Below are 108,763 nucleotides of genomic sequence, written 5' to 3' on the forward strand. Positions count from 1 at the left end.
ACTAAATTTTTTTGATTTTAAAAAAGTAGATTTATTAATTCTTGAAGCTGGTTTAGGTGGACGATTAGACGCTACTACAGCCCATCCTTTAAGACCAATAATTGCTATTGGCAATATAGGTTTAGACCATAAAGAATATCTTGGAGACTCAATTGAAAAAATTGCAAAAGAAAAAGTAGCTGTAATTGAAAAAAATGCATTTGTTATTTCTTGTCGTCAAGAAGCTGAAGTTGAGGAAATAATTAAAGCAAGAGTTAAACAAGTAAATGCAAAAATCATATGGAAAGAATCACTATCTAATGATTACGAAATTGGTTTAAAAGGTAATTTTCAAAAACAAAACGCAGCTGTTGCTATTGGAGTAATTGAAGAACTAATTAATTTTGGCTTTAAGGTTAAAGAAAGCTCCATTAAGGAAGGACTTAAGAATGCAAAATGGAGCGGGAGGTTAGAAATAATTAAATGTTTTAATAAAAAGATTCTTGTTGATTCTGCACATAATTACTCTGCGGCAAAAGCCCTTTCAGAGGAAAGGAAAACTTGGAATAATAATAAGGAAGGGATTTATTGGATTTTAGGAGTCCAAATACACAAAGATATTGCCTCAATGATAAAAGTTCTTATTAAAGAAAATGATCATATACTTTTAGTCCCAGTTCCTAATCAAGCAAGTTGGAAATTAAAAGATCTATCTAATATTAACGAGCTAAATCATTTAGATATAAATGAGTTTGAAAAAGTTGATCTTGCTTTTAATTATCTTTTGGAGCTTGAAAAATGGCCAAAATGTAATCCTGTGCTTACAGGTTCAATATTTTTAGTTGCTGAGTTTATTAAATTTGCAAATAATCAAAAGTTTTAAATATTAAACTCATCTTTTATTTCCCACCCTTGCAATTTACCAGGATTTAATAAACCTTTTGGATCAAATTTTAATTTTGCTTTTACTTGATCAGAATCAATAACTCCTAATCCACCTCCCTCAACAGTTAATACATGTGGATTAAAAATAATTGCTCCCAGTTTCTTACAATTATCTATTATTTGGTTTATTTGATCTGAACTGTGCCATTTAATTACTGGCAAAGCAGCTAATCTAGGGACTCCTTGTTGAGAGACAGCTTCAAGATGCCAAAGAATATTCTTACCCCATTTTTCTCTCAAAGAATTAATTAGTTCGAATTCCTTATCTAGAGGTAAAAGCATCTGTAAATATGTCCAGTTTTTGTCCTTTGCCCTCATATGAAGGGTTGTATGATTCCAAACTACTTCAGAGATTCCATTTGTTAATTTATCTTCTTCTCCAAGAAGAAAAGAATTAACTTCATATTTTTTGCAAATTAATTCAATAGTTTTTATCCCCCCAAGCGTTGATTGAATCAAAATCTTGTGACTTTTAGATTTACCTTTAAACCAGGAAGGCATTTGATCTACAATTTCTTTCTCAAGAATTGCGCCAAGCTTTAAGTCAATTGCTGCAGTGGTACATGTTTTTAATATTTCGATTGTCTTATTTAACCCTTCACAGTCAATTATTATCGAGTACCACTTACGTTTTATATCAGTAGCGATCAATAATGAAGTAATAATTCCATTAGTTCCATATGCATGATTTAAAGGTTCTGATTCTTCAGCATCAAATCTTAGTAATTTAGGCTCTTCATTTATTGTTACAGCTTCTAAACCTATAAGATTCCCTGGATCTCTTAAAAATCCCCATCTAATTGAACCAATACCTCCTGAGCCCCCTGCAATAAAACCTCCTATAGTTGCAGTTTTCCATGTACTGGGAAGCAACCTTAATTCTCTTCCATATTTTTCTAGTTCTTTATTTAAATCTCCCATTAAGCATCCAGATTGTACCTTTACAAAACCTGTCTCAGGATGAAATTCTTCAATTTTATTTAAACAATTCATCTGCATAACAATACCTTTAAACAAAGGGACAGCTTGTCCATAATTACCTGTTCCTGAACCTCTTAAAGTAAGTGGTATCGAAAATTCCCAACAAATTTCTGCTACTTTCTTTACTGAATTTTGATCAATAGGTCGTACCACCAAGTCAGCGATACAACCATCTAGTTTCTTTTCGAGTATTGGAGAATAATTATAAAAGTCTTTTGAAAGCCTTTTCACATCGGAAGTCCTTTCAATAATTTCTAAATTATCAATTTTTTTTAATTGTTCTATTAATTTTGAATTTCTTGAAGACATTAATAATTAATTTTTTACTTTAAACATAAAATAATTGATTAGCTATACAATTCGCCGTTTATAAGGACTTCTCTTTTTAAATTAGTTGAGAAAATATCCGCCCAATTTCCAGCATCTAAAAGCACAAAATTCACAGGACAACCTTTTTTAACCACCCCATCCCAAGTTAAATTCAATAATCTACTTGGTGACAAAAAAATGGAAGATAAAGTCAATCTTTCCCAAGGATTTAATTGAAGCATTGGCATTGCAAGAGACATCAAATAAAAAGGATCGTAATTACCAAATGGATACCAAGGGTCTTGAACATTATCACTCCCGATAGAAACATCTACTAATGATTTTTGTAGTTGCTTTATTGGTGCAACAGGCCTATTTAAAGATGTACTTTTTTCTTTACGATTGAGCAACCAGAAATTTGTAAGAGGAAGTGCAATCACTTTTATATCTTTCTCAGCGATTTTGCTTCCCAGATTAAGTATTTCATTATTATTTAGAGATAGAATACTACTTAAATGACTACATGTTATTGGGACTTTAATATTTAATCTATCAATAGTTTCCAAAAGAACTTTTATACCCGCTCCTGGCTCAATAGTTGATTCATCTATGTGTAAATCAATTTCCAATTTATATTTATCTGCAAGCAAGAGAGTTTTAGAGAGTAAGTATTTTATTTTTGCTCTATTTTTAAAGGGAGGAACAAGAACTCCGCCTAAAATACCCTTTTTCTTAGAAAAAATTTTTGCTAATTCCTCTCCATGGGGAGTATCCCAAAACTCCAATGGAGCTAATGCTACATATTGCAATTTCAACTTAGAGGAATATTTTTTTTGAATTTTAAAAAGCTCATCCCAAATATTATTATCCTGACTTTCGTAGGTATCAACATGGCTCCTGATAGCTCTATAACCATTTTTAAGAGCCAAGTTGAGTGATTTTTCAGCTCTCTCTAAAACTTTAATTTTAGACCTAGTTTTATGCTCCTCTAAATTTACTGATAAGGCCTCATGATAGTTTGATTTAAAATTAGGAAACTCTCCAAAAGTGAAAGATTTATCAAGATGTGAGTGAGTCTCAACAAATCTTGGGAAAAGGATTTTTTTTGGTTTTTTATTTTTGATATTTATCGGCTTTAGTTCAGAAATAATTCCTTTTTCCCAAGCAACAAAAACAGAAGCGAAACCCTCATCATCCACGTTGAGGTTATCAACATTTTCTATTTCACAAAGGCATCTAGGTATAAGTACCTCTGTTTTTCCGGAGTTGATCAAGATTTAATATGCTTTTATTTTATTTTAAAACATAGATAAAGCTTATACAGAAATAGGAAAATACTTCAAAATCTTCTAAAACATACAAATATGCATGAAATTTTACTCGTAAGTTGTTAAGTTTATATATGTGAGGCGGGCGTCGCCAAGTGGTTAAGGCAGTGGCTTGTGGCGCCGCTATTCGGGGGTTCGAATCCCCTCGCTCGCCCTCAAAAATATTGCTCCAAAATTATTTAAATTATAATTTTGAATTAACAAAAGTCATTCAAAACTTTTTGCAAAGTGCTAACCAAACCAATCCAAGAAGAAGAAAAGATTTACAAAAATTCCTCTTTAGGTAGTTATTGGATAACAACTTTTGGTTGTCAAATGAATAAGGCCGATTCCGAAAGGATGGCAGGCACACTTGAAAAAATGGGATATTCAAGAGCTATTGATGAATTAAAAGCGGATTTAGTTTTATATAACACTTGCACAATAAGAGACAGTGCTCAGCAAAAGGTTTACAGTTTTTTAGGAAAGCAAGTCAAAAGAAAGCATAGTACTCCAAAATTAAAATTAGTTGTAGCAGGTTGCCTCGCGCAACAAGAGGGTGAATCTCTTTTAAGAAGAGTGCCCGAACTTGATCTAATAATGGGGCCACAACATGTTAATAATCTTGAGAATCTTTTAGAGAGGGTTGATTTAGGCAATCAAGTCGTAGCCACTGAAGAAACTTTTATATCTGAAGATATTACTAATCCAAGAAGAGATAGCTCTATTTGTGGTTGGGTGAATATCATTTATGGTTGCAATGAAAGATGCTCTTATTGTGTTGTCCCATCTGTTAGAGGTAAAGAACAGTCAAGATATCCAGATGCAATTAAAAGTGAAATAGAATCTTTAGCTCATAATAATTTCAAAGAGGTAACTCTTTTAGGGCAAAATATTGATGCCTACGGTAGAGATCTTCCTGGAACTACCAAAGAGGGCAGGAAAGAAAATTCCCTTACTGATCTTCTTTATTTTATTCATGATGTAGAGGGAATTAAAAGAATAAGATTTTCTACAAGTCATCCAAAATATTTTTCAAAAAGACTTATAAACGCTTGTTATGAATTAGACAAAGTTTGTGAGCATTTTCATATTCCGTTCCAAAGTGGTAATAATGAAATCCTTAGATTAATGGCTAGAGGTTACACGATCGAAAAATATAAAAGAATAATTGAAAATATTAGACAATTAATGCCAAATGCATCAATTACTGCTGATGCAATAGTTGCTTTCCCAGGAGAAACAGAAACCCAATATCGTGAAACATTGAAGTTAATATCTGATATTGGCTTTGATCAAGTTATGACCGCCGCCTATTCTCCAAGACCAAATACCCCAGCAGCTTTTTGGGATAATCAAATTCCTGAAGAAGTTAAAAAGGAAAGATTAAAAGAAATTAATGAACTAGTTGAAACAACCTCTAGAAAAAGAAATCAAAGATATTTAAATAATATTGAAAGTGTTTTAATTGAGGGCTTGAATCCAAAAAATAATGCCCAAATGATGGGAAGGACAAGAACGAATAGACTTACATTTGTAGAAATATCAAAAAATATTGAATTTAATTATTCATATGGTGATGAAATAAATGTCAAAATAACCGAGGCGAGATCTTTTTCTTTAAGTGGTCAGATTTATAAGTAATTTTTCTAAATGTTAGAAAAAGAAAAAAAATGTATTGGAATAATTTTTGGAGGAGAGTCTAATGAACATGATGTTTCAGTATCTTCCGCCAAGACAGTTTTTAAAGCATTAATTTCAAAAACGAACATAAATAGATTTTGGGTTAAAGCTTTTTATATAAATAAGCATGGCGTTTGGCTTGATAATGATCAATCTCTTGTATTACTAAAAGAAAAAAGAAAAAATGAAACGATTGATAAGAACCAAGTTTTCCCTAAACGAGAAATTAACTTTTTAAACACAATAGAATTTCAAGGTATTGATATATGGTTCCCACTTTTGCATGGTGTAAATGGAGAAGATGGAGCAATTCATGGTTTATTAAAATTTACCCAAAAGCCCATAGTAGGAGGAGGAATTTTAGGTTCTGCTCTTGGCATGGATAAAATATTAATGAAAAAAATATTTTCACATCTAGAAATTCCCCAAGTAAATTATTTAGATATTCAAAATCAAGATCTTAGTGATGATAAAGTAAAAAATAATTTATCTGTTGAGATTATTGAAAAATTAAAGTTACCAGTTTTTGTTAAACCTGCTAATTCAGGCTCATCACTTGGTATTTCGAAGGCCAAAACTAGATCAGAAATAATTAAAGCATTACAAAAGGCTTGGGAAATAGACTCCAGAATTGTTATCGAGGAAGGTTTAGATGTTAGAGAACTTGAATGCGGAATAATTGGTAATTTAAAACTTACCGCATCTGAAATCGGTGAAGTTTCTTATTCAACCGATTGGTACGATTATGATTCAAAATATTCGATGGATAATCAAATAATTATTCCAGCTGATATTGATTCTCAAATCTCTGAACAAATTAAAGATATTGCTATTAGAAGTTGTAGAGCATTAAATATTTACGGTTTCGCAAGGGTTGATTTCTTTTTAGAAAAGATTTCAAATAAAATTTTTCTGAATGAAATAAATACAATTCCTGGTTTTACTAGTAAAAGTATGTTTCCAATGCTTTGGAATGCTTCAGGTTTAAATATTGATCAACTTGTAGCTAAACTAGTTGATATATCATCAGATTTATAGATTAAAGTCAAATGTTGCATGGACTACTTTGGTTACCATTACTTTTAATCTTCGTTCTATTAACAGCTCTCGGTTGGCTAGAAAGAAGAAGACAAAATCTTTTTAGGAATTGGGCAAGTGGTTCTGAAATTTGCAAATTAGATAGTTCTGGTGCAGCTTTTTTAAAGGATGGTGAATTAAAATGGAGTGCATTTGAAGCTGGAATATTTGAAGAAAAAGGTAGTTTTACAATAAAGAAACTAGAACTAGTAGAGTTAATGGCCCTTACCTCAGGAGAAGCACCTTTAACCAATGAATCACAAGGTAAGTGTAGGCTCAGGCTCGTTGGGGATGGGAAAGAGATGGATGTTCCATTTTCAGATGCAGAGAGAGCTAGAGAGTGGATGGATCAACTGATGGAAAAAGCTAGATGTGATTTGTGAAGGATAAACAAAAATTAAAGAATAAAAGGTTTTTTTTGTTAATTACCTTTTTATTTTTTACAAGTTATGCAACCTCTAAAATTTTCAAAAATGTTAATTACCAAGATGTTTCTATAGTTGGTAGCGAATTATTTTCTATCGAGGATATAGTTGTAAACTCATCTCTAAATTTCCCTACCTCGTTGATATTTGTCAAAAGCTCATACACAGAAAGAGAATTAAAAAAGAATTTATCTCTAAAGAATGTTTCAGTTTTTAGACAAATATTCCCTTTTGGTTTAAAAATTCTAATTAAAACAAGAACTCCAATAGCTTATGGCGAACGGCTTTTTAAAGGGGAAAAAATAACTGGTTTTATTGATGAAGATGGTTTCTTCATCAGTCTAAAATATTCAGATCAAGAAAATTTGAATAAAATAACTAGTAAAGTTTTTGGATGGAAAGAAAACTTTAGAGAGACACTATCAAAAATTTTGAATTACCAAAAATATAACGATGTTGAATTCATTACAATAACTTTCTCCCCTAATGGCTTTTTAACTTTAGAGGAAAAAAGTCTTAAAACAATATTGTTAGGATTTAATCCAAAAAGAATAGAAAATCAATTACAAATAGTAAATAATATGAAAAACCAAATAAGAGAAAATAATATCTTAGAAAAAATAGATAATATCGACCTAATTGACCCCAACAATCCAAAAATTAAAGTGTTCAAACCCTAATAATTGAAAACAAATTTCATAAAAGTTTTTTTGATTAGATCAGTAATTGAAAGGGTTTCGGTTATTCACTCAAATTTTTGACAAGTTAATATTTAAGGACTTTCTTCAAGAAAATCCTACATATCAGCTTAGTGAGTTCATAATGCATCCAATACTAGTATTTGATTTTATTTAGAGATGAGCTTCGGAAACAATCCAAACTTTGATCAATCAAAAGACATCCTTCCAAGTCAGAATGCCAAAATTGAAGTAATTGGTGTCGGGGGTGGTGGGAGTAATGCTGTAAACAGGATGATTGATAGTGATCTTGAAGGCGTTTCATTCAGAGTTTTAAATACTGATGCGCAAGCATTATTACAATCTTCTGCAGATCGTAGAGTTCAACTAGGTCAGAACTTAACAAGAGGTCTTGGAGCAGGAGGGAATCCAAGTATTGGTCAAAAAGCTGCTGAGGAATCTAAAGATGAATTGCAACAAACCTTAGAGGGCTCTGACTTGGTTTTTATTGCTGCAGGTATGGGAGGAGGAACTGGGACAGGAGCGGCTCCAGTAGTTGCTGAGGTTGCAAAGCAAAGTGGTGCTTTAACTGTTGGGATAGTAACCAAGCCATTTTCATTTGAAGGTAAAAGGAGAATGCGTCAGGCAGAAGAAGGGATTGCAAGATTAGCAGAAAACGTTGATACGCTTATTGTGATTCCAAATGATCGTTTAAAAGACGTAATTGCAGGAGCTCCACTTCAAGAAGCCTTTAGAAATGCTGATGATGTTTTAAGGATGGGAGTTAAAGGTATAAGTGACATAATTACATGCCCTGGATTAGTTAACGTTGATTTTGCTGATGTTAGGTCTGTAATGACTGAAGCTGGCACTGCCCTGCTTGGTATAGGTATTGGTTCTGGTAGATCTAGAGCATTAGAGGCTGCTCAAGCCGCAATGAATAGTCCTTTACTAGAAGCGGCAAGAATTGATGGAGCTAAAGGTTGTGTGATAAATATTACAGGTGGGAAAGATATGACATTAGAAGATATGACCTCAGCTTCAGAAATTATTTATGATGTTGTAGATCCAGAAGCAAACATAATAGTAGGTGCTGTTATAGATGAATCAATGGAAGGCGAAATACAGGTAACTGTTATTGCAACAGGTTTCGAAACCAATCAACCGTTAAAACAACAAAGGATTAAAAATAGATTATCTAATCAGCCACTTTATAATATTTCTGATAATAAAGACACAGGTACTAATATTCCAGAGTTTTTAAGATTAAGGCAGAATAAAAAAGATATCGAATAATCGCTAAAATTAAGTGACTCGGTTATCTCGCCTGCCTCAAGCATCCCTTGTGGCTGCTACCTTCCGATCCTGACCAGGTTTGGGCGTTAAAACCGCGAAAGGCCGAGTCTTAAATATATTAGCAATTTTTGATAAAAAAAGATACATAGCTTTTATGTTGCCATCAGAACTAGTTAAATATAAAAAAAAATCTCAAAAGATTATTGCATTAACTGCATGGGATTCTATTTCAGGTTCTCTAGCTGAACATTCAGGAGCAGATATTGTTCTAGTGGGAGACTCTTTAGCAATGGTCTGTTTGGGATACAAATCGACCTTGCCTGTTACGTTAGAGAATATGATTTATCATACAAATGCAGTTTCTAGAGGGTTCAGCAAAGAAATAGAAGAACAGTCATTATTAGTATGTGATATGCCTTTTCTTACTTATCAATGCGGAGAAAACAAGGCAGTGGAATATGCAGGAAAAATAATTAAGAATACTTATGCAAAGGCAGTAAAAGTTGAGGGCGCTGATCCAGAGGTACAGAATGTTATTTCAAGACTCATAAGGATGGGAATTCCTGTCATGGGTCATTTAGGGCTTACTCCACAAAGCTATTTGAATCTAGGATTTAAACAACAAGGGAACAATTCAGAAAGTCACGAAAAAATCAAACGAGATGCTTTATCACTAGAAAAATTAGGATGTTTTTCTATAGTTTTAGAACATATTCCAGAATTACTTGCTAAAGAAATTCAAACCGAATTAGAAATACCAACAATAGGTATAGGTGCAGGAAAATTTTGTGATGGACAAGTAAGAGTTACTGCTGATTTATTAGGACTAAATGATAAGCAACCTCCATTTTGTAGACCAATTATTGATGGAAAAAAAATTTTTGGTGAAAAACTAAAAGAATGGGTAGCAGCCGAAAAGCTCAATTAAATTTTTCCCACCATCTAAACATTGAAACAAGAATTTGATTGCTTAATTCCATCCCTTTTGGATCACTTAAAAAAAATCTGTTACCTCTTTTAATTAAAAGGCCACTTTCCAGGAAGGGTTCCCATGCTTTTAGTAACTTTTTTAAAGCTATTTTGGACTTTTTATTATCCCAATTTTGTTCGTTTAATAAGTTATAAATATTGATACCCTCTTTAAGTCTCATTCCTAACATGATTTTCTCATCCAATTCTTTATAAATATTTTCTTGGTTAATTAGTGAATGTTCTAATTTGATTTCGCATTGCTTAGTTACCCATTTTTTATAATCTTTACTAATTCTTGGCCTTGTAAAATTCTCTCCCCAAGGAGAACTAGTCGACCCTTGACCAAAACTCCACCATCCAAGACCTTTCCAATAAACTCTATTATGTCTTGATTGATGTCCAGGGATAGAGTAATTAGAAATTTCATATCTTGAATAACCTGAAGCTTTTAAAATAAAGTTTGTTAACTCACTATTTTTAAAAGCATCATCATCCTTTGGTAAAGATAGTTTACCTAAATCAACTAATTTCTTAAAAACCGTTCCATTCTCGATACTTAAATCATAAATTGATATGTGTGGAGGAAAAAACTTTAACGATTGTTTTAAGTCTTCTTGCCATTCTTTAAAACCACTTCTTGGTAAATTTTGAATTAAATCCAAACTCCAACTTTTTATAAAACCATGATTATATGCTCTCTTTAACCAAAAACAAGATTTTTCTACATCCTTGCTGCAATGTCTTCTTCCCGCCTGTTCTAAGACCTGATTATTAAAACTTTGAACTCCAAGACTAAATCTATTAATCCCAGCCTTTATAAAGCCATATAGATCATCTTCATTAAAACTAGCTGGATCAACTTCCATTGTGATTTCAGCACCATAATCAATTTTATAATTCTCCTTAAAAAGATTTATTAAATCTTTAATCTGTAAGGGATTTAAAATTGAAGGAGTTCCTCCACCGATATAAATTGTTGAAAGAGGAGATTTATGTTTGATTGATAATATTTCTTTATTTAAATAGGTCAAATATTCTTTAACGGTTTTACTCCCATATCCCTCTAAACTTTCGATTTTATTACCTAAAGGTATAACTGCAAAATCACAATAGAAACATCGTCTGTGGCAAAAAGGTATGTGTACGTAAGCACTTCTAGGCAATTTATTCATCATGCAAACAAAATATAAAGCTTAAAAAAAAAACATAGAGGAGTTTTAAAAATAAAATCTTTATTTACTCAATTAATAAATCCTAGTAGATTATATATATGACGGATATCTTAGTACTAATTTTATTTGTATTGTCTGGAGCGGCATCAGGATGGCTTGGGGTTGATCTTCTACCAATAGACATACTTAAACAAGTCTCTAATGTAGAAGGTTTTAGAATTGTACTAGCCATAATAGGATTTTTTATTGGATTAGCAGCAGGTTTTGTATTTTTACAGCTTAGAAAGACATTCCTTGATCAAATACGTACAATGCCTACGGATTTGTTAATAAGCAGAGCGGTAGGGTTGATTTTAGGATTACTTGTTGCAAATCTACTACTTGCTCCAATATTGTTGATTCCATTTCCAAGGGAAGTATTTTTTGCAAAACCTTTAGCAGCCATTCTTAGTAATTTTTTCTTTGGGGCACTTGGTTATAAATTAGCTGATACTCATGGCAGGACATTGTTAAGACTATTTAACCCTACTAATACTGACGCTTATTTAGTAAATGAAGGAATAATTCCAGCAGCAAGTCCAAAAATTCTTGATACTAGTGTAATTATTGATGGAAGGATAAATGGTTTATTAAGCTGTGGATTACTTGAAGGTCAATTAATTGTGGCCCAAAGTGTAATTGATGAACTACAAACCTTAGCTGACTCTAGTAGTAATGAAAAAAGAGGAAAAGGAAGAAGAGGTCTTAAATTATTAAAAGAGCTGAGAGAACTATATGGAAGGAGACTTGTAATAAACCCAACTAAATATGAGGGGAATGGGGTAGATGAAAAACTTCTAAGAATTACGGAGGATATGGCAGGTACTTTAATTACGGCAGATTATAATCTTTCCCAAATTGCAGAAGTAAAAGAATTAAAAGTTATGAATTTGAGCGATTTAGTTATAGCTTTAAGGCCAGAAGTACAGCCTGGAGAATCACTTAATATAAAAATAGTCAGAGAGGGTAAAGAAAAATTGCAAGGAATTGGATATTTAGATGATGGGACAATGGTCGTAATTGATGATGCAAAGAAATTTGTGGGAGAAAGATTAGATATAGTTATTACTGGTGCATTGCAATCGCCCACTGGAAGAATGGTATTTGGGAAATTGATAAATAATCCTGAGTCAAACAAATCTTTTAAATCTCCAGCGACACAGGGCTAAATATAGCTAGAATCATACTAGTATTTATTTTGTAGAACATATGACTGTATCTGCTCCTTATTACGGCGAGAATACCGCTATGAGGACTCCGCCACCAGATTTACCTTCTCTTCTGCTAAAGGAGAGAATTGTATACCTAGGATTACCGTTATTTTCAGACGATGACGCTAAAAGACAATTAGGAATGGATGTTACCGAGCTAATTATTGCTCAACTCCTATATTTAGAATTTGATGATCCAGACAAACCTATTTATTTTTATATAAATTCAACAGGCACTAGCTGGTATACCGGAGATGCGGTTGGTTTTGAAACAGAAGCTTTTGCTATTTGCGATACCATCAACTACATTAAACCTCCTATTCATACAATTTGTATTGGACAAGCAATGGGAACAGCGGCAGTTATATTGTCTTCAGGGACTAAAGGGCATAGAGCAGCTCTTCCTCATGCTTCTATTGTTCTTCATCAACCAATTAGCGGAGCTAGAGGGCAAGCAACTGATATCCAAATAAGGGCAGAAGAGGTGTTAAAAAATAAAAAATCAATGCTGGAGATCTTATCACGCAACACCGGTAAAAGTATTGAAGAGCTTTCGAAAGATTCTGACAGGATGAGTTATCTTAACCCTCAAGAAGCTTTAGATTATGGAGTGATAGATAGGATACTCACAAGTCAAAAAGATTTACCTAATAACATTTAATCCTTACTTTTAACTCACTACTTTTTTAAAATTATGCCAATAGGAACTCCAAGCGTGCCGTATAGACTACCAGGAAGTCAATACGAAAGATGGGTAGACATTTATACAAGATTGGGTGTTGAGAGGATTTTATTTCTCGGACAAGAAGTTAATGATGGAATTGCGAACAGCTTAGTTGCTCAAATGCTATACCTTGATTCTGATGATAATACAAAACCTATTTATCTTTACATAAACAGTCCTGGCGGATCAGTCACTGCTGGTTTAGCAATATATGACACTATCAAATACGTTAAGAGCGATGTAGTCACTATATGCGTAGGTCTTGCAGCCTCAATGGGAGCATTTTTATTGGGAGCTGGTACTAAAGGTAAAAGGGTTGCTCTTCCTCATAGTCGAATTATGATTCATCAACCACTGGGAGGGACTTCACAACGTCAGGCTAGCGATATTGAAATAGAAGCTAGAGAAATACTGAGAATTAAAGATATGTTGAATCACTCTATGTCTGATATGACAGGACAATCCTTTGAAAAAATAGAGAAAGATACTGATAGAGATTATTTTCTAAGTGCTGAAGAAGCTAAAAACTATGGGCTAATAGATAGAGTAATTTCACATCCAAGCGAGGCGAGCTAGCTCTTATTATCTAAAATTAATATTTAAATATTAATTTTTAAATGAGCAATTATATGGTTTATTTACACCTTTAATGTCTAAAATATTAACTATCAAAAGTTTAGAAGTTACAACTAATGACACAACTCTTTTATGACACAGATGCTGACCTAAGTCTATTAAAAAATAAAACTATCGCAATAATAGGTTACGGCTCACAAGGCCATGCACATGCTTTAAATCTTAAAGACAGTGGAATGGATGTAATAGTAGGGTTATACAAAGGTAGTAATTCTGAAAGCAAAGCTATTAATGATGGATTAAAAGTATTCACTGTTTCTGAGGCTTGTGAAAAAGCAGATTGGATTATGATTCTGCTTCCAGATGAGTTCCAAAAAGATGTTTATATCAAAGAGATAGAACCAAATTTAAAAGAAGGTAAGATATTAAGTTTTGCACATGGATTCAATATAAGATTCGAACTCATTAAGCCACCTAATTTTGTCGACGTTGTAATGATTGCACCAAAAGGGCCTGGACATACTGTTCGTTGGGAATATCAGAATGGCCAAGGAGTTCCTGCCCTATTCGCAGTTGAACAAGACTATTCAGGCAATGCGAGATCATTAGCTATGTCTTATGCCAAGGGTATTGGAGGTACAAGAGCTGGGATTCTTGAAACAAATTTCAAAGAAGAAACTGAAACAGATCTTTTTGGAGAACAGGCAGTTCTATGTGGTGGTTTATCAGAACTTGTTAAATCAGGATTTGAAACTCTCGTTGAGGCAGGATATCAACCTGAATTAGCATATTTTGAGTGTTTACATGAAGTAAAGTTAATAGTCGATCTTATGGTTAAGGGAGGATTATCTCAAATGAGAGATTCAATTTCAAATACTGCAGAATATGGTGATTATGTAAGTGGGAAAAGACTTATAAATAATGAAACAAAAAAAGAAATGCAGAAAATTTTAAAAGATATTCAAGATGGTACTTTCGCTAAGAATTTTGTAGATGAATGTGATAATAACAAACCCTTAATGACAAAATTAAGAGAAGAAAATTCTAAACACGAGATAGAAAAAGTTGGGAAAGGTCTTCGTGCTATGTTCAGTTGGCTGAAATAAATTTATATTTTATATTTATTGCCTCGATTGGGTTTGATCTTTTAATTGGTGATCCAAAGTTTATCATCCATCCTGTTCAAATAATTGGGATTTACATAAAACAAATAACTAATTTTTTTATCCATAATTTCAAGAAAAATAAGAGGATATTATTTTGGGGAGGATTATTTATTGCACTATCCACTATCGCGACAAGCTTTGTGATCGGTAAGATTATTGAATTAATGTTCATTCAATCAAAAAGCAATCTTATTTTTGGAATATTAATCTTCTTAGGCTTATCGAGTTGTTTAGCTTCAAAGAGTCTAATCTTGAGCGTAAAAGAAATTTCAAATCTTATAAACGACAACATAACTGATCAAAAAACTGAACAAATAGTTAAAGAAAAAGTTCAAAGAATTGTAAGTAGAGATGTAAGTACAGCTTCGTTAGAGCATCTTTTGAGATCAAGTATTGAAAGTCTTACAGAAAATTCAGTTGATGGGATTTTTGGTCCGCTTTTTTGGATATTTATTGGAACAGTTTTTATCAAATTTTCGATTTTTCTTCCAGGTCCTTTATCACTTGGCTTTTCATATAAAGCAATAAGTACTTTGGATTCAATGATCGGCTATAAATATGACCATTACAGATATCTAGGTTTTTTTAGTGCAAAAATTGAAGATTGTTCAACTTTCCTTCCAAGTAGAATAGTTTTATTAACATTACCTTTGGTTAGTTCTAAAATTAAAAAATATATTTCTGTCATTAAAAAAAGTTACTCTGATGGAATTAAATATGATTCTCCTAATTCTGGTATTTCAGAGGCTATTTTTGCATATATTTCCAATGTCAAATTAGGAGGTGAGAACAAGTACAATGATGAAATTATTGAAAAGCCAATTATCAATTCAAATGGTAATATTTGCTCCAAAGAAAAAATAAATATTATTTGTCAATTAATTTTAAGACTTCAAATACTTTGGATAATTACTTTTACCATAATTTTTTTTAAAATTTGAATCCTAATTCAATGAAATTTGTTTTAAGTAACTATCATTATTAAAAAGACAATTTTCATGAAAGAAGAAAAACCCCCATTAAAAAATTCGGATAATAGTCCTACTGAAAATCTAAAGGAAGAGACAAATAATACATCTTCTGATAATGAATATTCAAAATGGGTTGATAATCAAGGTGATGAAGTAAAAGATGTTTTTGGATTTAATAGTAGTGCCGAACTTGTTAATGGCAGAGCAGCTATGATCGGTTTTTTAATGCTCTTATTAACCGAATTAGTTTTTAAAGGAAGGCCTGTCACTTCCTCAATCTTTGGTATAAATTGATAATGGAAGAAAAAAAATCTAATCCATTAAAAATTTTCCTATACATTTCAGCTTGGGTAATAATTTGGGGAACATTTGGTTCATTTATAGATTTCCCCCTTTATAAAAATAATATCTATCAAGAGGGGAGCATATATCAATATCTTACTTTTACAATTACAGCAATCATTTCAATTTTGAGTGCCAAATTCTTTTATAAAAAAATTAAACTATAAGAACTTATATCTATATTTTTTAATAATTTTTGCTGGTTCTAAATTATCCTGAGTCTCATATAGTATCCATTGATGAGTTTCAGTATCATGATCACAACCTAAGCTATTTGATGGGTCAGGCAAATTAGAAAGATATGAGTGACATGACTGATCCGCCTCGAAAGCAGAGTCATAACCACTTAAAAAGTATACTGAAAATCCAATAAGTACAACTGATATAACCACTTGAAAAAATAAGCTAACTATCTTCATGAATTTCCGGTCAAAATTTAAATATATCACTTCTAAAATTCTTTCGATAAAAAATTAAGCTATCGACCAACATTAAAGATAAAATCATGAAAGCCTTTATTATTAAAATACAAAATAACCAAAAGTACTAAAATTATATTTAAAACTAATACAACTGAACCAAATATATTAATCTGCTTTTTACCTGGCAAGGTATAAGTAAATTTTTTTCCTTTAAGAAAAGAAGCTAACCCTTTTTTCTCTTTTTCCAAATCCTTAATAGGTTTATCATTTTTAACTTCACTTTCAGAAAAACCTTTTACCATTTCAACCTTTATAACAAATTAATAATATTCTAAATTTAAAATTTTTCTCAAGAATTAACAATTTTTATTCACATATGAAAGCATCATTCCATTTTTATTTTTCTTTAACTTTCTAAAGTAATAAGCTTCAATAAGTTCTGTCTGCAACCCAAGAATACTTGCCTGACATTTATATTTTTTTTGCTCAGACTCAACTAACTGTATTTTCTCAATTTCCAATAATAAGTTACTACATACTTTATATTGCAAATCTTTGAAGCATTCATTTGCTTTTCTTAAAATTTCCGATTTAGTTAATAATTGTTCGGCAACAATAGGATTTAAGAATAAAACTAACAAAGGTAGTGAGAAACATATAAATTTCTTATAACTAAAAAGAGTCAAAAAGTAAAAACCCTCCTAATAAAATCATGTTAAAAATAATATAAAAAAATTATCAATACTTTTTTCTTTAAAAAAAAAGGTGTTCAAAAAGAACACCTATATTAAAGACAAAATAAGCTATTAGAATATTAGCCTTGAACTCTATCCTTAAATAGTTTTCCTGCTGAGAATGTAGGAACTCTTTTCGCGGGAATCGCAATTTTTTCCCCAGTTTTAGGGTTTAAGCCCTGTCTAGCAGAACGATCCCTTGGTTCAAAAGAACCAAATCCCAGTATGGAGACTTTTTTGCCTTCCACTACTGAATCAACAATAGTTTCAATAGCTGCATCAACAACTAAAGATACATCTGTTTTTGTAAGCTCAGTACGAGCAGCTACAAGATTTACTAAATCAGCTTTGTTCATTGAATTGTTTGTATAGCAGAGATTTGAAAGACAAGAATTTTAAAATCAAGTCTAATTACCTCGAACTTGCATATCATATGGAGCAAATACAAATACGGCAACCAAAAATGCCGGCAGCGCAAAGCTTTATACAAAATTTAATGACATTTTTAGCTATTCAACAATATTGTTAGATCTTAAATTTTTATAAGCACTTAAATTTACTTTAGGTAAAATGAAGGGCCAAAACTCTTGCAGTAACTAGTTTTCTTTAAAAAAGTTTAATTTCTAATTATTAAAAAAATTTATATTTAAAAGTAATCAATTTAACAATTTCAAATATTTATTATTTTTTATTAAATTTCAGATATATTTTCTTCTCAGCACATGAAGAGGATATTCTTTCCATTTTAAAAGCAAAAAAATTCAGTAACATATTACGTTTGAACCGAGTTTTGAACTTTTTTGTGTATAAATACAAAACAAAGAAAAGAACATTTAATTAGTAATATTAAATTTTTTAAATTTAAGAATATTGATGAGTGAAACATCAAATTTGATTCTTTTTTTTTAATTTTGCACTTATGATTCTGAAATGAATTATTTAATTAAATTAGTTCATTTATAAAAAAAATTAAAGAAATAAAGAAACAGTGAATGATATAAAGGTTGGAAAACCATTACCTCTGGGTAGTTCAATAACTTCAGGAGGTGTCAATTTCTCTCTAATAGCTACAAATGCAGAATATATAGAAATTTTATTATTCGAGAAAGAAGATTCAGTTGCTCCAAAAACAATCTTCAAGTTAGATCATAGTCATAAGACTGGTTCTTATTGGCATGCTGAAATAAATAATCTCAAAGAGGGTTCAATCTATGCCTTTAGAGTAAAACAGAATGATAATGGACTAAATAAAAATTATTCTAAAACTGTTCTCATAGATCCTTGCTCAAGAGGCATTACTGGATGGAGTAATTACAAAAGAAAAAATGCACTCAACAATATAGATAACATGGATTGTTGTCTTAAAAGTGTTGTTTGTGATAGAAAATCTTTTAATTTTAAAGATTTCCCTAGACCTAAACACTCATGGAAAGAAACTATTATTTATGAGTTACATATCAAAGCATTTACTCAATCCTCTAATGAAGAAGAAAGTTGTTTTAAAAAATTTTTAAAAAAAATTCCATATCTTAAAAAACTTGGCATAACAAGTATTGAATTACTTCCGGTATTTTGTTTTGACCCAAATGATGCTCCTAATGGATTAGAAAATTTCTGGGGATATAGTCCTATTAACTGGTTTACTCCACATTTTCAATATCTTTCTAATAATACCGCCAAAGGAAATAGAGAGGAATTTAGAAAATTTGTGGAAGAATGCCATAAAGCAAACATTGAAGTAATTTTAGATGTGGTTTATAACCATACCTCTGAAGGAGATTATCAAGGACCTGCCATATCTTGGAAAGGGATAGATGACAATCTTTATTATTTCATCGACAAAGATAAAAATTATCAAGATGTCTCTGGATGTGGGAACACTATAGCAGCAAATAGAGGATTAGTTAGAAAATTAATATTAGAGTCATTAAAATGCTGGGTAAATGAATTAGGCGTTGATGGTTTTAGATTTGATTTAGGTATTGCCTTGTCAAGAGGTGAAGATCTCATCCCTCTTGATAATCCACCAATTTTTGATGATATTGAATGTGATCCTGAACTTGCCGATATCAAATTTATCAGTGAGCCTTGGGATTGTGGAGGATTATATAAATTAAACGATTTCCCCTCTAAGAAAACGTTTACATGGAATGGGCATTTCAGAGATGACTTAAGAAGATTTTGGAAAGGGGATAAAGATACGGCTTGGAATATGAGTGACAAAATCAAAGGTAGTCCATCACATTACAAAGAAAATAATTTCTTACCAAAGTCTATAAATTTCATAACTTCACACGATGGATTTACACTAAAAGATTTAGTTACCTTTAACAAAAAACATAATTTCGCAAATAAAGAGCAAAATAGAGATGGGGATAACCACAACAATTCATGGAATCATGGAGTGGAAGGACCTACATCAGACTTATCTATTAAAAAATTAAGAAAGCGGCAACAAAAAAATTTACTTTTGAGTTTATTCATTTCAAGAGGAGTCCCTATGTTGCTAATGGGTGATGAAATAGGAAGATCTCAAGGCGGAAATAATAATTCTTGGTGCCAAAACAATTCTTTAGGTTGGATGAATTGGGATGAAAATCAACAAGATTTAGAACTATTAAATTATCTAAAGTATTTAATAAAAATAAGAAAAAAATTTATTAATTTTTTTAATCCTATTTCTTCAACAAATAAAAAAGAAATTGACAATTTAGCCAATTATTATTGGCATGGTCCAAAGTTAGAAAGTCCAGATTGGAGTAGTTGGTCACATACAGTTGCATTAAGCATCAATAAAGGTGAAAATAATCCTTTAATTTGGGCTGGCTTAAATGCATATTCAAAAAGCATTGATTTTTATTTACCAAAATCTAAAAGTAAATGGCTCAAAATTATTGATACTAATCATTCTGAAAATACTAAGCCTATCCCCATTACCGATACTTTTATTAAAGTAGATAATAGAAGCTCTGTGTTAATTATTTCAGAAGAAGTATTTGGAACAAAAAATAATATAATCTAAAAGCGGGCGGCGGGAATCGAACCCGCATCTTCAGCTTGGAAGGCTGAGGTTTTACCACTAAACCACGCCCGCAAAAAGTAATAGAATTACCTTTGCAATAATACATTACCAAACAATCAACAAAGTAAAAAGATTGGAAAATTCACACTCAAAAAATATAACCGGATCAAGAACAAGATTAATGCTCTCTTATGGACTTGGAGATGCAGGCACAGGTCTAGCCGCCACACAATTTGGCTTTTTCCTTTTTAGATTCTTTATTTGTTCGGCAGGTTTACCCGTTTTAATTGCAGGTTCATTACTAATGTTGATAAAAATATGGGATGCAATAAACGATCCATTAATAGGATGGTTAAGTGATAGGACAAAATCGAGATGGGGGCCAAGGATACCTTGGATGCTAATTGCTGCAGTGCCTCTAGGGATTTCTTTGGCAGCAATTTGGTGGATCCCCACAGGCCCTGTCATAAACAGAACGATATACTATACTTTGATTTCAATAATAGTAATGACTGCTTATACAAGTATTAATCTTCCTTTCGCAGCTCTATCTACAGAAATCTCAGAAAAAACTTCAATAAGAACTAGGTTAAATGCCGCAAGATTTACAGGCTCAATAATAGCTGGTTTAACTGGTTTAATAATAGCTGGAGTGGTTTTAAATTCAGAAGGATTAGCTAATAACGAATATTTTGTGATGGGCAAAATTAGCGGTTTTATAGCAGTAATAACAACCTTATTATCTTGCTGGGGACTTGCCCCATATGCAAAAAAAGCTAGACGGCCATCTGCGAAAGCGGAACCAATTAAACTTCAATTTAAAAGAATATTTAATAACAAAAAATTTCTTAAAGTGATTTCCCTTTATATTTTACTTTGGTGTGCCTTGCAGTTAATGCAAACAGTCGCGTTAATTTATGTAGAGGATGTTCTTAATGTGCCTTCAGAAATTGCTAACTGGGTTCCAATACCATTCCAAATAAGTGCCCTAATAGGATTACAAATATGGGCAAGAGTCTCAAATAAGTTGAACAGAATTTCAGCTTTAAACTATGGTGCAATTATTTGGATTATTTCTTGTACATCAGCATTATTTTTACCTTCTTTATCAAAAGTTTCTTCTATAGAAGATAGCTTTTTACTTAATTTTGATAACCTTATCCTATTCATAATGTTGATTGTCATAATCTGTTTAATTGGAATAGGAGCTTCAACCGCGTACTTAATACCTTGGTCACTACTTCCTGATGCAATAGATGAAGATCCAGAAAAACCCGCAGGCCTTTATACTGCTTGGATGGTTCTTATTCAGAAAATTGGCATTGGACTAAGTGTTCAAGTATTAGGTTTATTATTATATATATCTGGTTATCAATCATGTTTTGTGGACAAATCTACTTTAAATATTATTGAACAATCATCTTTAGCTCAATTAACCATCAGGTTGTGTATTGGTTTTATACCTTCTTTATTAGTAATAGTTGGACTATTTATAATGCGAAAGTGGGATCAAAAATTATTAACCAATTAATATAAAAACATGTACTATCCTAAGTTTTTTAAAAGACTTGTAAGCAGCCTCATAATTGGAGGACAAGCAATTAACTATATCTTTAGAGGTAAAATTTCAAAAAACGATCTTTTTGAACAGCTTATGGAATCAGGTCCCGGAAGTTTAGTGATTGTTTTAATTACAGGCATTGCGGCAGGTACAGTTTTTAATATTCAGGTAGCTTCCCAACTAACAAGCATGGGGGTTTCAAGTGAAATAGGGGGCTTACTAGCTGTAGGGATGGCAAGAGAAATGGCTCCTCTTCTAACTGCTACTTTAATGACTGGCAAAGTCGCTACTGCATATGCAGCTCAACTCGGAACGATGAAAGTTACAGAACAAATAGAAGCTATAACAATGTTAAGAACTGAACCAATTCAATATTTAGTAGTTCCAAGATTACTCTCTATGATAATTATGTCACCAATACAATGTCTTTTATTTTTATCAGTTGCTTTATGGAGTGGGCAAATCTGGAGCACAATTTTTTATAACGTTCCTCCCATTGTTTTTTGGACCTCTGTTCGTTCTGGTAATGTAAGCTTAACTAGTTCAGACTTATCATCCATGATAATTAAATCCGTAGTTTTCGGATTACTAATATCAATTATTGCCTGTGGATATGGCCTTACTACTAAAGGAGGTCCAAAAGAAGTAGGAACAAGTACAACAGGTGCTGTGGTAATGACTCTTGTTACTGTATCTTTAATGGATGTAGTTCTAACACAAATATTATTTGGATAAATCGATGTTTAATACTAAATCAAAACTAACTGAGCCAGTAACCATCTCTCCATCTTTTCAATTACCAATAATCCTAATAATTTTAAGTTTTATGCTCCTATTCCTAAATATTGGTTATTGGCCCACCATAGTATTTGCTGCATTTAGCTTTTTTTTATTGCTTCAATCATTTACTTTAAGAATAAAAATAACCAATGAAGATTTTATAGTTTTGCAACTTGGAAAAGAAATTAGAACCTTTCCATTTAAAAATTGGATCTCTTGGAAATTCTTTTTTCCCATAATCCCCGGTATTTTTTACTTTAGAGAAAAGTCTAGTCCTCATTTATTACCTATACTATTTAATCCAGAGCAACTAAAAAACGAACTTATAAAGAAAGTTGAATCTCTGGAAATTAAAAACCCTTAAAAAAAATTTTTTGATTAATTACAAATTCAATTAAATGACTAATACAAAAGTTTCTAATAATAATCCTGATAAGGAATCAATAATCAATAAATCAATTACAAAAGCAAAAGATAATGAAATAATCAAAAATAAAACAATTCAAAATAAAAAGGTAAATTCTGTAAGTAAAGAACCTAATAAATCTGTAGATGATATTTCAAATGAACTATTTAGCGAACTTATTTCAAAAAAAATCTCTTTAGTTCAAGAGATAAAAGATTTAGAAACAAAAAAAAATGAATTAGAAAAAGATATTGAATCAAATTTCAAGGGTCAATCAGATAATATCGCAAAAAGAGTAAAGGGATTCCAAGAATATTTAACGGGCTCTTTACAGAACCTTTCACAAAATGTAGAAAAACTAGAATTAGTTTCGCAACCAATAGTTGTTAAGCCTTCTCCTCTTGATGAGAAAAAAGAGGCTTCAAACAAAAATGAATTGCTTACTGTTCCTGCCTTATCTGAAACATTTAAACCAGATGAACAACTCATTAGAAGTTGTTTCTCAAATTTCATAGAACAGCCTGATTTTTATTCAGAACCGTGGAAATTAAGACGAAGCCTTGATTCATCAGATATTGAAGTCATGGATGATTGGTTCTTTAATATGGGTGGAAGGGGATCCCTAGAGAGCAGGGGTTCGAGGCAAAAAAATGCTTTATTATCTGCTGGGTTCATAGCTATTCTTGGTGAATTGTATGGAGACCAGTTTCAAACTCTAATATTGGCTTCTCAGCCTGAAAGATTAGGAGAGTGGAGGAGAGTTTTACAAGATTCCTTAGGTCTTACAAGAGATGATTTTGGACCCAATAGCGGCATTGTTCTTTTTGAAAGACCAGAAGGCGTTATAGAAAGAGCTGACAGATTAGAGGCTAATGAAGAATTGCCATTTATTATTGTGGATGCAGCGGAAACATCTGTAGAAATACCAATTCTTCAATTTCCATTATGGCTTGCCTTCGCAGGCTCAAATGATGAAATTTATGATGATCTTGAACTAAATTAACTTCTATGCATATTTTAATTATTTCTATAAGTTATTTTTTGGGATCACTACCAACAGGATTCTTATTTGGTAAATTTCTAAAAAATATTGATTTAAGACTTACAGGATCTGGATCAACCGGGGCAACGAATGTTTTAAGAAATGTGGGGAAATGGCCTGCTTTTTTTGTTTTTATTATTGATGTAGGCAAAGGTCTTATTGCTGTTAAGATTGCTCAACATTATACAAATCAAAACTTATTTGAAGTTTTAGCAGGGATTGCTGCTATTTCAGGACATATATGGCCAATATGGTTAAAAGGAAAAGGTGGGAAGGCAGTAGCTACAGGTTTAGGAATGTTTATTGCTCTTTCTTGGAAAATAGGATTTGCATCACTGGGAATTTTTTTAATAATTCTTGCAAAATCTAAGATTGTCTCTTTATCGAGTATCTCAGCTGCAATTTTTTTACCATTTTTAATGTTTTTAGATATTGGATCTACTAATCATCCTTACTTCTTTATTAGTTTAGTTGTATCAATATTAGTTATCTGGAAGCATAGAACAAATATTAGACGATTACTTAAAGGAGAAGAATTAAAGATAAATGATATTAACAAATAGACTCGCAGATATCCAAAAAAGCCTTATTGGGATCTTTTGCTTTTGTAATAGCTCTTCCAATAACCAATTTAGAAGATCCATTACTTATTGCTTCAAAAGGAGTCATTATTCTATTTTGATCATCTTTTTTTTGAATATTTGTCCTAATACCAGGTGTTATTAATTCGAAATTATTTTTATACATTGATCTCAATATTTTTGCCTCCAAAGGAGAACAAACGCATCCATCTAATCCAGCATCGAAAGACAATTTTGCAAGTCTGATAACATTTTCCTCAATCGAGTTTTTTCTATCAAGATCAGTTTGGAATTCTTCACTAGATAAGCTAGTTAAAACAGTTATCCCTATAACACAAGGAGCATTTACAGTAGCTATTTTTGCTCCTTCTAAAGATGCTTTTTTTGATGCAGTAAGAGCTTTAGAACCTGCTGAAGCATGAACAGAAATAATATCAACTCCGAGTTTGGACACCTCATAACAAGCAGCGCTCATAGTATTAGGAATATCGTGAAATTTAAGATCTAAGAATATTTTTTTATTTAAATTTTTCAAAATTTTTATTACACTAGGTCCCTCCCTCGTAAAAAGTTCTAAGCCAACTTTTACCCATTTAATATTGGGACATCTTTCTAGCAATACTTTTGCTTGAAATATATCTAATCCATCAATAGCTAATATTATTTTTTCTTCTGTATTAAATTTTTTCATTTAATTTTAATTGTCAAACCTTTTAATTATTTTCTTGCCAATTTGCAATATTTTGCCTGATAAATCCTCTTTTGAATCAAAAACAAGATCTGGATTTACTAATTTATAACTATCGATTTTTACACCCCCACCTTTAATAGATCTTTTTGATTCGCTACTAGATTTAAATAAGTTTAATGAGCTTAACAAATAAAAAAATTTCACAGGAAACACAATTTCTTTTAAAGAAATTATTGGAATCTCTCCAACTTTTTCTTTAAGTCCTAAAAAAAGTTTTTCACAATTAGATTGTGCTCTTAATGCTTCTTCTTTTCCATGATAAAGGGACGTGACTTCCAAGGCCATCCGTCTTTGCAAATCTCGAGGATTATTGTCTTTAAGGAGAGTTAAATCTAATTCTGTAAGCAATTCAAAATAGGATGGAATAATATTATCTGGAACTTTTTCTAGTTTCGAATACATTGATAGTGAATCCTCGCTCAAGCCAACAGTATTAGATTCTGATTTACTCATTTTTTTAATTCCATCCAATCCAGTTAAAATTGGAAGCAATATTCCATATTGTGGTTCTTGTTTAAAGTGTCTTTGCAAATCTCTTCCTATTGCAATATTAAATTTCTGATCTGTACCACCAAGTTCAATATCTGAATTCACTGCCACTGAATCATAGCCTTGAAGTAATGGGTATAAAAATTCATGTAATGCAATTGGAGTTTGAGAGTTATATCTCTTATTAAATTCTTCCTTGGCGAGCATCTGGCTAACAGTAGCGCTTCCCATTAATTCAATAATTGAATTAAGATTTAGATTTTTTAACCACTCACTGTTGTATCTAATTTCTATCCTATCTTCTGAATCAAAATCTAAAATAGATTTATCAGATGATTTACCCATCCCAAGTTGATTTAAATATGTTTTTGAATTTTCCTTAACCTCTTCTTCGGATAGTTGAACTCTTGTTTTATTTTTTCCTGTTGGATCTCCTATTTGTGCAGTAAAATCTCCAATTATTAGTACCGCAACATGACCATTATCTTGAAAAGCTCTGAGTTTTTTAAACAAGATACTATGACCAAGATGAATATCAGTTCCTGTTGGGTCTATACCAAGTTTTACTCTTAATTTACTTTTACTTTTATTCGCATCATTGATTTTAGATGAAAGTGTTTGATCAAAATTTCTGAGTGGAAATGATTCTTCTATTCCCCGGAGGAGCCATTTTGGTAATTCAAATTTATCTACCATAAAAAATTCAATTTTAGAAAGTTAAGAACTCTTATCAAGTTCTTCCTTCATTCTTATCAAGGTTTTATTCATTTGATCGAACATTTGATCAGGAGTAATTCCAAATTGGCTTAACTGCGTCTTTAACTGTTCTACAGTCATTTTAGCTTGAAAATCTTCTGACAATTCGAACCTTTTCATAAAAACTTTATATCGATCCATAAGTGATTCCATTTTCTTTATAAACATAACTTTTCCTTCTCTATCAAATTTCCCATAATCAGAACCTAGTTTCATCAGTTCTTGATAATCTGTAAAAAGCTTTTTAGCTTCTTCTTGAACTATATCTGACTCGAAAAAGCTCATTTTTTATTTTAATTAACTTAATAGTTTACTCCTTACCAAGATAACAAGAATCTTTTGAATTAATTATAAGATTAATAAATTTTTAGTTTATAAATATTTATTTGAATAATAATAATTAAGAATTAAGATTCTAAAACATAATAAACACATTTGGAAAACTCTAATTTAGATAATATTTCAAAGAAAAATAAGCAATTTGAGTTATTTAGTTCCGCATTAGATACCTCAAGTAATCTGCCTTTCTCAAATAATCTTAAAGTTAGAAGTAAAACCTTAATGGATTGGCGAAATAGAATTTCTGATTATCAATCTAAAATTGTGGAAGATAACCAAAATGACATTTTTCAACATTCGATTATTCCAGAGAACGATACTATTTATCATGAAAGAATTCACCCCTTTTCATTACAAGGATTATCGTTAAATTTTTGGAGAACAAATCAATTCGTACATAATGGTCCAGCTATGTATTTTGTAATTGATACGATAGGTAGCTCTCAAATAATTCTCTATATAGGGGAAACTAATTCAGCTAATAAAAGATGGAAAGGTGAGCATGACTGCAAAAATTACCTTAGTAACTATAAAGAAGCGCTAACATATAACAATCTAACTAATCAGTTAGATATACGTTTTTTTTTAGATGTCCCCAAAGAAGCCAAATCAAGACGTAGATTAGAACAGAAACTAATATATTTATGGATGCCACCATTTAATAAAGAAACTAGAAATAGATGGTCAACTACTTTTACAAACAATTAAAATTAATTAAATCTTTATCAAAATGCAATTTTCAACTTTCCAACAAGATCTTAATACTTGGCAAGGTTCTTCATTAATATTTGGAATTGTTGAGGAGGATCTTAAGAATCAATTACAAAAAATTAATTTCATTATTGATTCAAAGCTATTACTAGAAAAAATAAATCAAAAAAAGTTCAACGGAGAAAAAGGTAAGATATTAAACTTTGATTTTTTTGATCAAAGGTTGCAAACTCTGAAGATTATCGGTCTTGGAGAAAGCAAAAATATAAACAGTAATGATATTAAAAATTCTCTAGCAGATGTTATAAGAAAAAGTTCTGATAAAGAAGAAAAAATTAGTATCTTGTTTCCTTGGGAATTAATAAATTCTCCAGAAGAAATTCAATCTTTTGGAGAATCAGCAAGATTATCAGCCTACAAAGATAATCGATTCAATAGCAAAAGAGATGATAAAAAAGTTCTTAACGAAATAGAATTTTTAAATTTAAATAAATTTAAAAATATAAACTTCAATGAAACCGAATATATTTGTGAAGGCGTTGAGCTAGCAAGGAGGCTTGTAGCTGCTCCCCCAAATAGTCTTACTCCGCTAGAGATGTCTATACAAGCCTCAAAGATAGCTAAAGACCATGGTTTAGAAATTAAAATCCTTGAAAAAAATGAATGTGAAGATTTAGGTATGGGTGCATATTTAGCAGTAGCCAAAGGTTCTGATTTAGAACCTAAATTTATACATTTAACTTTAAAATCGACAAGTCCTGTAAAAGAAAAGATTGCATTAGTTGGTAAAGGTTTAACCTTTGATTCAGGAGGATATAACCTAAAAGTTGGAGCTTCCCAAATTGAAATGATGAAATATGACATGGGAGGTAGCGCGGCAGTTCTTGGTGCCGCCAAAGCACTCGGAGCTATAAAACCAGATGGATTAGAAATACACTTTATCGTGGCAGCTTGTGAGAATATGATAAATGGATCAGCTGTACATCCTGGAGATGTTATAAAAGCTTCAAATGGCAAGACAATTGAAATTAATAATACTGATGCTGAGGGTAGACTTACATTGGCTGATGCATTAACTTACGCATCAAATCTAAAACCTGATTCAATTATTGATCTTGCTACATTGACTGGTGCAATTGTTGTTGCACTAGGAAATGATGTGGCCGGTTTTTGGACCAATAACAATATGATGGCAAGTGACTTAAAAACAGCATCATCCCAAGCTGGAGAGGAATTATGGCAAATGCCTTTACAAAAATCTTATAAAGATGGTCTTAAGTCTCACATTGCCGACATGAAAAATACTGGCCCAAGGGCTGGTGGATCCATAACAGCTGCATTATTTTTAGAGGAATTTTTTGATAAAAATATAAAGTGGGCTCATATTGACATCGCTGGAACTTGTTGGACTGACAAAAATAGAGGTATTCATCCATCAGGAGCTACAGGATATGGAGTTAAAACTTTAGTCCAATGGATTAAAAATAAAAGATGAGATGAAAAATAATTATTCAGACCAAACATTAATTGATCTAGCATTTTCTTTCCATAATTTGTCCAATTGCTGATCTCTTCCACAAGAGAATCTATAGAATTTATATTTTAATTCATTTCTATTAGCAAAATCCTGATGATATGCTTCCGCTTCCCAGAACTGACTTTTTGGTTTTAGTTCAACATTAATTTTTTCTAAATTAACCCCTAATTCCTTTGAAGCAGAAAGGAGAGATTTTCTAGCTTCATTCTTTTCGTCTGAATTTTCAAAAAAGATTACTGGCCTATAAGAATCTCCTCTGTCACAAAATTGGCCACCTCCATCAAGTGGATCAATATTTCTAAAATATAACCTGTATATTTCTGATAAAGTTACTACTTCTGAATCATAATTTACTAAAACCACTTCTTGATGACCATTATGATTTTCATATGTAGGTTTTTGCAAATCCCCTCCAGAGTATCCACTTATTACTGAAGTTATACCTCTTAATGATTCTAAATCATGTTCTAAACACCAAAAACATCCTCCGGCTAGTACTACATCTTCAGCGAAAGTATTTATAGGATTTACGAGTATTGAAAATACAATAATTAATGAGAAAAGATACTTCATTTTTTAATTATAAACATCAAATTAAAGAATTTATAATTTCTTCCGCTGCTCTTTTTACTACACCTTCTTGACCTAACTCTTTTTTTAAATCCGCATAACCTTTTGAAATTTTTTCTTTTTCTGATTTGCGATCTAATATTTTACAGGCCTTATCATATATTTTTTTTACCTCAAAATCTTTTTGAACGAATTCAGGAATAATTCTTTTTTTTACTAGTAAATTAACTGGAGAAATAAATTTAACTTTAAAATTGAGAATTTTTTTTGCAATAAAAGCTGTAACTCTACTTACTCTATATCCAACGATTTGAGGTAACCCATATAAAGCTAATTCCATATTTACCGTTCCTGATTTACATAGGGCTAATTTAGTTAAAGAATAAATATGAGTTTTTAATTCTTCGATATCTGTTTGAGATATAACTTTACCTTTAACTTTAAAATGATCTAAAGCTAATTTAAATTTAGAATCAAAAACTTCTCTACAAGATGGTATATAAACAATAAGACTTGGATATTTTTGTTGTAATTTTCTTGCTACTTGCATAAAAACAGGTAACACATATCTTAATTCTTGAGGTCTTGATGCTGGCATTATTAACAAGATGTTTTCATTTGCTCTAAGCTTAAGGATTTTTCTAGAATCTTTTTTGGTAGGAATTTTTTTTATCAAATCGATCATTGGATGTCCAATCCATAAAACATTTCCACCTCGTCTTTTATAAAAATTTGCTTCTTGTTTAAAAATTGCAAAAATCCTGTCCGAAAAACTTATCAAGTCTGTAGTCGAATTATTACCAACTCGCCAAGCCCACTCTTGAGGGGCGATATAATAGTAAATTGGGATTTTATTCTTCTCACTTTTTAATTTTCTTCCAATTTTAATATTAGGACCCATATAGTCTATTAAGACTAAGCAATTCGGTGATAAATTTTTAAGTGATTTATAAAATTTTTTTTGTATTTGAATTGTTGGGATAATGAGTGGCAAAGCCTCCCAAACACCTATGGCACTTATAGAAGTAGTATCTTGCAAAATTTTTACACCCTCTTTTCGCATTCTTTCTCCACCCAAACCACATATTTCTAAATCAATCGAACGTTTTTCAGCTTCATTAAATAATGCATTAGCTAATAAACCTCCATGTAAATCTCCTGAAACTTCTCCGGTGCTTATGAATATCTTTCTATTCATAAATTAATTGAAGGCATTGGTCCTCTTCTTTTATTAGATATTGAATCTTTTAAAAAATTACATAATTTGCTAGATGAAAAGTCTAATTTTTCTTTCATCGCTATTTCCAATGAAATAGATATTACACCATTAGATTTAAATAATAAATTCCAGGTATTTTGTAATAATTTCAAATCAAAATCTTTATTTTTCATCAACCCACTTCTTTTAATTCCTACCCTATTTAAGCCTCTCAATCTACCAGGATGACCCTCAGCCAAGCAAAAAGGAGGTACATCTCTATCTACTCTAGTCATTCCACCTATCATTGCCAGATATCCTACATGTACAAATTGATGGATACCTAAACACCCTCCAATAATTGCATTATCTTCAACTGTTACATGACCAGCAACCTGGACACTATTTGACAAAACAATTCCATTACCAATTTCACAATTATGACCAATATGTGTATAAGCCATTAATAAATTATTATTCCCAATAATCGTTTTTTCTCCTTCATCAGTTGCCTTATTAATAGTTACACATTCTCTAAAAGTATTATTATCCCCAATAATCACCTCTGTAGATGCACCCTTATATTTAAGGTCTTGAGGTTCAAGTCCAATGAAAACATTTGGAAAAACTTTATTATTTTTACCTATTTTTGTTTTCCCTTCAATAACAGCATTAGGGCCTATTTGAGTACCTGAATCTATTACGACTTTTGGCCCGATAATAGCTCCACTAGCAATAGAAACTCCATCATGTAACTCTGCACTTGAATCAACCAATGCATTTGGATGAACTATTGCACCTTTAAAATTAGTATTTTTAATCTCCATGTTTTTAATCAACTAATGAAAACATTAATTCGCCTGAGCAAACCAACTTCCCATCAACATGAGCTTCACCTTTTACCTTCCCAAATCTTTGTCTCTTTATACTTAATAACTCGCAAGTAATTACTAACTGGTCTCCAGGTACTACTGGCCTTCTAAATTTGACATTATTAATACCTGCAAATACAAAAAGTCCTTTGGGAAGGTCAGGCATTTGAGTTACGATTATTCCCCCTACTTGAGCCATTGCTTCAACAATAAGCACCCCAGGCATTAAAGGTCTCTCTGGGAAATGGCCCTGAAATTGAGGCTCATTTATAGTCACATTTTTCAATGCAACAGCTTTTTTGCCTGGGACATGTTCTATAACTCTATCTATAAGAGCGAAAGGAAATCTATGAGGCAAAAGACCTAATATTTCCTCAGAAGATAGTTGATTATTTTCAGTCGATAATTGTTGTTCCAAAACTTAAGAAAATAAAGTTAATTTTTTAGTGATGAGGCTAATAAAGCATTCAAAGAATGTGATCCTTTATAGACTAAAATTTGAGCCTTAGGTAACCCTACCAAAGCCAAGTCCCCAATAAGATCTAAAATTTTATGTCTTATAGGTTCATTACTAAATCTTAGTGGAGGATTAACCCATTTATCCCCATCACATACAAGAGCATTTTCTAAACTGCCCCCTTTTATTAATCCCAATTCACTTAATTCTTGAAATTGGTCCTTAAAACCAAATGTACGAGCAGGAGCAATATTTTCCACAAAACTTTTTGGGTTTAAATCTATTACATAAGTTTGATTTCCAATTGCTTTATAAGAAAAATTTATAGTTGAGATAATTGTAATTTTATTAGATGGAGTTAAAGCGATAACTGAACTATCTTTATTAAATATCATTGATTTATTAACCTCTCTTATAAAGTTTTTTGGTTTAGGAACTCTTTTAATACCAACCTCTTCAAATGCCTTAACCCATTGAATTGCTGATCCATCGAGTAATGGGATTTCCTTCCCATCAACTTCAATATGAATATAACTCAATCCACAACCTGCTAATGATGATAATAAGTGTTCAATAGTATATAAATTTCTCCCCGCTAATTTGACTGCAGTACATAACATAGTGCTGCCAATTAAATTTTGATTTAACTGAAAAATATCGTCTGGCTTATCTGAGAAAGAAACATAAAAACCCTCTTTTTCAAACGGTGAAATTTTTATTCTTGTTTTTTCACCACTATGAAGTCCTACACCCTCTTTGGTGATAACACCAGAGAGGGTGTAACAGGAATCATAATTAGAAGGCCAAGAAAACACTTAAAATTTCCATCCAACTCCGAGATTATATCTCCAATCACCACTTAAGTCTTTACTAGCAACATCCAATCTTAGAGGTCCAATTGGTGTCTTAATACCGACCCCTCCTCCGAGAGAATAACCAGAACCCGATTTTTCTAATAATTTACCTGGTTTACCTGGAACGTCATCTTGGGATCCTAAATCACTTCCAAAATCAGCGAATAAAGCTCCTGATATCATTCTCCAGACGGGGAAGCGGTATTCAGCAGTTGCTTCCGCAAAACTTTTACTTACAGAAAGATCACAGGAGCCCCAACCTCTTACAGAGGAAGAACCTCCCATACAAAATGCTTCATAAGGAGGTAAATCCCCAATAATTGTTCCAGCTTTAAATTCGAATCCAATAGTTTGAGGGCAATCACTATTAACAACCTCACTGGACTTACATCCTTTAGTAAGGTTTATCAATTTTGTTGGGATAAAAAATGCATATGTTGCTCTTACTCTATTAAAGGTCGGAGAGTTATTTCCCATTGAAATAAATTGTTCACTACCAAGACTAAATTTATTTCCTGAAGTTGGATTAATTGAATTATTAAAATTATTCCTTGTGGTCGAGCCAATAAAACTAACTAGTGTATTTTCAGAAGGGCATGAACCATCTTTAGGTGAATAACCAATACAAAAAATTTCATCACCTTCAGTCGTTGGAGTTTTATCTCCATAGGGTTTTAGATTTCCATCACTATCAATCATTTTTACTTGTTTAAAATTCATCCCGGCAAGAACTCTCCATTTTGTTTCTTTAAAAGGATCACCACCGTTAAGAGGTCTTGAGAATGAGAATCCACCTCCCGTTTTTTCTAAAACTATTGATGAGAAAGTATCATTACTCTCTGTTGTTGTATCGTCAACCGCATAAATTCTTCCGTGATTTTCACTTTTAAATTCTTGAGGATAATCTCGACTTAAAAAAACATTTGTCCTAAAAGAAGTCTTATACTTATCACCTTTTATCCAAGGGTCAGATAAAGAAAAGTTATAAGTTGTTGAGTATTCGCCAAAATTAAGGTTGATATTTGTTGACCATGCTCTTCCTAAAGCATTAGTTTCTGACAATCCCATTTGTGCAAAGATACCAGAACCATTACTGTAACCTAAACCACCTGTTAGGGAACCTGTTCTTTGCTCACTCAAATCTAAGAAAATTAAAACTTTTCCAGGATTTTTAATATCCGGACCAAGAGAAACTTTGACATCATCAAACAGGGATGTGGCATAAAGTCTTTTTATATCGGCTTCTAATATTGTTCTATTAAATATAGAGCCTGGGATTGTCTTCAATTCTCTCTTTATGACCCAATCTTTTGTTTTACCTTTCCTAGGCTTCCCATCTACAACAGATTCTCCATCTGATCCAATAAACCTAAATTCAATATCAGAAATTATTCCTTCCTCTACATTTAAAATGATAACTCCATCACCAGATATTCTTTCAGGACCATTTATTCTTGAGAGAGAATAACCCTTTTCTGTGTACCATTTTTTAATCAAATTTATTCTATTTTGAAGTTCATTTAAATTCAGAGTGGTCCCATAATACTTGGTAAAAACATTGTCCACAAATTCATTAGGAATAATTGTATTTTTCGGATTAAGTTTGACTTTTTTTAGGATTGGATTAGGTACAACGCTTACTATCAGCCTTACTCCAAGTGGACCATCTTGAGACTTAATCTTTACCCCTGAGAACCAACCACTTGCATAGATTGAATTTAAATCATTTTTTAATTTTTTATTATTAATAACGCTTCCAGGCTTGATAGTCATAGAATCATAAGCTGCTAACTCTAACTTTCTACCTTCAGGATGATTTTCCCATCCTTCAATAATTATTTCTGAAATGAGTACATTCTCTTCAGAATCTCTTTTGCCATTATCTACGATTAATACATTATTCTTTTTCGCAAAATTAAAAGCTGATATCCGATTATTTAAATATTGATTTGTATTTTTATTATTGATTTTAATTTTTTTAAATTCTCCTTCTTTATAAAGCAAATCCCTAGCAGCTAATTCTGAATTATTTGAAATAAAAATAAAAGAGAAATAAGCCATGCTTGTAAAGGCTTTTGTAAATTTTGAAAGATTATTTCGCATAATATTTTAAAGACTAGATAGATTAAAAGTCGTTTGAATTAAATAAAATTGTTTATTCTTTTATTAATTTCACTATAGGCTTCAATAAAGCCACCTAAATCATTTCTAAATCTATCTTTATCAAGGCTTACTATCATACCATTTTTTTGATTCAGATCCCATAATCGGCAATTATCAGGACTGATCTCATCACCTAAAACAATTTGCCCGTTAGAGTTATAGCCAAACTCTAATTTAAAATCCACAAGATCTAATTTGATATTGTAGAAGAATTTTTTGAGAAGTTTGTTAATCTTTAATGTCATATTACTTATAAAGTCTAGTTCCTCTTCATCAACTATCTTCAATAAATTAATTCTATCTTTTGTTAAAAGAGGATCATTAAGAGTATCATTTTTAAGATAAAAATCAATCAAGGGGCTTTCCAAAACTGTTCCTGGCTTGATTGTAGTCTGTTTACACAGAGATCCATATGCGGTATTTCTAAGAACAACTTCAAGGGGGATGATTTTTATTTTTTGAGCAATCATTGAATTATTATTTTTGAGTCCAATGTAATGCGTTGGTATGTTGTTTTTTATAAGAAACTCAAATATTTTTGAACTTATAAGACAATTCAATTCCCCTTTGCCCTCAAACTTAGCTTTCTTCAATGCATTAAAAGCAGTTGCATCATCTTTGAATTCAATTATTACTTTATCTGAATCCTCATAAGCAAATATTTTTTTTGCTTTACCTTCATAAATAAACTTTAATTTACTATTCATTAAAAACCCCTTTGAGAACTAAAAATAGAATATAATTTAATTATTAGCTAGTAATAGAAATGTTTAATAGACTAAAAGATCTATTTTTAATTGAAATACATTTCAAACCCTATTATATATAAAGACCCTCTTCATGAGTATTAATACAATCAACTCTAAAAGTTCTAATAAATTAGAAAATATTTTAATAATTGGTAATGGCGGTCGAGAAAACGCATTAGCATGGGCTATTCAAAAAAATGACTTAATCAAGAAAATTTATCTACTCCCAGGTAATGCTGGTTCAAAAAAAATAAATAAATCTGAGAGAATTAATTTAGATTTAAAGAATACTAAAGTATTAACCTCAAAACTAAAATTTCTAAATATTGACTTAATAGTAATAGGACCAGAGACACCTTTGGCAGAGGGCTTAGGAGAGGTTCTTCGGAGAAATAACTTTGATGTGTTTGGTCCTGGACCAGATGGAGCCAAATTAGAATCAAGTAAATCTTGGGCAAAGGAATTTATGAAAGACGCAAATATTCCCACTGCAAATTTTTGGAAAGTTAAGTCATTAAAGGAAGCAAAAAAAATTATCTTTACATCTCCAAATCCATTAGTAGTAAAAGCTGACGGGTTAGCTTCAGGGAAAGGAGTTTTCATCCCTGAATCAAAAGAAGCATCTATAAATGCTACGGAAGAAATATTTAAGGGGAAATTTGGTAATGCTGGCGAAATAATTGTTTTGGAAGAAAAAATTGAGGGTCCAGAAGTTTCGGTTTTTGCTCTTTGCGATGGAAAGAAATATGTTTTACTTCCTACAGCTCAAGATCATAAACGACTTAATGAGAATGATAAAGGGCCAAATACGGGAGGAATGGGGGCTTATTCTCCTACTCCAATGATGACAAAAAGTCTTCTTGAAACTATTACTAAGGAAATAATTGAGCCTACAATTAATTCATTGTTGCGGAAGAATATCGACTACAAAGGGGTTCTATATTTTGGCTTAATGATCACAAAATCAGGACCAAAAGTTATAGAATATAACTGTAGATTTGGCGATCCTGAATGCCAAACAATAATGCCTTTAATGGACAAAGACTTTGTGATTCTTTTACAAAAATGTGCCAAGGGTAATCTTCTCGGAAACGAAAAAATTAAAATGTCGAATAAATTCAGCGGTTGTGTAATTGCAACTTCAAAAGGTTACCCTCATAATTATAAAAAAGGTTTTCCGATAACATACGGCAATATCGACTATGAACATTGTCAAATCTTCGATTCTGGAACATCATTAAATTCTAAAGGTGAATTTATTACGGATGGAGGGAGAGTGCTTAGTATTGTTTGTCAAGGCGAAGATTTTAATAAAGTTTTTGAAAAGGCTTATAAGAATTTAAAAGAAATAAGTTTTGACGGTATTTATTATAGAAAAGATATTGGTCATCAAGTCAGAATAAAAAAAATTGCTGAGAGGACTAACTAAATGATAGAGAGCAATGAGCCTAATAAAATAAAACTTAATCCTTCAAAAAAATTTATTGATGAAAATAATCCTGACCACTGGTCAAGCAGAGTTTTAACTTGGTGGAGTGGTTTTAGTTTAAGAACAAAACTATTAGCTATAGCAACTCTTGTTGTAAGTCTTTTAATGACTGGCATAACATTTTTTGCTCTTAATAGTATTCAAAGAGATGCTGGTATGAATGACACAAGATACGCACGAGATCTAGGACTTCTACTATCAGGTAATGTTACTGAACTAGTTGCAAATAATCAAAGGAAAGAGATATCAAATGTTGCAGAAAAGTTTTGGAGATCAAGTAGAAATTTACGTTATATTTTTTTTACTGATGCTGATGATATTGTTCAACTTGGAATTCCAATTAGTGCTACCCCTACAAGTTCAGATAATCAATTTCAATTAACTAGAAGATTAAAGTTACCATCAGAATTAAAGAAAAGACCTCAATTTCCTTTAGTAAGACAGCATGCCACCCCTCAAGGACAAGTTACAGATGTATTTGTACCAATGTTATGGAAAGGTAAGTATCTTGGAACATTAGCTTTGGGAGTTACACCTAATAAAAAGGCTTTGTCGAGTGCAGCATTAACTAGAGAAGTGACAATAGCAGTTTTCATTTCTATTTGGGTTTTAGTGATACTTGGAGCAGTATTTAATGCATTAACCATTACCAGGCCTGTAAGAGAATTAGTAAAGGGTGTTAGAGAAATTTCAAAAGGCAATTTTAAATCTAGGATCTCTTTACCGATGACTGGTGATCTAGGAGAATTACTTACAGGTTTTAACCGAATGGCTTCTCAACTAGAGAATTACGATGAGGCAAATATTGAAGAGCTCAAGGCTGCTCAGATAAAGCAACAGTCACTAATAGCTACAATGGCAGATGGTGCAATACTTTTGGACTCCAAAGGAAAAATAGTACTAACTAATCCCACAGCAAAAAGACTATTTCGTTGGGAAGGTAGATTCTTAGAAGGTAAATATCTTTTAAATGAAATTCCTGAAATTTTATCTAATGACTTACATACAAATATAGAATCAATTTTAAAAAGAGAAAAGGAAAATGATGATTTGAGGTGCAGCTTAGGCGAACCTGCAAGGACGCTAAGAATTGTTTTACAGTCTGTTTTGGATACAAATAAAGTTGAATTAAAAGGAATTGCAGTTACAATTCAAGATTTAACAAGAGAGGTTGAACTTAATGCAGCACAAAATAGATTTATAAGTAACGTTTCTCATGAGCTAAGAACTCCACTTTTTAATATAAAAAGTTATGTAGAGACTTTATATGATCTAAAAGATCAACTTTCTAATGAGGAGCAACTTGAATTCTTGGGTATCGCTAATTCAGAGACTGATAGATTAACAAGACTAGTTAATGATGTACTTGATTTATCTAGATTGGAATCAGGTAAAATAATTCAATTAGAGCCTATGGAAATTAAACCAGCTATTGAACAAACACTTAGAAATTATAGACTTAATGCTACTGAAAAGAATGTTTCTTTAGCACATGATATCGAAGAAAATATCCCATCAATTCTTGGAAATTTCGACTTACTATTACAAGTTTTTGATAATTTACTAGGTAATGGTTTGAAATTCAGTCCGAAAAATAGCACTCTTAAAATTAGGGCTTATACTTGGCCTGATTCATGTCCAGCCTTTCCCCCCAACAACAATAAAGATGCTCCTCAATGTGAATTAGTTTCACCTTTACCCAAAGTAAGAATTGAGATCGCTGATAATGGTTCAGGTATATCGCAACCTGACCAAGAAAAAATATTTGATCGTTTTTATAGAGTTGAAAATGCTGTTCATACCGAACAAGGAACAGGATTAGGCTTATCAATTGTTAGAGGTATAATTGAGAAACATGGTGGGCAAATTCGAATGGCGAGCGAACTAGGAATCGGCACAACATTTTGGTTTGATTTGCCCCTAGAACAATCTGACAAAGATGAATTACTCGCTCAAACAATTAATAATGTCGAAAATTTTTCCGACTCTCAAGTAAGTGAATTATTCTAATTTTTTTCAATTCCTTTAAAAACGTTTGGAATACTCTGATCAGAAATAACTCTATGAGGTGCACCGCTAAATATTTGTTCAAAATTAGAAAATGAATCTTTTATTTCAGGCCCTTGGCCAGTAATTATATATTCTCTTATCCTTTTATCATGCCATGAGCCTCTCATTTTAAAAACATTTATGGCTCTAGCCATCTCCCCTTTAATTTCAACGTATTGCAATAATAATATCGTATCTGTGATAGTTGAAATATGAGAGTCGGTAATAGAATGACTTCCCATAAATTCTTCTGCAGTATTTGTGAAGAAACCCGCTATCTCTTCTTGTTTTGAATAACCAGTAACTCCAATTACAAATTGTCTAAAAGCATTCAAACTTACTCCTCTAGCCAATGCAGAGAGAGAGTCAATTGCCAATCTCTTAGGTTTAAATTCATTTATTTGCGATTTTATAATCTGTAAGTGATCTTCTAAACCAGTTGATTCAGGGTATGCACAAATAATTTTTAATAATCCTTCATTTTCCATCTTTTCAAAATCTATTCCCCAACTAGTAGCATTTCTATTTAGTTGAGCCCTAGATTCTTCATAGGCAAAAAGTATGGCTCTTTCTTTATTGTTGTAAGCATCTTCAATAAACTTTGATACCAGCATAGTTTTACCCGTACCAGTCGCGCCAGTTGCCAGAATTATTGAATCCTGAAAATAACCCCCTCCACACATTTCATCAAGATCTTTAACTCCTGAACTTATTCTTATATTTGAGGATCTTTGCGTTAATCTCATCGCTCCTAAGGCAAAAACAATTATGCCATCATCTCCCATTGTGAAAGGAAATTCTCCTTTCATATGTACGGTTCCTCTCAACTTTAAAACTTCTAAAGTTCTTCTTCTTTTCTCTGCCTCAAGAACATTTCTAAGTAGCACGACATTATCAGATACAAATTCCTCAACGCCATAACGAGCTATTGGGCCATAATCGTCCACCCTTTCTGTCGTCATTACGGTAGTAACTCCTATTTCTTTTAATCTCGCAATAAGTCTAAAAATCTCTCTTCTAACAACATAAATAGCATCATATTGCTGAAACACAGCGGTTATTGAGTCTATCGCAACTCTCTTAGCTTTATATTTTCTTATCGCATAACTAATCCTTTCAATCAAACCTGAAAGATCAAAATTTCCAGCAACATCTTGACCGTCAGGATCAGGAGATGCATCCAAAATAAAAAGTTTATTTTGATCAATTAATTTCTGTAAATCCCAACCAAAGCTAGCTGCATTTCTAATAATATCTAAAGGTGATTCTTCAAAGGTAATAAAAATTCCTGGCTCATCAAAATTACAAATCCCATGATGTAAATATTGTAAAGAAAAAACAGTTTTACCAGTCCCAGATGTACCACTAACAAGAGTACTTCTCGCAGCAGGCAAGCCTCCCCTACAAACATCATCAAAACCCTCAATTCCAGTAGGTATTTTCTGGACTTGCATTTTAATTGATTTACTAATTTTTTTATCTTTCATAGATTTTTGTCAGGAAAATTATTCTATAACTATTGATTTATTTTTAATTATAAAAGTTTTTATTAATTTTTTGTACCTCCACTATATTCACTCTCTGATAATTCATCAAAAAGTAAATCTAATCCAATTAAAACCTTTTCTCTATCTGACAAATCACCAATTATTCTTCTAACAGGAGGAGGTAAAATCTTTGCAAGAGTTGGGGTTGCCAAAATCTTATCTTCTTCAGCAAGTTGAGGTTGTTTAAGAACATCTATTACTTTTAGAGCATAAACTCCTTTAAATTCATTCTCTAGAATTTCTTTAAGAGTATTCAAAGCTCTCATTGAATTGGGAGTGTTACCTGCTACGTAAAGTTTTAAAATATATGTTTTTCTTGCCACCATTTGTTAAAACCTCAAGTTAAATGAAAGAATTTAATAATAAACCTTGACTAATTACACTATAAAATAAGAAGATAAACAAACATTCAAGACTGCTAAAAAGGCTTAATCAAATTAATAAATTTGAGCCTCTCGGCGTCCTCATTATATGACTTCTTCCAAAAAACCTTCTAACAGTTCTGCAAAAAATGAAAATTTGTATGCAATAGCTGAAACATCAGGCCAACAATTCTGGTTTGAAGTTGATAAATATTATGATATTGACAGGCTAAATGCTAAAGAAAAAGATAAAATAACTATTGATAAAATTCTCCTAATAAAAGATAAAGATAATATTTCACTTGGCCAGCCTTACGTAAAAAATGCAAAAATTGAACTAGAAGTTGTTTCACATAAAAGAGATAAGAAAATAATCGTATATAAAATGCGTCCTAAAAAGAAGACACGAAGAAAAATGGGCCACAGACAAGAGCTTACAAGAGTTATGGTAAAATCTATATCAATTACAAACAGTACTCCTAAAACATCTTCAAAGACTGAAGTTAAAAAAAAGAGTACTAGCCCAAAAGCTTCAAATCCTGAAAACTAATTTTTACCAATGGCACATAAAAAAGGTACCGGATCAACCAGAAATGGAAGAGATTCAAATTCTAAAAGACTCGGAGTTAAAGCTTATGGAGGAGAAAAAGTATCAGCAGGGTCTATCATAATCCGTCAAAGAGGTACTTCTTTTTTACCAGGAATTAACGTAGGTAAAGGAAAAGATGATACACTTTTCGCCCTAAAAGAGGGAACTGTAAGTTTTGACAGTATCAAAAGGAATTTAAGAAACAGAAAAAGAGTAAATGTAGTTCTTTAATTCTTTTTATAAGATCTTGTCGTAATAAGAATAGGATGAAAAACTTCTACAAATTTTAATTGTAGAGTCTTAAAAAATTGTTCAACAATTTGCTCATCATCAACGTGAAAGGGATATTCATTATTTTCTCCTTTGTAAAAGTACCAATTAAATAATCCAATTGAGTTAGGACCCATAATTTTATGAAAGGTATCGAGATGAAAAGCCGGATCAGATAAATGCTCTAATACATCAAGGCATACGATCGTATCAAATCTAGATATTTTTGTTTCCTGAATTGTTTTACAAAAAGTAAGTTTATTATCCACACCAAGTTTTTTAGACCTATATTCAACAAAATCTCTATTTGTTTTATTTATATCAACGAAAAAAACATGCTCAACCTTTGTAGACATTGCATTAGCTAAAGCATGAGTCCCAATCCCTCCTCCAAAATCTAAGACCAAATTTCTTGAAAATCTCTGCTGAAGTTTTAACGTGTCAGCAATATAATCCTTACTTGAAATATGCCAGGCGGCCAAATCTGCCAAATGCTTATCTCCAACAATTTCTTTATAAAAGTCTTCAGCCTCACTTAAACTACCCCCGGGATGAAGATTGGCTAAATCCATCTTTGCGTTTTCGAGGAACCCATCCAAATCACCCTGCTCGATAGACAAAAATTCCATTAAGTGTGATTTCAAATCAAAAGCATCATCTATAAATTCTTTTATTATGAAATCATCTTTTTTCAATTTCTTACTTTAATAATTCCTTATTTAAAAATAATAAAATAGTAAGAAATAGTTCTCATAGGAATCTTAATATTAAAATGGAAATTAAAGATGGATTTATAGCAATAAATAAAGAGAAAGGATTTACCTCTCATGATTGCGTTAAACAAATAAGGAAATTATTAGGTATCAAAAAAGTTGGTCACACAGGTACTTTAGATCCCGATGTAACAGGTACTTTACCAATTGCGATAGGCAGTGCTACAAGATTTATTCAATATTTACCTCAAGGCAAAACCTATATTGGCCAAATCCAATTAGGCATAAGAACAAAAACTGATGATATGCAAGGCGAAATTCTTAACAAAAAAGATTGGCCTGTTTTGAGCCATAAGCAATTAGATAAATATTTAAATAACTTCAGAGGTATTATCCAACAAGTACCTCCTATAGTATCTAGTGTTCACGTTAATGGAGAAAGAGCATACAAAAAAGCTTTTAAAAATGAGGAATTTGAATTAAAACCAAAAGAGGTAGAAATAGAAGAATTAGTTCTAAACAAATGGGATCAAATAAATGGAATATTAGAAATAAAAGTGTCTTGTTCCTCAGGAACTTATATAAGATCCATCGCTAGAGATTTGGGCGGGAGCTTAGATTCTGAGGGTTGTCTTTTGAAACTTAAAAGGATTTCGGCTTGTGGATTCCATGAGAAAAATTCTATAAAGATATCTGATCTAAGTGATAATAATGACAAAAACGCACCTTTTATTATTCCCACAATTTCTGCTCTTGATCATATTTCAACACTAGTTTTAGCTAATCAAGAAGAAATTAACTTTTGGCAAACAGGAAGAATAATTAAATTTGATGCTAATAATTTTGTTAAAAGCCGCTCTTTTGATTACAAAAAACCAATAAAAATTATTGACCCTAACAAAATCCTATTAGGAATTGGTTTTATTAATGAAGAAAAAACTATATTACATCCCAAATTAGTTCTTAATGCAAAATAACTTTTTATAAGTAATTTTTGCTAAACGGTTTAATTCCAACACCCTTATAAAAATGTTTTAATATTCTATCTGCTTTTTGACCTTTGGAAGCCATATATCTTGCACCCCACTGACTCATCCCTACACCATGGCCAGAGCCTCGACCAAAAACTATTAAAGTTTTTTCAATAGGATTATTAGAATTATCATTATCGGAAATATATTTTTTATCTTCAATGAATTTAAACCTCATAAAAGTACTTTTCAGATTCATTCTTTTTCTAATATCAACTCCTGATATTTGATCAGAGCCATATTTGCCAAAAATTTGCACATTTTTTACTCTCCCAGTATTAGTTATATTCAAAATCTCAATTTTTTTAATTCCTCCAATTTCAGGGAATAATTTTTGTAATTCTCCGCTTGAGAATTTTTTTTTCCATTGTAGTTTTGGATTATTTCTATCAAAATCTCTAACGCTTGATAAATAAGGATATTCATTCTTCCAAACATCTTGACTATTTTCTGTCATACCTCCTGAACTACTGTGAAACAAGGCATTAATTAATTTATTTTTATATGTCAAAACTAATGATCTTGTACTTCTTACTGCCCTTATAGTTTTATAGGTTCTTGATTCTAAGCCATTATAAACTTGATTTTTCTGAGTAGAATCAATATCATAAATTTGATTTCCTTTTTGTTTTAAAGCATAAGTCCTTGAAGCAATAGCCTGTGCTTTTAATGCCTCTAAAGGCCATTTAGCTGGCATCTCTGAGCCAACAACACTACTCAGATACTTTTCGATTCCAAGGATATTAATCACTAATATCTCAGACTCAAGAACTAATAGATTTAAAATTCCTGAATATCTTTTCTGGCCAACCCAAATACCTCTACCATCAGAAGATTTAACTACTAATTTTACTTTATTTTTTAAATCATAGATTTTTTGTTTGTTCTTATCAAAAAATAATGATGTTGTATTATTTTCTTTTTTTACAGTTAAACCTTTAATTTTTTTATTTGAGAATTTTTGCCCTTTAATAATTAATGGAATTGATTTATCAGATCTTATCCTTAAATTTCTGTTTTTTGATATTAGAACTCTAATTAATGGTTCTCTGGAGGCGGATACAGAGTGATTCTGAAAAAGACAAAAAACTATAATCCCAATTAAACATAATTTATTAGAGATTTTTATAGTTTTTAAAATCACTATGTCTGAAAAACAAATTTTGTATTTGCCTTAGTTTGACTAAAAGTCTAGATTAAATCTAGATATTAAAATAAAAATATTTATAAGTGAACATTACTTTCTTAGGAACAAGCTCTGGGGTGCCAACCTTAACAAGAAATGTCTCATCATTAGCACTTAAATTATCTCAAACAGCTGAAGTATGGCTTTTTGACTGCGGAGAAGGAACTCAACATCAGCTAATGAAGAGTAATATAAAATCTTCACAAATTAAGAAGATATTTATTACTCATATGCATGGTGATCATATATATGGTTTGCCAGGGCTTTTAGCTACATTAGGCTTATCAGGTAATAGTAATGGTATTGAAATTTATGGTCCTTCAGAGTTAAAAAGTTTTGTAACTTCCGCACTTGAAAGCAGCTTTTGCAAGTTGTCATTTCCTTTACGTTTTCGAGCAGTTGAAGATTTCGCCTCATTAAATAAAATTTTATTTGAAAACGATAAGTTAAAAGTACATTGTGCCTGCCTTAAACACAGGCTACCTGCTTATGGTTATCGTGTGAGCGAGAAAGATAAGCCAGGAGTATTCGATATCAAAAAAGCAGAAGATTCAAATATTCCTCCCGGGCCTATATATTCAGAATTACAAGCAGGTAAAACAGTTCAATTGAAAGATGGGAGATCTTTTAATGGGCAAGATTTTTGTGGTCCTCCTAGAAAAGGTGAAAGTTTTGTTTACTGTACTGATACAGTTTTTAGCAAATCGGCAGTTAACTTATCTAAAAATGCTGATTTACTAGTTCATGAATCTACATTTTCAAAAGAAGATGAAAAAATGGCTTACGAAAAATTACATTCGACAACAATAATGGCAGCAAAAACTGCACTATTGTCTAACGTCAAGAAATTAATTATCACACATTTAAGCCCAAGATATACTCAAAGGAGTTCAATCAAGCCAAGCGATTTGCTAAAAGAAGCTCAAAAAATCTTCCCTAATACTTATCTTGCTAAAGATTTTTTAACCGCAGAAATTAAATAAACTGCAACAGTTCGTGAGCAGTAGGGTTGTAAATGACCAACCCATGAAATAATAGTCTTATGGTTTTTTTTAATTTGATGTCGATCGAAATGGTTTCTATTTTTTCATCACTAAACAAGTCTTTCAAAAGACTTCTTATTTTTCTTCCATTGATTATTGGTTTACTTCTTAATCCAATCTCTGCAAATGCCCTTTATCCAAGTGATCCATCATCAGTAGATGGATTAAAAGAAGATCTTCATGGTGCAGATCTTCAAAATAATGAATATGTAAAATATGATTTATCTAATCAAGATTTAGGCGAAGCCAACCTACAAGGTGCCTATATGAGCGTAACAACTGCCAAGAACTCTAGTTTCAAAGGTGCCAATATGAAAGATCTTATTGCCTATGCAACTCGTTTTGATAATGCTGATTTTTCAGATGCAAATCTGACAAATGGCGAGCTTATGAAAAGTGTTTTCGACGGAGCAACTATAGATGGAGCAGACTTTACTAATGCGAATCTTGATTTAAAAACAAGAAAATCATTATGCGAAAGGGCCTCTGGAACAAATTCACAGACAGGTGTTGATACTTTCGAGAGTCTTGAATGCTCAGGTTTAAGAGGTTATATGCCTCCAAAACCAAAAGCTTAAAAAAATATTTTAAATACTTTCTGGCAACACATTACCAGGTTCTTTTGAGCCTGGTTTTTTGCTGTACCACCATTCTTGGATTTCTGAAGAAAACTTCTTTGAGAATAGTGTTATTACCGTTTCTACAGGTTTTGATCCTGGTTCTAAAATTTGAACTGAATACGATGGACATTTCCTTGAGGCCATATCTGCGACAAATCTAGCTCCTATTCTTCTCCAACTTGGCTCTTTACTGCGCCAGGCCAGCCTAGAACAAGGCCAAGGCAACTCTTCTCTGTCATATAGCCTGCAACATGGGCCAATCACTTTATAACTGAATTGACCACCGTAACTTGATTGGATTGCATCGGTTTTAAAAAATTCAAATTTATTCATTTATCCCAAAAAAAAGGCCACCTCATATGAGAATGGCAGAAAAATTTTAATAAAACAACTAACTAAAGTTATTTTTTATAATTAATAGAGCTCTTCTTCAGCATGAGTAGTAATTGTTACATCTGAAGATGGATATGCAACACAAGTAAGGACAAAACCAGCCTCTAATTGATCATCATCTAAAAAACTTTGGTCTGATTGATCAACAGTTCCTGATGTGATTTTACCTGCACATGTAGAACAAGCTCCTGCTCTACAAGAATATGGTAGATCGACACCCTGTTCTTCAGCAGCATCTAAAATGTACTGATCATCAGGTACTTCAATCGTAGAATTGAGACCTTCACTTTCACTGATAAGTGTAACTTTGTAAGAAGCCATTTAATTTAAAAATTGATGGTAAAAATTTACCGTTAATACTTTTTTAACATTGTTTGTAGACATTTGCGTGCAAAGGGTGTAAAAAATGAAACAATACAATGCTAAAAGCGGGTTACATTAGAAAAACTTATGTATTTTTAAGATTAGGGTATTTTTTGTGCTGTAATGCACACCCAATCTTTTTTAGAAGATACATCATTTATTCGTAAATTACTAGCTTTTAATAATTTGATAATTTCATCTTTTTGTGAATTCAAGATTCCACTTAAAATAACTTCTCCATCAATTTTAAGGCAATTACGAATGTCAGGGATTATGCCTTTTATAACTTCTGCAAGAATATTACACAAAATAAAATCAAAATTTTTCAAAGTATATTTTGAAACCAACCCATCAAATGATCCTAGATATGTTTTTAAATTATCAAGATTACCAAAATTCAGCCGAAAATTAGACTCAGTAGAATTTATTGCCAGATAATCATTATCAATAGAATAAATTTTGCTAGCCCCAAAAGATCTAGCGGCAATACTTAAAATACCACTACCAGAACCTATATCTAATATTTTCTTGCTAGATAATGAAATCTTTTCCAATTCTTCTAAGCAAAGAGATGTCGTGGGATGACTTCCTGTACCAAAAGCTGCTCCAGGATCTATTTTAATAACTTTCTTATTTTTATATTCCTCTGGTAATTCAAGCCAGCAAGGCAATATAAGTAAGTTATCCCCTACAATTTCTGGTCCCCAATATTTCTTCCAGCTTGATATCCAATCTTCCTGTTCAATAAGATTCCACTCAAAACAATTGGTTTGATAATTGTTTTTATCTAAAACCTCTTTAATATTTCTTACGAGTTTAATTCTTAAACTTTCTGGCCAATTTAAATGTGGAAGCCAAATTATTACTTTTTTATTATTTTTATTATTTAATAAAATTTCAAATGCGTAACTAGATATACCTAATTCATTCAATTTCCAAATAATAATTTCTTCTAAATTAGTTTCTATTTCAAAAGTAAGTTCATACCAATTTTTTATTTCCATTAACTACTCAAATTATTTATAAAGTTACTGGATCAGAACTAGTGATTCCCTCAACTTCAAGAATTGATTCAAGCAAATTTGTAGGAATAGGATCATCAATACTTAAAACCATAACAGCTTCTCCTCTGACAATTTTTCTACCAACTTGCATTGAGGCAATATTGACATTGTGGTCCCCTAGGAGGGAACCTAACTTTCCAATAATGCCCGGCATATCTCTATGCCTAGTTATAAGCATAAATCTACTAGGAGAAACATTAACTGGATATTGATCAATGCTAATTATTCTCAATTCACCATCAGCAAAAATGCTTCCTGCAACACTATGCTCACCATTATCTCCAAATGTAGTTAATTGAAGTGAACCGCTAGCAAATTCCGGTCTAGCCTCGTCTTTACTTTCAACTACTGAAATACCTCTAGACTCTGCTTCAAGAGAAGCGTTAACATAATTTATTCGATCACCTAGAGCCTTACTTAATAGACCTTTTAAACTGGCTATGATTAAAGGCTGTGAAGGGTGTTGCACAAATTCACCTTGAAGCCTTACCTCTAACTTTTGAATTTGTCCTCCAGAAAGTTGGCTTATTAAAAGGCCCATTGTTTCAGCTAATTGCAAATGAGGTTTAAGGCTATCCATAATATCAGGACTTAAACCCGGAATATTTACTGCTGTTCGTGCAGAAAGTCCCAAAAGAACATCTCTTATTTGTTCAGCAACATCTACAGCAACATTCTCTTGAGCTTCCCTAGTTGATGCTCCTAAATGAGGTGTAAGGATTAAATTTTTATCAACTTTAAGTAGTGGTGAATTGGAGTCTAATGGCTCTTTAGCAAACACATCAATCGCGGCTCCTCCTATCAATGAATTATTAAGTGCCTCAGCTAAAGCTTCTTCATCAATTATTCCCCCACGTGCACAGTTTATTAATTTTGCATTTTTTTTCATACTTTTAAGCACCTTCATATTTACGAGGTTTTCTGTTTCTGAAGTCCTCGGCAAATGTAAAGTTACATAATCAGATTCCTCAAACAATGTTTTTAATTCGGACAATCTGACCTGTAATTGTTGTGCTCTTTCTGAGGAAACAAATGGATCATATCCATAAACATCCATTTCAAGAGCATTGGCAACTTTTGCGACATGAGTTCCTATTTTTCCTAAACCTACAACACCTAGCTTTTTCTTAAACAACTCATTACCAACAAATTTTTTTCTTTCCCATTTACCCAAAAAAGTACTACTATTTGCAATTGGTATATTTCTTGATAATGCCAACATCATTGCAATTGTATGCTCGGCAGCAGCTATGGTATTCCCTCCCGGAGAATTAACAACGAGTACTCCCTTTTGAGTAGCTGCCTTAACATCCACATTATCTACACCAACCCCAGCTCTTCCAATTATTCTTAGTTTCTTAGAAGAGTTAATAATATCTCCTGTAACTTGAGTGCCTGAGCGTATCATAAGAGCATCATAATCATGGATAATAGATGCCAATTCAGAGTTCGAGATTCCTATCTTCTGATCAACTTGAGCGACTTGGGAGAGAATATCAATTCCCTTTTGATCAATTGGGTCTGTAATTAAAACTTTTGTCATTTAAAGAGTTGTTCTTTAATTTTTTTACTTTAACTTAATCTATAGTAGAGATATCTTGTTTTATTAATTTGAATCAACAAACCAACATTTGAGGAATGAAAATTGACTAAAAGTATAGTGATATTTAATGAGTTAGAAAAATGCCTTGATCTATTAAATGTTTTCAAGGACAAATCAATATTTCTAACAGAATGTTTATTAATTTTGCCATCTAAAGAAAAAACAACTCCTGATCAACAACAATTATTAAATTTATCCACAAATAGCTTCTTTAAATCTGAAGAAATTGAAAACATAAGAATCCTAAACCCAAAACTTGATAGAAAAATAAGACAGAAAAATATGCGTAACTGGCTAATGCCATTTGGTTTTATAGCAGGCATAGCATTTTCTAATATGACAAACTTATCCACTTTTAGCTTCCTTGGATTAAACAATATAGGAGAATCTTTCATGGGTGGTCTTTTGGGTATGGGCTCAGGATATTTAGGTAGCATTGTATCTTCAGCAAGTATTAACGTTAATAGAAATAAAGAGTTGAGATCTATTATTGATTTCAATAAAGAAGGAAAATGGCTTGTTCTTCTTGAAAATCAAATAGGAACTGAGTTACCCTGGGCTTTAATAAAACAATCAGACCCTAGAGACATTATTTTTATAGAAGGCTAAATGATTGACTTGAAGGAATTACTAATAAATTCAAATTACAAAAAAGAAATTGAGGAATTAATAAATATTTCTAATTTATCTTTAAAACATTGGCAAACATATTGGACCGGGTTTAATTCAACATTTGTGTGTGAAGAAATTTTGAAAGAATTTGAAAATTTAAATGATTTTAAATTTTTTGTTTTTGGAGGATATAATTCAGCCCAAAGATCCAAGATTGCATGTTTTAGAGAAGATAATACCCCAGAGAAAAATGAACTGATTAAAGATTTCCCTGCGAAAGGTTTTCAAATGAATGGTAATTTTTTGTTTGACAATGCAACTCAGGATGACTTTAGATCCCTATTAGTGGATAATGGATTGAGGGAAGAAAGAATTGGTGATATTTGGACCATAGGCGATAGAGGAGCTCAAGGAATAATCGACGATTCAAAAATTGAATTCTTAGATGAAAAGATTTTCTCCCTAAGAGATGTAAAAGTAAAAATAAAAATAGTATCTTTAGATGAATTACAAATACCTGCTGGGAGATCAAAAAAAATAATTAATACGGTAGAGGCTTCAACAAGGATAGATGCGATAGCTTCTGCAGGTTTCCGAATCTCTAGGAACAAAATTTTGGAAAGGATAGAAACTGGAATGCTTAAATTAAATGGTAAGACAGTAAAGAAAGGTACTATTAGTTTAAAAGTTGGCGACAAACTTCAACTTGATAACAAAGGGTTTATTGAAATTCTAGATTTAGAAATAACTAAAAGAGAAAGATGGAAAATTAAGTTACTTAGAAAATGAATCCTTGAGCTGCTATTTTCATATAGGGAGTTCAAATATTTAACTTTTTCAAAAGGGCGATTAGCTCAGCGGTAGAGCATTACCTCGACAAGGTAGTGGTCACTGGTTCGAATCCAGTATCGCCCATTAGATTATTTATGAATGCAAGAAGATCCACAAATAATACTTTCGTTTTTTAGATTAATTAGAAAATGAAACTTAACCAAATAATCAACCTGCATAAAGGCTTAACTCTGTTTGTTGTGGCAGGGTTAATGATTTTTTATAAAAATTATTCAATTGCTGCATGGGTTTATTTATCTTTGCATGGAACTTATGGAATACTTTGGTTGTTAAAAGAAAAAATATTTCCAGATCCATATTTTAAAGAAAAAATAAATTTCATAACTTCAATTACTGGGTTTATTTTCCTTGGTAGTTACTGGATAGCTCCATTTATTCTCATTTCCTCCCAAAAATCAGTTTCATATCCCATAATTGCAGCTTCTATTTCAATAAATATAATTGGTGTTTTTCTTCATTTTGCAAGTGATGCTCAAAAATATTTCACTCTTAAAATCAATAAAGAACTTATTAAAGATGGATTTTTCAAAAATATAAGAAATACAAATTACCTTGGTGAAATACTAATTTATTTATCATTTGCTATCCTTTCTGTGAGTTTTATACCTTTTGCTATTCTTGCTTTATTTTTCTTTGGAGTCTTTCTACCAAGAATGCTAAAAAAGGACAAATCACTTACAAAATATGCTTCATTTGCGGAATATAAGCGAATTAGTGGTTTACTTTTACCCAAATTTAATGAAGGAAATTAAAATTCCAATATGGAGGCAGGAGTTAAAAGCTGCGAGAAAAAAAGAAGGTAAATTACCCTCAAGTAGGTGGTTTCAACTTTGTACTATTAACGAGGATAACGAACCTAGATTACGTACGGTAGTTTTTAGAGGATGGCAAAGTGAAAGTTCAATCCTTATTTTTACTGATAGCCGCAGCGAAAAAGTTGCTCAATTAAAATTAAACTCCAACGCAGAGGTTTTATGGCTTTTTTTTAAAAGCAAATCACAATTCAGATTTAAAGGAAAAATGAAGGAGTTAAAGGAAAACATGAAATATTGGGATTCGTTATCAGATAGATGCAAATCAACTTGGTTTTGGCAACATCCAGGAAAACAGATTAATAAGAATATTTGCACTTCTCAAATAATTTCTAGTGATTTAAATAAACCAGAAAGTTTTGTTGTATTAGAATTTGAAATATATTCTGTAGATCTCCTTAAATTAGTAATGCCTATCCACAAGAGGTATGTATGGCATAAGGAAAATAATTGGAAAAGAATGGAAATAAATCCATAAAATATTTCTAAATTGTTTACTTAGGTTGAAAAAATTAAATAGATCGGTCAGTTTTATAAAAGAAATATTAACCATATGAATTTCTCTGAAATTCCTGAAAATCCTTTAATCTTTTTATCTTGGGTGACAGCTTTGGGACTTTTCTTAAGTTTAACTGAAGCGACTTTAAAAATTAAATTTGAAAAAATAAATTCATTACAAAAAAAACAGGAATTTATTGATAGTCTTTATCCAAAAATTTAATTTGAAGTATCTGAGAGTAGGTTAGCTTGTAGGAATTGGAAGATACCACCTTTATTAGTTGAATCCTCTTGACTGATTGATTTACCATTATTTGCTTTAGTTTTTACTGTTTCTTGAATATCTTCTTCAGCAGATTCAGATCTCAATACTCTTATTATTACTTCATCAATTGAGAAATCTCCAGGACCTGTTAGTGCTATTGAGGTAGCTGAGGCGAAATAAAGTAGTAAAAGTTCTAACAAGAAAATATTAAATCCCGATGTTACTAGAGCATGATAGATAGCAACCGATATAGTACCAACTATTGCTAATGCACCAAATCTTGTAGCTAAACCAAGTATTAATAACCAGCTTCCACCAATTTCTGAAAATGCAGCTACATATGATAAAAATATTGGGAAAGGTAAGTGTAAGGGTCTGACAAAAGCATCAGCAAAATTATCTATATTAGCTAGCTTTTCAAATCCATGATGAATTAAAACTGTACCAGTAATTACTCTTAAGATTAATAAAGCTGTATCTTTGCTGAATGATTTTGTAAGAATTGTTGAAAGCACTATAAAATGTATTTCTTAAGTAAAAATAACTAGCCACATTATTCATCGTGGATTAAACCATAAAACTGATCTTGAATTAAGTATTTATACCTAATGATTTGCGTATTTAGAATTTTTAGCTTTTTAAAAAGCTATTACATTTCAAAAATTTCCATTAATAATTTTGAAAAACATATTGATTAATTTTGGGTATATTTTCTTTGAATTTAAAGAACCCTTTTTTGGCAAACTTCCAAGCAAATAAGTCTTGATCTCTTACTAAATTAAAAATCACCTTATTATTTAACTTCTTAAAACTATTCATAAAATCGTTATTTTCACCAACACCAGGATAAATCATATCTAAATGATCAATATTAACCAATGTCTCTTTTAGTTTTAAAGGATCAATCTGAGTAACATTATCAAATTGCTTTATGAATTCAAGAACTATTTGTTGTTTGAAACTCAAAACTGCTTCAGATAATTTTATTTTTCTTTGATCATTACTTAGTAGGATAATAAAAACGCTCTTGTAATTTCGTAGTGTATTTTCAAGAGTTGAAACATGTAAATCGTTTTCAAATAATATAAGGGTTTCTGACTTTTGTTCCATATTGCTTTTATAAATCTCATCATCAAGTGGGATTTGATTTTTTTCTTCAAGAAAGATTTGCCTATTACTAATTTTCTCAACATTGAATCTATTATTTGAAAATTTTCTTAGATTTGCTGAGGAAAAACGATATTGCTTTCCTTTTGTTTGTAACCCTGCAACCCATCTCCAACTCAAAAGATTCGAGGCAGCATCTCCATCATAAAGATGTTTAAAGAAAAAACTTGCGCCTAATTGCCAGGGCAGACCTAAATTAAAAATCCAAGTACTAGCAAACCACATACGAGTATGATTGTGTAAGTAGTTATAAGTTTTTAACTCATTAACCCATGAATTGAAAAAACCTAATTCTGAGTTTCCATTTATTGCTTTTTCATAGGTTTCAATATCGTATTCATAATTGTTTTCTGAAATAAAATTACACCACACCTTTGGTCTATTTTCCATCCAACCTTGCCAATAAATTCTCCAATAAATCTCTTCAACAAATTTATTAATCTTTTGAGAACGATATTTCTTTTTAACCTCTTCAAGCAATTCGTATTCTAATAAAACTCTATGGGAAATATAAGGTGATAATTTTGAAACGGAGCTTTTATTAGTTGGGCCATAATCAAAACTACGAAGTTTTTCGTAGTTTGTGATTTTATTCTCTAAAAAATCATCCCACTTTTCCTGAGCATCTAAAAGTAATGACATTTTTGAATATACTAAAAAATTTTTTTCTAAATTGTAATTTCTTAATTAATGAAATTTTTTAATTAAATTACAAAACGAGTAATCATTTAAGTACTCGCGATCCTAACCATATGTATTTACGATAAAAAATATTCAGCAAACTTGATTTTTAATTAAGTTTCAATATCTCTTAGAATAATTAGAAAATGACTGCCACTACTTTCAGGAATAAAAATTCTAATTGGACCATATCAGATATCCCCAATTTAGATGGGAAAACAGCTTTTATTACTGGAGCAAACAGTGGTCTTGGATATTACACAGCTAAAGCTCTAGCAGAAAAAAATGCACATGTTTTACTTGCTTGCAGAAGTTTAGAAAAGGCTAATTCGGCTATAGATAAATTAAAGTCGCTAAATCCTAAAGGTAAGTTTACTCCTGTAGAACTAGATCTATCAGATTTAAATAATGTAAGTGAAATTGGATTAAAAATATCAAGTGAGTTTGAGAACTTAGATTTGCTAATTAACAATGCAGGTATAATGCATCCGCCAAAAACATTAAGCAAACAAGGTTTTGAGATACAATTTGCGGTCAATCATTTAGCACATATGCTATTAACACTAAAATTTCTTCCTTTAATTGAAAAGAAAGAAAACTCTAGAATAGTAACGGTAACTTCGGGGGCTCAGTTCTTTGGAAAAGTTGGGTGGAATAACCTTAAAGCAGAAAATTACTATAACAAGTGGGAATCATACGCTACCAGTAAATTAGCTAACGTAATGTTTGCTTTAGAGTTAAATGAAAAAATAAAGCAAAAAAATATTTTATCCTTGGCGGCCCATCCAGGTATTGCAAAAACAAATCTTTTTTCTGCACAGAAACCAAAACCAAGTCCAATTGAAACTTTCTCTTTAGAACTATTTAGTCCAATTTTTCAATCGGCAGAAATGGGCGCTTTACCTCAATTACTTGCTGCCACTTCTCCTATGGCAAAGGGAGGAGACCATTACGGACCTAAATTCAATTTTAGAGGTCATCCAAAATTATCTCCAACTTCACCATTTGCTCTAAATAAGAAAGAAAGAAAAAATTTATGGGAAAAGAGTTTGGAAATACTTAATAGTTTTTTATGAGTTTTTTAGTTTTATTAACTTCAAAAAATATTTCAAAATATGCAATTCACTTTCTGAAAGTTTCATAAATTCATTTAAAGCCTGATAATTATCTTCATCAAATTCATTGGCTATTTCCAAAAATTCTTTATGATTTTCATTTACAAATCTCTCTGCAATTTGTGATGGAGATAACCCCTTATCAATCAAATTACCCGGAGCATTTTTCTCCCAATTTTTATAGAACCAAGAGAACCATAATTCAGTAATATTTTCTTTCATTTAATTAATCTGGGTATTTAATTTTAGATCTAGGAAATAAAAATAAACCAGAAATTATTGCAAATATTGTTAATAAACCTACAACAGGTGTAAAAAGAGGTTGTAGATTTATAAAGAAAAAATTTCCTGTATGAATTTTCATAAGCCAAAAAAATCCAATCCAAAATATTGAAATAAAGAATATAAGCTTCCACTAAGAACGGTTATTAATAATGGAATTACTGCTATAAGAGTAATACTTCTGTGAAGTTTTCTTGTTTTAGTTTTAAACATTATTTGTTTTTTCTAAGGTATTTGTGAAGATCTTTTTCACTTTCACAAGCCATCCACATTTCTTTTATTTTAAATGTTCCAGAGCAACCAAGGTCTTTAGCTTTTTCTTTGGCTTCACTTTCAGTTGAATAAGAACCTCTAAGATGAGCTTTTAATTCAATATCTATTAAATTAAATCCATAAATAATTAATAAGATGTTTATTAATTTTAATTTAGAAATTAGATTAGTTTTTAAAGAATTTTTCATAATTAAATAGACCATTTAATTTCTAGTCTTCAATTTAATTATAAATTTAATGCCTATTAAAAATAATTCAAAAAAGGAAGGAAAAATAAATTTTGTTATTGGGTTAGGAAGATCTGGTTTTTGGGCGGCAAAGTATTTAAGAAGTATTGGAAAGAGAGTTATTGTCTGGGAAAGTAAAGAAAATAAAGAACTTTTAGAAAGAAAGAAAATACTAGAAAAACTCGATATATCTGTTTGCTTAAATAAACAATTTTTATTTGATGAGTTTTATAAATTTCTTAGACAAATTGAGTCTATTGTTGTAAGTCCAGCTATACCCTTTGATCATAAAACAATAATCAAACTTAAAGAACGAGGAATCGTCGTAATAGGGGAAATAAATATCGCATGGGAAAGTTTAAAGAATATAAATTGGATTGGGATTACTGGTACTAATGGGAAAACTACAGTTACTCACTTATTAAGTCATATACTAAGAGAAAATAATTTATTCGCCCCATTTGCAGGCAATATTGGGACTCCATTATGCGAAATTGCTTACTCAACAAAAAGCAAAAATATTGATTGGATAGTCGCTGAATTAAGCAGTTTTCAAATAGAAATAGCGACACATTGCATTAAACCTAAAATTGGAATTTGGACAACATTTACTCCCGACCATCTTGACCGTCACAAAACACTTGATAATTATTTCAAGATTAAAAATAGCTTACTAAAACAATCAGAATTTAGAATTTATAATTACGACGATCAATATTTAAAAGAAAATTTCAAATCACTTTTAAATGGAATATGGATAACTACTAATCCTAACGTATCTGATTCAGATCACTGTGATTATTGGATAAATAATGAAAACTTTATTGTAGAGAGAAGGGAAAAATTATTGAGTTTAAAGAATTTCAAATTGAAAGGTAATCATAACACTCAAAATCTATTACTAGCTGTAGCAGCTGCAAGGAAAATTGGATTATCCACTGAGAGAATAAAGAATGCTTTACTTAGCTATGAACAACTTCCCCATAGAATGGAAACAATATTCCAACGTGATGAACTTGAAATAATTAATGATAGCAAGGCTACCAATTTTGACTCTTCCGTAGCAGGTATAAATGCAATTAAAGGTTCTCCCATAATAATTTCTGGGGGTAGGTTAAAAAATGGGGATTCTATTGAATGGGTAAAGATTATTAATAAAAAAGCAAAAGCTGTATTTCTTTTTGGCGAAAGCTCGCAAACCTTAAAAAAATTGATCCTTGAAGGAGGATTTAAGAATGATATTTTAACTTTTAATGATCTTTCAGAAGTAATCAACTACGCCTATTCTTATATAAAAAATAATCAATCTGAAACTTTATTATTTTCTCCTTCATGTTCGAGTTTTGATCAATTTAGAGACTATGAACAAAGAGGAGATATTTTTAAAAAATTAATCTATGAAAAATTCAATATAAAGTTTATCGCGCATTAAAAATTTAGTTGGACTAATTCCAGGTCGGTCATTACAACCAATACACTACTAGCAAATTTCCTCTTATTTAGTTAAATTTTAAATACAAATTCGAAAGAAACATGAGTGAATCTAACAATTTACCTCAAGCAATAAGCCATAAAAAATTAACTTATTTGATGCTGAATGCACAAAAAGATCTTAATGCCTCTGATGATAAAAAAAATATTGAAAGCTTAGAAAAACAAGAATTTGATGAATTAATAAATAATTGGGAGATCGTAACTAAAGATGTCATTAACACAATTTCTAAGCGAAATAAAAACTTATTAAAAAATAAATCTTCTAATTCCTTAATTGCGTTGGGTGCTATGGAAGTTCATCTAAATATGGCATTACAAGCACTAAACGCATTCAAAAAAGACTCTTTAGACTAAATATTATAGTTTTGGCATAGAGAATAAAAGCATATCGACGTAGGTATCTGATTGAATATCTATACCGCTGAAATCAGAAATCTCAAATCCCAAACCGTCACCAGAAGAAAGCTTTTTACTTGATTTATTATTTTTATCTCTTACTATCAAATCACCCTCTATTATTTGAATCCAATTAAATTTTTCTATTTCTGAAGGTAAATATTTTTTGTTTAAAAGGTTATATTTACATCGCCATATAGATATATCTTGATTTATAAAAAGCGGACATTTGTTTTTTTTAAAAGAATCAATAATCAGATTATTACCAGAAGTATTCTTAATCGAAATTTGATTATATGAAGGATTGAGGTCTTGAATATCCGGATATATCCATATCTGAAATAATTTGCAGTCTGTATTTTTTTCATTTTTTTCACTATGAGTAATCCCTGTTCCTGCAGACATAACCTGCACTTCATCTTCATGAATTATTCCTAAATTATTTAATGAATCTCTATGTGTAATCTCACCTTTTATGACTATTGTGACTATCTCCATATTCGAATGAGAGTGAGTATTAAATCCTGAATTAGGAGAAATTATATCTTCATTAATTACTCTAATTTTTCCAAAATTATCCCAGATTGGATCCCTGTGTTCTGCAAAAGAAAATGAGTGTTTTGAATCAAGCCATTCTCTATTTGATTTAAATCTTTCATTAGATTTTCTGAACTTGAGAATATTTAAAGCCATCTAATTATTTATGAAAGATTTATAAAATTTTATTTATTTTTCGGAAGGAGTCCAATTATGGCAGTTGAGAGAAATGAAAATTAGAAAAATTATATTTAGAAATTTATTTTACTTTGTGCCTTGGTTGCTTTACTAATAATTTTTTTTGCCTCATCTCTTGTTAAACAGTTTTCTGCTTTAACATTTAAATTCTTTAGCTTTTGTAATTGTTTAGAGATTTTCATCTCATATTTAATATTTTCCTAAAGTTAACATATTTTCAAAAGAATAGCATTAGCTCTTATTACATCACGAGAACTTTAATGAAGATTCTGATTGAAGTACTGAATTATTAGAGCAATATAACGGGTGTATAGGATTTTGTTTTTTTGTTTTTTTTATAAAAAGCGGACCTAAGGGATTCACAAATTTATCTTTTTTTATTGAATAAAAATTCATTATTTTTTTAGAAATTTTGTAATTCCTATTAAGAAAGATCCCTTTATTGCCCCAGCCCAACCACAAGTGACAATTTTTATTTTCAGACCAGTATTTTAAACTTTTATTTATAAATTTATTGTTTAAATAGCCAACAGGTTTCTTATGAGTGAATAATTTATCAGGTGTTTTGGAAATTAAAGCGAATAGATTTATTATTTTAAGATTTCCATAGTTATAGTTTTTGCAGATTTTGATTATTTTCCTCGTTGTATTATCAATATAATTCAAATCTGAAAGGGATGGATTTAAACCTATGAAAATTATTTCTTTTTTTGATTTATTTATTTTAAAACTTAAACTCCATCTATATTCTTTATTTGTACTTATTAAACAACTTCTTTCCATAAAGATTTTTTCAACCTAGACCCACGCCTCTCGCCATTAAAGTCGCGAAAAGAGGGATAGTTGCAAAACCTACTAATTCAGTTGTAATAATAAATCTGAATCTTTTTACAAGTTTTTCTGAGATCTCAGGTAGTTTATTTTTACTCAATGGTATCGCCCACAAAATATAAGTTGTTGTTGGGTATAAAGATAATAATCCAACTAAAATATACAGAGATACTTTAATCCAAAAAATTGGATTTTCTGTATAAAAATCACCTCCTTGTCCAAAATATTTAACCCGTAAAATTCCAGTAACCAATATTGCAACCCCAGCTAAGCCATAAATAACATCTGCAACAACCATTGAAATAGTTTGGTTTCTATTAAGATCAACTTTTAAAGTCAGCCTTTCAAATAAAAGAGATCCAAAACAAAGAATGATTCCCAGGTAATGGATATAAGCAACTAATGCACTTTTAGCTATTTCACCCGTAAATAAAGTTCCTAGTAACATTTGCAAGTCTAAATTTATATATAATACTAGCTATTTAAATATATATCCGTCCAAAAATGCCTTCAGTAAAAAAGTAATTTTTAGATTTTAGGATTTTAGGAACCTTTTTTGTCCCTCCTGAAAAGAATCTTTTTTATTCCAGACCTCAACCACATCTGGGAAATGCTTTTCCATACAAACATCACAAACACCATGACTAAATCTTATATCACTTATTTTCGATAGATATTTTTCTAAATGCATCCAATCACCATCATTATTTTTGACTTCTCTGCAATATGAACAGACTGATAATATACCCTCCTGTTTATGCAAATTAGATAAAGCCTCTAATAAATTGAGAGATTTCTTTCTTAACTCCAAAAAAGCAACTATTTGCTTAGATAATAATTCCATTACATTGAATTGTTTTAGAGAAAGATTACCTGGTTTCCGATCGATAACACATAAAGTTCCAAGTTTATTACCATCTCTATTTTTAAGAGGAAACCCAGCATAAAACCTAATTTTAGGATCACCAGTTACCAAGGGATTATTGATAAATCTTTCATCCTGAAAAGCATCCTGAATAATTAATGGGCTATTTTCTTGAATAGCATGGGTACAAAAAGACCAATCCCTTTTTGTTTCATTAATTTCGAGGCCCACTTTTGACTTAAACCATTGCTTATCTTTATCAACTAAGGTCATTAAAGATATCGGAACATTACAGGTTGAAGCTGCTATTTTTGTAATATCGTCATAACAGGATTCTGGTTTAGTCCCCAATATTCTATATTCAGCTAATGCTTTTAACCTTCTTTCTTCTTCTTCCTTTTTAGGAATTAGATTTTGCATCATTCTTTTTGAGTTTTTAAACTTTAAAATTAATCTCTGTTTAAAAAACTTTTATCTATAAATACTTAATAAAAAGAAGATAAACTTATTAATTTGTTACTTTGTCACATAACTTTGAGACTGACTGTCCTGCAAGCCATCCACTCGTCCAACAATGTTGAAAATTGAATCCCCCAGTGATTCCATCAACATCTAGAACTTCACCAGAAAAAAATAAACCTGGACATATTAAACTTTCCATACTTTTAAAATTAACTTCATTGATAGAGACACCTCCAGAGGTGACAAATTCCTCTCCAAAGGGGCCTTTACTAGAAATAATATATTTATCTTTCAATAGGCTATTTATCATTTTCTCTCTTTCATTTGCAAGAAGATCTGACCACTTCTTATCTTTATTAATTTCCATTTTATTTAATAAGAACACCCACAACCTCCTTGTTAACAAAGGTAGAGGTCTTAAATTAATTAAGTTTAATTTTCCATTATTAAATTTTAGGTTATCAATTTTTTCTTTTAACTCTTTATATTCAAGGTTTGTCCATCTAATTATTAAATTAAATTTATACTTCTGGTCAAACAATTCTCTCGCAGCTATCGAAGAGAGCTTTAGGACAGCAGGGCCGCTAAATCCCCAATGAGTTATAAGTAAATCTCCTCTATTTTTGAAAGATTTGTTATTTAGTTGAATTTCAATATCTATATTTTTAATAGAGACACCACTACACTCATTCAATTTTTTTTCTTTTGTGGAGAAAGTAAAAAGGGACGGGACAGGTCTGATTATACTGTGGCCAAAATTTTTAGCTAATTTATATCCACTAGGATGGCCTCCAGTAGAGAGAATAATATTTTTTGCAATTATCGAAAATTTTTCTCTATTAAAAATAGTAAAAAGGTTATCTGAAGTTTTTAAAATTTCTTTTACAAAAAATTTAGTTGATATCTCTACCCCTTTATTTATGGCATTTTTTTTTAAGCAACTTATTACATCTAAAGATGAATCAGATACTGGAAATACTCTATTATCAGCTTCAATCTTCAAATTTAATCCTCTTTTTTCAAACCAATCAAATACATCTCCAGCGGCAAAACGATTAAATGATTCCAAAAGCTTAATACCACCTCGAGGATAATTTTCTGCTAACTCACTCGGTATCCATGATGCATTAGTTACGTTGCATCTACCTCCTCCACTTATTCTTACTTTCTCCATAAGTTTTGAGGAGCCTTCAAGAATTATTATTCTTTTAACACCATTTTCGGCGGCTGTTACTGCGGTCATGAAACCTGCTGCTCCACCACCAATTACTACTAAATCAAAAGGGTTCAAAAATGTAGGCTCTCAATATTTCCTTAATCTGATAATAGTAATTCAATTTCATAAAAAAAAAAGTTTTTTTTAAATAAAAAATGCAACTCTTAGACTAAATTATCTTGAAATATGGAGAATAATAAATTAATGACATTTTAAATTTTATGGTTTATATAAACACGCAAATATCTTTTATATATTATTTTAGTTAGATGGTTAATTTATTTTCCTACGTCAAATATTCTGAAGCTAGCTTTCCAATGACGGGTCAATATACGGCTCTTTTGTTATTAACTTCAGTTATTTGGGTACTTCTTTGGATCGGTTATAGACAAAACAAAATAAACGATGAAATAAAGAAAAAAGAGAAGGAAGAAAGAATTAACGCAAAGGCCGAAAGGAGAAGAAAGTTAGAAAGTTTATATCCGAATCGAAAAAATAATTTTTGAAAAAAGATTTTAAGAAGTATTAATTAGAAGTTACTTTAATTTTTTGTATCGAATTCGCTTCTAGCCTTAATAAGCTTTGAAATTTCCAGGTTAAGTTCTTCTTCGGATTTAAAGCCTAATATGTCGAATGGTGCCAGACCCAGCGAAACATCATTTTTATTAATTAATTCCATATTATTGATAATTTGTTTTTATGTTAGATAATTATTAAATTAAAGTAATTGCTTGGTGATTGATTCAACATAATACTTACTGCTTTCAGATATAAATATGAAAAATATAAATTTTTTGATGAACTTCTTATGAATTTTCTTATTTATAAATCACCTTACAATTTTTTAGTATTAAACCTTATGTTAATTTCTTAAATTATCTGCTTCTAATGACTGTATGAAGACTTTATATTATTTAAATATAAATATCAAATTTAAATATCATGGAAACTAACAAATTAAAGTCTTTAATACAGTATCTGCCGGGTTTTATTATTCTTCTATACGTTTTCTTTTTAGCAATAACACAATTTATAAAGTAAAAAATTTTTAGAATTATTAGTTTTGATTGGAATTTTTTCGGCCTTTGGAGCAGCAATATCATGGACTTATGCATGCTTCATATGGCGTTCGCAAACCGAAAAGTATAAATCCATAGATATTAATTTAGTAAAAAATATAATCGCATTTCTAATTTTTCTTCCTGCATTTATCAATCTCAGTGTTTTAAATAATTTAAAATCTATTATTACTCTATTATTTAGTGGAGTTATAGGAATAGGATTAGGAGATACTTTTTATATAAAGTCATTGCAGCTAATTGGTACTAGAAGAACTTTATCTATTGAAACACTATCTCCAATATTAGCTGCATTATCTGGTGAAATTTTTATTAATGAAAACCTAGCATTTAGGTCTTATCAAGGTATTTTAATTATATCAATTTCACTTTTCATTCTACTTAGGCAGAGAACTAATCTCATAGTTAATAATTTGACCAACATTACAGAACGAAATAATTTAAGCGTTTATGTATTTCCATTTTTATCAGTTTTATGTGCTGTTTCAGGGGGTCTATTATCTCGAAAAGTATTTTTAGAAAGCAATCTATCTCCTTTCCAGGCAACGGAGATCAGGTTACTTGGAGCAATAATATTTTTAATAATAATAAAAAAATTTAGAATTAATTTTTTCTTAAAGAAATTAGATTTTAATGATCAAAAAAGATTTTTACTCTCAATATTATTAGGAACAAATTTAGGCATATTGCTTCAACAAATTGTTTTCAAGACTCTTCCTTTAGGCATAGGTTGGACTTTACTTAGTACCTCCCCCGTAATTTCTCTTTTTTTCGCAACTAAAGAAGAAGGACAGATAACAAAAGGTATAATATTCTTTACTACATTATTATTTTTAGGTTTATGTCTAATAATTATATGAAAGTTAAATCCATGTAATAAATACTCATGTTAATAGATAAAACAATCAATAAAATAATCTTAGAAACGTTATTCAATATGAAAGTTCTAAAGAAAAAGACACTTGGAATCTTTGAAGTATATTTAATTTTCTTATCATGCCTATATGCCGGATTTATAGGTTATAAGTCCTTATTAAATATATTAATTACTTAAATTAATTTATTTTTTGAGCCGACTTTACCAAGTGACCTCCATCTTGATCATCATCATCACTTGAAGCGAAAAATAAACAATATATCCCAAGTGAAGCTATTGATATTGAAATAGAAAGGGCTGAAAGCTCGTCCATTAATAAAAGTATATATTAGATACTAATAGAAAAATAAATAAAAATTTGTAAATTAATTAACCTTGTTAAAATATTTTTAATATGACAATTTAATTATAATGTCTATATTAATGTATTTTTGTGGTGAGAATTCTTATTAAATCGCCATGCAGCGCCAGTTTAATAATTCAGTACGGAATAAAGAATTGGCCTATTTGGGAGCGCGAACCATGTAATTTTTCTTGGATTTACAGGGAAAAAGAAATTTGTTACATAATTGAAGGTGAAGCAAAAATTAAAACTGAAGCTGGAGAAAGTTACTTAATTAAATCAGGAGACTTGGTTGAATTTCCTGAAGGACTTTCTTGCGAATGGAAAATAATTAAAAGTTTGAAAAAACACTTTAGATTAGGGGAATAGATTTAAAAAAATATTCCCATAAATTAACTAATTTTGTTCTATAAGCTAATATAAATTAGTAAATTAATTGTTAAAACATAAATTTTTTATGACTTTCACGGACAATGAATATTTCGAAGTTATCCAAAAAAACGAAACTGTCAAAGAAGCCTTCGAAACCATAAAACAAACATGTATTAATTTAAAAAATCAAACTAATTGCCCAGAAGAAGACATTGAGAGTTTTCTGATCTTTATTTCTAAACAATGGGATAATTAATGATTGATAAATCTTTCTAAAAGATATTGATAATTAAAATAACATTTAATATTATTCGCAATTTTAAAACTTAAATATCTTTTTTAGCGCTTGTATTAATACTTGAAGTTCCTTTAGCCGCTGATACAAAGAAAACAAAACCTACTAATCCTGCAATACCAAAAATTGCAGCTAAATGGTCAAAAGTAAAAAGAGAACATAAAAAACTATAAAATAAAGATAAATAATAGTTTTTGAATCCAAATTTCACAATTATTGTTAAGTAACATTTGTCACATTAATATATCTCAAGACGTCAATATTAATTAATTAGTAGAAAATATTTAAGTAAAAAACTTATATTTAGAAATCAAATAAGGATATAATTTCCTAAGGAATTATTCTCTAAACCCTTTTCGTAACTGGTATTCATTTTTTATTTTATACAATTTCATGGAGAGAAAATAGATCAATATATCCACAATTAACTTTTTTTTTGTTTAAAGTATATTTATGACAGAAATCTATTCAGCAACTTCATCAATAAGTCCATTCTCAGCAATCTTATGGTGTTTTTACCCTATAGCTATATTAATTTTGGTTGAGTTGTTTCTAGGTGGAGGATTTGACGATGATAATGATGATCAAGATGGTGGAATGATGATCCCTGCATATTCAGGAGCTAAGAATTAAATTAAGCTAAGAATTAAATTAAATTTTTAAATTTATAATTTTAAAATCTTAAAATTCAAGTTCGTTATTATAATTTAAATTGACTTATTCATTAATAGTATTAGCCACTTTAATCCTTGTATTTCTTTATTGGTTAGTAACTAAAACACTTAAAGAAGGCAAGGAGGCTCTTAAGGAGATGAGTAAAAATACTAAATAACCATTTTTATTCCCCTTTATTCATAATGTAAATTTTATAAATTAGAAGAAACAAAACTACAATTATGTTTAAAATTTATTTTAAGTTAAATAGAAATTACCTATTAATTTAGATTAATTTTTTATTTTGACAAATTTCTGACGAAAACTCAAGATGCATCTTAATTCTCTACTTTATATTTTTTCTATTTCTTTATTTATTTATGTCATGGCTTTATTTTGGAGAGATCTTCCAAATCAAAAAAAGAAGTAAAAGATAATTATTATTAATTTTGTTGCCTATTCAAATAAATTTAGTTATTAATTTAATGATGTTTCTATTAATTTTATATATATGCAAATTGAATCTTCAAATAATTCAAAAGATGATGCCTTTCCACAGTCATTGAAAATTGAAAAAGAAAATATTATTTGTAAAGACGGCTTTTGTACATTACCAATTCAAAATCAAAATCAAAACATAATTAAAAACAACGTGAATTTATTCGATCCTATTTAAAATAAAGGAATACATTAATTAATTCTCTTAAGCGAATACTCTTTGAATAGTAATGTTTATTTAATAAATGATTAAATTTAGAGCTTATGTATAATAATTTTTTGAATGCCTATCAAGAATTTTGGCTTAAAGCTACAAACTTTAATAGCAAAACAACAAGATCTGATTGGTGGCGAGTTCAATTAGTAAACATTATTATCTCTATTTTTACTATTCCAATATTTCTAAGAACATTTGGTTTTAATATTTATGGATTAGTTTGTATAGTCCCTCAGATAGCTATTGATGTTCGAAGGTTAAGAGACTTTGGAAAGAACTGGGAGTGGATATTTATAAATTTGATACCAGTGTTTGGCTGGATAGTATGGTTTATATGGCTTGGTTTTGGTAAATCTGGAAATGGGAAGTCAAAATTTATTTAAATTTTGACTATCAACCTAGAGAGTCTAAATCCCTCCTGTAATGAACTAAATTTTCCTTATTGTTCAAACTAGTTTCTTTAAAGTTTTTATTCAAATTCTTTTTAAAATTAAAAACGGAGAAGGAGCTAATTAAGTTTTTCATAACGTCTATTGATTACTTACAACCTAATAAAAAGATGGTCTCCATTGAGCATAATTTTAATGGCTTAACCGAACAATGAAGTTCATTAACCCGTACTAAAAAAAGAAAGCGTTTAAAAAAGCTTTCTTTTATTAACTTATTTTCTTATTTTCTTATTTTTTTATTTTTTTATTATTTTATTTTTTTTAAAATCTACAAAAGTTACTTTATTTTTAAACTCTAATTGTTTTTTTAGAATTCTGAATACATGCCATTCACATTCAGATAACTTTTGAAATTGATCAAGTGTATCTTTATCTTCTTCATCAAATTTATCAAAAATATCGGATATACCCAAACTATTAATTGCAACAAAATTCTCTGCCACATCTTCAGGGTTTTGACCTTTGGCAAAGTCTTTAAAAGCCTCATAAGAATTTAGTTTTCTAGTCAACCAATTAAACCATAATTCAGATGTATTTTTATTCTCTTCTTTAACAATTTTCTTCATTAACAATATATTCACTACATTAATGATTATTGGTCATTATCTATTTGGCACCTGTACAATTACTCATATTTATATTTGGAAGGATTATTAATAAACTAGTTTAGAAAATTTGTTTATTTAATTGGATAAGAATTTTTTATTAATAGCAAAAACTAGATAAATAAAATATTAGGTATTTATCTTATATTATTTAAATCAAAAAAAAGCTAAGATAAAAGTTTATATAGCAAATGTCTTCAGTACCTTTTTACGATTTCCCATCATCACCTTTATTAATAATTGGAGCACTTGGTATTGTTGTAGCGTTAGCAGTATTTTTTCTAGCTTATCAAAAATACTTTAATTCACCTTTTAATAAAGAACTCCAAAAAAAGAAAAAATCTTTATTAAAAGAAAAGCAAGAATTAAATGAAAGATTGCAAAAAATAGAGCAAGATTTAAAAAATTTATAAAATTAAGTAAGAAATTTAGAAACCACTTTTAGGGATAAATAGTCTCGAAATTAGAAAAATAGTAAAAATAACAATAGTAATAAGGTTTGGGATTCAAGATTTTTAGTTTTTAATGTAAAAAAATGGCTTATAAAAAGTTATGGATAAACAACATCTTATAGATTTAATCTCAAACAGTTTGATTTGCGAAAGTCAAAATCTCAAATCGAGAGAGAGTTCTACTGAGATAATAAATTATTTAAATAAACTAAATTTGGATCAATTAAGAACAATGTCTAAAGAATTTATTCTCTAGATTTCAAGACAAATAAAAATAAACAGTTTAACTAGAATTCAAATCTAAAATCAAAAATAATTGATATACAATAACCCATATAAGAAGCCTTTAAATTTCATATATATTTTAATATGGTTGGATATCGCATCTTTTACTAAATAATTTTTAAACTATGACTATTTTTATTGGAAATTTATCCTGGAAAACTGAAGAAGAAGACCTTAAAGACCTTTTCAAGACTTATGGTGCAGTAAGAAATTGTACAATTCCTTTGGAGAGGGATTCAGGGAGAAAAAGAGGTTTTGGCTTTGTTGAAATGACTAGCGAAAGCTCCGAGAAAACTGCGATTGATGATTTACAAGATGTCGAGTGGATGGGTAGAGAAATTAGAGTTAACAAGGCGGAGCAAAAAGATCGCTCCAGAAGAAATAGTAGACATCATGGCAGTTAAAATAATATTCAAGCAATTCTTTAGTTTTTAAATTCTTAAATACTTATGTTGAAAATAAAGTTCTAAAAACTATATAAATAAAAATCCTTTTGTATTTTTGTGCAGACTAATAGATCATAATAAAAGTAGAAATAAAACAAAATTATTTTGGAAAAAGTTTTAGTTACTGGTGCATCTGGGTTTATTGCTATTCACTGCATACATGAGCTAATAAAAGCAGGTTATCTTGTCAAAGGATCTCTAAGAAATATGAATAGAGAAGATGAAGTAAGAAAATCTCTTGATAAAGATTCAGATAATCATAAGCTGGAATTTTGTAAACTTGACCTTCTAGATAATGAGGGATGGGATGAGGCAGCCTCTGATTGTGATTATCTTCTTCATGTTGCATCTCCTTTTACTATCGAAGAGCCAAAAAAGGAATCTATTCTTATTAAGCCCGCAGTAGAGGGAACTTTAAGAGCGTTGAATGCTTCAAAAAATTCCTCTAAAGTCAAGAAAGTTGTCCTAACTTCTTCGATGGCTGCAATTGCATATGGGCATGACAAGCAGTTATGCTCGCCTGAAGACTGGACAGATACAACAAAAAACGTTGGTGCATATGTAAAAAGTAAAACAATTGCAGAAAAAGCTGCATGGGATTTTATTCATAATGACACTGAACACTCTTTTTCAATGACAACTATTCATCCTGGAATGGTTTTTGGTCCACTGCTAAGTGATGATAATGATGGTGCTTCGGCAGAACTTATTTCAAAAATGATTAATGGTAAATTTCCAGCACTACCAGATGCATATTTTACTGTCGTAGATGTAAGAGATGTCGCCAAGTTACATGTCGAATCTCTTAGAAAAAACCAAAGTGATAATAAAAGAATTATTGCGACTTCTCCTCAAGGGATCAATATTATGGAAATTTCTAATATTTTAAGAAAAAATGGCTACAAGAAAGCACCTCAAAACTTTATCCCTACAAAAATGATAAATTCTCTAGCACCATTTAATAAAGAGATGAAAAGTATGGCTGCCATGGTTAATAGAGGATCTTATGGCGCTGATATTACGGAAACTATTTCTATATATAATTGGGAACCTATTTCATTAGAAAAAACTTTAATAGATATGGGTAATTCTATAAAATAAATTCCAATCAAATGAATCAATAACGAAGTATTGGCTATAGTTTTCATATATTGGCAAATTGAAAACTTTGCCACGATAAATAATAACTAAGCTATGCTAATCAAAGAGGATATAGAAAAGTTTATATGAATGTAATCAAGAGGTCAGATTTTATATTAAAGCCATTTCTTAAAAGAAATAATTTCAAAGCTTTTTATCAGTTAATAACTACTCTTATACCGATAATTTCTCTTTGGTTTATTGTCTCTAAAATTGTATACTCTCCTCTTTTACAAATTACAAAAGGGTTTTTACTTATTCCCATTCTTTTTTTTCTTACCCTATTATCTTCTAGAACATTCTCATTAATGCACGATTGCGGTCATAATTCCTTATTTGAAAAACGTTCTTTGAATAACTTCTTTGGCTTTTGTCTGGGTTTATTAAATGGGATACCTCATAAACCTTGGGCTAATGACCATGCATTCCACCATAGGAATAATGGGAATTGGGAAATTTACAAAGGTCCTGTAGATGTTTTAAGCCTAAAAGATTATGAGGCTCTTAATAAAAGAGAAAAACTTATTTATAAGGTAAGTAGACATTGGTTAATGCTTTTTCCTGGTGGTTTCTTTTATTTAGTTATTAAAGCTAGATTAGGTTTAATTCTAATTATTATTAATTTTATAAAATCGTTAATGCAAGAAACTTTTATTAAATTAAAAAAAAGAAATTATTTAGGACTTTTAAATATTCAATCGAGAATTAAGCCGCCTTTCTCTGACTATGGAGATAATTTTGATGAATTATTTGATCTAATAGCAAACAATATTATTGTGATAAGTGGATGGATAATTATGTGTAAATGGTTAGGAGCTGCTTTTTTCTTAACTTTTTATTCTCTAATATTAACTTTTTCAGCAGCAATTTTCATATGCATCTTTTTTATACAACATAACTATGAAAATGCATATGCAAGTAATACAAAAAATTGGGATATTGTCGAAGGTGCTATTTCTGGCAGTAGCAATTTAGATATCCCAAATTGGTTAAACTGGTTTTTAGCTGATATTTCGTTCCATAGCATTCATCATCTATCCGAAAGAATTCCTAATTACAATTTAAGAGCTTGTCATAAAGCAAATTTACATTTACTGCAAAAATCAAAAGTTCTCAAATTAAGTGATTTCCCAAATTGTTTTAGATATATTATTTGGGACAGCAAGAACGAAAATCTAATTCCAATTAATTAAATACTAGCTGAGTCTTCTTCGCATTTTCCTTTTTAGAGGAATGCTACTATAAGCGTGAGCTCCAATAGATGGGGGTAAATCATTTTTAACAGGATGAATAAAAGCATTTGCCATGCTTTCTAACATTTTAGAAAGCCAACTAATAATTGATCTCATTTGAAAATCTAAAAAGTACATTATTATCATCTAACGAAATTTTTAAAAAGTAAATCAGTCTTTATGCTGATTTACTTTTTAATATCATTAGAAGGAATATAAAATCAGTAAGTAGAAAATAACCTTTATGAATAATAAAAAATGGCAACCTACAAATTATCAAAAAGATCGATTAATTTCTTGCACTAAAAAATACATACATCAAAAATTAAATGATCTTCACAAAGAACTTGAATGTCCTAAGGAATTTATTTTTGATTTCATTAAAGATATCCAACAAGATTGGGACCCAGATAGCTATAAATCTAAATCAGAGAAGTTACTAAAAAATTAACCTAAAAGTAAAAATTTAAATTATTAAGATTAAGTTTTTAAGTATTTAATAGACCCAATAAAACAAGGTGGGGAATAAGATTTTACCTTTTTATAAAATTAAAACTTAAGACTAGTAACTAATACTTATTTATCCAATTTTTCTTAACAAAGCAAAAATTATTTTTTAAAGTCATGCTATATCTCATTCCAAATTAAGGGACAAAAATTATGGATGAGTTAATTTTTTCTTCGAATCTAATAACAGCAAAAGATACCATAGATTCATATTTTGAATGCATTAGTGAATGCAGCATTGTTGATGGACATCAAGAATGTGTTACTAGATGTGTAGAAATTCATCTTAAGGGAGGCAATAAAAATGAATAAAAGACATTCTCTTCAAAGAAAAACAACTCTAAAGTGGAACTCTAATGGAGATCTTTCTGAAATTGATATGCTGAGAATTTTGGATAGAATTTCTGCCTATGAACTGAATCAATGTGAATTGACATGCGATTTAGATGAATAGGTAAATAGCTACAGGAAAAACTATATTTAATATTTTTTTAAATAACTATTAGTAAAAAGATCCATTCTCTATATAAAAAACATATTTATTCTTGAATCCATGATTAACAATATTAATGACTTCAAAAAGCTCAATAATAATGATAAAAGAGAAAAAAATCTAAATTTAATTCTTGATTCGAATTCCTACAAACTTGCACAGGAAGATCTTAATTTGCTTAGAAGTGACGAAATGAGAGGTGTAAGAATGCTGCTGGAAATAACTAAGCCTGAATTAGTACTAGAAGAACAAAATATCATCTCAACTATTATCGTTTTTGGAGGTGCAAAAATTGTCGAAGAATCATCATCTCAGAGCAAAATCGAAGAAGTAAAAAACTTATTAGAAAAATGTCCTCAATCTATTAAATTAAAAAATAAATATAACAAGTTAAAAAATTTACTCTCTATGAGTCATTACTATGAATCCGCAAGAGAATTTTCAAAACTCGCTTCAATAAATAATCAAGATGATAAATGCAATTCTCATGTAATAGTGACAGGAGGTGGACCAGGAATTATGGAGGCGGCTAATAGAGGCGCTTTTGAAGCAGACTGTAAGTCTATTGGTTTAAACATACAGTTACCGAATGAACAATTCCCAAATTCTTTTATAACTCCTGGACTTTGTTTTAAATTTAATTATTTTGCATTACGCAAAATTCATTTTGTAATGCGCTCTGTTGCTGCTGTTTTTTTTCCTGGAGGATTTGGGACATTAGACGAATTATTTGAATTATTAACTCTTAGACAAACAGGAATGAAAAGTGAAATTCCAATAATTTTATTTGGTAGGAAATATTGGAATAATTTAATTAATTTTGACTTCCTTGCTGATTTCGGGCTTATTAGCGAAGAAGATTTAAAGATTTTTAAATATGCTGATACAGCATCAGAAGCATGGGAAATAATTGACTCTAATAAATTATCAAAAAACAAATTTTAAATTTTATTTTTTGTTTTATGAAACTTAAGATCTTTAATTTAGTTACAAAAGTAACTTAAACCTTTATAGGTTAATTTTTCAAATTTAATATTAATTACTTTGCAATAAACAAATGAGTTCCGTTTAAATACATGTAAACCATAATGCAGTCTCCTAAAAATGCTCAAGCCACTTCCTTTGACTAGAGTAATGATGTGGTGAACTAAAGCATATCGGACGTTTTGGTCCCTTAACATACACTGTATTAAAAGTATTTATACTTATCCCTGTCAAGCTTTACTTACCTGTTTTTGAAAATTTAGGTTATTTAATTTCCTTTTTAGATTTAGTTTTATCATATAATTTGCTGTAAATTTCTTGCCTTGTCACTTGTATAGGTTCTACTTTTCCTGCATCACCATGAGTTGGGCAGTAGTAAGTCATTAACATCCATTTTTTATCTTGATTCATAAAAATAATTCCTCAATTAAAATTTTACTAGGTGTTATTTAGGATATAAATCTAAAGAACTTCTCATATTTAATCTTTTTTTCGCTTTTCCTTAACAATATAAAAAGTTGTAAAGATATAGCCTTATTAGATATATATACGCATGACTAAAAAAATAAATACTGCTATTAGTAAGAGAAATTTGAAAATAAATTAATGTCTCTAGAATCTATACTCATGGTTGTTGCTCCAATATGTGTTTTTACTGTCGGAGTTATTATTTTGCCAATATTAGTAAAGCCACGTAAGCAATCATTGCCCCCTAAAAGATACGTTCGTGGCTTATAAAATTAATCCAAGTTTCTAAAATATTATTGTTGAAAGACAAAAAGTAATTAAATACCGAAATAAAAAAAAGACTATATTAAATAAAGATTATATCTAAAATATTTCAACAAAGATGGAATTCCCAGAAGCAATTCTTTTTGATTTAGATGGTGTTCTATTAGATACAGAACCATTACTAGCTAATGCCTGGAGTGAAACCGCAAAAGAATATAATCACTCTTTATCAATCGATAAATTATTAGAATTAAAAGGAAGAAGGAGAATAGATTGTGCAAAAAAAGTCCTTAACTGGATAAATAAAGAAAGCTCATTAGAAGAATTACTCATTATTCAAAAATTAAAAGTAGATAAAGTACTCACTAAAGCAAAACCTTTTAAAGGTGCAATAGAATTAATCAATTTTTGTATAAATACAAATTTACCTATTGCTTTAGTAACAAGTAGTAGTAGTGAAAGTTTTAAAATCAAAAGCTCTGTAAATCCCTGGCTAAATTTATTCAAGACAAAGGTTCTTGGAGATGATAAGTTCATTTCTAATGGCAAGCCTTCACCTGATCCCTATTTGAGAGCTTTAAAAATATTGGATGTAGATCCAAGGAAATCTTGGGTTATAGAAGACTCATATGCAGGATCTATCTCAGGACTAAAAGCGGAATGTAATTTAATGTTTTTTTCCAAAGATAATGAGATACTAAATAAATTAATAAATGAATTTAACCAAGAAAAGATTCAAAAAGTTAATGAGTTATCAGAAATTATTTATTATTTAAAGTTATATAAAGGATTTTAAATCAATCAAATAAATTTCCAATAAAATTCAAAACCCAAACACTAATATTTAATATGTGCGGAAGATTTGAACTTAAAACTAAATTTGATAAGTTACCAAAAGTTTTAAAACAAGACTATCCAAGTGGACTTGATAATAAATACGAGACACAGAGTTTAATTAGACCAACTGATCCAGTCCTTGTAATTAAAAATGAAGGAAAAATTCAGACAACTTTTATGTCATGGGGTTTTATATCTCCTTGGTCTAAAGATCCTTTTGATAAGACAAAACCCAGACCATTTAATGCAAGATCAGAAACTGTGGAAGAGAAAAAATTATTTAGTGGAAGTTGGAAACATAAAAGATGTTTAATACCAGCAAGTGGTTTTTTTGAAAAAAACTATCGTATTAGGAAAGAGAATTATGAAACTTTTTGGTTAGGAGGGATTTGGAGCAAATGGTCTTCACCTGATGGAGCAGAGTTAGAAAGTTGCTGTGTTTTAACAACTGAACCAAATAATTTAGTGAAACCTTTACATCATCGTATGCCAGTTATTGTTCCTAATGGATACGAAGAACAATGGACTGAACAGGTTAAGGATGCGCATGAATTAAAAGGGTTAATACCCATAATGTTGGGATGGTCATCTTCTGGATGGATAACGGAAGAAATTAATAAAAAGTCTACTGATCAGATGAACTTATTTTAAATTGGAAATATTAAATATATTTTTGTTATTGAAATTTACTAAGTTTATTTGTTGAAGCCTTGGTGATTCAATAAGTTTAGATTAGCCCTTTTTAAAAAATGGTAAAAGTAATTAACAGAAAAATTAGATTTTTTAGATGGCTAAATACTGATTTGATCTTACCTCTTTCTGCCTTCGCGATTACTTCTACTTTATTTCTATATTTAGTTTTATTGATTGCCATAAAATAATTTTTATTAATTATTTACTAATAATTTACAACTTATGAAGATTTAAAATTGTTAATAAATTTTCAAAAAATTGCCCAAATTAATACTATTTGAACATTTGAAACTACATATTACTTTCATAAAAAGAGTCTTTGATGGATAATAAATTATATAAACTAAAATTTATTAAAAACTAAATCCTAACCCAAAATAATTTGAGCGATATTAAATTTTCTGGCCTTAAAGGTCAAGCACTTGCAATAAAGATGAGTGATATTCCAAGCATGAAAGAGTTTCAAAGTGTTATTCCAAATAACTGCTTTAAATCTCAAACAATAACTTCATTAGGCTATCTTTTACAATCAATCATAATTCAGGCAATTGTTGTCGCAATAGGATTAACAATTCCTTTTAGTCAAAGAATGGTCCCGATTTGGATCCTTTATGCACTTTTATCAGGAACTACTGCTATGGGTTTTTGGGTAATTGCCCATGAATGTGGTCATGGAGCCTTCTCAAAAAATAAAACTTTGGAAACCATTACTGGATATTTACTTCATTCATTATTATTAGTTCCGTATTTCTCTTGGCAACGTTCACATGCAGTCCATCATCGTTTCACCAATCATATAACTAATGGAGAGACTCACGTGCCCATAGTTATTGATGGGAATGGAATTAGCGAAAAAGTTGGAGGTGAAAAGGAACTATCTTTCTCAAGTAAATTAGGCAAAACTAAGTATGGAATTCTCCAATTAGTTCTACATCTTATTTTTGGTTGGCCTGCTTACTTGTTATCTGGAAGTACAGGTGGTCTCAAATATGGTACTTCAAATCATTTTTGGCCAAGAAAACCTTTTTCTAAAACATTGTGGCCTGCTGTATGGGCGAAAAAAGTTTGGATTTCAGATATTGGTGTAGCTGCAGTCATAGTTGGACTTATTATTTTTATTATCAAACATGGATTCTTTCCAATAATTGGAATGTATGTAGGACCTTTATTAGTAGTTAATTGTTGGTTAGTTATATATACTTGGCTTCACCACACAGATTCAGACGTCCCACACCTCTCTAATTCAGAATTTTCTTTTATGAGAGGAGCCTTTCTTTCAATTGATAGGCCTTATGGGAAGATTATTAATATTCTTCATCATAATATTGGTTCAAGTCACGTAGTTCATCATGTATGCCCAACTATTCCTCACTATCATGCTACCAAGGCTACTCTTGCAATAAGAAAAGCATTCAATAAAGCCTATCTTTTTAATCCCGATCCAATACATAAAGCTCTATGGAATATTGCTTGTAATTGTATTGCGGTTAAATCAGATATAGATGAAGGAAGATATATTTGGCAATCCTCTTATAAAAAAAAGATTAAAACAACTTATTGAAACTAATCTAATATCACATTAATTTACGCAAATCTGAAAATAATATAAAAGAATTAGAAATTAAGTCTTTTTTATCTTAAAAACTTAATTGGAAATTGATCCTATTTTTGTAGTTATGAGCGGAGACAACCTTCACGGTAAGCAACCAATCAAGTTTTATTCTGAAGAAGTAACACTTACTAAAGTGCAATTATTAGAAAAGCAATTAAGTTTAGGAGATAAAGTATCAGACTTAGATGCGAAGCATAAAGAATGGAGCAGACAGTTATCAATATAATTTCTTTTTAAAAGATATTAAAACTGCTGAAAAAATAATTATAAATATTAATAAATTAATAAAGTGTGTAATTTGATTTCATGAATTTTTAATTTATAAAAATTTTACAGAAAAAAAATTATTCATAATCCCTTTATAAAGATCCTTTCCTGTAAATTACCGAAAAGTTATTAGCAGGCATCCGAATAAGCTCCTCTTCAATGAAATCATTCTTGTTGGCTTCTTCACTAACTTCTTCTAAATCTCTAACACCCCAAGATTCGTTTTGCATTTTTAAGGAAATATCAAATAATTCATTGCTTTGACTAATATGCTTACCACCTATTTTAAATGGCCCATATAACATCAAAAATTGTCCATTTTTTAATAAGTTGCCAGATTCGCTAAATAGTGATTTTGTACAGTTCCAGGATGCTATATGAATCATATTGATAGATATTATTCCTTGAATAGAATAAAGTAATTCAGATGGTATTTCCCAAGGAATTTTCTCCACATCAATATCTAAAGGTTGAGGCATTTGACAATTTAATTCTTCATGCTCAATCCAAGAACTAATACTCTTTCTATGAACTAGTTCCGGATCACTTGATTGCCAAGTTAATTCTGGGAAGCATTTTTGAAATTTAATTGCATGCTCTCCACTACCGCTACCAATTTCTAAAATATAACCTTTTTTTAGAAGAATTCTTGATAATACTTCTGCTATAGAATCTTTATTTCTTTCAGTTGCAGGAAAGAAAAGTCTATTATCCAAAATAGTTTTTATTTAGCTCTTCTCAATTTTGGAGCTTTATAAAACATTATTTTGAAGCTAAATAACAATATTGAAACAGTTAAAACAGGCAAAATATAAAGTATCAATTCAGAACTGAATAAGGACGGAACGCTAGAAAAAATCAAATGCATATAGTAAGTAGTAAATGACATAACTATTTTTTTATTTAATTTATTAATAGCAATTATTTACTTAAATAAAAAGAGTATTTACTCTAGTATTCAAGAATATAAATTTGTATAAAAATTAAACTGCTTTTAAATTAATTATTAAAGCTATCTAAAAAAAGAATATTAGATAGAAAGATATTCTTCTTTTGCATTTTTGGAGATTTCTATTTCTATTTTTAAAAATATCTTTTTTTTAAAATAAAAAGAGTCGGCCTGTATCCCTACTAGCCAACTCTTGTTAATAATATTAGTTAAAAATTATATTGAATGAGGATTTTATCTCAAAAAAAGATGTTCAAAATTATTTTATAAATAATAAAGTTCAAGAATTTGGTTTCTAAAAAAAAGAATATAAAAAAGGCCCCTTAAACATAATCAAGTATAAATTAATCTATCTTTCATTGAATTGCTGGAGGTGTTCTTTCAATATTTAAATAGATTGGTTTATATATTAAATAATAATTAAAAAAATTTTTTCCATGTATTAAATCCTAAGAGATCTATTAAATTTTGACTATATATAATTAACGAGAACTCAAATCACAGTTATAAGTGGATTCATGGTATATTAGGTCTATCTCAGGTAGAGATAAGATTAACTAATATTGACCAAGCTAAAGAATTTCTAGTAAGAATACCAATTGCAAGAGTCAAGCCTTCAATTATATAAGTGTCTTTAATCTATTTTTGATTAAATACGAATATTTATGTTTCTTATCAATCCTGAATTTATAACATTACAATTTAAATGAAAAAATTAAACAAAAAGTATGCAGATTTATTGCATCAAGCATCTAAGGCAACCGGTAGAAAAGAAGCGGTAGGTTTATTGCATAAGGCGGCAAAACTTCAAACTAAATTTGATGAGAAGTCTAAGCCTTAAAAGGAGCGTCGTAATTCCTAGTCAAAAATAGAGGCTTAGAAACGTTTTGGACATTAATGTAACAGAAATGCAGCTAAATAATCTACAACACGAGTATTTACCTCTATTTATTTACAAAAATAAATATATGTGTTATATTTATTAATATAAATTACTTTAAAAAAATGACTCCTGAAGCAGAACGTTTTAATGGTTGGGCAGCAATGTTAGGTTTCGTAGCAGCTGTAGGTGCTTACGTAACAACAGGTCAAATCATCCCTGGTTGGTTCTAATGAAGAACAACGAACCAAAATTAGTTGAAAAAGAAAAAATTGTAGCCGAAAAACTTAATGGTAGGTTTGCCATGATGGGATTCGTTGCATTAGTAGGAGCTTATCTAACCACAGGTCAAATTATTCCTGGATTTATCTAAGCCTTTTCAAATAAATTTTATAAGCCAGATTGCCAAACTCGATCTGGTTTTTTTTATTTTAATTAATTACTTTAACTATATTCTTTTTAAGTAATTGGAATTAAGAAAATTAGAACATTAATTATTTTTCTATTATTAAAAAAATTAGTTAGTATTGCTTAAATGATTATAAAAAAATGAATGCAATTAATAAATATTTACCTTTTGGCTTAAAAGCTGAAAAGATCATGCCATCTTTTATTATTTTTAAGCTTCTTACCTTTTCTGGTTTTATTGCTTATATGATGAATCGATAAAATGATTTATCCTCCGCCTCAAGTAGTTTTTGCCTTACTGATTTTATCCACTGCAGCAGTATTAATTTGGGATATTAAATATAATCCTTTCGGTGAAGATCAAGACGGGATATAAAAACAGGTTTAAAACCCCATTAAATTTAAGTCTTTAATCAGTATAAAAACTCTATCGGAATAATAAAAATCATATTAAAGTCAATTCAAATAATTGGAGGCAAATCAAATGACCAACCTCGGATTGGAGATTGTATTCTGGCTAATTTTATTAACCTATCTTGGAGCTAGACTTACCCAAACTAAGAAAGGTTACAAACAACAGTATTAACACTAAAAGAAGGAGGTTTTAATCATGGCATTAAATGACACTTTTAAAATTCTTCCAAAAAATAAAACTTCTTTGGAGGCTGATTTAACATCATTCTTACCTAAAAAAGACTATTGGGCTGCAGAGTGCAAAGAGCATCCCTCTAAAAAAGAATGCCTTTTCTATTGCGACTAAAATTAACTTTTATACGTAAACTTGTAAATTTTGCAGATTGATTTTTAATAGATTTATTCTAAATTAAATTTAATTTTTATTTGAGGAAGATTTATGAATACAAGAAAGAAAAATCCCAAAAGGGGGGTAGGGAAAACTGAAACCAACACCGAATGGTTGGATAAAGTTATTAATCAGTTAATCAATAAAGATTTCAGTCAATATCTTTAAGTTGTGATTTTAATTCAAAAACTTTAACTAGCATTCTTAGATTGATTTCTAGCTTAAAATTTATTTTAAATAAAATGAAATAAAATCTTTAGATATTATCCAAGTCCCCAATAATGCCTTTTGTTTCAAAATAAGAAATATATTAAAAGGGACTAAAAAACTGAAAGATATTTATGGATAAGATTACTTTCTACAAATTTAATTTTGTTTCTTATGTAAGTTCTATTTTTTTAATTTATGGGTTTAAATAAGGGTAAATAATAATACAAGGGAATTTTTTTTAATTTTAAAAGGTGATAGATTTATTAAGAAATTTTGGCTACAAAATGAGAGTAAAACTTGAACCTGAAACAGCTTTTATAGGTAAAAAATTTGCATATATTTTTCTAGGTATAATATTTGCTCTTAATTCAATAGTCTTCATTTGGTATTTCTTTTTTTCTAATCTAACTTGGAGCTAGTGAATTATCACTTATTAATAGATCCATATAGTAGTCAGTTAAATCAAGCGCAAACCAGCTTGAGTATTTATACTCACAGTAAGTAATTTTACTCACTATAATAAAAGCAAGCATTTAGGAAGTGCTTAGCTGGTTAAGCTCAGTCAATCTGAATTTAACTTTATCGTCATGAGAGTTTGCTAGTAGGGATGCGAGCAAGCTCTTTTTAATTTTTTGCAAATAATACTCAGTTTGTAAATAAACAAATCAACAGTTTTTGATTTTTAATAAAAAAGATTAAGTTAAAGCATTGATTAGAACTTAAGAAAAAGTTGTTGAATAAGACCTTGTCAATCAGGATTAAATTTTTTTTAGAAACTTTCCTGTCAAAATAATTTTGCTAAAAAAGGATATAGATTAAATTCAATATGTCTTTAGATTTCATTCTTATTCCTTTTTGTATAATTGCTATTTTATGGTTATTTAATCGAGAGAACAAAATCTACCGCAATAATAAAAAAGCACGATAAAAACAAATCTAAACTCAAAAAATTTAAGCTTGATATTTAATATTGCTGTAATTATTTTGGTATTTTTTATTTAATATGTTTCCTTATTTTATATAAATTCAATTACTAAGAAAAATTTAAGCATTCAATTTATTACTAATTAACTTATCCCAATAAACTTTTGAACGACTTATTTGTTCCAATTTTTGTTTGCAATGAATACAATTGCAAGTTCTTGCTAATGTTTTGGAAGTCATTACTTCATTTTTTTTTAAAAAAACAAATATCTAAATTAATTGCAATAGCAAATATTCTTATCCTGTAAATTTATCAATAAAAAATTGAAAAGGGAAATATTTTTTTATAAAAAGAAAGAGTAAAGATGGTCTCAATTTGATTAGTATTTTATAATCTTAAAAACTATTGAAAATTTAATCAAATAAATTTCCTTTGCAAATTTCAACTCAATCAACTATTAAAAAATTTATCCGCCAAGTTTGTTTACCATGGAATTCTATTCCATTAATAGATAGATGGTTAATAGCGCAAATATTACCTCCAATGTTATTTGCTATCTCTGCTTTTACAGTTATTTCATTATCAGTGGGAGTAATGTTTGATCTAATAAGAAAAATAGTTGAATTTGGATTACCTTTATTTTTAGCTATAAAAGTTCTTTTTTTTAGCCTTCCAAGTTTTCTAGTTTTGTCGTTCCCGATGGCAGTTTTATTGTCTACGTTGTTAGCTTATGGGAAATTATCAGCAAATTCAGAATTATTAGCATTGAAATCTTTAGGAATAAAAACTTCAAGAATTATCGCTCCTGCTATTGCAGTTTCTATATTAATGACAGGCTTAACTTTTTATTTCAACGATAACTTGGTACCTTCAAGTAATAAGTTAGCAGAATCTACTTTAAGAGCTGGTATTGGAAGTTCTTTTAGCAGTGAAGAAGGGAAAGATAATATTATGTTCTCTAGATATGGTTCAAGAATAGAATCGGCAACAAATAAGCCCACAAAGACTAATACATTCCTCACTCATATTTTCTATGCATCGTGGTTTGAAAATAACATTATGCAGGGAGTTACTGTTTTGGATTTTTCGAGACAAGATATACAGCAAATCTTAAAAGCAAAAAGTGCGGTATTTGATAAGGAAAACTCCTCCTGGATATTTTCAGATGGTAGTATTGTTTCTGTTGACCAAGGCGGTCAAACTACTAATATTCAATTTGAAAAATATAGGTATCCATTTGTAGAAGGGCCCTTAGATTTAGCCAGAGTCCCAAAAGATGCTACCGAAATGTCTCTTAAGCAAGCATTAGAGGCTGAGAGAATATACAAAGAGACAGGAAACTTAAAAGAAATAAGAAGAATTCAAGTTCGCATCCAAGAAAAATTTACTTTGCCTTTTGCATGCTTAGTATTCGGATTAATTGGAAGTAGTCTAGGATCAAAATCCAATTTAAGATCTTCCAAAAGTCAGGGATTTGGATTAAGCGTTATTCTAATATTAGTTTATTATGTGATGTCTTTTGTATTCAGTTCATTTGGAGTAAAGGGATTGTTAAGTCCAATAATTGCAACTTGGCTACCTGTTTTAATTTCTATGGGTGGTGGAATTTATTTCTTAAGAAAGGCTAGTTTATAAATTTTGATTGATTGACAGCTAGTTTAAAATAATAGTTATTTATCATCTAATATTTTGTGACTATTGAAACAACCGTTTTCACCTTTCAAATTTCAAATACATTTGAAGAGTAGGCGAAAATTTTTGATAGTCCAGAGATAGATGAATTTCATAAAAACTTAGGATTATCCCTTCTTTATAGAGGGAAAGGTTTAACAGATCCTAAAGAAGTTATTGTTATTCATCAAGCCAAAAAAGGAGTCGCTAAACATATATTTTCTGATCCCGAAACAATAAAGAATATTGAAGCTGGAGGTCATATATATAGCACTACAAAAATCACAAGTTGGTTATCAGATTGATTGAATTACGAGATATATAGAAGATTACTTTCTCAGGGATGGAGGAAAATAAAACCAGTTTGATCATAAAAATTATTTACATCAACTTTTCAAAAGATTTAAAGACAGAATTTAAAAAAGCAATACATTAAATAACTCGCAGATTTGTAACTTAAATTTTAGGATTGATCTATAAATAAATTAAAAAATATGGGCGAAGCAAAAAGAAGGCAAGCATTGGGTATCCCTCCAAGAAAAAAAATATCAGATATAAATAAATCAGATAGGTATATTTCTTGGCTTCCACTTACCAAAACGAGAATTAAAAAATATCCATATATGGGAGTAGCAACAATGGCATTAGGTGCGATTATATTCTTAGTAAGTGGTGGATTTAATACTATTAGTTAGTAATTAATAATTTCATTTCTAATTTTTTAGAGGCTTTTTATTTAAATCTTTAAAATTAATTTTTATCAATTCTCATATATCCAAACCAATCAGGAATATTTTTTTCTTCTATATGATTATCATTCCGGATTAATTCTATTTCCCAATTTTTTATATTTTTTATAACCTCACAATCTTCTACATCAATAAAATCTTTAACAGCATAAATATCATCTTTATGTTTTTTTTTGCAGTCAATTAGCCATTTCGATTTGGCCTTATTATTGGCCTCTGAAGGACTAGAGGCTACAACAAGGCCAAATTCATGTTTTTCTTGCATAGAGCTTGGATCATATCCTCCAATATTTACAAACCATAATTTTTTTTTGGAGATTTTCTCTTTTTTTAAAATCTTATTTTTTGGTTCCCTATTCTCTTTATTTCTAAGATTTATTTTATAGCCATCAATTGAATCAATTTTTTTATAACTATCAATATGAAAGCCATTGTTAGATCCAAACCAATCATTTCTTAATTGATCAAAAGTGTCCTCAATTTTTGAACCTATAACCCACCTGACGTCATGCAGTTCGATATTTGCTTTAGGAGATCTACCTCCAACCACAACTAAAAAAAGAAATTTTTCATTAGGTTCCATTTTTTTATCTTAAATAGAAAGTCAACTAAAATAAAGGGTTATCTGAAAGATATGATAAAAGGATTATTTACAATACATCAATACTAATACTTGTTATGGAACTAATTGGGAGATATAAAAATTCAGGATTTGAAGCAGTAGCTGATGGTGTTATTTCTTTCTTTGATCGCCGCAAAGAATTACATACTAATGGAATTGCTTTCGGACAAAGTACATCTTTGAATTCTGATCCATATAAAGTTTCCACTGATATTAGTCTTGTATCAATAGACAGATCAGATCCAGAAGCCTTTGCAATGTCTGAAGTCATAATTAGAGGAGTTAATGCAGGACTAAAAAAATATCTTGAGGATCACCCTTTAATAAAAGAATGCTGCCCAGAACAATCTTTATTTGTTAACCCAATATTTAATTTGCAACGTTACGCACCAGGAGAGGGATTTAAGAAATGGCATTGTGATTGGACTTTTAGTGATGAAGCTACAGAGCCTGTCAATAGAGTCTTAGCTTGGATTCTTTATTGTAATGATGTTAATTCTGGTGGGACTGAATTTCATTGGCAGAATCATCATGAAATAGCTGAGAGGGGAAAACTTATTATCTTCCCAGCAGGTATATCTCACATTCATCGTGGAAGAGTGAATAATAAAGAGGTTAAAACTATTGCGACTGGTTGGGTTAATGCTGGCAAACTTGAAGAGTATATTTCACGCTTAGCTAATTCCTAAAATATTAAATATATATTTGTTAGACCAAAATTATTTCTTATCTTTTACTGCTCGATAAGTTTCCCTAGCATTGAATTTATATAAAATATATTACTCAAAAATACTTGTTTAGTTAAACCAACCTTTTTTCTTGGCTTTAATTTCTGGGACTGTTTTTATATTTGTTTTTTCATCAGTTCTACCTTTTATAATCATTAAAGGGACAATTCCCCACAACCCAAAAAACAATATCCAAAATATGTAAACATTCATAGTTAAAAAACAAAATCTTTTTCTATTTTAAATATATTTTCTATTTGTCTGTGGCTTTCTTTTTATAATTATCTTTGGGATGTGTAATCTACTTCAATAAACTATTTATAACTTGAAATTTGAGACATGATATAGTCAATATAAAGAGCAGATCAAAAACAATTAATAAGATCTCAATCAAAAATATAAAAACTAAAAAAGGAGCTTATAAAGCTCCCTTTTATTTTAATTAATGTTTAATTTAGAAAATACCTGGAACAATTTGACCAGTAAAGTAGTAAGCCCCAATAAGAGCAAACATACCTAGCATTGCTGCTTTACCGTTAAACTTTTCAGCTTTTTCGGTCATAAATTTCTTAACAAATTCCATAATAAAGTAAAACAAAGTTATGAATATAAATTAATCAATTTAAACTTCCCTTGATGTAGTGTTTCCTACCAAAATTAAACTTTTTAAAAGAACTTAATTATTTTTTAATTTAATGGTTAATTTACTACCAAAACTTATCATGTCTTTAAAGAGGGGAAAATAATCATGAAAAACTATTAAAATAGATAACTACCAAATCATTTATAAAAATTTAACAATCATCACATTGTCTTAATTAATACGGAATGAATAGAATAAAAATAAGTATAAATAACTAAATGCCAGAAAGGACTCAATTAAATATAAATATCAATCCAGACTTATTAAAAAACCTCAAAAAAATAGCATTAGAAAATAATAGAAAGTTAGTTGAATTGATTAATGAAGTCCTGACGAATTATATTCAAGAAATAAAAAACGATCAAACAAAATATAGGAGTATTTTAGACGAATTAGATGATGTCAAAAATAGAATATCAGTTTTAGAAAATTCAAAAAATTAAATTAGATTTTTATCTTTTTAGTAAATATAAAATTCCAAAAATAAAAAGTTTATACTTTAAATAATAAAAATTATATTCAGAAAATATTCCTGATATGAAACTCATAATTCTTACTTCAATTTTTTTAATTTCAATACCTGTTTTTGCAGATGATATACAAAGAGAAATAGAGTATGAGGCTATTAATCTTGTTATTCAAAAATATGGAAAAGGTTTATCAAACAGATTAAAAGGAACTGGGTTAAAGCCAAGCTATCGAAGTTGGTATGAAAATGAATGTTTTGTGAGTGTTGCTGCTGGTACTTACCAAGAATACAATTGGTCAGCAATGAAATGGTTTAGTGTGAATACCTGTTCTGATTCTGCTGAAATATTAGAAGCTGATTAACAACTCATTATCTTACTATTTATAATTTTGACTTCACTAAAAAGTAAATCAACCAATGATTTTTATTTAAAAAGACTCTCAAATTCTTTTTTTATGAATTTATATTCCGAATTAATCTCATTTATTACTTCATCTACTTCATCTTTCAAATCTATAAATTTATTAATTTCTTTTTTACTTTTCGAATATAAGATTGATTCAAAAGTTCCAGGTTTTACCTTCTCAATCCAATATCCAGAGAAACAATAAAGGTTATTAGGAATAAGTTTTATCATGCGCGAATCCTTAGATATTTTATATTGATCAATCATCTTCATTATTAAACGCCCTCTAGTTTTACTAATCCCAAATTTTGCAATATCTTTCGAAATTGACTTAACTTTAAGGGATACATTTTTCCTTTTTTGTATCGAATTCCTTGAAAGAATTTTTTCAAGAGAATAACAATAATTAAATAGCTTTGTATTTTCTTTTTTCGTAGGATAGATAATGCCAATTAAAGTAAATAGTAAAAAAGAACATAAAATTAGTTTTTTAAACATTTTTAATTCAAGCTCTTTTAAAGTTTATATTAGAAATCTAATTAAGAAATGACATCCTTAATTAATTTCCTTTTCTAGTTTTTGCAAGCATATATAAAGAATAATTAGGATAGGTGTCTGTCAAAATCTCAAGTCTTTCTTCCGTCATTTCCATTCTGGCATTAAATATCTTAATTTAATTACTATCTCTAATAACTGATCATCTTCAAGGTTTAGTTTAGTTTTTCCGCTGATTTTTTTTGCACTAATATTTTTCAAATCTTTTTTTATATTCTCCGATATCATGTTATTAATCTAATTCTATTGTCTTCTTAAACATAAAAACAACATCTAAATTATTTTTTGTCTTCATAGGACGAATCAAGATTTTAACGCGAACTTTAATAAAAAAATTTTTAATTAATTTCCGATATAAACTAGAAGATATCAAACACTATTTTGATATAGGATTATTTTATTTTTCTTAAAAAATTGGCAAAAGAAAATGAAACAGGAAATTAATTTTAGAATTTTAGAAACTATAGAGGCGTGTAAGAGTATCCATGATTTGAAGCAAGAGAAAGAAAATCATATATCAATAAAAGAACTAATAATCCTAGAGGAAATTTATGGATGAAGACTCTAGAAAGGTAACAGAGGAAGTATGGTTAATATGCCCTAACTCGACAGAAGTAAGACGTTTTACAAAGAATAAAAATAATAAAGATAAGTTTTTCGAATATATGTTTGTTGATAGTGGCATTATTATTGGCGTACTAGGTGCTAAACCTCCACTTATGAAAACTAGAAAAGAAATTAAAATAGAAGCTGCTCGCAAAGAGTACCAACAATTAATCATTTCAGGTTGGCAAGTAACTATTCCAAAATGGTAAGTAAATAGAATTTTTTAATATTATACGAATCTCCTAATTATTTTTTTTCTGATCAATCATTCTTTTTGTACAAATTAAACATGATATTTAACTAATTTATAAAGAGCTGTATGTAGGACTACCGCCTACCAATAACTAATAACCTATTTATTTCTTGAACTTTTAATTAAAGTATCTATTTTTCGGAATTACTTAATGCTTTTTCAAATGTAGAAAATAATGTATATAAACTATTTAATGCGATCAACCAAATCACTAATGACATTCCATGTTGAGTTAATTGAATTGTTCTTTGAGTCATAATTAGATTTCCTTAAAACTATGGTTGACTTCAGCTGCATTCCTACAACTGTCTCATGACAACCATATTTTAATTTTAGGCAAGCTATTCAACCTTATAAGTAGATATACTTACCTCTTTCCGTACCTTGTCGTTCCTTAAACCGTACATCATGACGTTCATGAATGAGATAAATAATCATCATCACTTGGTCTAACAAGGTCATTTTTTAGTGCAAGGAGTAACTTATTCTCTAACTATTTTGTCTTAGAAAGTAATAAAAGCCAACCACAGATTAAGGCAAAAGCCATTATCGAAGAAAAAATATTATTCCATTGAGCAGTATCTGTTAAATATCTTTCTATCCAAAAAGGGATAAATAACACAACAAAATACCAATAAATTAGAGAAAGAATTCCAAACAACAAAGCTAAAAGAATATAAAAAGGTAATATACAAAAAAATCTTTTTCTTTCAATTTTTGAATATTGTCCTATTCCTATTTTTCCCCAATAACCTCCATTTAATTGAAGAAAAAACTTTAAGAATACTCCGTAAGTTGTTATAAAAAACTTAGCGAATCCCAGCAATGGTTTAAAAATTACCTTTATTAAATGCGAGAATAATTTCACAAGTATTTTTATTTGCATAAATTAATGATACTACCAAAAATTTTTCTTATGTGAAAATAAAAATTGAATCAAGACAATGGTTCTGGCAAAGTGTCTAAAAATTAAATTATTAAAAAAAACAACTCCCAAGAAGAGAGTTGAATTTCTAACGTCGGAAGTTAATTTATTTCTTTTTCTCTTTTTTAGAGACTTAACAATATAAAAGCTTGCTTAATATCCCTATAAGCAAGCTCTCATGACGATTTAATTTTTAAATATTTATGCTGGCAATCTACAATCAAGTTCTATTGTTCCCTCATCCATAAGGCGACCAATTTTTAAAACTAGTGCCATATCTAATCTTGAGAAATCTGATTGGTGATTTGTAATCCAATCTAATTCAGATAAAGTTATTACTCCAGTAGTATTAACTTTGAGGAAGAGTAATCCTAAATTCATTATGCTATTAATTAGTTGCTTTTTTTCCCTTAGCAATCATCAGTACTGGTACTAAAAGATATGCAAAGAATGAGATTAAGAAAATATCTAAATTCATTTTAAAAAATCCCAGGTATGATCCAGCCAAAAAGACCGTAATTAACTACTAATGCAAAAAAGCCCATCATTGCCATTCTTCCATTAGTTCTTTCTGCATTTTGCCAGTAATTAGGTTTTGAGTTTTCCATTTTTTTGTTTTAGTTATTTGAAGTTTGTATTTAAACGAAACCTGGAATGATTTGACCTGTAGTTAGATATGCACCAACTGCAGCTATAAGTCCGATCATTGCAAATCTACCGTTGAGAGTTTCTGCAACAACTTTTTCCTTCTCGATTGTTTTAGTTTTTGTGTTTGAGTTTGTCATTTGATTTTTGTTTGAGTAGATTAAATTTTCTTCTTGAAATTGTTTAGTTAGGGAAGCAACGAGTAAAGCAGTTAGAGATACAATTAAAATCAAAAAAACTGCTAGTGGACTCATTAAAAAATACCTGGAATGATTTGACCTGTTGTTACGTATGCACCTAATAATGCTACGAAGCCAATCATTGCCCAACGACCGTTAACTTTTTCTGCGTTTTGAGGATAGCCGTCATAAGAAACTGACTCATCTATGTAAGGACGAGTTTCTGATGGAAACATGTTTTGTCTTCCGCCAGACTCAGTTGTTGTGTATGAAGAATTTGACATTAGAAAAAACCAGGAATTATTTGACCAGTTGTTACGTATGCGCCAACAGCTGCTACGAAACCAAGCATTGCTGCTAAGCCGTTAAATCTTTCTGCGTCAGGTGTCATAATTAAAATTTGATTATGTAAACAAATATAACACAACTATTAATGAATGTAAAGATATTGGCCTCTATTAGTGCTTAAATAGTATTTTCTATACATTTTTGATACATTAATGTATAAAAGTCATTAAACTTATCTATTTATTGTTAACAAGTAAGATTTTGAAAGGTAAAAAAATAATGTCAATTTCATACTACAGAGAGCAAAGAATAATGCTTTTAGGAGGACAAAATATTGTTCTGGCCAGTGAAAATCAAGAGGAAATTGAACCTATCTGGGCGAAAAAATAAATGATAAATATTCAAAAAAATGAAACGCTTACTACTTACACCGCTAATAGTTACGAATTGACAGCCGAATCCCATTACGGTGAATCGTTGATTCCAGTAAAATTTACTACTTAGGAAACTAAGAGATAATTGATTAGTCTTTTTTATCAGGTTAGTGATTTGATTTCTCGTTCTATCGGATTAAACCCAACTTTCTTAATTTGATCATTTTCCCAAACCCAATAAACAGGTGGAGTTTTTCTTGCCTTTATTAAACTTATTTGGTCTAATTTTTGTGGGATAAATTCTTTAGCTGGATCAAAAAATTTATCTCTTGTGGGTTGATTTAAGACAATACTACCTTCTTTTCCTGAAATTGATCTGTGATAAGTTCCAATAGGAATTTCTAATGCCCCCATAGATCTATTTAAATAAATTACATGATGGGGTTCATCCCATGCAGGATTTATTAGAACAAATGTTCTTTCCCCAGCAATAACTAAGTTGTGATCACTTTGATGATTGTGAACGTAATATTGTTCATCTTTAAAATCATCTGGAGGAGATATAGCCTCTTCAGAGTGAATTACCACATCGCAACCATTAGATGCCTCCAAGCCTGCATCAAAGAATGTCACTTTTGGAGTCTCTCTAAAAATTGTTGTTGGGAAGAATCTTAATTTCATTGTTCAACTTCTCATTAATAAATTTATAAATATTTTTAGGATTTATAAGCTATAAAATAACGATTAATTTATAGTCAGTTGCAACAAACTAAACAATCTTCTTTTGTTGGATAATCCATACATTCTTTCTTTAAAGTTTCTTCTAAAACTTTTACTTTGTTGACATAGTCAAGATCTCTAAACTCTTTTTTTGGAACGGTGAATTGAGTTTGTAGTTTCATTTAGACCTCCTAGATCCATATCTATATTGTCCTACTATTGCCCTGTAATTTATAGGGCGGTTTGAGGAACAATTAGGTACGGAAAGAGGACCGAATTATGAGACTGTTATTTAATTGTCATTCCTAGGATTAAAACATGGTTGTCATGAGGCAGTTGCAGGGATACAACTGAAGCCAACCATAAATTATTTGAGATAAAATCGAGAGAGAGATATCACTCATCAATCAGTAAATATATGATTGACAGTCGATCTAAAATAAGGGGCAATTAGTTTTTTTGTTTATGTCAATTGAAACAACTGTTTTAGATTTCAAATTAAGCAACACTTTTGAGGAATATCAGGCTCACATGAATGCTCCTGAACAACAAGCCATGTTTAAAGAGATGGGAGTAAAAACCTTTTATATTGGTAAATCATTAGAAGACCCTAAAAGAGCAACCGTTATGTTTCAAGGACCAGTAAATACTTGTTACGACATCTTTGTTAACCCAGAAACAAAACCAATAGTTGAAGCCTCAGGTCATATTTATGAAGGGACAATAATTAATCGCTGGATTTCTTAATAATTTTGAAACGCTTACTACGTGCACCACTTTATTATTGACAGATAGCTATAAAGTATTAATGGAACTTGAGAAAGGAGAAATAATTGAAATTCCAGTAGAAAATCCTACTTATTTAACAAATGCAAAGCAACCAGAAATTGGGATTATTGTTTTAAGTTTTACTGTAGTTTTATTAGTATTGGCTATCTATAATAGAAAGCGGCATTAATACCGATATACAGAAAAAAATAATCATAGTAATTTTATCTTGATCTAACGGATCTAAGCTAAAAATCCAGAGATTGTTTCCTTTTAAAGGCGGGAGTGCAATCTCTTTTTTTTGTTAGCTTATTAAAAGTTAAAAGGTGAGATTACTCATAGAGATTCATAAAATTTATGCTTAAATATTCGAGATTCTTATTCAACTTATAAATATGGTTTACTCACAAGCAAAAGTTATTGCAGGTGGATTAGCTCATATCCCAATAGTCATATCAGTTTTTTATTTTATAATGATATCTTTTAATATTAGAGCATTGGAATATGCTGAAGCGAATAAATCAATAAAACCAAAGTCAAATGTACTGGGATCAAAAACTGAAGCGAAGCCATTGATGGCTGTGAAAGCAGAAACGGAAGATGTAAAAGAAACCGAAGTTAAAGAAGAGAAAGCACAAGCTATAAAGGGAATCTCAAATAAGCTAGAAGAGATTGAAAAAAAAGCAGAAGATGTAAAAGAAAAAGTGAAGAAGAAACAGAAAGACAAGAAAAAAAAGAAGAAAAAAAAGATATGAATAGGGATTAACTATGTGAAAGGATTGTCATCCAATTTGCATTCCATTCATATGGTAGTTTTTGCTCAAGCATTTATGCTTTGGGGTTCTCAGCACTATATTTTTATATTCGATAGGAGTATAAATAATTCAAGAGTCAAAAGCACTTCATCGACTTTGTGGACACTGAGGTGCATGACTTGAAGAGGGCGACAAGCCCTCTTATTTATTTACTTATGACGATGTATCAGAAATATCAAATCACATAAATAAATACAATAATAACTTTGTATCAACATGAACTAAATAAATACGATCTAATATTGCTATAAATATAAGCGTGGTTGATATTGGCATCGTTCCGCCGATATTACCGCCCGGATTGGTGGAAGCTTAATATATTCTATTATTTAACTGGTAGTACATTAGATTAAAACGAGGATTATTAGCAGTAACATAAGCACGTTTAATGCAACTCCTATCCGAAATAAAGTCCTATTATCTTCACCCTCATCACTCATTTAAGCTATCCATAAAGTGTTGTCTTCTGATCTTTTCAATCTCTTTAATCTTTTCCTGTAGCCATAAAATATTTTCTGATCTTTTTTTAAAATAAGAAATCTTAGGTTGATTGATTTCTAATGTTTCATAATCTCCACTCATAAATTCCCCCAAATTTATATTTCATTAAAACTCTAATTAGTGTATTTATTATTTTTACTAAGGAGAAAATAAGAAAGAATTAATTTATGGTTAAAAAGAATCAACTGATCGCGAGAGAGGGAAATAAAAATATTTTCGAGAGGATTATAAACTTAAATTTTATTTTTCTTATTCGTATCTTATTTAATTCTTAAAGAAGAGTTCAGTAAATCTTTTAAACTGAAATTAGATTCTATATTCGCCTCACACGAAAGATAGAAGCTTTCTCTTTTTGAAATAATTTGGTATGACATATTTTGCAGAACCAAATTACATAGCATATGACCGGTGGTTTGATTCAAATATCAATCCAGTTGATTTAATTGACAATTCAGATGAAAAAGAATTTAGTAATTTTGTTAATGAAAAATTCAATGATATTTCAAGTTTAAATATATTTATAGGTGCCTCACAACATAAACAAATAAATATTTTTCCTTTTTTCTAATTTGCTTGCAGATTTAAAGCTTTCTTATATTTGATAGTTAAGCAGCTTTTTGATTTGATTCCTCTTGTTCAAAATTTGCTTTATTTTCCTTAATCGCTGGATTAGCCCATTTTAATAATCTTATAGCTAATCTTAAATCCCCCTCTAACCAGGCTCTAATTGCTATTGCTCTTCTTGGATCATAAAATTTTTGTTTTCTATACCAATAAAAAACATTTTCATCTGATTTGTTTCCATTACAAGTAAGACAAGCTGGAACACAATTTTCTGTTATGCTTAAGCCTCCCTTACTTTGTGGTAATAAATGATCAATAGATTCTGATGGTTTGCCGCAATATATACACCTTTTTCCTGTAAATGTATGGATAGATTTTCGCCAATATCTTAATTTGATTTTAGGACATAAATCCTCTAAAAACACTGCATCATCAATATGCATTAAGATTATTTAATTACTTCTATTTGTGCCTTATTAAATTTAAAAATAATTTAAGAAAAGTTTATCATTAACAATAAAATTTAAAGCGCTTACTAGTTGAACCGTTTTCTTATTGGCAGATGGTAAATAATTATTAGACCGAAAACATAAAATATGGGCGAAAAAAGATGCCGCAACTTAATCACTTGTTCTAGGAAATTAAATTTAAAAAAATATGTTCATCAGTCTATGGAGATGCAAGAAAGGAATATGAGCAGTTATTGGAAAAGGATTTAAAAATCTGCATTAAAAAGTGCTTGCCAGTATCACTATTGGCAAACACTCATGACGATGTTTTTTGAAAATCTAAACGAACATTTCTGTTGATGTAGTGATACTTAAAATTACAGAAATAAAGAAAATGTAAGGAACTACCTTAAAAGGAACATATCCTCGGCGTTTAGAAATAAAGTCCATTTAGACGAATCCAGGAATAATTTGACCTGTTGTTAAATAAGCACCAATAGCAGCTATGAAGCCAATCATGGCAAATCTGCCGTTGAGCTTTTCTGCAACAACTTTTTCCTTCTCAACTGTTTTTGTTTCGAGAACTTTAACTTTTTTTGAGTTCATAAGAAAAATAGATTGCTACGTAAACAAATATAACATTAATATTACTTTCTGTAAAGAAATAATGCTATTTATCTTGGATTTTAGATATCTTAACACAATCCTGGCACAGTTATGAGTCAAAATATAAATATCCTTTATGTAGTTACCCTTTTAAAAAATTTCCCTTTCAGAAGCGGACTAATCCTTCGTGGAGTTTATGGACCTTAGTCCGCAATATATAAATAGCCTTTTATTTAATATCATAAGGTAAGGAAAGTTTAAAAATTTTTTAAGATAACGAAACCTCCCTATTTTTGGGCAAGAAAATACCCTTGCGAGGTTAGATAATGGGGATGAACTGGATTTTTAAAAGGACTCGTTTATATCTTCTTTAATTTTTTTAAAGATCTTAGTCGCAATACTTTCCAGAGCTAATAAATTCTGAATTTTGTGAAGTAATTCTTTCTAAGTTTTTGTTTAAATTTTTAGTTTGATTAGAAGCTAAATAAAATCCAATGGTTAAAAAAACAAGTGCTATTGAAGTAACTATTGTGCTTAACTGAAGAACCCCATCTGCCAAAATAGTTGGAGTTTTTGGAGATAAAATAGCTTTTCCCCCCTTCACTTTTGATTTTGCCATAATCTTAATCTTTACTTTTACTTAACTAATTGTTAACAATAGGTCGAAAATATTAATTTGTCAGCTAGTCACATTACCTATTTGGATGACTTAAGTATGATAAATACTCCTGGAACAATTACGAACAATTGGAGATAAGAGAAATAATCGTTTCAATTAAAATTTAAGTTTTGTTTTTACTCTATTTTTATTTTCAGAATTAAATTTAAAAAGTCCCGAGTCAGTAAATATAGTCAATTCATCGCCATATGATTCCTGGATAGATAAACCTTCATCAGAATCTAAATTTTTAACAAATACATTTCCGACTAGTTTTAAAGTTCTCGCATCTTTGTCGTAAGTAAGCTTATTTGAGGAGGCTTCAAAATTATTCTTATTACTTTTGATAACTACATTTCCAATAGCTTCAAAACTCCCTTTTACGTTTTGTATCTGAGAATCAGAGGTAACTGTATAATTCAGCTTCTCTTTTGCAAATGAAATTTCAGTTAAAAGTAATAGTAGCGGGGCAAATAGTAAGCGTTTCATTTATGGATCAAGCTTCGTTGTTAGTTGGCAAAAAGTAGCATTATTATTTTTGAGACATTTATTGTATTTTGTCTGTAAAACTTTTTGTGCTTCTTTCTTTATGCAAAGATCCAAGTAATTTTTTGCAAATTGAGTCATCCCAATTTCGTTATATTCTGCATATTTCAAACCTGGTCTTTTGCATTGAGAGACTATTTGTTTGTAAGTAGGTTCTTTATGAAAAAGATTTGCTTTAACAGCAGTAGGTAAAGCGACAACAGCTAAAAGTGGGAGTAGTAAGCGTTTCATTCAATCTTCTGCATCTTCAAATTCTCTTAGCAAACGAAAAGTTTTGGAAATAAAAGGAAAGATCCAAACAAACAAACCTACTACTGTTATCAAAGCGACAAGAAAACCCAAAATTGCTAAGAATCCACCAGTTGCATCTCCTTCGTAAAAGCGATCAAGTCCAATTGGAGCACCAACTCCTAAAAGGAAGAGTCTTGTTAAAGTTTGTTTTTCTTTTTTTCTCAACATAAATAATGTAAAAAGAGGGTTTTACCCCTCTAATATAGATTAACTGTCAATCAATTAAATTATCCCATCGCTGCGACTTCATCAGCAAGTTGCTTATTTCTTAGAATAACTTCTTCATCATTAAAAACAGGAAGTACATTCCATTCCACTCCAAATTTTGCTCTCCAGATACCAAAATGTTCAGCCATTTTGAGATGATTGTCAGCCTTGCAAGTCACAAAAACTTCTCCAGTTTGAGGAGCATGGACTCTACTTATCAATTCAAATCCATCAAATTTATCCTTAGGTGCTCCAGAAGCAATATATTTTTCAAAGAGTTTGTAACCTTCTGATTGAGAAAGAGTATCTGGGATAATTCCATGAACGTGATAGTAAGCCATAACTAAAATTGGATAGTGTAATTTCAATCTAAAAACGATAATTTAAAAAGAATTTAATTTATCTTTAAATTTAGATCGACTGTCAATCGTATTTAATTTAGCTGCAAGTAGTAAGCGTTTCATTTAAAAATCATAAGTGACTTTATCGCATTTTTTCTTTCGATATATTTTCTGCATTTCTTTTTGTTCTGATAAATAATCTTCTTTTGCTTGTTTATTAATTGGATCATATTTGGCTTTAAATTCTTCTTTGATAGCTTGAGCATTTTGTCTTCTTTCTTCTGCCATGAAATCAAAATCACCATCACTATAATTTCCACTTTTTAAGGTAGTTTCAAACAAATAACATTCATTAGATAAAGCAATATCAAATTCTTTTAGTAAGAAATATTCAGTACAAAAGCTTGCTAATTTATAAGGACTATTATAAAAGTCTCTCCAATTTATATCTATTCCATAAACTTCAGCAATTTTTTCATTAGTAAATTCTTTGCTTTGTTTTACAAATAATATTTTTTGCTGATAATCATCTTTTGATTGATTTATTGCAAATTGAAGGTCTTTGCATAGTCTTACTTTATCGTTTCCAAAACCAACTATAAGTGGGAAAACAATAAATAAAACTAAGCGTTTCATTTAATCTTTGACTTTTTGGTCTAATAATTCTTTTAATTCCTTTGGGAAGTTTAAAAAAGAATCTTTTAAATTTTCATTCTTTTCTCCTATATGTAGTATCCACTCTCTAAATTCTTCTGCTATTGCATAACTGTCTTCATATTTTTCTAGGGTATCCATAACAGAAATTCTGTTAGTAGCCCAACAAGTCGCAATATCAATCCTTTTTTTTTGTTTAGTATTTACTGCCAAAACTCATCTAATGCATCAAACACTCTGTTGAGATAATCGTTTGCTCCTATACATTCCCATTTTCCCTTTTCACCAATCGCACATTTGTAGTGCAGTTCTCTCTTGAGCTGCATTAGTTTATTTGTCATCGCAACCTTGTCTAGTCTTCCGTTCATAGTAAGTCTTCCGCTTCCGTCAATATTTGATTCTTTAAAAAAACAAGCGCGTCTAGTTTTTCTTCTTTTTCTTCATAATTTTCAAATTTCATTTCTGCAATTTCAACAATTGCTTTATTTATATTTTTAAGCCGTTTCTTAATAACTCTTTTTGGGGTTTTGGTTGATTCCATCGGAATTACTTTTTTCTTTATATTCGCTTTCTTTTCTTCAAAATGCGAGCCCCACACTTTAAATTCTGGTTAAATTTTCTACATAATGTCTTTAAGAATATAGTTTCTGCTCTTTTAATTTTAATTTAATCAATAGATTTAAGTGGTGAGCTTTTCATTTAAAAGGTAATATTTTCTTCTTCAAGTTTTTTCTTTAGTTCTAGTGGCATATGAGCAATATCTTTTTTAATTGCATCTAAAGCATCATTATACTTTTCAGGATCAGATAAAAGCGTTTTTATCAAGTTATATTGACTTTCTATTTCCTGAGAGGAAAATTTACTCATTTTTAAAAACTTATTACTTTTTTTATTTTAGATTGACTGTCAATTTAATCTGTCTTTAAATATCAACTCCTAAAATGAATTTAATTTTTAAATTAATTTGGTTTACTTTAAGAAAGAGTTTATTAAATCCCTTAAATTAAAAGGCTCTATATTTTTAATTGTGGTAATTATTGGATTTATTTACTCAAGTCCAAAATCAAGGGTAATTATTGCAAATTCTTTGACTTCTTCCGCTAAATTTTTAAACGAAACTGTAGAAACAACAAATAAGGATATTTGGTTTTCTGAACCTGATTTCATTTTTAGTATTAGGTTAAAATTACGAGAATTATTGAGAGGAACTCAAAGAGGTTGAGAAGGAGCTAATTACCCCTTATTTTAGATCGACTGTCAATCTATTAATAATTAATTAATTTTTTATTTTCATCTGTTTTATTTACTTTTAACCCAATAAACAATACCCATATAACTGCAAAAACTATTGGCAAGAAAACGATAGCAAGCCTCATCATTTTTTAATCCTATTATTTGCTAAAAATAATACCGTTTAAATAAATAATTAAAACTAGGTACTTTACCTATTTCTGGATGACTTCCTATTAGGGAGAGAAGCAAAAACCACCAATCACTTTCCTAAATAGGAACTTTGATGGATAGTAAATTTATACCCAAAAAGTTAAATTTAGTACTGACAAATATTTTAAAAATTAATAATATAAGCCTAAATAATTTTCTAGGAATTCAAATTGATGATTAAAAATTTATTCATAGCAATAGCCTTTGCTTTAATGCTCATTAACCCAAGTATTTCTATAGCTGCAGAATCTCCTGTAGATGTACAAGAAATCTTTGTAGGTTCTGAAACTATGGATGGTGATTCTCTTAAATATCCAAAAGGAAAAGCAGAAATAAGATTACAAAGAGTCGAGTTAGCTGAGGGAGGGGTAGTCCCACTCCACTCTCATCCAATTCCATTATTAGGTAATGTTGAGCAAGGTACGATTGTTGTCAAAAGACAAGGAATGGAAGATCTTACCTATACAGCAGGGGATACTTTTATAGTTGGTCCAAAGACACCAAAACATACAATGGGTAATGCAAAAACTGATAACGCAGTAGTTTGGTTCGCAGCAATAGGTGCAAAAGATGTTCCAATACTAATTCCCGCAGAAGGATAATTTCAACTTTAAATCAATTATTTTTGATTGATAGTCAAACTATAATGAGGAGCAATTAGCTCCTTTTTTTTATGACTGCTCAAAATTTTATGAATGTTGTTCGATTTAAATTAAAGTCAGATTGTGTAGATAAGTATTTTGAAGTAATAGATAAAACAAGTTTTGAGGGGATGACTCAAAGATATATCGCTAAAACTGGAGTTTATGATTACTGTTTTGTTGGGATCTGGAAAAGTGTAGAAGCTATTGCAGCTCAAAGACCAGCTATGATTGCTCACCTTGATGAGGTTAGAGGATTTATGGAAGAGTTGTCTCCTGAACTTGGAGTTACTGATCCTGTTTCAGGAAATATTGTTTCTAAAGTTGGTTATCATGATTAATAGTCGATTTTAAAAGTTCCATAGTCCAAGTATTCAATTCAAGATCCTTAACTCAATTTTAAATAACATATCCTAGAAATAATTTTAGATTTATTAATTAAATGAATACTTATTTTGTAACTGCAACTTTTAAAAATGTTGCTCTCATGGGTGCAGCTTATGACCTGTTTTTAAAGGTTATTGAAGACGGAACTTTGAATGATGAGTTTGAAGGATTTAAAGTTATGGGAAGATATCATGCCTCTTACTCAAATAATGTATATATTATTGTCCAAGCTTCAACAGGTATAAAAATGACAGAACACTTCGCTCCTTGGAAGGTCAAGTTTGATATAGATTTTGATATCAAGCCAGTTATGACTGACGATGAAAAAGTTGCTGAGCATAAGCTTGTTGGTTCATTAATGGCAGCAGAAAAGAAAATGGGATTTTCAGGGTAATTATTTTTTAGAGATTTAGATTATGAATATATAATCCTATCTTGAAAGAGACTTGGGAAATAGCATGCAGAAAAGAATGAAACGCTTACTACTTCCACTACTAGCTGCTCTCGCTATAAATTCTCAACCTGTTCTTACGAATGAAGATAGAGCTAACTTTTCAGAGGCTGAAATAATTAAAGTAAATAATAAAAATATAGAAGTAATTAAATTTAAAGTGCCTGATAAGAAGTTTCCAGATAGAAATGATGTTTTAGCTCAAATTCATTTTCCAAAATATTACAAGAATAAAAAATTATCCCTAATTATTCACCAACATGGAAGTAATAGAGATGGTTTAAGGTTCGAGAAATGGGGAGGTAGAACAGACGAATGGGGGAGAAGGTTAGTAGAAAAAGCTTTAGAAAGAGGTTATGCGGTAGCTTTGCTTGATTCTTTTTATAAAAGAAAGTTAAAACCTTCAGATAAAGGAAAGTTTCCAAACGGTATTTTGATTAGTGAAAAACTTAACTCGATACTATCTAAGGATGAAAGATTTGATAAATCAAAAATTTTTTACTCTGGTTTTAGTTATGGTGCAAGTCAAGTATTGAAGCTTCAAGACAAAAGGGCAAACAGCGATTTATTTAAAGCAGCAGTGGCAGCAGAACCTGGATGTAACAAAGTTTCTTTTCCATTCAAATCTAATATAAAAACTTTAATAATTAAAGGTGAGGACAGCCATTATAACCCCATCGCATGCGAATATTATTATAATCTTGTTAAAGAAACGGGAAATCAAATTGAATATGTATCTATACCGAAAGTAAATCATTTCTTCAGCTTAAACGGATCAATTGGAAAAGGAATAGCAGTTAATGGATGCTCAGAAAATATAGTAATACAATATCCAGATCGGACATTCAAACTTGCAGATGGAACATCAATCAATAAAGAAGAAGCTCAAAGAAGGTGTTTAACAAAGGAGTCGGGTGAAGGTACGACAAGAGAGAAATTGGATGAAGCAATAAATATATCGCTTAATTATTTTGATAAGTACAAATAAAAAGCTTGTTACTTGCCTATCTATTTTTGTTGTCACCTTTTTGACATGAATTTATTGATCCCATATCAATACAGAAAGGATCTAAATTAACCCCATACCACCCATCACTTTCCTAAATAAGAACTTTGATGGATAATAAATTTATAACCGAAAAAGTTTGGATAACACTTCCTCCAAGCTTCAAAAATCACCAAGGTCCCCTAATATAACTGAAGAAAAGTTTTGGTTAATGAACCTTGAGAGAGACAAGCTTGAGAGGTAGGACGGAAGCGTTTGCTTCGGTAAATCAAAATATAAATAAGCTCTAAATTAAATAATATTAATAGTACTTTAGAGCTAAAAATAGAATCTTTAATTAATAATATTACTATCAATCTAGGAACCTATAAATGCAAATAAGTTCTTAAGCTAATTGTTATATAGTAATCTAGGTTATATAGTAATCTATATAATATAAATAATTACTTTCTAAGAGTATAAATGTTTACACAGTAAGAGTATAAGTATTTAAATAGAAAGAGTATAAGTGTATACATAGAAATGGTTTATAGCTTTTTCATTTTATTTTTTTTAGTATATTAATAAAAAAAATCTATATGTCAATTTATTTTTTCAAAAATTTACTAACGTATCTTTATTTACTAATGCTAATCAAAATTTATAAATTACTTAAATTTAATTTAACCCTAATACAAAATCCTTAATCAGTGACAAGCAAATTGTCACTAGAACTAATTTATAGAATTTGCAAATTACAAAATGAAAAGAAAACTCTTTTCTGCGATATTAACAGGCACGATGCTAGTAGCTCCTGCCAGTACTCTTGCAGAAACAAAACGTATTGGTGAGACCAGAGCTCTAATTCCTGAAGCAGGTCTTGCTTTGAACCCAGTCTTAGATGGTGGTAACGGAAACGTTGACTTCCCATTTGGAAACTTTAAAGCACTCGCTACTGTTGGTGAAGTAGGAGACAACGGACTTGCACTGACTGGATATCCAGATGGACAGGCAGCATATCTGCTTGATAACGATACTATTCGAGTTGTTTATCAGTCCGAATCTTATGCGACCATGGGTAAAGCACCAGTCCCTGAGACTTATAACTGGGAAATGAAAAATGGTGTAACTTTCTCTGGTTCTCACATTCACACGATTGATTATGATCGTGCAAAATTTGCTAAATTCATGAAAAATGGTTCTTCTGCAGAAGGAATGGTCAAGGATTCTGGTAAATTATTCAACACAATCTACAACGTATTTGGTGATGAAGTAACGAAGGAGAATTTAGTCTGGGGTAACCAAGCACTTCCCAGTCAACGCGTTGTTCCTTTCCTAGATAAATACAAACTTTCTGAAGCCGACTTCTTCCTACAGTCCTTTTGTGGTGCATGGTATGAACAAGCAAATAAATATGGTAATGGTATAGGGCTTGAGGATGATGTATGGCTTACTGCTGAAGAGTGGGAAATCGGTCGTATGTTCACTGGCTCTAAGAAGACTGGTAGAACAGAATCTGATAAAACGATGGGTCTTGCATCAATAGCTGTTGATGTTAAGAACGAAGTTGCCTACACTGCACCTGCTTTAGGTCAGACTGGTTATGAAAAACTAATGCCAATCAACCCTCAACACAAAGACTATGTTGTTATCGTTGGTGCTGGTTATAATCACAATCAAGAACCTGCTCCTCTTAAGGTTTATGTCGGCATGAAGGATCGTCTTCCTGATGGTTCTGAGATTGATTACTCTACTGCTAATGAGCGCGATGCCTTCCTTGGACGAAATGGCATGCTCTACGGTCGCATCTACGGATTTGCAATGCCTACCAAATCTTATGCTTCACTAGGTCTTGAAGCGAACCCTGCCGCAAAGATGATGGATGAGTATCTTCAGAATGCTGATGCACCTAACTCCTTTGAGGGTCGTTTCTATCCTACTTCCTATCAGTGGGGTGGCTGGGATAATCCAGTCTCAGTAAACAATACTGAGATGATGTTGTGGGAGCAAGCAGGTGAACAACCTGAGGGTTACACCTTCTTCAACGGAGATTCAAAAGCAGAACATCCTGCAGTAGATCCTGATATCAACCGTACTCGTTATGTTCAGAACATGACTAACAAAGGTGGGATTCTTGGTTTCGATTTTGGTTTCATTGGAGCCACTCTAGACGCTGCTGATGGCGATCTACCTGAATTCCTTCCTGCTACTGGTATTCGTGTTGTTCCTGCCATTGATGGTGCTCTTACTCTCAAGACTGGTGGTGAAGGTGTTGTGAAGGATGGCTCTGCCGCAATTCACGTTGAGAAAAATAAGGCAGCAATGGTTTCTCCAGATGGCCTTTATTGGACTAAACACGCTGATGGTTCTTACCTTATCGTTGATGAGGATTCTGGAAACGACTTTGGAGAACGTAAGTATGTCCTACCCATCAAAGAGTCAGATATGACTCTTAGTGAACCGAACACTGGCTACCTATTAGGTCTTGCTGGTGGTAAGCACTCCTCACGTTATGAAGCAGGTGCATCTGCTCTTGGTGGTGCATTTTCCAAAGCAACTACTTCTGAGTTCTCTGGTTCTTGGAACGTAACTGCTCTGACAACTAAGAAGTCAAATGGTTTATTCGGAAGCAAATTCTACTCTATGGATGAACTTGCAGGAACTGGTGAACAAGAGATCATTCAGGGTATTGACACTGATGATCAACTCTTTATCGGTGTTGTTCAAGCCCGTGGTGAGTCAGGTGGTGCAGTTGCTGAAGAAGGTGGTGATGCTGGTGGACAAGTCTTCCAATTCACTTTTAACTTGCCTGAAAAATCAGAGGGAGAGAATATTGCTCAGTTCTGATTTTAAAACTAAATTAAGCAAATAAAAATTGCGACTTTATAAGACCTATAAACTCATTAATTTAGTGAGTTTATAGGTTTTTTATATTTCAAACCTAAGTTTTTATATCTTTGCAATCTCATAAATGGTTAATAAGCTGTTCGTATATGAGGATATGATTATTAGGAAAATAATCCAAGTAACAGTCGATTTACTGTAATGGATAATTTAAATAAGCATATTTGTACATTTTCCTATAATCATCATGCAATCTTTCAGTTGCTAACTTTCTATTTTCCATTCCATCTCTAATCAAATCCATTTCATGGAAGTTTTGATTTAGGATTGTGAAAGGAGTAATGAGTTTCATAAAACCTCCTGTATCTACACCTTTATTGTCCTCCTATTGTTATTAAATTAATAGAGCGGTTTGAGGAACAATTAGGTACGGGAAGAGGACTAAATTTTCGACTAGATTGTTAAATTGATTGGAGTAGTTTCTGACGCTTCTACTGCTTTCTTTCATTTTGCTATTTTTCTCTATTGCCATGTTCCTTAATGTTGTTAGTTTGTGACATAAGGTAATCCAGAAACAATTAGTTTGTTTGATGAATAAGCCTGGAATTAATTTCATGAGAAGCTTATTAGTAATGTTTCTAATAATAAGTTTTTCTTCAAAAGCATATTCAGCTCTACCAACCACAATCATCAAAAGTTGCTACGACGGGGATACCTGCACAACCATTGATGGAGAGAAAATAAGACTTGCTTGTATTGATACGCCAGAATTAAAAGGTAAAAAAGCTGATCCTGTTGCGGCTAGAGAAGCAAGAGATTTTTTGAATAATTTAGTTACCAATGAAGAGGTTTCTATTAGGAGAATTACTAAAGATAAATATGAGAGAACAGTAGCTGAATTATTTAAAAATGATACTAACGTTCAAGAACTAATTGTTGATGATAGTTATGGGAAAATCTATGAAAGGTATGCATATCAATGTAATTGGACTCAATAAAGATTCTGCACCCTAGAAATCTTATCCCCATAGCCAAAAAGCTCTTCGAATATATGGTTTTAGCTGCCAACCCCAGAATCCATATCCAAAGACAAGGAATTGAGGGAAAAAACGAATTAACAGTAAAATAATTCCTCCTCTACCTCTCGCTTTCGTTGAAATCCTTGCTGCATCACTTGAATCAAAGTTTTATACAGTAGATACAGATTTGATGACAGATGAAACAAAAATAAGATTTTATATTGAGAGTGAAACCCAAGTCCAAGACTCAATAGGAGGAAGAGATACGATTAATCTTTGGGTTAGATGTAACAATAGTTATCCACAAATCTTTTTTACAACTCCTACCTATAACGCTGACAATACTAGAGTTGGTGTTAGATGGGATAAAGATAAAGCATCTTTCTACAACTGGAATAAGTCAACAGATAGCCAAGCTTTTTTTCATCCAAGACCTAAAGAATTTGCTCAAAAACTGAAAGAAAAAAGTTTTTTAACAGTTCAGTGGAGCCCATACAGCAGTTCAAGTCGTACGGCAAAGTTTGATTTAAATTCTCAAGAATTTAGAGAAGATATTTCAAAAGCCATAGCAGATGGGTGTAATTTTTAAATGAAACGCTTACTACTTGCACCGCTAATAGTTAGTAATTGACAGTCGATCTAAAATAAGGGGCAATTAGCTTCTTTTTATGGAAAAATTTTCCCAGAATCTTCTTAGGCTTTCTCTTTCAATATTATTTTTAAGTTTTCCTATTGGTTTTTTATTCGCAGGGATTGAATATATAAACACCAAAAAGTTTTTAACAACAAAATATGATGAATTAAATGAAAAGACAGAAGACTATATAGAGGATATGGAAGAAACTTATCCTGAAACTATAAAATATTTTCCTTCAACTAAATTGGCAGATAAATCTCCTCTTGCAACATTACTTTTAACAAAATCAACTATGAAATTATTTCAAGTTTCCGAATATCTAAAATATAAAAATTCAATTTTGGATACTACTGACGAGATATCAAAGACTGTTGATGCTTTTATAGAAGAATTAAGAATTGAATATCCCGAATTAAATAGAATACTTCCTAGATGAAACGCTTACTCTTAGCTGAGCTTTTGTTAGTTTTAATTACTCTAATTTTTGTTTCTCTAAAACCAATTTCTAGAATTTATATTGCTGATTATTTGGAAAAGATATCCTTATTTTTATTTAGAACAGTAAGCGATGAAGATTTAAATAAGTGGTATGAGAAAAGAGATAAGTATGAATTACTTGAGGAATCAGGAGGAACTGCTTACTAATTGACAGTCGATCTAAAATATTGGCAAATGGCGATTAAATATTAAGAAAATGCCAACTAGAGAAAAACTTGAAGGAAAACAAATTAATAAACGGCTGCTTAAGCATTGCCTATGCATAGTTGTCGGTACTTTAGGTTAAAGCTAAGAATTTTTTTGTAATAATCTAATGCCAGATATTACAGAGATTATCGATGCAATACCAAGAAATATCGAATAAAAAGGCTGCAAATTAATAATGCCAAAATTACCTGTATGCCATTTGATCAACCAAAAAGCATCAACTCCTAATGGTTGAAGAAAACTATAGATAGTCCCAGATATAAGAGTAATTAATAAAGGTATTGAAGAAATTGCAGCTACTTTTCTGTGTATTTTTCTTTTATTTGATTTCAAATTTTTCATTTATTTTCTTTTTATTTTGACTATTGATAGCCATAATATTCCAAAGCTTGAAGATAAAATAAAAATCCATGCCAAGCTACTAGCTAAATTATTTCCTCTACTTGATCCCTTTTTATTAAGGAACTTATGTAATTCTTTTTCGTTTTTGCATGGCATCCATTTATCTTGGTTTTTATGTATTCCTTCGCAACCAAGTTCTAAAGATCTGTTTCTAGCATCCTCCTCAGAAAGAAATGTACCCCTCATATGTGCATTCGAATAACCACTTAAATTTAGAGATAAGAGAAATAAAAAAATCAAAAATTTAAAATTTCTAAGAACAATATGCATTATTTCAAATTTAGTATGTGTATTAAGGAGAGATTTCATCAAATTTTTTTATTTTGCCATTTTTGCTAAATGAAACTACATTGTATTCCTCATAATCATGAGAATGCGAGTCGTGAGAATTTATTTCCATTCCAGGCGAACCAAGAGGCATTCCAGGGACTGCTATACCAGAGATAATTGGTTTTTCTTTAAAAAGTTTGGTGATAGATTCAATCGGCACATGTCCTTCAATTGCGTAGGTTCCTATTTTTGCAGAGTGGCAGGACCTTAAATTATTGGGAATTTTATATTGGTTTTTAATTCCCGAAACATCTTCAATAATGTTATCAACAACTTCTAATCCATTTTGGCGTAAATGATTTACCCATTTCTTACAACAACCGCACGATGCTGATCTATAAGAAACGACTTTAGGTATATCTATATTATCTTGAGTTTTAGCACTACTCTTTTCGTCATTAAATATATTTACTATGAGAAATCCAGAGAATACAAGAGTTTTTAGTAAATTCTTCTTAAAGAATGATTTCTTAAATGCCATCTCAGTAAGGG

At 30.3% G+C, this 108,763-nt stretch carries 149 protein-coding genes, 3 tRNA genes, 1 other RNA gene and 1 pseudogene (2 of these 154 only partly in view); 81 read left to right on the plus strand and 73 right to left on the minus strand.

The genetic code is table 11. The features are described 5' to 3' along the window. Positions 1-862, plus strand: the 3' portion of a protein-coding gene (locus TX50_RS06985) for a bifunctional folylpolyglutamate synthase/dihydrofolate synthase (protein WP_011132936.1). It extends 371 nt beyond the left edge of the window; 862 of the gene's 1,233 nt are visible here — the last part of the coding sequence; its start codon lies beyond the left edge, outside the window; its stop codon occupies positions 860-862. Here TX50_RS06985 and TX50_RS06990 read toward each other — a convergent pair. Further along, the gene (locus TX50_RS06990) at positions 859-2,214 is read right to left on the minus strand and encodes an FAD-binding oxidoreductase (protein WP_011132937.1); all 1,356 of its coding nucleotides are present in this window, start codon (positions 2,212-2,214) and stop codon (positions 859-861) included. The two genes, TX50_RS06985 and TX50_RS06990, sit on opposite strands and share 4 nt — an antisense overlap. A 38-nt stretch (positions 2,215-2,252) precedes the next feature. Next, on the minus strand, positions 2,253-3,488 hold the full coding sequence (locus tag TX50_RS06995) for an amidohydrolase family protein (protein WP_011132938.1): 1,236 nt from the start codon (positions 3,486-3,488) through the stop codon (positions 2,253-2,255). A 135-nt stretch (positions 3,489-3,623) separates the two neighbouring features. Between TX50_RS06995 and TX50_RS07000 the strand changes: the two genes are divergently transcribed. The 6 genes from TX50_RS07000 to ftsZ all read left to right on the plus strand — a co-directional run bounded on the left by TX50_RS07000 (position 3,624) and on the right by ftsZ (position 8,679). Further along, positions 3,624-3,696, plus strand: a tRNA-His gene (locus TX50_RS07000). 74 nt (positions 3,697-3,770) lie between these two features. Further along, positions 3,771-5,165 (plus strand): tRNA (N6-isopentenyl adenosine(37)-C2)-methylthiotransferase MiaB, encoded by a 1,395-nt coding sequence (gene miaB, locus TX50_RS07005; RefSeq protein WP_011132939.1) that lies wholly within the window; start codon positions 3,771-3,773, stop codon positions 5,163-5,165. 9 nt (positions 5,166-5,174) lie between these two features. After that, on the plus strand, positions 5,175-6,242 hold the full coding sequence (locus TX50_RS07010) for a D-alanine--D-alanine ligase family protein (RefSeq protein ID WP_011132940.1): 1,068 nt from the start codon (positions 5,175-5,177) through the stop codon (positions 6,240-6,242). Between the two features lie 11 nt (positions 6,243-6,253). Then, positions 6,254-6,664, plus strand: coding sequence for a hypothetical protein (locus TX50_RS07015; RefSeq protein WP_011132941.1), 411 nt, complete (start codon positions 6,254-6,256; stop codon positions 6,662-6,664). After that, the gene (locus TX50_RS07020) at positions 6,661-7,386 is read left to right on the plus strand and encodes a cell division protein FtsQ/DivIB (protein ID WP_011132942.1); all 726 of its coding nucleotides are present in this window, start codon (positions 6,661-6,663) and stop codon (positions 7,384-7,386) included. Before TX50_RS07015 ends, TX50_RS07020 begins: the two co-directional genes overlap by 4 nt. Before the next feature lie 177 nt (positions 7,387-7,563). Continuing rightward, positions 7,564-8,679 carry a cell division protein FtsZ gene (ftsZ, locus tag TX50_RS07025; RefSeq protein ID WP_011132943.1) on the plus strand — a complete coding sequence of 372 codons (1,116 nt, stop codon included), beginning with the start codon at positions 7,564-7,566 and terminating at the stop codon, positions 8,677-8,679. A 12-nt stretch (positions 8,680-8,691) separates the two neighbouring features. Here ftsZ and ffs read toward each other — a convergent pair. Then, positions 8,692-8,788, minus strand: an RNA gene (gene ffs / locus TX50_RS09320) — signal recognition particle sRNA small type. Positions 8,789-8,833: 45 nt separating this feature from the next. Here ffs and panB point away from each other — a divergent pair. Then, a complete protein-coding gene (panB, locus tag TX50_RS07030; RefSeq protein ID WP_011132944.1) occupies positions 8,834-9,607 on the plus strand; it encodes a 3-methyl-2-oxobutanoate hydroxymethyltransferase in 774 nt (257 codons plus the stop codon). On the opposite strand, the gene hemW is transcribed toward panB, so the two are convergent. Next, entirely contained in the window at positions 9,600-10,823 is a 1,224-nt protein-coding gene (hemW, locus tag TX50_RS07035) for a radical SAM family heme chaperone HemW (RefSeq protein WP_036930510.1), read from the minus strand. The two genes, panB and hemW, sit on opposite strands and share 8 nt — an antisense overlap. Before the next feature lie 98 nt (positions 10,824-10,921). Between hemW and TX50_RS07040 the strand changes: the two genes are divergently transcribed. The 6 genes from TX50_RS07040 to TX50_RS07065 all read left to right on the plus strand — a co-directional run bounded on the left by TX50_RS07040 (position 10,922) and on the right by TX50_RS07065 (position 15,804). Further along, positions 10,922-12,031 carry a PIN/TRAM domain-containing protein gene (locus tag TX50_RS07040; RefSeq protein WP_011132946.1) on the plus strand — a complete coding sequence of 370 codons (1,110 nt, stop codon included), beginning with the start codon at positions 10,922-10,924 and terminating at the stop codon, positions 12,029-12,031. A 40-nt stretch (positions 12,032-12,071) separates the two neighbouring features. Next, positions 12,072-12,734, plus strand: a complete 663-nt coding sequence (locus TX50_RS07045) for an ATP-dependent Clp protease proteolytic subunit (protein WP_011132947.1) — start codon at positions 12,072-12,074, stop codon at positions 12,732-12,734. A 33-nt stretch (positions 12,735-12,767) separates the two neighbouring features. Further along, positions 12,768-13,373: an ATP-dependent Clp protease proteolytic subunit gene (locus TX50_RS07050; protein ID WP_011132948.1), complete on the plus strand. Its 606-nt coding sequence runs from the start codon at positions 12,768-12,770 to the stop codon at positions 13,371-13,373. 116 nt (positions 13,374-13,489) lie between these two features. Continuing rightward, the gene (ilvC, locus tag TX50_RS07055) at positions 13,490-14,479 is read left to right on the plus strand and encodes a ketol-acid reductoisomerase (protein WP_011132949.1); all 990 of its coding nucleotides are present in this window, start codon (positions 13,490-13,492) and stop codon (positions 14,477-14,479) included. After that, the gene (gene cbiB, locus TX50_RS07060; protein WP_011132950.1) at positions 14,467-15,480 is read left to right on the plus strand and encodes an adenosylcobinamide-phosphate synthase CbiB; all 1,014 of its coding nucleotides are present in this window, start codon (positions 14,467-14,469) and stop codon (positions 15,478-15,480) included. Before ilvC ends, cbiB begins: the two co-directional genes overlap by 13 nt. 57 nt (positions 15,481-15,537) lie before the next feature. After that, on the plus strand, positions 15,538-15,804 hold the full coding sequence (locus tag TX50_RS07065; protein ID WP_011132951.1) for a chlorophyll a/b-binding protein: 267 nt from the start codon (positions 15,538-15,540) through the stop codon (positions 15,802-15,804). A gap of 209 nt (positions 15,805-16,013) precedes the next feature. On the opposite strand, the gene TX50_RS07075 is transcribed toward TX50_RS07065, so the two are convergent. The 4 genes from TX50_RS07075 to TX50_RS07090 all read right to left on the minus strand — a co-directional run bounded on the left by TX50_RS07075 (position 16,014) and on the right by TX50_RS07090 (position 17,364). Then, positions 16,014-16,271 (minus strand): hypothetical protein, encoded by a 258-nt coding sequence (locus TX50_RS07075; protein ID WP_036930508.1) that lies wholly within the window; start codon positions 16,269-16,271, stop codon positions 16,014-16,016. A 59-nt stretch (positions 16,272-16,330) separates the two neighbouring features. Further along, positions 16,331-16,576 carry a hypothetical protein gene (locus TX50_RS07080; protein WP_011132953.1) on the minus strand — a complete coding sequence of 82 codons (246 nt, stop codon included), beginning with the start codon at positions 16,574-16,576 and terminating at the stop codon, positions 16,331-16,333. A gap of 54 nt (positions 16,577-16,630) precedes the next feature. Continuing rightward, positions 16,631-16,960 carry a hypothetical protein gene (locus TX50_RS07085; RefSeq protein WP_011132954.1) on the minus strand — a complete coding sequence of 110 codons (330 nt, stop codon included), beginning with the start codon at positions 16,958-16,960 and terminating at the stop codon, positions 16,631-16,633. A gap of 128 nt (positions 16,961-17,088) precedes the next feature. Further along, a complete protein-coding gene (locus TX50_RS07090) occupies positions 17,089-17,364 on the minus strand; it encodes an HU family DNA-binding protein (RefSeq protein WP_011132955.1) in 276 nt (91 codons plus the stop codon). Between the two features lie 632 nt (positions 17,365-17,996). Between TX50_RS07090 and TX50_RS07095 the strand changes: the two genes are divergently transcribed. Continuing rightward, positions 17,997-20,030: a glycogen debranching protein gene (locus TX50_RS07095; protein WP_011132956.1), complete on the plus strand. Its 2,034-nt coding sequence runs from the start codon at positions 17,997-17,999 to the stop codon at positions 20,028-20,030. Between the two features lies 1 nt (position 20,031). Here the strand turns inward: TX50_RS07095 and TX50_RS07100 are convergent. After that, a tRNA-Gly gene (locus TX50_RS07100) sits at positions 20,032-20,102 on the minus strand. Between the two features lie 109 nt (positions 20,103-20,211). On the opposite strand from TX50_RS07100, the gene TX50_RS07105 reads away from it, so the two are divergent. From TX50_RS07105 to plsY, 5 genes are read left to right on the plus strand one after another with little or no spacing between them, the layout of a single operon-like run. Continuing rightward, positions 20,212-21,561, plus strand: coding sequence for an MFS transporter (locus TX50_RS07105; RefSeq protein WP_011132957.1), 1,350 nt, complete (start codon positions 20,212-20,214; stop codon positions 21,559-21,561). Between the two features lie 9 nt (positions 21,562-21,570). Continuing rightward, positions 21,571-22,326: an MlaE family ABC transporter permease gene (locus tag TX50_RS07110; protein WP_011132958.1), complete on the plus strand. Its 756-nt coding sequence runs from the start codon at positions 21,571-21,573 to the stop codon at positions 22,324-22,326. A gap of 4 nt (positions 22,327-22,330) precedes the next feature. Beyond that, a complete protein-coding gene (locus tag TX50_RS07115; protein ID WP_011132959.1) occupies positions 22,331-22,735 on the plus strand; it encodes a DUF3119 family protein in 405 nt (134 codons plus the stop codon). Between the two features lie 34 nt (positions 22,736-22,769). Beyond that, positions 22,770-23,780 (plus strand): DUF3086 domain-containing protein, encoded by a 1,011-nt coding sequence (locus TX50_RS07120; protein ID WP_011132960.1) that lies wholly within the window; start codon positions 22,770-22,772, stop codon positions 23,778-23,780. A gap of 5 nt (positions 23,781-23,785) precedes the next feature. Beyond that, complete coding sequence (plsY, locus tag TX50_RS07125; protein ID WP_011132961.1) at positions 23,786-24,382, plus strand: glycerol-3-phosphate 1-O-acyltransferase PlsY; 597 nt, start codon at positions 23,786-23,788, stop codon at positions 24,380-24,382. On the opposite strand, the gene pyrF is transcribed toward plsY, so the two are convergent. From pyrF to TX50_RS07140, 3 genes are read right to left on the minus strand one after another with little or no spacing between them, the layout of a single operon-like run. Continuing rightward, positions 24,372-25,091, minus strand: a complete 720-nt coding sequence (pyrF, locus tag TX50_RS07130) for an orotidine-5'-phosphate decarboxylase (RefSeq protein WP_011132962.1) — start codon at positions 25,089-25,091, stop codon at positions 24,372-24,374. The two genes, plsY and pyrF, sit on opposite strands and share 11 nt — an antisense overlap. A gap of 6 nt (positions 25,092-25,097) precedes the next feature. Next, the gene (gene tyrS, locus TX50_RS07135) at positions 25,098-26,336 is read right to left on the minus strand and encodes a tyrosine--tRNA ligase (RefSeq protein WP_011132963.1); all 1,239 of its coding nucleotides are present in this window, start codon (positions 26,334-26,336) and stop codon (positions 25,098-25,100) included. 21 nt (positions 26,337-26,357) lie between these two features. Further along, a complete protein-coding gene (locus TX50_RS07140) occupies positions 26,358-26,681 on the minus strand; it encodes a DUF1825 family protein (protein ID WP_011132964.1) in 324 nt (107 codons plus the stop codon). 150 nt (positions 26,682-26,831) lie between these two features. Between TX50_RS07140 and TX50_RS07145 the strand changes: the two genes are divergently transcribed. Together TX50_RS07145 and TX50_RS07150 are read left to right on the plus strand one after the other, a co-directional pair. Then, on the plus strand, positions 26,832-27,443 hold the full coding sequence (locus tag TX50_RS07145; protein WP_011132965.1) for a hypothetical protein: 612 nt from the start codon (positions 26,832-26,834) through the stop codon (positions 27,441-27,443). A 22-nt stretch (positions 27,444-27,465) separates the two neighbouring features. Next, positions 27,466-28,941, plus strand: a complete 1,476-nt coding sequence (locus TX50_RS07150) for a leucyl aminopeptidase (RefSeq protein WP_011132966.1) — start codon at positions 27,466-27,468, stop codon at positions 28,939-28,941. A 12-nt stretch (positions 28,942-28,953) separates the two neighbouring features. Here TX50_RS07150 and msrA read toward each other — a convergent pair whose 3' ends face one another. From msrA to purC, 7 genes are read right to left on the minus strand one after another with little or no spacing between them, the layout of a single operon-like run. Next, positions 28,954-29,556, minus strand: a complete 603-nt coding sequence (gene msrA / locus TX50_RS07155) for a peptide-methionine (S)-S-oxide reductase MsrA (RefSeq protein WP_011132967.1) — start codon at positions 29,554-29,556, stop codon at positions 28,954-28,956. A gap of 16 nt (positions 29,557-29,572) precedes the next feature. After that, positions 29,573-30,751 carry a lipid-A-disaccharide synthase gene (lpxB, locus tag TX50_RS07160; protein WP_011132968.1) on the minus strand — a complete coding sequence of 393 codons (1,179 nt, stop codon included), beginning with the start codon at positions 30,749-30,751 and terminating at the stop codon, positions 29,573-29,575. Then, positions 30,748-31,578, minus strand: a complete 831-nt coding sequence (lpxA, locus tag TX50_RS07165; RefSeq protein ID WP_036930507.1) for an acyl-ACP--UDP-N-acetylglucosamine O-acyltransferase — start codon at positions 31,576-31,578, stop codon at positions 30,748-30,750. Before lpxA ends, lpxB begins: the two co-directional genes overlap by 4 nt. A gap of 4 nt (positions 31,579-31,582) precedes the next feature. Beyond that, a complete protein-coding gene (gene fabZ / locus TX50_RS07170; protein WP_011132970.1) occupies positions 31,583-32,041 on the minus strand; it encodes a 3-hydroxyacyl-ACP dehydratase FabZ in 459 nt (152 codons plus the stop codon). 17 nt (positions 32,042-32,058) lie between these two features. After that, a complete protein-coding gene (gene lpxC / locus TX50_RS07175; RefSeq protein WP_011132971.1) occupies positions 32,059-32,895 on the minus strand; it encodes a UDP-3-O-acyl-N-acetylglucosamine deacetylase in 837 nt (278 codons plus the stop codon). Next, a complete protein-coding gene (locus tag TX50_RS07180) occupies positions 32,896-35,037 on the minus strand; it encodes a BamA/TamA family outer membrane protein (protein WP_011132972.1) in 2,142 nt (713 codons plus the stop codon). It lies immediately after the preceding gene. A gap of 38 nt (positions 35,038-35,075) precedes the next feature. Further along, complete coding sequence (purC, locus tag TX50_RS07185) at positions 35,076-35,804, minus strand: phosphoribosylaminoimidazolesuccinocarboxamide synthase (RefSeq protein WP_011132973.1); 729 nt, start codon at positions 35,802-35,804, stop codon at positions 35,076-35,078. Between the two features lie 133 nt (positions 35,805-35,937). Between purC and purD the strand changes: the two genes are divergently transcribed. Together purD and TX50_RS07195 are read left to right on the plus strand one after the other, a co-directional pair. Then, entirely contained in the window at positions 35,938-37,275 is a 1,338-nt protein-coding gene (gene purD / locus TX50_RS07190; RefSeq protein ID WP_011132974.1) for a phosphoribosylamine--glycine ligase, read from the plus strand. Then, a complete protein-coding gene (locus TX50_RS07195; protein WP_011132975.1) occupies positions 37,276-39,345 on the plus strand; it encodes an ATP-binding protein in 2,070 nt (689 codons plus the stop codon). On the opposite strand, the gene kaiC is transcribed toward TX50_RS07195, so the two are convergent. Together kaiC and kaiB are read right to left on the minus strand one after the other, a co-directional pair. Further along, a complete protein-coding gene (kaiC, locus tag TX50_RS07200) occupies positions 39,342-40,871 on the minus strand; it encodes a circadian clock protein KaiC (RefSeq protein ID WP_011132976.1) in 1,530 nt (509 codons plus the stop codon). The genes TX50_RS07195 and kaiC overlap by 4 nt on opposite strands. A gap of 62 nt (positions 40,872-40,933) precedes the next feature. After that, complete coding sequence (kaiB, locus tag TX50_RS07205; RefSeq protein WP_011132977.1) at positions 40,934-41,257, minus strand: circadian clock protein KaiB; 324 nt, start codon at positions 41,255-41,257, stop codon at positions 40,934-40,936. Positions 41,258-41,402: 145 nt separating this feature from the next. On the opposite strand from kaiB, the gene rplU reads away from it, so the two are divergent. Then, the gene (gene rplU / locus TX50_RS07210) at positions 41,403-41,843 is read left to right on the plus strand and encodes a 50S ribosomal protein L21 (RefSeq protein WP_011132978.1); all 441 of its coding nucleotides are present in this window, start codon (positions 41,403-41,405) and stop codon (positions 41,841-41,843) included. Between the two features lie 9 nt (positions 41,844-41,852). Then, complete coding sequence (gene rpmA / locus TX50_RS07215; protein WP_011132979.1) at positions 41,853-42,113, plus strand: 50S ribosomal protein L27; 261 nt, start codon at positions 41,853-41,855, stop codon at positions 42,111-42,113. On the opposite strand, the gene TX50_RS07220 is transcribed toward rpmA, so the two are convergent. Beyond that, entirely contained in the window at positions 42,110-42,781 is a 672-nt protein-coding gene (locus tag TX50_RS07220) for a class I SAM-dependent methyltransferase (RefSeq protein ID WP_011132980.1), read from the minus strand. The two genes, rpmA and TX50_RS07220, sit on opposite strands and share 4 nt — an antisense overlap. Positions 42,782-42,924: 143 nt before the next feature. On the opposite strand from TX50_RS07220, the gene truB reads away from it, so the two are divergent. Beyond that, positions 42,925-43,842, plus strand: coding sequence for a tRNA pseudouridine(55) synthase TruB (truB, locus tag TX50_RS07225; protein WP_011132981.1), 918 nt, complete (start codon positions 42,925-42,927; stop codon positions 43,840-43,842). Positions 43,843-43,846: 4 nt separating this feature from the next. Here the strand turns inward: truB and TX50_RS07230 are convergent, their stop codons facing one another. Next, positions 43,847-45,040 carry a SpoIID/LytB domain-containing protein gene (locus TX50_RS07230; RefSeq protein WP_011132982.1) on the minus strand — a complete coding sequence of 398 codons (1,194 nt, stop codon included), beginning with the start codon at positions 45,038-45,040 and terminating at the stop codon, positions 43,847-43,849. 86 nt (positions 45,041-45,126) lie between these two features. Between TX50_RS07230 and rnz the strand changes: the two genes are divergently transcribed. Together rnz and TX50_RS07240 are read left to right on the plus strand one after the other, a co-directional pair. Further along, positions 45,127-46,065 carry a ribonuclease Z gene (gene rnz, locus TX50_RS07235; protein WP_011132983.1) on the plus strand — a complete coding sequence of 313 codons (939 nt, stop codon included), beginning with the start codon at positions 45,127-45,129 and terminating at the stop codon, positions 46,063-46,065. Positions 46,066-46,154: 89 nt separating this feature from the next. Further along, positions 46,155-46,703 carry a pentapeptide repeat-containing protein gene (locus TX50_RS07240; RefSeq protein WP_225866753.1) on the plus strand — a complete coding sequence of 183 codons (549 nt, stop codon included), beginning with the start codon at positions 46,155-46,157 and terminating at the stop codon, positions 46,701-46,703. Positions 46,704-46,712: 9 nt separating this feature from the next. Here the strand turns inward: TX50_RS07240 and TX50_RS07245 are convergent, their stop codons facing one another. The 4 genes from TX50_RS07245 to serA form a co-directional block, all read right to left on the minus strand. Beyond that, the gene (locus TX50_RS07245; protein ID WP_011132985.1) at positions 46,713-47,078 is read right to left on the minus strand and encodes a hypothetical protein; all 366 of its coding nucleotides are present in this window, start codon (positions 47,076-47,078) and stop codon (positions 46,713-46,715) included. A gap of 81 nt (positions 47,079-47,159) precedes the next feature. Next, a complete protein-coding gene (locus tag TX50_RS07250) occupies positions 47,160-47,459 on the minus strand; it encodes a ferredoxin (protein ID WP_011132986.1) in 300 nt (99 codons plus the stop codon). Positions 47,460-47,602: 143 nt separating this feature from the next. Further along, positions 47,603-48,505 carry a 50S ribosomal protein L11 methyltransferase gene (prmA, locus tag TX50_RS07255; protein ID WP_011132987.1) on the minus strand — a complete coding sequence of 301 codons (903 nt, stop codon included), beginning with the start codon at positions 48,503-48,505 and terminating at the stop codon, positions 47,603-47,605. 16 nt (positions 48,506-48,521) lie between these two features. After that, positions 48,522-50,108, minus strand: a complete 1,587-nt coding sequence (gene serA / locus TX50_RS07260; protein ID WP_011132988.1) for a phosphoglycerate dehydrogenase — start codon at positions 50,106-50,108, stop codon at positions 48,522-48,524. Positions 50,109-50,210: 102 nt separating this feature from the next. Here serA and TX50_RS07265 point away from each other — a divergent pair, with 102 nt between their 5' ends. The 6 genes from TX50_RS07265 (at position 50,211) to TX50_RS09785 (ending at position 53,165) form a co-directional block, all read left to right on the plus strand. Further along, entirely contained in the window at positions 50,211-50,777 is a 567-nt protein-coding gene (locus TX50_RS07265) for a hypothetical protein (RefSeq protein WP_011132989.1), read from the plus strand. After that, positions 50,778-51,569 (plus strand): photosystem II S4 domain protein, encoded by a 792-nt coding sequence (locus TX50_RS07270; RefSeq protein WP_011132990.1) that lies wholly within the window; start codon positions 50,778-50,780, stop codon positions 51,567-51,569. Between the two features lie 54 nt (positions 51,570-51,623). Beyond that, positions 51,624-51,695, plus strand: a tRNA-Val gene (locus tag TX50_RS07275). A 65-nt stretch (positions 51,696-51,760) separates the two neighbouring features. Beyond that, positions 51,761-52,384: a DUF1295 domain-containing protein gene (locus TX50_RS07280; protein ID WP_011132991.1), complete on the plus strand. Its 624-nt coding sequence runs from the start codon at positions 51,761-51,763 to the stop codon at positions 52,382-52,384. Beyond that, positions 52,371-52,922 (plus strand): pyridoxamine 5'-phosphate oxidase family protein, encoded by a 552-nt coding sequence (locus TX50_RS07285; RefSeq protein WP_011132992.1) that lies wholly within the window; start codon positions 52,371-52,373, stop codon positions 52,920-52,922. Before TX50_RS07280 ends, TX50_RS07285 begins: the two co-directional genes overlap by 14 nt. Before the next feature lie 75 nt (positions 52,923-52,997). Then, positions 52,998-53,165 carry a hypothetical protein gene (locus TX50_RS09785; RefSeq protein WP_173028037.1) on the plus strand — a complete coding sequence of 56 codons (168 nt, stop codon included), beginning with the start codon at positions 52,998-53,000 and terminating at the stop codon, positions 53,163-53,165. On the opposite strand, the gene TX50_RS07290 is transcribed toward TX50_RS09785, so the two are convergent. Beyond that, complete coding sequence (locus TX50_RS07290) at positions 53,162-53,722, minus strand: DoxX family protein (protein WP_011132993.1); 561 nt, start codon at positions 53,720-53,722, stop codon at positions 53,162-53,164. The two genes, TX50_RS09785 and TX50_RS07290, sit on opposite strands and share 4 nt — an antisense overlap. A 154-nt stretch (positions 53,723-53,876) precedes the next feature. Next, positions 53,877-55,016: an FAD-binding domain-containing protein gene (locus TX50_RS07295; RefSeq protein ID WP_011132994.1), complete on the minus strand. Its 1,140-nt coding sequence runs from the start codon at positions 55,014-55,016 to the stop codon at positions 53,877-53,879. Positions 55,017-55,201: 185 nt separating this feature from the next. On the opposite strand from TX50_RS07295, the gene TX50_RS07300 reads away from it, so the two are divergent. Continuing rightward, positions 55,202-56,131: an oxidoreductase gene (locus tag TX50_RS07300; RefSeq protein WP_011132995.1), complete on the plus strand. Its 930-nt coding sequence runs from the start codon at positions 55,202-55,204 to the stop codon at positions 56,129-56,131. Here TX50_RS07300 and TX50_RS07305 read toward each other — a convergent pair. From TX50_RS07305 to TX50_RS09365, 3 genes are all read right to left on the minus strand, one after another. Further along, positions 56,126-56,392, minus strand: coding sequence for a hypothetical protein (locus TX50_RS07305; protein ID WP_011132996.1), 267 nt, complete (start codon positions 56,390-56,392; stop codon positions 56,126-56,128). The two genes, TX50_RS07300 and TX50_RS07305, sit on opposite strands and share 6 nt — an antisense overlap. 4 nt (positions 56,393-56,396) lie before the next feature. Beyond that, complete coding sequence (locus tag TX50_RS09985; RefSeq protein WP_327077670.1) at positions 56,397-56,534, minus strand: hypothetical protein; 138 nt, start codon at positions 56,532-56,534, stop codon at positions 56,397-56,399. Positions 56,535-56,664: 130 nt separating this feature from the next. Beyond that, a complete protein-coding gene (locus TX50_RS09365; RefSeq protein WP_036930502.1) occupies positions 56,665-56,913 on the minus strand; it encodes a DUF3721 domain-containing protein in 249 nt (82 codons plus the stop codon). A gap of 49 nt (positions 56,914-56,962) precedes the next feature. Between TX50_RS09365 and murD the strand changes: the two genes are divergently transcribed. After that, complete coding sequence (murD, locus tag TX50_RS07320) at positions 56,963-58,384, plus strand: UDP-N-acetylmuramoyl-L-alanine--D-glutamate ligase (protein ID WP_011132998.1); 1,422 nt, start codon at positions 56,963-56,965, stop codon at positions 58,382-58,384. Between the two features lie 101 nt (positions 58,385-58,485). Then, positions 58,486-58,800, plus strand: coding sequence for a hypothetical protein (locus tag TX50_RS07325; protein ID WP_011132999.1), 315 nt, complete (start codon positions 58,486-58,488; stop codon positions 58,798-58,800). Positions 58,801-58,803: 3 nt separating this feature from the next. Here the strand turns inward: TX50_RS07325 and TX50_RS07330 are convergent, their stop codons facing one another. The 5 genes from TX50_RS07330 to TX50_RS07350 all read right to left on the minus strand — a co-directional run bounded on the left by TX50_RS07330 (position 58,804) and on the right by TX50_RS07350 (position 63,026). After that, complete coding sequence (locus TX50_RS07330) at positions 58,804-59,535, minus strand: pirin family protein (protein WP_011133000.1); 732 nt, start codon at positions 59,533-59,535, stop codon at positions 58,804-58,806. A 288-nt stretch (positions 59,536-59,823) separates the two neighbouring features. Next, positions 59,824-60,360 (minus strand): DUF1643 domain-containing protein, encoded by a 537-nt coding sequence (locus tag TX50_RS07335; protein ID WP_011133001.1) that lies wholly within the window; start codon positions 60,358-60,360, stop codon positions 59,824-59,826. 10 nt (positions 60,361-60,370) lie between these two features. Next, entirely contained in the window at positions 60,371-60,856 is a 486-nt protein-coding gene (locus TX50_RS07340) for a DUF2214 family protein (RefSeq protein WP_011133002.1), read from the minus strand. Positions 60,857-60,943: 87 nt separating this feature from the next. Beyond that, positions 60,944-61,693 (minus strand): GAF domain-containing protein, encoded by a 750-nt coding sequence (locus TX50_RS07345; RefSeq protein ID WP_036930584.1) that lies wholly within the window; start codon positions 61,691-61,693, stop codon positions 60,944-60,946. 88 nt (positions 61,694-61,781) lie between these two features. Then, positions 61,782-63,026 (minus strand): NAD(P)/FAD-dependent oxidoreductase, encoded by a 1,245-nt coding sequence (locus tag TX50_RS07350; protein WP_011133004.1) that lies wholly within the window; start codon positions 63,024-63,026, stop codon positions 61,782-61,784. A 194-nt stretch (positions 63,027-63,220) separates the two neighbouring features. Here TX50_RS07350 and TX50_RS07355 point away from each other — a divergent pair, with 194 nt between their 5' ends. Next, positions 63,221-63,457 carry a hypothetical protein gene (locus TX50_RS07355; protein ID WP_036930500.1) on the plus strand — a complete coding sequence of 79 codons (237 nt, stop codon included), beginning with the start codon at positions 63,221-63,223 and terminating at the stop codon, positions 63,455-63,457. Between the two features lie 557 nt (positions 63,458-64,014). Continuing rightward, entirely contained in the window at positions 64,015-64,890 is an 876-nt protein-coding gene (locus TX50_RS07360; RefSeq protein WP_011133005.1) for a DMT family transporter, read from the plus strand. A gap of 195 nt (positions 64,891-65,085) precedes the next feature. On the opposite strand, the gene TX50_RS09960 is transcribed toward TX50_RS07360, so the two are convergent. Beyond that, the gene (locus TX50_RS09960; RefSeq protein ID WP_268741253.1) at positions 65,086-65,220 is read right to left on the minus strand and encodes a hypothetical protein; all 135 of its coding nucleotides are present in this window, start codon (positions 65,218-65,220) and stop codon (positions 65,086-65,088) included. A 123-nt stretch (positions 65,221-65,343) separates the two neighbouring features. On the opposite strand from TX50_RS09960, the gene TX50_RS07365 reads away from it, so the two are divergent. Further along, positions 65,344-65,619: a cupin domain-containing protein gene (locus TX50_RS07365; RefSeq protein ID WP_036930497.1), complete on the plus strand. Its 276-nt coding sequence runs from the start codon at positions 65,344-65,346 to the stop codon at positions 65,617-65,619. A gap of 88 nt (positions 65,620-65,707) precedes the next feature. Next, the gene (locus TX50_RS09790; protein ID WP_173028039.1) at positions 65,708-65,878 is read left to right on the plus strand and encodes a hypothetical protein; all 171 of its coding nucleotides are present in this window, start codon (positions 65,708-65,710) and stop codon (positions 65,876-65,878) included. Positions 65,879-65,948: 70 nt separating this feature from the next. Here TX50_RS09790 and TX50_RS07370 read toward each other — a convergent pair whose 3' ends face one another. Beyond that, on the minus strand, positions 65,949-66,128 hold the full coding sequence (locus TX50_RS07370) for a hypothetical protein (RefSeq protein ID WP_225866754.1): 180 nt from the start codon (positions 66,126-66,128) through the stop codon (positions 65,949-65,951). Between the two features lie 242 nt (positions 66,129-66,370). On the opposite strand from TX50_RS07370, the gene TX50_RS07375 reads away from it, so the two are divergent. From TX50_RS07375 to TX50_RS07380, 3 genes are all read left to right on the plus strand, one after another. Further along, a complete protein-coding gene (locus TX50_RS07375) occupies positions 66,371-66,550 on the plus strand; it encodes a hypothetical protein (RefSeq protein ID WP_036930494.1) in 180 nt (59 codons plus the stop codon). Between the two features lie 532 nt (positions 66,551-67,082). Continuing rightward, on the plus strand, positions 67,083-67,247 hold the full coding sequence (locus TX50_RS09795) for a hypothetical protein (RefSeq protein WP_173028041.1): 165 nt from the start codon (positions 67,083-67,085) through the stop codon (positions 67,245-67,247). A gap of 86 nt (positions 67,248-67,333) precedes the next feature. Further along, positions 67,334-67,669 carry a DUF805 domain-containing protein gene (locus TX50_RS07380; RefSeq protein ID WP_011133007.1) on the plus strand — a complete coding sequence of 112 codons (336 nt, stop codon included), beginning with the start codon at positions 67,334-67,336 and terminating at the stop codon, positions 67,667-67,669. A 302-nt stretch (positions 67,670-67,971) separates the two neighbouring features. Here the strand turns inward: TX50_RS07380 and TX50_RS07385 are convergent, their stop codons facing one another. After that, positions 67,972-68,301: a hypothetical protein gene (locus tag TX50_RS07385; protein ID WP_011133008.1), complete on the minus strand. Its 330-nt coding sequence runs from the start codon at positions 68,299-68,301 to the stop codon at positions 67,972-67,974. A gap of 230 nt (positions 68,302-68,531) precedes the next feature. On the opposite strand from TX50_RS07385, the gene TX50_RS07390 reads away from it, so the two are divergent. The 4 genes from TX50_RS07390 (at position 68,532) to TX50_RS07405 (ending at position 71,856) form a co-directional block, all read left to right on the plus strand. Further along, on the plus strand, positions 68,532-68,753 hold the full coding sequence (locus TX50_RS07390; RefSeq protein WP_011133009.1) for a hypothetical protein: 222 nt from the start codon (positions 68,532-68,534) through the stop codon (positions 68,751-68,753). Between the two features lie 449 nt (positions 68,754-69,202). After that, the gene (locus tag TX50_RS07395) at positions 69,203-69,481 is read left to right on the plus strand and encodes an RNA recognition motif domain-containing protein (protein ID WP_011133010.1); all 279 of its coding nucleotides are present in this window, start codon (positions 69,203-69,205) and stop codon (positions 69,479-69,481) included. A gap of 147 nt (positions 69,482-69,628) precedes the next feature. Next, complete coding sequence (locus TX50_RS07400; RefSeq protein WP_011133011.1) at positions 69,629-70,624, plus strand: SDR family oxidoreductase; 996 nt, start codon at positions 69,629-69,631, stop codon at positions 70,622-70,624. 125 nt (positions 70,625-70,749) lie between these two features. Beyond that, positions 70,750-71,856 carry a fatty acid desaturase gene (locus TX50_RS07405; RefSeq protein ID WP_011133012.1) on the plus strand — a complete coding sequence of 369 codons (1,107 nt, stop codon included), beginning with the start codon at positions 70,750-70,752 and terminating at the stop codon, positions 71,854-71,856. A gap of 3 nt (positions 71,857-71,859) precedes the next feature. Here the strand turns inward: TX50_RS07405 and TX50_RS09800 are convergent, their stop codons facing one another. Beyond that, entirely contained in the window at positions 71,860-72,012 is a 153-nt protein-coding gene (locus TX50_RS09800; RefSeq protein ID WP_173028043.1) for a hypothetical protein, read from the minus strand. Positions 72,013-72,139: 127 nt separating this feature from the next. Here TX50_RS09800 and TX50_RS07410 point away from each other — a divergent pair, with 127 nt between their 5' ends. From TX50_RS07410 to TX50_RS07415, 4 genes are all read left to right on the plus strand, one after another. Then, positions 72,140-72,346, plus strand: a complete 207-nt coding sequence (locus TX50_RS07410) for a hypothetical protein (RefSeq protein WP_036930491.1) — start codon at positions 72,140-72,142, stop codon at positions 72,344-72,346. Positions 72,347-72,555: 209 nt separating this feature from the next. Then, on the plus strand, positions 72,556-72,714 hold the full coding sequence (locus tag TX50_RS09805; RefSeq protein WP_173028045.1) for a hypothetical protein: 159 nt from the start codon (positions 72,556-72,558) through the stop codon (positions 72,712-72,714). Beyond that, a complete protein-coding gene (locus tag TX50_RS09810) occupies positions 72,707-72,856 on the plus strand; it encodes a hypothetical protein (protein ID WP_173028047.1) in 150 nt (49 codons plus the stop codon). The genes TX50_RS09805 and TX50_RS09810 overlap by 8 nt, the downstream gene beginning before the upstream one ends. Positions 72,857-72,955: 99 nt before the next feature. Beyond that, on the plus strand, positions 72,956-73,840 hold the full coding sequence (locus TX50_RS07415) for an LOG family protein (protein ID WP_011133013.1): 885 nt from the start codon (positions 72,956-72,958) through the stop codon (positions 73,838-73,840). A gap of 303 nt (positions 73,841-74,143) precedes the next feature. Here TX50_RS07415 and TX50_RS09815 read toward each other — a convergent pair whose 3' ends face one another. Then, a complete protein-coding gene (locus TX50_RS09815; RefSeq protein WP_173028049.1) occupies positions 74,144-74,290 on the minus strand; it encodes a hypothetical protein in 147 nt (48 codons plus the stop codon). Between the two features lie 195 nt (positions 74,291-74,485). Here TX50_RS09815 and TX50_RS09965 point away from each other — a divergent pair, with 195 nt between their 5' ends. The 5 genes from TX50_RS09965 to TX50_RS09525 all read left to right on the plus strand — a co-directional run bounded on the left by TX50_RS09965 (position 74,486) and on the right by TX50_RS09525 (position 77,979). Beyond that, entirely contained in the window at positions 74,486-74,617 is a 132-nt protein-coding gene (locus TX50_RS09965) for a hypothetical protein (RefSeq protein WP_268741254.1), read from the plus strand. A 112-nt stretch (positions 74,618-74,729) separates the two neighbouring features. Next, a complete protein-coding gene (locus TX50_RS07420) occupies positions 74,730-75,407 on the plus strand; it encodes an HAD family hydrolase (RefSeq protein ID WP_011133014.1) in 678 nt (225 codons plus the stop codon). A 53-nt stretch (positions 75,408-75,460) separates the two neighbouring features. Continuing rightward, the gene (locus tag TX50_RS07425; RefSeq protein WP_011133015.1) at positions 75,461-76,099 is read left to right on the plus strand and encodes an SOS response-associated peptidase; all 639 of its coding nucleotides are present in this window, start codon (positions 75,461-75,463) and stop codon (positions 76,097-76,099) included. A 424-nt stretch (positions 76,100-76,523) separates the two neighbouring features. Continuing rightward, positions 76,524-77,702, plus strand: coding sequence for a fatty acid desaturase (locus TX50_RS07430; protein WP_011133016.1), 1,179 nt, complete (start codon positions 76,524-76,526; stop codon positions 77,700-77,702). Between the two features lie 88 nt (positions 77,703-77,790). Then, the gene (locus tag TX50_RS09525) at positions 77,791-77,979 is read left to right on the plus strand and encodes a hypothetical protein (protein ID WP_036930488.1); all 189 of its coding nucleotides are present in this window, start codon (positions 77,791-77,793) and stop codon (positions 77,977-77,979) included. 133 nt (positions 77,980-78,112) lie between these two features. Here TX50_RS09525 and TX50_RS07440 read toward each other — a convergent pair whose 3' ends face one another. Beyond that, on the minus strand, positions 78,113-78,736 hold the full coding sequence (locus TX50_RS07440) for a DUF938 domain-containing protein (RefSeq protein ID WP_011133017.1): 624 nt from the start codon (positions 78,734-78,736) through the stop codon (positions 78,113-78,115). 1,238 nt (positions 78,737-79,974) lie between these two features. On the opposite strand from TX50_RS07440, the gene TX50_RS07445 reads away from it, so the two are divergent. From TX50_RS07445 to TX50_RS07460, 6 genes are all read left to right on the plus strand, one after another. Continuing rightward, positions 79,975-80,082, plus strand: coding sequence for a high light inducible protein (locus tag TX50_RS07445; RefSeq protein WP_011132751.1), 108 nt, complete (start codon positions 79,975-79,977; stop codon positions 80,080-80,082). Next, positions 80,082-80,222 carry a high light inducible protein gene (locus TX50_RS07450; protein ID WP_011133018.1) on the plus strand — a complete coding sequence of 47 codons (141 nt, stop codon included), beginning with the start codon at positions 80,082-80,084 and terminating at the stop codon, positions 80,220-80,222. The genes TX50_RS07445 and TX50_RS07450 overlap by 1 nt, the downstream gene beginning before the upstream one ends. 645 nt (positions 80,223-80,867) lie before the next feature. Beyond that, positions 80,868-81,017 carry a hypothetical protein gene (locus TX50_RS09820; RefSeq protein WP_173028051.1) on the plus strand — a complete coding sequence of 50 codons (150 nt, stop codon included), beginning with the start codon at positions 80,868-80,870 and terminating at the stop codon, positions 81,015-81,017. A gap of 1,609 nt (positions 81,018-82,626) precedes the next feature. Then, positions 82,627-83,829: an LptF/LptG family permease gene (locus TX50_RS07455; RefSeq protein WP_011133019.1), complete on the plus strand. Its 1,203-nt coding sequence runs from the start codon at positions 82,627-82,629 to the stop codon at positions 83,827-83,829. A gap of 119 nt (positions 83,830-83,948) precedes the next feature. Further along, the gene (locus TX50_RS09325) at positions 83,949-84,170 is read left to right on the plus strand and encodes a DUF3764 family protein (protein WP_225866788.1); all 222 of its coding nucleotides are present in this window, start codon (positions 83,949-83,951) and stop codon (positions 84,168-84,170) included. A gap of 189 nt (positions 84,171-84,359) precedes the next feature. Next, positions 84,360-84,560 carry a DUF2839 family protein gene (locus tag TX50_RS07460; RefSeq protein ID WP_011133020.1) on the plus strand — a complete coding sequence of 67 codons (201 nt, stop codon included), beginning with the start codon at positions 84,360-84,362 and terminating at the stop codon, positions 84,558-84,560. A gap of 55 nt (positions 84,561-84,615) precedes the next feature. Here the strand turns inward: TX50_RS07460 and TX50_RS07465 are convergent, their stop codons facing one another. Beyond that, the gene (locus TX50_RS07465) at positions 84,616-85,197 is read right to left on the minus strand and encodes a DUF1543 domain-containing protein (RefSeq protein WP_036930485.1); all 582 of its coding nucleotides are present in this window, start codon (positions 85,195-85,197) and stop codon (positions 84,616-84,618) included. 95 nt (positions 85,198-85,292) lie between these two features. On the opposite strand from TX50_RS07465, the gene TX50_RS07470 reads away from it, so the two are divergent. After that, positions 85,293-85,925 (plus strand): 2OG-Fe(II) oxygenase, encoded by a 633-nt coding sequence (locus TX50_RS07470; RefSeq protein WP_011133022.1) that lies wholly within the window; start codon positions 85,293-85,295, stop codon positions 85,923-85,925. 108 nt (positions 85,926-86,033) lie between these two features. Here TX50_RS07470 and TX50_RS09825 read toward each other — a convergent pair whose 3' ends face one another. Both TX50_RS09825 and TX50_RS07475 read right to left on the minus strand, forming a co-directional pair. Further along, positions 86,034-86,177 carry a hypothetical protein gene (locus TX50_RS09825; protein WP_173028053.1) on the minus strand — a complete coding sequence of 48 codons (144 nt, stop codon included), beginning with the start codon at positions 86,175-86,177 and terminating at the stop codon, positions 86,034-86,036. A 241-nt stretch (positions 86,178-86,418) separates the two neighbouring features. Continuing rightward, positions 86,419-86,526, minus strand: coding sequence for a high light inducible protein (locus TX50_RS07475; RefSeq protein ID WP_042116249.1), 108 nt, complete (start codon positions 86,524-86,526; stop codon positions 86,419-86,421). A gap of 299 nt (positions 86,527-86,825) precedes the next feature. On the opposite strand from TX50_RS07475, the gene TX50_RS07480 reads away from it, so the two are divergent. Both TX50_RS07480 and TX50_RS07485 read left to right on the plus strand, forming a co-directional pair. After that, positions 86,826-87,050 (plus strand): hypothetical protein, encoded by a 225-nt coding sequence (locus TX50_RS07480; protein ID WP_011133024.1) that lies wholly within the window; start codon positions 86,826-86,828, stop codon positions 87,048-87,050. Positions 87,051-87,144: 94 nt separating this feature from the next. Further along, positions 87,145-87,438, plus strand: a complete 294-nt coding sequence (locus TX50_RS07485) for a hypothetical protein (protein WP_011133025.1) — start codon at positions 87,145-87,147, stop codon at positions 87,436-87,438. A gap of 62 nt (positions 87,439-87,500) precedes the next feature. Here TX50_RS07485 and TX50_RS07490 read toward each other — a convergent pair whose 3' ends face one another. Beyond that, positions 87,501-87,980, minus strand: coding sequence for a hypothetical protein (locus TX50_RS07490; protein ID WP_011133026.1), 480 nt, complete (start codon positions 87,978-87,980; stop codon positions 87,501-87,503). A 608-nt stretch (positions 87,981-88,588) separates the two neighbouring features. Here TX50_RS07490 and TX50_RS07495 point away from each other — a divergent pair. Further along, a complete protein-coding gene (locus tag TX50_RS07495; RefSeq protein WP_011133027.1) occupies positions 88,589-88,852 on the plus strand; it encodes a DUF1651 domain-containing protein in 264 nt (87 codons plus the stop codon). 175 nt (positions 88,853-89,027) lie between these two features. Here the strand turns inward: TX50_RS07495 and TX50_RS09970 are convergent, their stop codons facing one another. The 9 genes and pseudogenes from TX50_RS09970 to TX50_RS09830 form a co-directional block, all read right to left on the minus strand. Then, positions 89,028-89,153 carry a hypothetical protein gene (locus tag TX50_RS09970; protein ID WP_268741255.1) on the minus strand — a complete coding sequence of 42 codons (126 nt, stop codon included), beginning with the start codon at positions 89,151-89,153 and terminating at the stop codon, positions 89,028-89,030. A gap of 236 nt (positions 89,154-89,389) precedes the next feature. Beyond that, positions 89,390-89,782, minus strand: a complete 393-nt coding sequence (locus TX50_RS07500) for a hypothetical protein (protein ID WP_011133028.1) — start codon at positions 89,780-89,782, stop codon at positions 89,390-89,392. A 240-nt stretch (positions 89,783-90,022) separates the two neighbouring features. After that, the gene (locus TX50_RS07505) at positions 90,023-90,202 is read right to left on the minus strand and encodes a hypothetical protein (RefSeq protein ID WP_036930462.1); all 180 of its coding nucleotides are present in this window, start codon (positions 90,200-90,202) and stop codon (positions 90,023-90,025) included. A 98-nt stretch (positions 90,203-90,300) separates the two neighbouring features. Beyond that, a pseudogene (locus TX50_RS07510) lies at positions 90,301-90,411 on the minus strand (chlorophyll a/b-binding protein); the annotation flags it as partial. 48 nt (positions 90,412-90,459) lie between these two features. Continuing rightward, entirely contained in the window at positions 90,460-90,720 is a 261-nt protein-coding gene (locus tag TX50_RS07515; RefSeq protein ID WP_011132450.1) for a high light inducible protein, read from the minus strand. Next, positions 90,720-90,929 (minus strand): high light inducible protein, encoded by a 210-nt coding sequence (locus tag TX50_RS07520; RefSeq protein ID WP_011132451.1) that lies wholly within the window; start codon positions 90,927-90,929, stop codon positions 90,720-90,722. The genes TX50_RS07515 and TX50_RS07520 overlap by 1 nt, the downstream gene beginning before the upstream one ends. Next, on the minus strand, positions 90,929-91,036 hold the full coding sequence (locus tag TX50_RS07525) for a high light inducible protein (RefSeq protein WP_011132452.1): 108 nt from the start codon (positions 91,034-91,036) through the stop codon (positions 90,929-90,931). The genes TX50_RS07520 and TX50_RS07525 overlap by 1 nt, the downstream gene beginning before the upstream one ends. 433 nt (positions 91,037-91,469) lie before the next feature. Further along, on the minus strand, positions 91,470-91,988 hold the full coding sequence (locus TX50_RS07530) for a hypothetical protein (RefSeq protein WP_011133029.1): 519 nt from the start codon (positions 91,986-91,988) through the stop codon (positions 91,470-91,472). Positions 91,989-92,062: 74 nt separating this feature from the next. Beyond that, on the minus strand, positions 92,063-92,209 hold the full coding sequence (locus tag TX50_RS09830; RefSeq protein ID WP_173028055.1) for a hypothetical protein: 147 nt from the start codon (positions 92,207-92,209) through the stop codon (positions 92,063-92,065). A 283-nt stretch (positions 92,210-92,492) separates the two neighbouring features. Between TX50_RS09830 and TX50_RS07535 the strand changes: the two genes are divergently transcribed. The 3 genes from TX50_RS07535 (at position 92,493) to TX50_RS07540 (ending at position 93,550) form a co-directional block, all read left to right on the plus strand. Further along, on the plus strand, positions 92,493-92,774 hold the full coding sequence (locus TX50_RS07535; RefSeq protein WP_011133030.1) for a DUF3764 family protein: 282 nt from the start codon (positions 92,493-92,495) through the stop codon (positions 92,772-92,774). A 61-nt stretch (positions 92,775-92,835) separates the two neighbouring features. Further along, positions 92,836-92,985 carry a hypothetical protein gene (locus TX50_RS09495; protein ID WP_157859396.1) on the plus strand — a complete coding sequence of 50 codons (150 nt, stop codon included), beginning with the start codon at positions 92,836-92,838 and terminating at the stop codon, positions 92,983-92,985. Between the two features lie 205 nt (positions 92,986-93,190). Continuing rightward, positions 93,191-93,550: a hypothetical protein gene (locus TX50_RS07540; protein WP_011133031.1), complete on the plus strand. Its 360-nt coding sequence runs from the start codon at positions 93,191-93,193 to the stop codon at positions 93,548-93,550. A 492-nt stretch (positions 93,551-94,042) separates the two neighbouring features. On the opposite strand, the gene TX50_RS09835 is transcribed toward TX50_RS07540, so the two are convergent. Next, the gene (locus tag TX50_RS09835) at positions 94,043-94,192 is read right to left on the minus strand and encodes a hypothetical protein (protein WP_173028057.1); all 150 of its coding nucleotides are present in this window, start codon (positions 94,190-94,192) and stop codon (positions 94,043-94,045) included. Between the two features lie 286 nt (positions 94,193-94,478). Between TX50_RS09835 and TX50_RS07545 the strand changes: the two genes are divergently transcribed. Then, positions 94,479-94,679 (plus strand): hypothetical protein, encoded by a 201-nt coding sequence (locus tag TX50_RS07545; protein WP_036930656.1) that lies wholly within the window; start codon positions 94,479-94,481, stop codon positions 94,677-94,679. A 37-nt stretch (positions 94,680-94,716) separates the two neighbouring features. Here TX50_RS07545 and TX50_RS07550 read toward each other — a convergent pair whose 3' ends face one another. The 12 genes from TX50_RS07550 to TX50_RS07600 all read right to left on the minus strand — a co-directional run bounded on the left by TX50_RS07550 (position 94,717) and on the right by TX50_RS07600 (position 99,294). Beyond that, the gene (locus TX50_RS07550; RefSeq protein ID WP_011133032.1) at positions 94,717-95,118 is read right to left on the minus strand and encodes an HNH endonuclease; all 402 of its coding nucleotides are present in this window, start codon (positions 95,116-95,118) and stop codon (positions 94,717-94,719) included. Positions 95,119-95,574: 456 nt separating this feature from the next. Then, positions 95,575-95,730, minus strand: coding sequence for a high light inducible protein (locus TX50_RS07555; protein ID WP_011133033.1), 156 nt, complete (start codon positions 95,728-95,730; stop codon positions 95,575-95,577). 388 nt (positions 95,731-96,118) lie between these two features. Then, entirely contained in the window at positions 96,119-96,349 is a 231-nt protein-coding gene (locus TX50_RS07560) for a hypothetical protein (RefSeq protein WP_011133034.1), read from the minus strand. Positions 96,350-96,505: 156 nt separating this feature from the next. After that, complete coding sequence (gene lptC / locus TX50_RS07565; RefSeq protein WP_011133035.1) at positions 96,506-96,877, minus strand: LPS export ABC transporter periplasmic protein LptC; 372 nt, start codon at positions 96,875-96,877, stop codon at positions 96,506-96,508. Further along, complete coding sequence (locus TX50_RS07570) at positions 96,878-97,165, minus strand: hypothetical protein (protein ID WP_011133036.1); 288 nt, start codon at positions 97,163-97,165, stop codon at positions 96,878-96,880. Continuing rightward, positions 97,166-97,393, minus strand: a complete 228-nt coding sequence (locus TX50_RS07575; protein WP_011133037.1) for a hypothetical protein — start codon at positions 97,391-97,393, stop codon at positions 97,166-97,168. It lies immediately after the preceding gene. A gap of 59 nt (positions 97,394-97,452) precedes the next feature. Continuing rightward, positions 97,453-97,773 (minus strand): DUF3303 domain-containing protein, encoded by a 321-nt coding sequence (locus TX50_RS07580; RefSeq protein ID WP_011133038.1) that lies wholly within the window; start codon positions 97,771-97,773, stop codon positions 97,453-97,455. A 123-nt stretch (positions 97,774-97,896) separates the two neighbouring features. After that, on the minus strand, positions 97,897-98,409 hold the full coding sequence (locus TX50_RS07585) for a hypothetical protein (RefSeq protein ID WP_011133039.1): 513 nt from the start codon (positions 98,407-98,409) through the stop codon (positions 97,897-97,899). Beyond that, positions 98,410-98,640, minus strand: a complete 231-nt coding sequence (locus TX50_RS07590) for a hypothetical protein (RefSeq protein ID WP_036930659.1) — start codon at positions 98,638-98,640, stop codon at positions 98,410-98,412. It lies immediately after the preceding gene. Continuing rightward, positions 98,631-98,753: a hypothetical protein gene (locus TX50_RS09975; RefSeq protein ID WP_268741256.1), complete on the minus strand. Its 123-nt coding sequence runs from the start codon at positions 98,751-98,753 to the stop codon at positions 98,631-98,633. The genes TX50_RS07590 and TX50_RS09975 overlap by 10 nt, the downstream gene beginning before the upstream one ends. 38 nt (positions 98,754-98,791) lie before the next feature. Further along, positions 98,792-98,968: a hypothetical protein gene (locus TX50_RS07595; RefSeq protein WP_162009313.1), complete on the minus strand. Its 177-nt coding sequence runs from the start codon at positions 98,966-98,968 to the stop codon at positions 98,792-98,794. 158 nt (positions 98,969-99,126) lie between these two features. Continuing rightward, complete coding sequence (locus TX50_RS07600) at positions 99,127-99,294, minus strand: hypothetical protein (protein ID WP_036930663.1); 168 nt, start codon at positions 99,292-99,294, stop codon at positions 99,127-99,129. Positions 99,295-100,043: 749 nt separating this feature from the next. Here TX50_RS07600 and TX50_RS07610 point away from each other — a divergent pair. The 5 genes from TX50_RS07610 (at position 100,044) to TX50_RS07630 (ending at position 105,181) form a co-directional block, all read left to right on the plus strand. Continuing rightward, positions 100,044-100,472 (plus strand): cupin domain-containing protein, encoded by a 429-nt coding sequence (locus TX50_RS07610; protein ID WP_011133041.1) that lies wholly within the window; start codon positions 100,044-100,046, stop codon positions 100,470-100,472. Positions 100,473-100,543: 71 nt separating this feature from the next. Next, positions 100,544-100,852, plus strand: coding sequence for a hypothetical protein (locus tag TX50_RS07615; protein WP_011133042.1), 309 nt, complete (start codon positions 100,544-100,546; stop codon positions 100,850-100,852). A 101-nt stretch (positions 100,853-100,953) separates the two neighbouring features. After that, positions 100,954-101,292 carry a DUF3303 domain-containing protein gene (locus TX50_RS07620; protein ID WP_011133043.1) on the plus strand — a complete coding sequence of 113 codons (339 nt, stop codon included), beginning with the start codon at positions 100,954-100,956 and terminating at the stop codon, positions 101,290-101,292. Between the two features lie 76 nt (positions 101,293-101,368). Continuing rightward, positions 101,369-102,337, plus strand: coding sequence for a UBX domain protein (locus tag TX50_RS07625; RefSeq protein WP_152556148.1), 969 nt, complete (start codon positions 101,369-101,371; stop codon positions 102,335-102,337). Between the two features lie 759 nt (positions 102,338-103,096). Then, positions 103,097-105,181 carry a hypothetical protein gene (locus TX50_RS07630; protein ID WP_011133045.1) on the plus strand — a complete coding sequence of 695 codons (2,085 nt, stop codon included), beginning with the start codon at positions 103,097-103,099 and terminating at the stop codon, positions 105,179-105,181. A 190-nt stretch (positions 105,182-105,371) separates the two neighbouring features. Here TX50_RS07630 and TX50_RS09840 read toward each other — a convergent pair whose 3' ends face one another. Continuing rightward, positions 105,372-105,530 carry a hypothetical protein gene (locus TX50_RS09840; RefSeq protein ID WP_173028060.1) on the minus strand — a complete coding sequence of 53 codons (159 nt, stop codon included), beginning with the start codon at positions 105,528-105,530 and terminating at the stop codon, positions 105,372-105,374. A gap of 238 nt (positions 105,531-105,768) precedes the next feature. Between TX50_RS09840 and TX50_RS07635 the strand changes: the two genes are divergently transcribed. From TX50_RS07635 to TX50_RS07650, 4 genes are all read left to right on the plus strand, one after another. Then, positions 105,769-106,176 (plus strand): thermonuclease family protein, encoded by a 408-nt coding sequence (locus tag TX50_RS07635; RefSeq protein WP_011133046.1) that lies wholly within the window; start codon positions 105,769-105,771, stop codon positions 106,174-106,176. Between the two features lie 211 nt (positions 106,177-106,387). After that, a complete protein-coding gene (locus TX50_RS07640) occupies positions 106,388-106,786 on the plus strand; it encodes a hypothetical protein (RefSeq protein ID WP_011133047.1) in 399 nt (132 codons plus the stop codon). Positions 106,787-106,865: 79 nt separating this feature from the next. Next, a complete protein-coding gene (locus tag TX50_RS07645) occupies positions 106,866-107,270 on the plus strand; it encodes a hypothetical protein (protein ID WP_011133048.1) in 405 nt (134 codons plus the stop codon). Beyond that, positions 107,267-107,479: a hypothetical protein gene (locus tag TX50_RS07650; RefSeq protein WP_036930668.1), complete on the plus strand. Its 213-nt coding sequence runs from the start codon at positions 107,267-107,269 to the stop codon at positions 107,477-107,479. Before TX50_RS07645 ends, TX50_RS07650 begins: the two co-directional genes overlap by 4 nt. 141 nt (positions 107,480-107,620) lie before the next feature. On the opposite strand, the gene TX50_RS07655 is transcribed toward TX50_RS07650, so the two are convergent. The 3 genes in view from TX50_RS07655 to TX50_RS07665 are tightly spaced (each overlapping or abutting the next) and all read right to left on the minus strand, a layout consistent with a single transcriptional unit that may run on beyond the window. Then, positions 107,621-107,881 (minus strand): hypothetical protein, encoded by a 261-nt coding sequence (locus tag TX50_RS07655; protein WP_011133049.1) that lies wholly within the window; start codon positions 107,879-107,881, stop codon positions 107,621-107,623. After that, entirely contained in the window at positions 107,882-108,250 is a 369-nt protein-coding gene (locus TX50_RS09370; RefSeq protein WP_011133050.1) for a DUF3721 domain-containing protein, read from the minus strand. Then, positions 108,234-108,763 carry the 3' portion of a DUF411 domain-containing protein gene (locus TX50_RS07665; RefSeq protein ID WP_225866755.1) on the minus strand. 7 nt of this gene lie beyond the right edge of the window, so only the last 530 of its 537 coding nucleotides appear in the window; its start codon lies off the right edge, out of view; its stop codon occupies positions 108,234-108,236. Before TX50_RS07665 ends, TX50_RS09370 begins: the two co-directional genes overlap by 17 nt.

This window comes from Prochlorococcus marinus subsp. pastoris str. CCMP1986, from assembly GCF_000011465.1.
Taxonomy (GTDB): domain Bacteria; phylum Cyanobacteriota; class Cyanobacteriia; order PCC-6307; family Cyanobiaceae; genus Prochlorococcus_A; species Prochlorococcus_A pastoris.

Excerpts from the sequence above, each read along its gene's own strand:
- TX50_RS06990 (WP_011132937.1), bottom strand. The coding sequence starts at position 2,214 with ATGTCTTCAAGAAATTCAAAATTAATAGAACAATTAAAAAAAATTGAT.
- TX50_RS07010 (WP_011132940.1), top strand. The coding sequence starts at position 5,175 with ATGTTAGAAAAAGAAAAAAAATGTATTGGAATAATTTTTGGAGGAGAG.
- TX50_RS07015 (WP_011132941.1), top strand. The coding sequence starts at position 6,254 with ATGTTGCATGGACTACTTTGGTTACCATTACTTTTAATCTTCGTTCTA.
- ftsZ (WP_011132943.1), top strand. The coding sequence starts at position 7,564 with ATGAGCTTCGGAAACAATCCAAACTTTGATCAATCAAAAGACATCCTT.
- panB (WP_011132944.1), top strand. The coding sequence starts at position 8,834 with ATGTTGCCATCAGAACTAGTTAAATATAAAAAAAAATCTCAAAAGATT.
- hemW (WP_036930510.1), bottom strand. The coding sequence starts at position 10,823 with ATGAATAAATTGCCTAGAAGTGCTTACGTACACATACCTTTTTGCCAC.
- TX50_RS07040 (WP_011132946.1), top strand. The coding sequence starts at position 10,922 with ATGACGGATATCTTAGTACTAATTTTATTTGTATTGTCTGGAGCGGCA.
- TX50_RS07045 (WP_011132947.1), top strand. The coding sequence starts at position 12,072 with ATGACTGTATCTGCTCCTTATTACGGCGAGAATACCGCTATGAGGACT.
- TX50_RS07050 (WP_011132948.1), top strand. The coding sequence starts at position 12,768 with ATGCCAATAGGAACTCCAAGCGTGCCGTATAGACTACCAGGAAGTCAA.
- ilvC (WP_011132949.1), top strand. The coding sequence starts at position 13,490 with ATGACACAACTCTTTTATGACACAGATGCTGACCTAAGTCTATTAAAA.
- TX50_RS07065 (WP_011132951.1), top strand. The coding sequence starts at position 15,538 with ATGAAAGAAGAAAAACCCCCATTAAAAAATTCGGATAATAGTCCTACT.
- TX50_RS07075 (WP_036930508.1), bottom strand. The coding sequence starts at position 16,271 with ATGAAGATAGTTAGCTTATTTTTTCAAGTGGTTATATCAGTTGTACTT.
- TX50_RS07080 (WP_011132953.1), bottom strand. The coding sequence starts at position 16,576 with ATGGTAAAAGGTTTTTCTGAAAGTGAAGTTAAAAATGATAAACCTATT.
- TX50_RS07090 (WP_011132955.1), bottom strand. The coding sequence starts at position 17,364 with ATGAACAAAGCTGATTTAGTAAATCTTGTAGCTGCTCGTACTGAGCTT.
- TX50_RS07105 (WP_011132957.1), top strand. The coding sequence starts at position 20,212 with ATGCTCTCTTATGGACTTGGAGATGCAGGCACAGGTCTAGCCGCCACA.
- TX50_RS07110 (WP_011132958.1), top strand. The coding sequence starts at position 21,571 with ATGTACTATCCTAAGTTTTTTAAAAGACTTGTAAGCAGCCTCATAATT.
- TX50_RS07115 (WP_011132959.1), top strand. The coding sequence starts at position 22,331 with ATGTTTAATACTAAATCAAAACTAACTGAGCCAGTAACCATCTCTCCA.
- TX50_RS07120 (WP_011132960.1), top strand. The coding sequence starts at position 22,770 with ATGACTAATACAAAAGTTTCTAATAATAATCCTGATAAGGAATCAATA.
- plsY (WP_011132961.1), top strand. The coding sequence starts at position 23,786 with ATGCATATTTTAATTATTTCTATAAGTTATTTTTTGGGATCACTACCA.
- pyrF (WP_011132962.1), bottom strand. The coding sequence starts at position 25,091 with ATGAAAAAATTTAATACAGAAGAAAAAATAATATTAGCTATTGATGGA.
- tyrS (WP_011132963.1), bottom strand. The coding sequence starts at position 26,336 with ATGGTAGATAAATTTGAATTACCAAAATGGCTCCTCCGGGGAATAGAA.
- TX50_RS07140 (WP_011132964.1), bottom strand. The coding sequence starts at position 26,681 with ATGAGCTTTTTCGAGTCAGATATAGTTCAAGAAGAAGCTAAAAAGCTT.
- TX50_RS07150 (WP_011132966.1), top strand. The coding sequence starts at position 27,466 with ATGCAATTTTCAACTTTCCAACAAGATCTTAATACTTGGCAAGGTTCT.
- msrA (WP_011132967.1), bottom strand. The coding sequence starts at position 29,556 with ATGAAGTATCTTTTCTCATTAATTATTGTATTTTCAATACTCGTAAAT.
- lpxB (WP_011132968.1), bottom strand. The coding sequence starts at position 30,751 with ATGAATAGAAAGATATTCATAAGCACCGGAGAAGTTTCAGGAGATTTA.
- lpxA (WP_036930507.1), bottom strand. The coding sequence starts at position 31,578 with ATGGAGATTAAAAATACTAATTTTAAAGGTGCAATAGTTCATCCAAAT.
- TX50_RS07180 (WP_011132972.1), bottom strand. The coding sequence starts at position 35,037 with ATGCGAAATAATCTTTCAAAATTTACAAAAGCCTTTACAAGCATGGCT.
- purC (WP_011132973.1), bottom strand. The coding sequence starts at position 35,804 with ATGAATAGTAAATTAAAGTTTATTTATGAAGGTAAAGCAAAAAAAATA.
- purD (WP_011132974.1), top strand. The coding sequence starts at position 35,938 with ATGAGTATTAATACAATCAACTCTAAAAGTTCTAATAAATTAGAAAAT.
- TX50_RS07195 (WP_011132975.1), top strand. The coding sequence starts at position 37,276 with ATGATAGAGAGCAATGAGCCTAATAAAATAAAACTTAATCCTTCAAAA.
- kaiC (WP_011132976.1), bottom strand. The coding sequence starts at position 40,871 with ATGAAAGATAAAAAAATTAGTAAATCAATTAAAATGCAAGTCCAGAAA.
- kaiB (WP_011132977.1), bottom strand. The coding sequence starts at position 41,257 with ATGGTGGCAAGAAAAACATATATTTTAAAACTTTACGTAGCAGGTAAC.
- rplU (WP_011132978.1), top strand. The coding sequence starts at position 41,403 with ATGACTTCTTCCAAAAAACCTTCTAACAGTTCTGCAAAAAATGAAAAT.
- rpmA (WP_011132979.1), top strand. The coding sequence starts at position 41,853 with ATGGCACATAAAAAAGGTACCGGATCAACCAGAAATGGAAGAGATTCA.
- TX50_RS07220 (WP_011132980.1), bottom strand. The coding sequence starts at position 42,781 with ATGGAATTTTTGTCTATCGAGCAGGGTGATTTGGATGGGTTCCTCGAA.
- truB (WP_011132981.1), top strand. The coding sequence starts at position 42,925 with ATGGAAATTAAAGATGGATTTATAGCAATAAATAAAGAGAAAGGATTT.
- TX50_RS07240 (WP_225866753.1), top strand. The coding sequence starts at position 46,155 with ATGGTTTCTATTTTTTCATCACTAAACAAGTCTTTCAAAAGACTTCTT.
- TX50_RS07245 (WP_011132985.1), bottom strand. The coding sequence starts at position 47,078 with ATGAATAAATTTGAATTTTTTAAAACCGATGCAATCCAATCAAGTTAC.
- TX50_RS07250 (WP_011132986.1), bottom strand. The coding sequence starts at position 47,459 with ATGGCTTCTTACAAAGTTACACTTATCAGTGAAAGTGAAGGTCTCAAT.
- prmA (WP_011132987.1), bottom strand. The coding sequence starts at position 48,505 with ATGGAAATAAAAAATTGGTATGAACTTACTTTTGAAATAGAAACTAAT.
- serA (WP_011132988.1), bottom strand. The coding sequence starts at position 50,108 with ATGACAAAAGTTTTAATTACAGACCCAATTGATCAAAAGGGAATTGAT.
- TX50_RS07270 (WP_011132990.1), top strand. The coding sequence starts at position 50,778 with ATGATTGACTTGAAGGAATTACTAATAAATTCAAATTACAAAAAAGAA.
- TX50_RS07280 (WP_011132991.1), top strand. The coding sequence starts at position 51,761 with ATGAAACTTAACCAAATAATCAACCTGCATAAAGGCTTAACTCTGTTT.
- TX50_RS07285 (WP_011132992.1), top strand. The coding sequence starts at position 52,371 with ATGAAGGAAATTAAAATTCCAATATGGAGGCAGGAGTTAAAAGCTGCG.
- TX50_RS09785 (WP_173028037.1), top strand. The coding sequence starts at position 52,998 with ATGAATTTCTCTGAAATTCCTGAAAATCCTTTAATCTTTTTATCTTGG.
- TX50_RS07295 (WP_011132994.1), bottom strand. The coding sequence starts at position 55,016 with ATGTCATTACTTTTAGATGCTCAGGAAAAGTGGGATGATTTTTTAGAG.
- TX50_RS07300 (WP_011132995.1), top strand. The coding sequence starts at position 55,202 with ATGACTGCCACTACTTTCAGGAATAAAAATTCTAATTGGACCATATCA.
- TX50_RS07305 (WP_011132996.1), bottom strand. The coding sequence starts at position 56,392 with ATGAAAGAAAATATTACTGAATTATGGTTCTCTTGGTTCTATAAAAAT.
- TX50_RS09985 (WP_327077670.1), bottom strand. The coding sequence starts at position 56,534 with ATGAAAATTCATACAGGAAATTTTTTCTTTATAAATCTACAACCTCTT.
- TX50_RS09365 (WP_036930502.1), bottom strand. The coding sequence starts at position 56,913 with ATGAAAAATTCTTTAAAAACTAATCTAATTTCTAAATTAAAATTAATA.
- murD (WP_011132998.1), top strand. The coding sequence starts at position 56,963 with ATGCCTATTAAAAATAATTCAAAAAAGGAAGGAAAAATAAATTTTGTT.
- TX50_RS07325 (WP_011132999.1), top strand. The coding sequence starts at position 58,486 with ATGAGTGAATCTAACAATTTACCTCAAGCAATAAGCCATAAAAAATTA.
- TX50_RS07330 (WP_011133000.1), bottom strand. The coding sequence starts at position 59,535 with ATGGCTTTAAATATTCTCAAGTTCAGAAAATCTAATGAAAGATTTAAA.
- TX50_RS07335 (WP_011133001.1), bottom strand. The coding sequence starts at position 60,360 with ATGGAAAGAAGTTGTTTAATAAGTACAAATAAAGAATATAGATGGAGT.
- TX50_RS07340 (WP_011133002.1), bottom strand. The coding sequence starts at position 60,856 with ATGTTACTAGGAACTTTATTTACGGGTGAAATAGCTAAAAGTGCATTA.
- TX50_RS07345 (WP_036930584.1), bottom strand. The coding sequence starts at position 61,693 with ATGCAAAATCTAATTCCTAAAAAGGAAGAAGAAGAAAGAAGGTTAAAA.
- TX50_RS07355 (WP_036930500.1), top strand. The coding sequence starts at position 63,221 with ATGGTTAATTTATTTTCCTACGTCAAATATTCTGAAGCTAGCTTTCCA.
- TX50_RS09960 (WP_268741253.1), bottom strand. The coding sequence starts at position 65,220 with ATGGACGAGCTTTCAGCCCTTTCTATTTCAATATCAATAGCTTCACTT.
- TX50_RS09790 (WP_173028039.1), top strand. The coding sequence starts at position 65,708 with ATGACTTTCACGGACAATGAATATTTCGAAGTTATCCAAAAAAACGAA.
- TX50_RS07375 (WP_036930494.1), top strand. The coding sequence starts at position 66,371 with ATGACAGAAATCTATTCAGCAACTTCATCAATAAGTCCATTCTCAGCA.
- TX50_RS09795 (WP_173028041.1), top strand. The coding sequence starts at position 67,083 with ATGCAAATTGAATCTTCAAATAATTCAAAAGATGATGCCTTTCCACAG.
- TX50_RS07380 (WP_011133007.1), top strand. The coding sequence starts at position 67,334 with ATGTATAATAATTTTTTGAATGCCTATCAAGAATTTTGGCTTAAAGCT.
- TX50_RS07385 (WP_011133008.1), bottom strand. The coding sequence starts at position 68,301 with ATGAAGAAAATTGTTAAAGAAGAGAATAAAAATACATCTGAATTATGG.
- TX50_RS07390 (WP_011133009.1), top strand. The coding sequence starts at position 68,532 with ATGTCTTCAGTACCTTTTTACGATTTCCCATCATCACCTTTATTAATA.
- TX50_RS07395 (WP_011133010.1), top strand. The coding sequence starts at position 69,203 with ATGACTATTTTTATTGGAAATTTATCCTGGAAAACTGAAGAAGAAGAC.
- TX50_RS07405 (WP_011133012.1), top strand. The coding sequence starts at position 70,750 with ATGAATGTAATCAAGAGGTCAGATTTTATATTAAAGCCATTTCTTAAA.
- TX50_RS09800 (WP_173028043.1), bottom strand. The coding sequence starts at position 72,012 with ATGAGATCAATTATTAGTTGGCTTTCTAAAATGTTAGAAAGCATGGCA.
- TX50_RS07410 (WP_036930491.1), top strand. The coding sequence starts at position 72,140 with ATGAATAATAAAAAATGGCAACCTACAAATTATCAAAAAGATCGATTA.
- TX50_RS09805 (WP_173028045.1), top strand. The coding sequence starts at position 72,556 with ATGGATGAGTTAATTTTTTCTTCGAATCTAATAACAGCAAAAGATACC.
- TX50_RS09810 (WP_173028047.1), top strand. The coding sequence starts at position 72,707 with ATGAATAAAAGACATTCTCTTCAAAGAAAAACAACTCTAAAGTGGAAC.
- TX50_RS07415 (WP_011133013.1), top strand. The coding sequence starts at position 72,956 with ATGATTAACAATATTAATGACTTCAAAAAGCTCAATAATAATGATAAA.
- TX50_RS09815 (WP_173028049.1), bottom strand. The coding sequence starts at position 74,290 with ATGAATCAAGATAAAAAATGGATGTTAATGACTTACTACTGCCCAACT.
- TX50_RS09965 (WP_268741254.1), top strand. The coding sequence starts at position 74,486 with ATGTCTCTAGAATCTATACTCATGGTTGTTGCTCCAATATGTGTTTTT.
- TX50_RS07420 (WP_011133014.1), top strand. The coding sequence starts at position 74,730 with ATGGAATTCCCAGAAGCAATTCTTTTTGATTTAGATGGTGTTCTATTA.
- TX50_RS07425 (WP_011133015.1), top strand. The coding sequence starts at position 75,461 with ATGTGCGGAAGATTTGAACTTAAAACTAAATTTGATAAGTTACCAAAA.
- TX50_RS07445 (WP_011132751.1), top strand. The coding sequence starts at position 79,975 with ATGACTCCTGAAGCAGAACGTTTTAATGGTTGGGCAGCAATGTTAGGT.
- TX50_RS07450 (WP_011133018.1), top strand. The coding sequence starts at position 80,082 with ATGAAGAACAACGAACCAAAATTAGTTGAAAAAGAAAAAATTGTAGCC.
- TX50_RS09820 (WP_173028051.1), top strand. The coding sequence starts at position 80,868 with ATGGCATTAAATGACACTTTTAAAATTCTTCCAAAAAATAAAACTTCT.
- TX50_RS07460 (WP_011133020.1), top strand. The coding sequence starts at position 84,360 with ATGGGCGAAGCAAAAAGAAGGCAAGCATTGGGTATCCCTCCAAGAAAA.
- TX50_RS07465 (WP_036930485.1), bottom strand. The coding sequence starts at position 85,197 with ATGGAACCTAATGAAAAATTTCTTTTTTTAGTTGTGGTTGGAGGTAGA.
- TX50_RS07470 (WP_011133022.1), top strand. The coding sequence starts at position 85,293 with ATGGAACTAATTGGGAGATATAAAAATTCAGGATTTGAAGCAGTAGCT.
- TX50_RS09825 (WP_173028053.1), bottom strand. The coding sequence starts at position 86,177 with ATGAATGTTTACATATTTTGGATATTGTTTTTTGGGTTGTGGGGAATT.
- TX50_RS07475 (WP_042116249.1), bottom strand. The coding sequence starts at position 86,526 with ATGACCGAAAAAGCTGAAAAGTTTAACGGTAAAGCAGCAATGCTAGGT.
- TX50_RS07480 (WP_011133024.1), top strand. The coding sequence starts at position 86,826 with ATGCCAGAAAGGACTCAATTAAATATAAATATCAATCCAGACTTATTA.
- TX50_RS07485 (WP_011133025.1), top strand. The coding sequence starts at position 87,145 with ATGAAACTCATAATTCTTACTTCAATTTTTTTAATTTCAATACCTGTT.
- TX50_RS07490 (WP_011133026.1), bottom strand. The coding sequence starts at position 87,980 with ATGTTTAAAAAACTAATTTTATGTTCTTTTTTACTATTTACTTTAATT.
- TX50_RS07495 (WP_011133027.1), top strand. The coding sequence starts at position 88,589 with ATGGATGAAGACTCTAGAAAGGTAACAGAGGAAGTATGGTTAATATGC.
- TX50_RS09970 (WP_268741255.1), bottom strand. The coding sequence starts at position 89,153 with ATGACTCAAAGAACAATTCAATTAACTCAACATGGAATGTCATTAGTG.
- TX50_RS07500 (WP_011133028.1), bottom strand. The coding sequence starts at position 89,782 with ATGCAAATAAAAATACTTGTGAAATTATTCTCGCATTTAATAAAGGTA.
- TX50_RS07505 (WP_036930462.1), bottom strand. The coding sequence starts at position 90,202 with ATGAATTTAGGATTACTCTTCCTCAAAGTTAATACTACTGGAGTAATA.
- TX50_RS07515 (WP_011132450.1), bottom strand. The coding sequence starts at position 90,720 with ATGAGTCCACTAGCAGTTTTTTTGATTTTAATTGTATCTCTAACTGCT.
- TX50_RS07520 (WP_011132451.1), bottom strand. The coding sequence starts at position 90,929 with ATGTCAAATTCTTCATACACAACAACTGAGTCTGGCGGAAGACAAAAC.
- TX50_RS07525 (WP_011132452.1), bottom strand. The coding sequence starts at position 91,036 with ATGACACCTGACGCAGAAAGATTTAACGGCTTAGCAGCAATGCTTGGT.
- TX50_RS07530 (WP_011133029.1), bottom strand. The coding sequence starts at position 91,988 with ATGAAATTAAGATTCTTCCCAACAACAATTTTTAGAGAGACTCCAAAA.
- TX50_RS09830 (WP_173028055.1), bottom strand. The coding sequence starts at position 92,209 with ATGAAACTACAAACTCAATTCACCGTTCCAAAAAAAGAGTTTAGAGAT.
- TX50_RS07535 (WP_011133030.1), top strand. The coding sequence starts at position 92,493 with ATGTCAATTGAAACAACTGTTTTAGATTTCAAATTAAGCAACACTTTT.
- TX50_RS09495 (WP_157859396.1), top strand. The coding sequence starts at position 92,836 with ATGGAACTTGAGAAAGGAGAAATAATTGAAATTCCAGTAGAAAATCCT.
- TX50_RS07540 (WP_011133031.1), top strand. The coding sequence starts at position 93,191 with ATGGTTTACTCACAAGCAAAAGTTATTGCAGGTGGATTAGCTCATATC.
- TX50_RS09835 (WP_173028057.1), bottom strand. The coding sequence starts at position 94,192 with ATGAGTGGAGATTATGAAACATTAGAAATCAATCAACCTAAGATTTCT.
- TX50_RS07545 (WP_036930656.1), top strand. The coding sequence starts at position 94,479 with ATGACATATTTTGCAGAACCAAATTACATAGCATATGACCGGTGGTTT.
- TX50_RS07550 (WP_011133032.1), bottom strand. The coding sequence starts at position 95,118 with ATGCATATTGATGATGCAGTGTTTTTAGAGGATTTATGTCCTAAAATC.
- TX50_RS07555 (WP_011133033.1), bottom strand. The coding sequence starts at position 95,730 with ATGAACTCAAAAAAAGTTAAAGTTCTCGAAACAAAAACAGTTGAGAAG.
- TX50_RS07560 (WP_011133034.1), bottom strand. The coding sequence starts at position 96,349 with ATGGCAAAATCAAAAGTGAAGGGGGGAAAAGCTATTTTATCTCCAAAA.
- lptC (WP_011133035.1), bottom strand. The coding sequence starts at position 96,877 with ATGAAACGCTTACTATTTGCCCCGCTACTATTACTTTTAACTGAAATT.
- TX50_RS07570 (WP_011133036.1), bottom strand. The coding sequence starts at position 97,165 with ATGAAACGCTTACTACTCCCACTTTTAGCTGTTGTCGCTTTACCTACT.
- TX50_RS07575 (WP_011133037.1), bottom strand. The coding sequence starts at position 97,393 with ATGTTGAGAAAAAAAGAAAAACAAACTTTAACAAGACTCTTCCTTTTA.
- TX50_RS07580 (WP_011133038.1), bottom strand. The coding sequence starts at position 97,773 with ATGGCTTACTATCACGTTCATGGAATTATCCCAGATACTCTTTCTCAA.
- TX50_RS07585 (WP_011133039.1), bottom strand. The coding sequence starts at position 98,409 with ATGAAACGCTTAGTTTTATTTATTGTTTTCCCACTTATAGTTGGTTTT.
- TX50_RS09975 (WP_268741256.1), bottom strand. The coding sequence starts at position 98,753 with ATGCAGCTCAAGAGAGAACTGCACTACAAATGTGCGATTGGTGAAAAG.
- TX50_RS07595 (WP_162009313.1), bottom strand. The coding sequence starts at position 98,968 with ATGGAATCAACCAAAACCCCAAAAAGAGTTATTAAGAAACGGCTTAAA.
- TX50_RS07600 (WP_036930663.1), bottom strand. The coding sequence starts at position 99,294 with ATGAGTAAATTTTCCTCTCAGGAAATAGAAAGTCAATATAACTTGATA.
- TX50_RS07610 (WP_011133041.1), top strand. The coding sequence starts at position 100,044 with ATGATTAAAAATTTATTCATAGCAATAGCCTTTGCTTTAATGCTCATT.
- TX50_RS07615 (WP_011133042.1), top strand. The coding sequence starts at position 100,544 with ATGACTGCTCAAAATTTTATGAATGTTGTTCGATTTAAATTAAAGTCA.
- TX50_RS07620 (WP_011133043.1), top strand. The coding sequence starts at position 100,954 with ATGAATACTTATTTTGTAACTGCAACTTTTAAAAATGTTGCTCTCATG.
- TX50_RS07625 (WP_152556148.1), top strand. The coding sequence starts at position 101,369 with ATGAAACGCTTACTACTTCCACTACTAGCTGCTCTCGCTATAAATTCT.
- TX50_RS07630 (WP_011133045.1), top strand. The coding sequence starts at position 103,097 with ATGAAAAGAAAACTCTTTTCTGCGATATTAACAGGCACGATGCTAGTA.
- TX50_RS09840 (WP_173028060.1), bottom strand. The coding sequence starts at position 105,530 with ATGAAACTCATTACTCCTTTCACAATCCTAAATCAAAACTTCCATGAA.
- TX50_RS07635 (WP_011133046.1), top strand. The coding sequence starts at position 105,769 with ATGAATAAGCCTGGAATTAATTTCATGAGAAGCTTATTAGTAATGTTT.
- TX50_RS07640 (WP_011133047.1), top strand. The coding sequence starts at position 106,388 with ATGACAGATGAAACAAAAATAAGATTTTATATTGAGAGTGAAACCCAA.
- TX50_RS07645 (WP_011133048.1), top strand. The coding sequence starts at position 106,866 with ATGGAAAAATTTTCCCAGAATCTTCTTAGGCTTTCTCTTTCAATATTA.
- TX50_RS07650 (WP_036930668.1), top strand. The coding sequence starts at position 107,267 with ATGAAACGCTTACTCTTAGCTGAGCTTTTGTTAGTTTTAATTACTCTA.
- TX50_RS07655 (WP_011133049.1), bottom strand. The coding sequence starts at position 107,881 with ATGAAAAATTTGAAATCAAATAAAAGAAAAATACACAGAAAAGTAGCT.
- TX50_RS09370 (WP_011133050.1), bottom strand. The coding sequence starts at position 108,250 with ATGAAATCTCTCCTTAATACACATACTAAATTTGAAATAATGCATATT.